Annotated in this window: 95 protein-coding genes and 1 tRNA gene (1 of these 96 running past the window's edge); 45 read left to right on the top strand and 51 right to left on the bottom strand. The window is 71.4% G+C overall.

The features are described from left to right. From RT054_RS06915 to RT054_RS06890, 6 genes are all read left to right on the top strand, one after another. Positions 1 to 721, top strand: the 3' portion of a protein-coding gene (locus RT054_RS06915) for a branched-chain amino acid ABC transporter permease (RefSeq protein WP_312718063.1). 227 nt of this gene lie to the left of the window's left edge; only the last 721 of its 948 coding nucleotides appear in the window; its start codon lies beyond the left edge, outside the window; its stop codon occupies positions 719 to 721. Continuing rightward, entirely contained in the window at positions 718 to 2,412 is a 1,695-nt protein-coding gene (locus RT054_RS06910; protein ID WP_312718065.1) for an ABC transporter permease subunit, read from the top strand. The genes RT054_RS06915 and RT054_RS06910 overlap by 4 nt, the downstream gene beginning before the upstream one ends. Then, on the top strand, positions 2,409 to 3,383 hold the full coding sequence (locus tag RT054_RS06905; protein ID WP_313022729.1) for an ABC transporter ATP-binding protein: 975 nt from the start codon (positions 2,409 to 2,411) through the stop codon (positions 3,381 to 3,383). Before RT054_RS06910 ends, RT054_RS06905 begins: the two co-directional genes overlap by 4 nt. After that, entirely contained in the window at positions 3,380 to 4,093 is a 714-nt protein-coding gene (locus RT054_RS06900) for an ABC transporter ATP-binding protein (RefSeq protein WP_312718100.1), read from the top strand. The genes RT054_RS06905 and RT054_RS06900 overlap by 4 nt, the downstream gene beginning before the upstream one ends. 139 nt (positions 4,094 to 4,232) lie before the next feature. Further along, entirely contained in the window at positions 4,233 to 5,189 is a 957-nt protein-coding gene (locus tag RT054_RS06895; protein WP_312718067.1) for a TIGR03885 family FMN-dependent LLM class oxidoreductase, read from the top strand. Positions 5,190 to 5,303: 114 nt separating this feature from the next. Then, positions 5,304 to 7,001: an alpha-amylase family protein gene (locus RT054_RS06890; protein WP_313022728.1), complete on the top strand. Its 1,698-nt coding sequence runs from the start codon at positions 5,304 to 5,306 to the stop codon at positions 6,999 to 7,001. Between the two features lie 68 nt (positions 7,002 to 7,069). On the opposite strand, the gene RT054_RS06885 is transcribed toward RT054_RS06890, so the two are convergent. Continuing rightward, positions 7,070 to 8,017: an ABC transporter permease gene (locus RT054_RS06885; protein WP_313022727.1), complete on the bottom strand. Its 948-nt coding sequence runs from the start codon at positions 8,015 to 8,017 to the stop codon at positions 7,070 to 7,072. Further along, positions 8,014 to 8,928 (bottom strand): ABC transporter ATP-binding protein, encoded by a 915-nt coding sequence (locus RT054_RS06880; protein WP_313022726.1) that lies wholly within the window; start codon positions 8,926 to 8,928, stop codon positions 8,014 to 8,016. Before RT054_RS06880 ends, RT054_RS06885 begins: the two co-directional genes overlap by 4 nt. 111 nt (positions 8,929 to 9,039) lie before the next feature. Between RT054_RS06880 and RT054_RS06875 the strand changes: the two genes are divergently transcribed. Both RT054_RS06875 and RT054_RS06870 read left to right on the top strand, forming a co-directional pair. After that, positions 9,040 to 10,251, top strand: a complete 1,212-nt coding sequence (locus RT054_RS06875) for a sensor histidine kinase (protein WP_313022725.1) — start codon at positions 9,040 to 9,042, stop codon at positions 10,249 to 10,251. Beyond that, complete coding sequence (locus RT054_RS06870; RefSeq protein WP_313022723.1) at positions 10,248 to 10,970, top strand: response regulator transcription factor; 723 nt, start codon at positions 10,248 to 10,250, stop codon at positions 10,968 to 10,970. The genes RT054_RS06875 and RT054_RS06870 overlap by 4 nt, the downstream gene beginning before the upstream one ends. 66 nt (positions 10,971 to 11,036) lie before the next feature. On the opposite strand, the gene RT054_RS06865 is transcribed toward RT054_RS06870, so the two are convergent. From RT054_RS06865 to RT054_RS06855, 3 genes are all read right to left on the bottom strand, one after another. Next, entirely contained in the window at positions 11,037 to 11,507 is a 471-nt protein-coding gene (locus RT054_RS06865; protein WP_313022722.1) for a Rieske (2Fe-2S) protein, read from the bottom strand. 160 nt (positions 11,508 to 11,667) lie between these two features. Then, a complete protein-coding gene (gene uvrA, locus RT054_RS06860; RefSeq protein ID WP_313022721.1) occupies positions 11,668 to 14,961 on the bottom strand; it encodes an excinuclease ABC subunit UvrA in 3,294 nt (1,097 codons plus the stop codon). Positions 14,962 to 15,042: 81 nt separating this feature from the next. After that, positions 15,043 to 16,302: an RtcB family protein gene (locus tag RT054_RS06855; RefSeq protein WP_396837235.1), complete on the bottom strand. Its 1,260-nt coding sequence runs from the start codon at positions 16,300 to 16,302 to the stop codon at positions 15,043 to 15,045. A gap of 207 nt (positions 16,303 to 16,509) precedes the next feature. Here RT054_RS06855 and RT054_RS06850 point away from each other — a divergent pair, with 207 nt between their 5' ends. The 3 genes from RT054_RS06850 to RT054_RS06840 all read left to right on the top strand — a co-directional run bounded on the left by RT054_RS06850 (position 16,510) and on the right by RT054_RS06840 (position 19,873). Beyond that, a complete protein-coding gene (locus RT054_RS06850; protein ID WP_312718083.1) occupies positions 16,510 to 17,202 on the top strand; it encodes an MBL fold metallo-hydrolase in 693 nt (230 codons plus the stop codon). A gap of 114 nt (positions 17,203 to 17,316) precedes the next feature. Then, positions 17,317 to 18,180 carry an EamA family transporter gene (locus RT054_RS06845; RefSeq protein ID WP_312718084.1) on the top strand — a complete coding sequence of 288 codons (864 nt, stop codon included), beginning with the start codon at positions 17,317 to 17,319 and terminating at the stop codon, positions 18,178 to 18,180. Between the two features lie 181 nt (positions 18,181 to 18,361). Then, complete coding sequence (locus RT054_RS06840) at positions 18,362 to 19,873, top strand: acetyl-CoA hydrolase/transferase family protein (RefSeq protein WP_312718085.1); 1,512 nt, start codon at positions 18,362 to 18,364, stop codon at positions 19,871 to 19,873. A gap of 70 nt (positions 19,874 to 19,943) precedes the next feature. On the opposite strand, the gene RT054_RS06835 is transcribed toward RT054_RS06840, so the two are convergent. The 5 genes from RT054_RS06835 to RT054_RS06815 form a co-directional block, all read right to left on the bottom strand. Next, entirely contained in the window at positions 19,944 to 20,930 is a 987-nt protein-coding gene (locus tag RT054_RS06835) for a TerC/Alx family metal homeostasis membrane protein (protein ID WP_312718086.1), read from the bottom strand. A 189-nt stretch (positions 20,931 to 21,119) separates the two neighbouring features. Next, positions 21,120 to 23,201 carry an excinuclease ABC subunit UvrB gene (gene uvrB / locus RT054_RS06830; RefSeq protein WP_312718087.1) on the bottom strand — a complete coding sequence of 694 codons (2,082 nt, stop codon included), beginning with the start codon at positions 23,199 to 23,201 and terminating at the stop codon, positions 21,120 to 21,122. Between the two features lie 41 nt (positions 23,202 to 23,242). Beyond that, positions 23,243 to 23,914 carry a hypothetical protein gene (locus RT054_RS06825; protein WP_313022718.1) on the bottom strand — a complete coding sequence of 224 codons (672 nt, stop codon included), beginning with the start codon at positions 23,912 to 23,914 and terminating at the stop codon, positions 23,243 to 23,245. A gap of 44 nt (positions 23,915 to 23,958) precedes the next feature. Next, positions 23,959 to 24,696, bottom strand: a complete 738-nt coding sequence (locus RT054_RS06820) for an ABC transporter ATP-binding protein (RefSeq protein ID WP_313022717.1) — start codon at positions 24,694 to 24,696, stop codon at positions 23,959 to 23,961. Beyond that, complete coding sequence (locus RT054_RS06815) at positions 24,693 to 25,046, bottom strand: GntR family transcriptional regulator (protein ID WP_313022715.1); 354 nt, start codon at positions 25,044 to 25,046, stop codon at positions 24,693 to 24,695. Before RT054_RS06815 ends, RT054_RS06820 begins: the two co-directional genes overlap by 4 nt. 167 nt (positions 25,047 to 25,213) lie before the next feature. On the opposite strand from RT054_RS06815, the gene RT054_RS06810 reads away from it, so the two are divergent. Beyond that, positions 25,214 to 26,701, top strand: a complete 1,488-nt coding sequence (locus RT054_RS06810) for an AlkA N-terminal domain-containing protein (RefSeq protein ID WP_313022714.1) — start codon at positions 25,214 to 25,216, stop codon at positions 26,699 to 26,701. After that, entirely contained in the window at positions 26,698 to 27,219 is a 522-nt protein-coding gene (locus RT054_RS06805; protein ID WP_313022713.1) for a methylated-DNA--[protein]-cysteine S-methyltransferase, read from the top strand. Before RT054_RS06810 ends, RT054_RS06805 begins: the two co-directional genes overlap by 4 nt. 58 nt (positions 27,220 to 27,277) lie before the next feature. On the opposite strand, the gene RT054_RS06800 is transcribed toward RT054_RS06805, so the two are convergent. From RT054_RS06800 to rpsA, 4 genes are all read right to left on the bottom strand, one after another. After that, complete coding sequence (locus RT054_RS06800) at positions 27,278 to 28,294, bottom strand: type II CAAX endopeptidase family protein (RefSeq protein ID WP_313022711.1); 1,017 nt, start codon at positions 28,292 to 28,294, stop codon at positions 27,278 to 27,280. A gap of 145 nt (positions 28,295 to 28,439) precedes the next feature. Beyond that, the gene (gene coaE / locus RT054_RS06795) at positions 28,440 to 29,627 is read right to left on the bottom strand and encodes a dephospho-CoA kinase (protein WP_313022710.1); all 1,188 of its coding nucleotides are present in this window, start codon (positions 29,625 to 29,627) and stop codon (positions 28,440 to 28,442) included. A 108-nt stretch (positions 29,628 to 29,735) separates the two neighbouring features. Further along, positions 29,736 to 30,911: a hypothetical protein gene (locus RT054_RS06790; protein ID WP_312722592.1), complete on the bottom strand. Its 1,176-nt coding sequence runs from the start codon at positions 30,909 to 30,911 to the stop codon at positions 29,736 to 29,738. A 165-nt stretch (positions 30,912 to 31,076) separates the two neighbouring features. Then, entirely contained in the window at positions 31,077 to 32,537 is a 1,461-nt protein-coding gene (gene rpsA / locus RT054_RS06785) for a 30S ribosomal protein S1 (RefSeq protein WP_312722591.1), read from the bottom strand. 288 nt (positions 32,538 to 32,825) lie between these two features. On the opposite strand from rpsA, the gene RT054_RS06780 reads away from it, so the two are divergent. The 3 genes from RT054_RS06780 (at position 32,826) to RT054_RS06770 (ending at position 36,714) form a co-directional block, all read left to right on the top strand. Further along, positions 32,826 to 33,758, top strand: coding sequence for a class I SAM-dependent methyltransferase (locus RT054_RS06780; RefSeq protein WP_313022709.1), 933 nt, complete (start codon positions 32,826 to 32,828; stop codon positions 33,756 to 33,758). A gap of 67 nt (positions 33,759 to 33,825) precedes the next feature. Then, positions 33,826 to 35,541, top strand: coding sequence for a formate--tetrahydrofolate ligase (locus RT054_RS06775; RefSeq protein ID WP_313022774.1), 1,716 nt, complete (start codon positions 33,826 to 33,828; stop codon positions 35,539 to 35,541). Between the two features lie 72 nt (positions 35,542 to 35,613). Beyond that, positions 35,614 to 36,714 (top strand): ionic transporter y4hA, encoded by a 1,101-nt coding sequence (locus RT054_RS06770; protein ID WP_313022708.1) that lies wholly within the window; start codon positions 35,614 to 35,616, stop codon positions 36,712 to 36,714. 87 nt (positions 36,715 to 36,801) lie between these two features. Here the strand turns inward: RT054_RS06770 and polA are convergent, their stop codons facing one another. Beyond that, complete coding sequence (polA, locus tag RT054_RS06765) at positions 36,802 to 39,552, bottom strand: DNA polymerase I (protein ID WP_312721186.1); 2,751 nt, start codon at positions 39,550 to 39,552, stop codon at positions 36,802 to 36,804. Positions 39,553 to 39,751: 199 nt separating this feature from the next. On the opposite strand from polA, the gene RT054_RS06760 reads away from it, so the two are divergent. Next, a complete protein-coding gene (locus RT054_RS06760) occupies positions 39,752 to 40,219 on the top strand; it encodes a hotdog fold thioesterase (RefSeq protein ID WP_313022706.1) in 468 nt (155 codons plus the stop codon). Positions 40,220 to 40,309: 90 nt separating this feature from the next. Here the strand turns inward: RT054_RS06760 and RT054_RS06755 are convergent, their stop codons facing one another. Beyond that, a complete protein-coding gene (locus tag RT054_RS06755; protein ID WP_312721182.1) occupies positions 40,310 to 40,897 on the bottom strand; it encodes a GNAT family N-acetyltransferase in 588 nt (195 codons plus the stop codon). Between the two features lie 202 nt (positions 40,898 to 41,099). Between RT054_RS06755 and RT054_RS06750 the strand changes: the two genes are divergently transcribed. After that, entirely contained in the window at positions 41,100 to 41,978 is an 879-nt protein-coding gene (locus RT054_RS06750) for a DUF554 domain-containing protein (protein ID WP_313022704.1), read from the top strand. A 103-nt stretch (positions 41,979 to 42,081) separates the two neighbouring features. On the opposite strand, the gene RT054_RS06745 is transcribed toward RT054_RS06750, so the two are convergent. From RT054_RS06745 to trpC, 11 genes are all read right to left on the bottom strand, one after another. After that, on the bottom strand, positions 42,082 to 42,687 hold the full coding sequence (locus RT054_RS06745) for a response regulator (RefSeq protein WP_312721178.1): 606 nt from the start codon (positions 42,685 to 42,687) through the stop codon (positions 42,082 to 42,084). A 220-nt stretch (positions 42,688 to 42,907) separates the two neighbouring features. Continuing rightward, positions 42,908 to 42,990 (bottom strand) — tRNA-Leu (locus RT054_RS06740). Positions 42,991 to 43,107: 117 nt separating this feature from the next. Further along, positions 43,108 to 44,526, bottom strand: coding sequence for a pyruvate kinase (gene pyk / locus RT054_RS06735; RefSeq protein WP_312721176.1), 1,419 nt, complete (start codon positions 44,524 to 44,526; stop codon positions 43,108 to 43,110). Positions 44,527 to 44,805: 279 nt separating this feature from the next. Next, positions 44,806 to 46,260 (bottom strand): glutamate synthase subunit beta, encoded by a 1,455-nt coding sequence (locus tag RT054_RS06730; RefSeq protein WP_312721174.1) that lies wholly within the window; start codon positions 46,258 to 46,260, stop codon positions 44,806 to 44,808. Then, positions 46,253 to 50,800 carry a glutamate synthase large subunit gene (gene gltB / locus RT054_RS06725; RefSeq protein ID WP_313022703.1) on the bottom strand — a complete coding sequence of 1,516 codons (4,548 nt, stop codon included), beginning with the start codon at positions 50,798 to 50,800 and terminating at the stop codon, positions 46,253 to 46,255. Before gltB ends, RT054_RS06730 begins: the two co-directional genes overlap by 8 nt. A 231-nt stretch (positions 50,801 to 51,031) precedes the next feature. Next, positions 51,032 to 51,895: a prolipoprotein diacylglyceryl transferase gene (gene lgt, locus RT054_RS06720; protein WP_312721170.1), complete on the bottom strand. Its 864-nt coding sequence runs from the start codon at positions 51,893 to 51,895 to the stop codon at positions 51,032 to 51,034. Continuing rightward, entirely contained in the window at positions 51,892 to 52,698 is an 807-nt protein-coding gene (locus RT054_RS06715; RefSeq protein WP_313022702.1) for a thioredoxin domain-containing protein, read from the bottom strand. The genes lgt and RT054_RS06715 overlap by 4 nt, the downstream gene beginning before the upstream one ends. Next, entirely contained in the window at positions 52,695 to 53,258 is a 564-nt protein-coding gene (locus RT054_RS06710) for a MauE/DoxX family redox-associated membrane protein (RefSeq protein ID WP_313022701.1), read from the bottom strand. The genes RT054_RS06715 and RT054_RS06710 overlap by 4 nt, the downstream gene beginning before the upstream one ends. Next, positions 53,255 to 54,085 (bottom strand): tryptophan synthase subunit alpha, encoded by an 831-nt coding sequence (gene trpA, locus RT054_RS06705; RefSeq protein WP_312721164.1) that lies wholly within the window; start codon positions 54,083 to 54,085, stop codon positions 53,255 to 53,257. The genes RT054_RS06710 and trpA overlap by 4 nt, the downstream gene beginning before the upstream one ends. Then, complete coding sequence (trpB, locus tag RT054_RS06700) at positions 54,079 to 55,341, bottom strand: tryptophan synthase subunit beta (protein WP_312721162.1); 1,263 nt, start codon at positions 55,339 to 55,341, stop codon at positions 54,079 to 54,081. Before trpB ends, trpA begins: the two co-directional genes overlap by 7 nt. A gap of 204 nt (positions 55,342 to 55,545) precedes the next feature. After that, positions 55,546 to 56,355: an indole-3-glycerol phosphate synthase TrpC gene (trpC, locus tag RT054_RS06695; RefSeq protein WP_313022700.1), complete on the bottom strand. Its 810-nt coding sequence runs from the start codon at positions 56,353 to 56,355 to the stop codon at positions 55,546 to 55,548. Positions 56,356 to 56,484: 129 nt separating this feature from the next. On the opposite strand from trpC, the gene RT054_RS06690 reads away from it, so the two are divergent. After that, positions 56,485 to 57,219, top strand: coding sequence for a DUF4190 domain-containing protein (locus RT054_RS06690; RefSeq protein ID WP_313022698.1), 735 nt, complete (start codon positions 56,485 to 56,487; stop codon positions 57,217 to 57,219). A gap of 290 nt (positions 57,220 to 57,509) precedes the next feature. Here RT054_RS06690 and RT054_RS06685 read toward each other — a convergent pair whose 3' ends face one another. From RT054_RS06685 to hisI, 4 genes are all read right to left on the bottom strand, one after another. After that, a complete protein-coding gene (locus RT054_RS06685) occupies positions 57,510 to 57,848 on the bottom strand; it encodes an HGxxPAAW family protein (RefSeq protein ID WP_313022697.1) in 339 nt (112 codons plus the stop codon). A gap of 223 nt (positions 57,849 to 58,071) precedes the next feature. Further along, positions 58,072 to 58,734 carry a Trp biosynthesis-associated membrane protein gene (locus RT054_RS06680; protein ID WP_313022695.1) on the bottom strand — a complete coding sequence of 221 codons (663 nt, stop codon included), beginning with the start codon at positions 58,732 to 58,734 and terminating at the stop codon, positions 58,072 to 58,074. Beyond that, positions 58,731 to 60,323: an anthranilate synthase component I gene (locus RT054_RS06675; RefSeq protein WP_313022694.1), complete on the bottom strand. Its 1,593-nt coding sequence runs from the start codon at positions 60,321 to 60,323 to the stop codon at positions 58,731 to 58,733. Before RT054_RS06675 ends, RT054_RS06680 begins: the two co-directional genes overlap by 4 nt. Beyond that, positions 60,320 to 60,682: a phosphoribosyl-AMP cyclohydrolase gene (gene hisI / locus RT054_RS06670; protein ID WP_313022773.1), complete on the bottom strand. Its 363-nt coding sequence runs from the start codon at positions 60,680 to 60,682 to the stop codon at positions 60,320 to 60,322. Before hisI ends, RT054_RS06675 begins: the two co-directional genes overlap by 4 nt. Before the next feature lie 181 nt (positions 60,683 to 60,863). On the opposite strand from hisI, the gene RT054_RS06665 reads away from it, so the two are divergent. Both RT054_RS06665 and RT054_RS06660 read left to right on the top strand, forming a co-directional pair. Then, on the top strand, positions 60,864 to 63,293 hold the full coding sequence (locus RT054_RS06665) for a M14 family zinc carboxypeptidase (RefSeq protein WP_313022692.1): 2,430 nt from the start codon (positions 60,864 to 60,866) through the stop codon (positions 63,291 to 63,293). Positions 63,294 to 63,419: 126 nt separating this feature from the next. Further along, positions 63,420 to 64,067, top strand: coding sequence for a TIGR03085 family metal-binding protein (locus RT054_RS06660; RefSeq protein ID WP_312721514.1), 648 nt, complete (start codon positions 63,420 to 63,422; stop codon positions 64,065 to 64,067). Positions 64,068 to 64,289: 222 nt separating this feature from the next. Here RT054_RS06660 and RT054_RS06655 read toward each other — a convergent pair whose 3' ends face one another. Next, positions 64,290 to 65,792 carry a cobyric acid synthase gene (locus RT054_RS06655; protein ID WP_312721513.1) on the bottom strand — a complete coding sequence of 501 codons (1,503 nt, stop codon included), beginning with the start codon at positions 65,790 to 65,792 and terminating at the stop codon, positions 64,290 to 64,292. After that, entirely contained in the window at positions 65,789 to 66,796 is a 1,008-nt protein-coding gene (locus RT054_RS06650) for a cobalamin biosynthesis protein (protein ID WP_313022691.1), read from the bottom strand. Before RT054_RS06650 ends, RT054_RS06655 begins: the two co-directional genes overlap by 4 nt. 227 nt (positions 66,797 to 67,023) lie before the next feature. On the opposite strand from RT054_RS06650, the gene RT054_RS06645 reads away from it, so the two are divergent. From RT054_RS06645 to RT054_RS06635, 3 genes are all read left to right on the top strand, one after another. Then, positions 67,024 to 67,371, top strand: coding sequence for a hypothetical protein (locus tag RT054_RS06645; RefSeq protein ID WP_313022690.1), 348 nt, complete (start codon positions 67,024 to 67,026; stop codon positions 67,369 to 67,371). 82 nt (positions 67,372 to 67,453) lie between these two features. Further along, positions 67,454 to 68,041 carry a bifunctional adenosylcobinamide kinase/adenosylcobinamide-phosphate guanylyltransferase gene (locus RT054_RS06640; protein ID WP_312721508.1) on the top strand — a complete coding sequence of 196 codons (588 nt, stop codon included), beginning with the start codon at positions 67,454 to 67,456 and terminating at the stop codon, positions 68,039 to 68,041. After that, positions 68,038 to 68,871, top strand: coding sequence for an adenosylcobinamide-GDP ribazoletransferase (locus RT054_RS06635; RefSeq protein ID WP_313022689.1), 834 nt, complete (start codon positions 68,038 to 68,040; stop codon positions 68,869 to 68,871). The genes RT054_RS06640 and RT054_RS06635 overlap by 4 nt, the downstream gene beginning before the upstream one ends. A 45-nt stretch (positions 68,872 to 68,916) precedes the next feature. Here the strand turns inward: RT054_RS06635 and RT054_RS06630 are convergent, their stop codons facing one another. The 4 genes from RT054_RS06630 to gcvT form a co-directional block, all read right to left on the bottom strand. Next, positions 68,917 to 69,714: an amino acid ABC transporter ATP-binding protein gene (locus RT054_RS06630; RefSeq protein WP_396837224.1), complete on the bottom strand. Its 798-nt coding sequence runs from the start codon at positions 69,712 to 69,714 to the stop codon at positions 68,917 to 68,919. Further along, positions 69,711 to 70,595, bottom strand: coding sequence for an amino acid ABC transporter permease (locus RT054_RS06625; RefSeq protein WP_396837234.1), 885 nt, complete (start codon positions 70,593 to 70,595; stop codon positions 69,711 to 69,713). The genes RT054_RS06630 and RT054_RS06625 overlap by 4 nt, the downstream gene beginning before the upstream one ends. A 32-nt stretch (positions 70,596 to 70,627) precedes the next feature. Continuing rightward, the gene (locus tag RT054_RS06620) at positions 70,628 to 71,518 is read right to left on the bottom strand and encodes an ABC transporter substrate-binding protein (RefSeq protein WP_313022687.1); all 891 of its coding nucleotides are present in this window, start codon (positions 71,516 to 71,518) and stop codon (positions 70,628 to 70,630) included. Between the two features lie 164 nt (positions 71,519 to 71,682). Continuing rightward, positions 71,683 to 72,792 carry a glycine cleavage system aminomethyltransferase GcvT gene (gene gcvT, locus RT054_RS06615; RefSeq protein ID WP_313022686.1) on the bottom strand — a complete coding sequence of 370 codons (1,110 nt, stop codon included), beginning with the start codon at positions 72,790 to 72,792 and terminating at the stop codon, positions 71,683 to 71,685. Between the two features lie 217 nt (positions 72,793 to 73,009). Here gcvT and RT054_RS06610 point away from each other — a divergent pair, with 217 nt between their 5' ends. From RT054_RS06610 to RT054_RS06575, 8 genes are all read left to right on the top strand, one after another. Beyond that, positions 73,010 to 74,575, top strand: a complete 1,566-nt coding sequence (locus RT054_RS06610) for a leucyl aminopeptidase (RefSeq protein ID WP_313022685.1) — start codon at positions 73,010 to 73,012, stop codon at positions 74,573 to 74,575. Between the two features lie 400 nt (positions 74,576 to 74,975). Further along, complete coding sequence (locus RT054_RS06605; RefSeq protein WP_313022683.1) at positions 74,976 to 77,078, top strand: acyltransferase family protein; 2,103 nt, start codon at positions 74,976 to 74,978, stop codon at positions 77,076 to 77,078. 248 nt (positions 77,079 to 77,326) lie between these two features. Next, a complete protein-coding gene (gene lpdA, locus RT054_RS06600; protein ID WP_313022681.1) occupies positions 77,327 to 78,718 on the top strand; it encodes a dihydrolipoyl dehydrogenase in 1,392 nt (463 codons plus the stop codon). A gap of 180 nt (positions 78,719 to 78,898) precedes the next feature. Continuing rightward, positions 78,899 to 80,824 carry a 2-oxoglutarate dehydrogenase, E2 component, dihydrolipoamide succinyltransferase gene (gene sucB / locus RT054_RS06595; protein ID WP_313022680.1) on the top strand — a complete coding sequence of 642 codons (1,926 nt, stop codon included), beginning with the start codon at positions 78,899 to 78,901 and terminating at the stop codon, positions 80,822 to 80,824. 404 nt (positions 80,825 to 81,228) lie between these two features. After that, a complete protein-coding gene (locus RT054_RS06590) occupies positions 81,229 to 82,128 on the top strand; it encodes a TIGR01777 family oxidoreductase (protein ID WP_313022678.1) in 900 nt (299 codons plus the stop codon). A gap of 5 nt (positions 82,129 to 82,133) precedes the next feature. Further along, positions 82,134 to 82,805: a lipoyl(octanoyl) transferase LipB gene (gene lipB, locus RT054_RS06585; protein WP_313022677.1), complete on the top strand. Its 672-nt coding sequence runs from the start codon at positions 82,134 to 82,136 to the stop codon at positions 82,803 to 82,805. Between the two features lie 96 nt (positions 82,806 to 82,901). Then, positions 82,902 to 83,930 carry a lipoyl synthase gene (gene lipA, locus RT054_RS06580; RefSeq protein ID WP_312720637.1) on the top strand — a complete coding sequence of 343 codons (1,029 nt, stop codon included), beginning with the start codon at positions 82,902 to 82,904 and terminating at the stop codon, positions 83,928 to 83,930. Positions 83,931 to 83,960: 30 nt separating this feature from the next. Further along, positions 83,961 to 84,716 carry a DUF4191 domain-containing protein gene (locus tag RT054_RS06575; protein ID WP_312720640.1) on the top strand — a complete coding sequence of 252 codons (756 nt, stop codon included), beginning with the start codon at positions 83,961 to 83,963 and terminating at the stop codon, positions 84,714 to 84,716. A gap of 90 nt (positions 84,717 to 84,806) precedes the next feature. On the opposite strand, the gene RT054_RS06570 is transcribed toward RT054_RS06575, so the two are convergent. Next, positions 84,807 to 85,271 carry an RDD family protein gene (locus tag RT054_RS06570; RefSeq protein WP_313022675.1) on the bottom strand — a complete coding sequence of 155 codons (465 nt, stop codon included), beginning with the start codon at positions 85,269 to 85,271 and terminating at the stop codon, positions 84,807 to 84,809. Positions 85,272 to 85,413: 142 nt separating this feature from the next. On the opposite strand from RT054_RS06570, the gene glnA reads away from it, so the two are divergent. The 4 genes from glnA to RT054_RS06550 all read left to right on the top strand — a co-directional run bounded on the left by glnA (position 85,414) and on the right by RT054_RS06550 (position 90,743). Further along, the gene (gene glnA / locus RT054_RS06565; RefSeq protein WP_312720644.1) at positions 85,414 to 86,838 is read left to right on the top strand and encodes a type I glutamate--ammonia ligase; all 1,425 of its coding nucleotides are present in this window, start codon (positions 85,414 to 85,416) and stop codon (positions 86,836 to 86,838) included. A 312-nt stretch (positions 86,839 to 87,150) separates the two neighbouring features. Continuing rightward, positions 87,151 to 88,128, top strand: coding sequence for a ketoacyl-ACP synthase III (locus RT054_RS06560; RefSeq protein WP_312720647.1), 978 nt, complete (start codon positions 87,151 to 87,153; stop codon positions 88,126 to 88,128). Between the two features lie 264 nt (positions 88,129 to 88,392). Continuing rightward, entirely contained in the window at positions 88,393 to 89,880 is a 1,488-nt protein-coding gene (locus RT054_RS06555; RefSeq protein WP_313022673.1) for an amino acid permease, read from the top strand. Further along, on the top strand, positions 89,877 to 90,743 hold the full coding sequence (locus RT054_RS06550; protein ID WP_313022672.1) for a universal stress protein: 867 nt from the start codon (positions 89,877 to 89,879) through the stop codon (positions 90,741 to 90,743). Before RT054_RS06555 ends, RT054_RS06550 begins: the two co-directional genes overlap by 4 nt. 264 nt (positions 90,744 to 91,007) lie before the next feature. Here RT054_RS06550 and RT054_RS06545 read toward each other — a convergent pair whose 3' ends face one another. From RT054_RS06545 to RT054_RS06515, 7 genes are all read right to left on the bottom strand, one after another. Further along, positions 91,008 to 91,463 (bottom strand): helix-turn-helix transcriptional regulator, encoded by a 456-nt coding sequence (locus RT054_RS06545; RefSeq protein ID WP_313022670.1) that lies wholly within the window; start codon positions 91,461 to 91,463, stop codon positions 91,008 to 91,010. Continuing rightward, positions 91,460 to 93,328 (bottom strand): GAF domain-containing sensor histidine kinase, encoded by a 1,869-nt coding sequence (locus RT054_RS06540; protein WP_313022668.1) that lies wholly within the window; start codon positions 93,326 to 93,328, stop codon positions 91,460 to 91,462. The genes RT054_RS06545 and RT054_RS06540 overlap by 4 nt, the downstream gene beginning before the upstream one ends. A 32-nt stretch (positions 93,329 to 93,360) precedes the next feature. Continuing rightward, complete coding sequence (locus tag RT054_RS06535) at positions 93,361 to 93,966, bottom strand: universal stress protein (protein ID WP_313022667.1); 606 nt, start codon at positions 93,964 to 93,966, stop codon at positions 93,361 to 93,363. Between the two features lie 189 nt (positions 93,967 to 94,155). Further along, the gene (locus tag RT054_RS06530) at positions 94,156 to 94,818 is read right to left on the bottom strand and encodes a response regulator transcription factor (protein ID WP_312720655.1); all 663 of its coding nucleotides are present in this window, start codon (positions 94,816 to 94,818) and stop codon (positions 94,156 to 94,158) included. Positions 94,819 to 94,917: 99 nt separating this feature from the next. Then, positions 94,918 to 97,989 (bottom strand): bifunctional [glutamine synthetase] adenylyltransferase/[glutamine synthetase]-adenylyl-L-tyrosine phosphorylase, encoded by a 3,072-nt coding sequence (locus tag RT054_RS06525; RefSeq protein ID WP_313022665.1) that lies wholly within the window; start codon positions 97,987 to 97,989, stop codon positions 94,918 to 94,920. After that, positions 97,989 to 99,326 carry a glutamine synthetase family protein gene (locus RT054_RS06520; RefSeq protein WP_313022664.1) on the bottom strand — a complete coding sequence of 446 codons (1,338 nt, stop codon included), beginning with the start codon at positions 99,324 to 99,326 and terminating at the stop codon, positions 97,989 to 97,991. The genes RT054_RS06525 and RT054_RS06520 overlap by 1 nt, the downstream gene beginning before the upstream one ends. A gap of 14 nt (positions 99,327 to 99,340) precedes the next feature. Then, on the bottom strand, positions 99,341 to 99,940 hold the full coding sequence (locus RT054_RS06515) for a hypothetical protein (RefSeq protein WP_313022663.1): 600 nt from the start codon (positions 99,938 to 99,940) through the stop codon (positions 99,341 to 99,343). Positions 99,941 to 100,317: 377 nt separating this feature from the next. Here RT054_RS06515 and RT054_RS06510 point away from each other — a divergent pair, with 377 nt between their 5' ends. Then, positions 100,318 to 100,725 (top strand): SRPBCC domain-containing protein, encoded by a 408-nt coding sequence (locus RT054_RS06510; RefSeq protein ID WP_312720660.1) that lies wholly within the window; start codon positions 100,318 to 100,320, stop codon positions 100,723 to 100,725. A 137-nt stretch (positions 100,726 to 100,862) separates the two neighbouring features. On the opposite strand, the gene RT054_RS06505 is transcribed toward RT054_RS06510, so the two are convergent. Then, on the bottom strand, positions 100,863 to 101,048 hold the full coding sequence (locus RT054_RS06505) for a methionine aminopeptidase (protein WP_312720662.1): 186 nt from the start codon (positions 101,046 to 101,048) through the stop codon (positions 100,863 to 100,865). A 137-nt stretch (positions 101,049 to 101,185) separates the two neighbouring features. Beyond that, the gene (locus RT054_RS06500; RefSeq protein ID WP_313022661.1) at positions 101,186 to 102,436 is read right to left on the bottom strand and encodes an amidohydrolase family protein; all 1,251 of its coding nucleotides are present in this window, start codon (positions 102,434 to 102,436) and stop codon (positions 101,186 to 101,188) included. Between the two features lie 126 nt (positions 102,437 to 102,562). Between RT054_RS06500 and RT054_RS06495 the strand changes: the two genes are divergently transcribed. Both RT054_RS06495 and RT054_RS06490 read left to right on the top strand, forming a co-directional pair. After that, positions 102,563 to 105,667 (top strand): Tn3 family transposase, encoded by a 3,105-nt coding sequence (locus tag RT054_RS06495; protein ID WP_313022660.1) that lies wholly within the window; start codon positions 102,563 to 102,565, stop codon positions 105,665 to 105,667. Beyond that, positions 105,667 to 106,071, top strand: coding sequence for a hypothetical protein (locus RT054_RS06490; RefSeq protein ID WP_006590985.1), 405 nt, complete (start codon positions 105,667 to 105,669; stop codon positions 106,069 to 106,071). Before RT054_RS06495 ends, RT054_RS06490 begins: the two co-directional genes overlap by 1 nt. 45 nt (positions 106,072 to 106,116) lie before the next feature. Here the strand turns inward: RT054_RS06490 and RT054_RS06485 are convergent, their stop codons facing one another. Continuing rightward, a complete protein-coding gene (locus tag RT054_RS06485) occupies positions 106,117 to 106,506 on the bottom strand; it encodes a heavy metal-responsive transcriptional regulator (protein WP_006590984.1) in 390 nt (129 codons plus the stop codon). Between the two features lie 105 nt (positions 106,507 to 106,611). On the opposite strand from RT054_RS06485, the gene merA reads away from it, so the two are divergent. Then, positions 106,612 to 108,036 (top strand): mercury(II) reductase, encoded by a 1,425-nt coding sequence (gene merA / locus RT054_RS06480; RefSeq protein ID WP_313022658.1) that lies wholly within the window; start codon positions 106,612 to 106,614, stop codon positions 108,034 to 108,036. Positions 108,037 to 108,103: 67 nt separating this feature from the next. Next, entirely contained in the window at positions 108,104 to 108,763 is a 660-nt protein-coding gene (merB, locus tag RT054_RS06475; RefSeq protein WP_313022657.1) for an organomercurial lyase MerB, read from the top strand. A 246-nt stretch (positions 108,764 to 109,009) separates the two neighbouring features. Here merB and RT054_RS06470 read toward each other — a convergent pair whose 3' ends face one another. Together RT054_RS06470 and RT054_RS06465 are read right to left on the bottom strand one after the other, a co-directional pair. Further along, on the bottom strand, positions 109,010 to 109,612 hold the full coding sequence (locus tag RT054_RS06470; RefSeq protein WP_016997609.1) for a cadmium resistance transporter: 603 nt from the start codon (positions 109,610 to 109,612) through the stop codon (positions 109,010 to 109,012). Beyond that, positions 109,609 to 109,968 carry a helix-turn-helix transcriptional regulator gene (locus RT054_RS06465; RefSeq protein ID WP_006590980.1) on the bottom strand — a complete coding sequence of 120 codons (360 nt, stop codon included), beginning with the start codon at positions 109,966 to 109,968 and terminating at the stop codon, positions 109,609 to 109,611. Before RT054_RS06465 ends, RT054_RS06470 begins: the two co-directional genes overlap by 4 nt. Positions 109,969 to 110,161: 193 nt before the next feature. On the opposite strand from RT054_RS06465, the gene RT054_RS06460 reads away from it, so the two are divergent. The 4 genes from RT054_RS06460 to RT054_RS06445 all read left to right on the top strand — a co-directional run bounded on the left by RT054_RS06460 (position 110,162) and on the right by RT054_RS06445 (position 113,782). Next, a complete protein-coding gene (locus RT054_RS06460) occupies positions 110,162 to 110,758 on the top strand; it encodes a recombinase family protein (RefSeq protein WP_006590953.1) in 597 nt (198 codons plus the stop codon). Between the two features lie 7 nt (positions 110,759 to 110,765). Beyond that, entirely contained in the window at positions 110,766 to 112,163 is a 1,398-nt protein-coding gene (locus RT054_RS06455) for a Mu transposase C-terminal domain-containing protein (protein ID WP_313022656.1), read from the top strand. 105 nt (positions 112,164 to 112,268) lie between these two features. Then, entirely contained in the window at positions 112,269 to 113,027 is a 759-nt protein-coding gene (locus RT054_RS06450; RefSeq protein ID WP_270409614.1) for an AAA family ATPase, read from the top strand. 185 nt (positions 113,028 to 113,212) lie between these two features. After that, complete coding sequence (locus tag RT054_RS06445; RefSeq protein WP_313022653.1) at positions 113,213 to 113,782, top strand: recombinase family protein; 570 nt, start codon at positions 113,213 to 113,215, stop codon at positions 113,780 to 113,782. 160 nt (positions 113,783 to 113,942) lie between these two features. On the opposite strand, the gene RT054_RS06440 is transcribed toward RT054_RS06445, so the two are convergent. Then, the gene (locus tag RT054_RS06440; RefSeq protein ID WP_006590949.1) at positions 113,943 to 115,184 is read right to left on the bottom strand and encodes an IS256 family transposase; all 1,242 of its coding nucleotides are present in this window, start codon (positions 115,182 to 115,184) and stop codon (positions 113,943 to 113,945) included. Positions 115,185 to 115,343: the final 159 nt, after the last annotated feature.

Genomic DNA, 115,343 nt, shown 5'->3' with positions numbered 1-115,343 from the left:
GATGATCGTCGGGGCGATGATCGTCGCGGTCCTCACCGCCGTCCTCATGGAACGCGTCGCCTATCGCCCGCTGCGCAACGCCCCACGGCTCGCACCCCTCATCACCGCGATCGGCATCTCGGTGTTCCTCCAGGAGTTCATCCGCCTGTTCTACGGCAAGGTGCCCGGCTTCTCCGACGCCAAGTCGCGCATCCCGTTCCCCTCGATCGAGGGCGTCACCGGCGCGCCGATCCCGTTCCTCGGGCTCTCGCTCCAGCGGCCGGCGCTGTTCACGATCGGGTGCCTCGTCGTCTGCGGATTGTTCCTCTGGTACTTCATCACCCACACGAAGTCCGGCCGCGCGATGCAGGCCGTCTCGCAGGATCCGGACACCGCCCGCCTCATGGGCATCGACGTCGACCGCATCATCGTCATCGCGTTCGCCATCGGTGCCGCCCTCGCCGCCGTCGCCGGTGTCGCCCAGGGCCTGCAGAACAACAACATCGACTTCCGGATGGGCTTCATGGCCGGCCTCAAGGCGTTCACCGCCGCCGTGCTCGGCGGGATCGGCAACGTGCCCGGCGCGATCGTCGGGGGTCTGACCCTCGGTGTCGTCGAGGCGTTCGCCGCGATGTACGTCGGGTCGTCCTGGAAGGACATCGTCGCGTTCTCGCTGCTCATCCTCGTGCTGGTGTTCCGGCCGCAGGGTCTGCTCGGAGCCCGGGTGGTGGATCGGGCATGAGCACCTTCCTCACTCCCCCGTTCTTCGGCGGGCGGTTCGCCCACCGGGCCATCCCGGTCATCGGGCTCGGGCTCGTGCTGCTCGTCGTCGCGCCGTTCCTCTCGTGGTGCTACGACCCCGACGTGCTCGGCGACCTCACCTACTACGGCAACCCGGCCCCCATGCAGTACGGGATGCTCGCGTTCGGTCTGTTCGGCCTCGCGGTCCTCGCCCTCGACGTCGTCCCCGCGCTACGGCGGTTCGAGCCGTACATCACCGGCGGCAAGGCGCTCCGCGCCCTCGGCGTCGGGACGATGGTGTTCATGGCGGCCGTCCTCGTCATCATCACGGTGACCGCGGGCGGGCTCGTCAACGCCGAACCCGGCGCCTGGATCGCGTTCGCGGGCGGCGCACTCGTCGCCCTCGGGTCGGCCCTCGCGCCGTCCCAGGCCGACAAGGAGCTCATCCACGTCCGGTTGCCCGGATGGCTCGAGGTGACGATCCTCGTCGCCCTCGTCGCCGGGACGATGTTCCTCGTCGCCTACGCGCTGGGGATCGCCGACGCCTCCCGGTTCGTCATGCTCGTCATCCACGTCGGGGTCGCGATGTCGGTCCTCGCGGCGGCGGGTCTGTTCACCTGGCTCGGCCTGCTCGCCACCAAGCACAACCGCGTGCTCATGCTCGCGGCCTTCGCCTCGGCGTTCGCCTTCCCCCTCACCCAGGGCGGCTCCGACGCGAACATGTCGATCGCGACGAACGTCCTCATCTTCGCCGCGACCGCGGTGGGCCTCAACATCGTCGTCGGTCTCGCCGGTCTGCTCGACCTCGGGTACATCGCGTTCCTCGGCGCCGGTGCCTACGTGGGCGCGGTCCTGTCGGGGTCGGCGTTCGCGACGATCGGGTGGACACCGCCGTTCCTCGTCACCGCGCTCATCGGTGCGATCTTCGCGTCGGTGCTCGGCCTCATCATCGGCTCGCCCACCCTGCGCGTCTCCGGCGACTACCTCGCGATCGTCACCCTGGCGTTCGGTGAGATCTTCCGCCTGACGATGTTCAACCTCGACGGTGTCACGGGCCCCAACCTCACCCGGGGTCCCAACGGCATCCCGGGCATCCCCGAGCTCAACCTCTTCGGGTTCGACTTCGGGCAGACGCACGAGCTCTTCGGCATCGAGATCACCCGGTTCTCGAACTACTACGTGCTGCTCCTCGTGCTCATGGCGTTCATCATCCTCGTGTTCCTGCGACTCAACGCGAGCCGGATCGGTCGCGGGTGGATCGCCATCCGTGAGGACGAGAAGGCCGCCGAAGCGATGGGTGTCAACGTCTTCGGTCTCAAGCTGCTCGCGTTCGCCGGCGGTGCGTTCCTCGCCGGACTCGCGGGCACGATCAAGGCCCACCACGACGTCTCGGTGACGCCCGACCAGTACCAGTTCCTCGAGTCGGCCTTCCTGCTCGCCGCGGTCGTCCTCGGCGGCATGGGCACCGTCGGTGGCGTCATCATCGGTGCCGTCGTGCTCAAGCTCCTCCCCGAGAAGCTGAGGTTCTTCTCCGAGTACCGCCTGCTCATCTTCGGTCTGCTGCTCGTGCTCATGATGCGGTTCCGCCCCGAGGGCCTCGTGCCCAGCGGCCGCCGCAAACTCGAGTTCCACGAGGAGGACGAGGAACTCGCCGAGAGAGTCCAGGAAGTCCACATCGAGGAGGCCCGATGAGCACCGCAGCCACCACGGCACACGACCCGGCCTCGCCCGACGGCACCGCCGAGGCCATCCTGTCGGCGCGAGGCGTCACGATGCGGTTCGGCGGGCTCACCGCCGTCGACGACGTGGACCTCGACGTGTTCCCCGGCGAGATCGTCGGTCTCATCGGCCCCAACGGTGCCGGCAAGACGACGTTCTTCAACTGCCTCACCGGTCTGTACAAGCCCACCGAGGGGTCGGTCACGTTCGACGGGTCGGTCCTGCCGCCCCGCCCGCGGCGGGTCGTCAAGGCCGGGATGAGCCGTACGTTCCAGAACATCCGTCTCTTCGCCAACATGACGGCGCTCGAGAACGTCATGGTGGGGCGGTACTGCCGCACGTCGGCCGGACCGCTCACCTCGATCGTCCACGGGCCCAAGTTCCGCCGGGAGGAGGCCGAGACCCGCGACCGCGCCCGGGAGCTCCTCGCCTACGTCGGGCTCGGTGGATACGAGGAGTACCTCGCCCGCAACCTCCCCTACGGCCACCAGCGTCGGCTCGAGATCGCCCGCGCCCTCGCCACCGACCCCAAGCTCGTCCTGCTCGACGAGCCCACGGCCGGGATGAACCCGCAGGAGACCCGGGACGCCACGGATCTCATCTTCAAGATCCGCGACTCGGGGCTCGCGGTCGTCGTCATCGAGCACGACATGCGGTTCATCTTCCAGCTCTGCGACCGGGTGCTCTGCCTCGTCCGCGGCAAGACCCTCGTCGAGGGAACCCCCGGCGAGGTCCAGTCCGATCCTCGGGTCATCGATGCCTACATCGGCACCGGCGACGACGAGGACGGGGACGGGGACACCTCGGCGGGCTCCGCGGCTCCCGCAGCCGTGCGGGAGGAGCCCTCGCGGGGGCACGTGCCTCCCCCGGCCTCGCCGTCCCACGGTGCGATCGGCAGCGAGACAGAGACCGAGACCGAGACCGAGAAGGACGGTGGGCGCTGATGGCGCTGTTGGAGGTCCGCGACCTGGCCGTCGCGTACGGCAAGATCGCCGCCGTCAAGGGCATCTCGTTCACGGTCGACGAGGGTCAGATCGTCTGCCTCATCGGCACCAACGGTGCGGGCAAGACGACGACGCTGCGCACCCTCTCGGGTCTGTTGCGGCCGGCGAGCGGGTCGATCACGTTCGACGGCAAGGAGCTGAGCAGCGTGCCGGCGCACAAGATCGTGTCGCTCGGCATCGCGCATTCCCCCGAGGGGCGGCGGCTCTTCCCCCGCATGTCGGTCGAGGAGAACCTCATGCTGGGCGCCTACTCCCGCAAGGACAAGGATCTGCAGACCGACCTCGACGAGGTCTACGAGCTGTTCCCGATCCTCGGCGACCGGCGGGCGCAGGCGGCCGGCACGTTCTCCGGTGGTGAGCAGCAGATGCTCGCGATGGGTCGGGCGATGATGAGCCGCCCGCGGTTGCTGCTCCTCGACGAACCGTCGATGGGGCTCTCGCCGCTCATGATGAAGAAGATCATGAGCACCGTCACCGCTCTGCGGGAACGCGGGACGACGATCCTGCTCGTCGAGCAGAACGCCCAGGCCGCGCTCAAGCTCGCCGACATGGGCTACGTGCTCGAGGTCGGCAAGATCGTGCTCTCGGGCACGGGCCGGGAACTGCTCACCAGCGACGAGGTCCGCAAGGCCTATCTGGGCGAGGACTGAGGACGACGACGCGGGGCCTATCCGAGCGGATCGGCCCCGCGCGCGTGTGGGTCCGGCGGGCGGCGGCGTGCCGTGCCGACCATGGATCGGGATGCCGCCCGAGATGTGGGTCACGTCCGGGTTGGTTTCAATGGGCGGTATGACCCTCGTCGGATTCCACGCCTCCCACGAACAGATCCCGCCTGGTCGCCTCCTCGCCGACGTGCAGCTCGCCGAACAGGCCGGGTTCGACGCCGCGATGTGCTCCGACCACTTCGCGCCGTGGAGCGAGCGGCAGGGCGAGTCGGGTTTCACGTGGTCGTGGCTGGGGGCCGCCCTCGCGACGACCGAGTTCACCCTGGGCACGGTCACCGCCCCCGGCATGCGCTACCACCCGGTGATCATCGCGCAGGCGTCGGCGACGCTGGCCGAGATGTTCCCCGGGCGGTTCTGGATGTGCCTCGGCACGGGGCAGTGGATGAACGAGCACGTCACCGGGGAGCGTTGGCCCAGCAAGGACGTCCGTGACGAGCGTCTGCTCGAGTGCGTCGACGTCATCCGCCGCCTGCACCGGGGCGAGACCGTGTCCCACCGCGGGCTCGTCACGGTCGAGAACGCGAAGCTGTGGACGTTGCCGGCCGAGCCGCCGACGCTGTTCCAGCCGACGCTCTCGGAGGCGTCCGCCGCCCGCGGGGCGCGATGGGCCGACGGCATCGCGACGATCAACCAGCCCCTCGAACGGCTCCGCGCCATCGTCGACGCCTATCGGGACGCCGGGGGTGACGGCGAGGTCGTGCTCCAGGTCCACTTCTCGTGGGCGCCCACGACGGAGGAGGCCTGGGCCATCGCGCGTGACCAGTGGAGCAGCAACGTGTGGGACACGACCACGGCGACCGATCTCACGACCGCGCACCTGCACGACATCGGCCGAGCCGCGACCGACGAGATGATCGGACGGGCCTGCCTCGTGGAGTCCGACCTCGGGCGACTCACTGCGCGCATCCGCGAGATGGTGGAGCTGTGCGACGCCGACCGGGTCTACCTCCACCACGTCGGCCAGGACCAGCGGCCATGGCTCGATGCGGCCGCCGAGCACGTCCTCGCCGACCTGCGCTGACCGCCCCGGCGACGCCCCGCCATCCGAGCACGACGACCGCACGAGCACGACGACCGCACGAGCACCGCGCCCGCACGAGCACCGCGACCGCACGAGCACCGACGAGGAGAGCACATGCGCATCACCGACACGAGTGACCTGTGGTGGAAGAACGCCGTCATCTACAGCCTGGACGTCGAGACGTATCAGGACGGCAACGGCGACGGGATCGGTGACTTCTCCGGCCTGGCCCGCCGGATCGACTACCTCGCGGAGCTGGGCGTGACGTGCCTGTGGCTCATGCCCTTCTACCCCTCGCCCGACAAGGACGACGGCTACGACATCACCGACTTCTACACCGTGGACCCGCGCCTCGGTACCCTCGGTGACTTCGTCGAGGTCACCCGCACGGCCCACGACCGGGGGATGAAGGTCATCGTCGATCTCGTGCTCAACCACACCTCCGACGAGCACCCGTGGTTCACCGAGTCGCGCAAGAGCACGGACAACCCCTACCGGGACTGGTACGTGTGGCGCGACACCGAGCCACCGGACACCTCCGACAAGGTCGTCTTCCCGGACGCCGAGGACTCGATCTGGGAGAAGGACGAGGCGACCGGCGAGTGGTACCTGCACCACTTCTACCGGTTCCAGCCCGACCTCAACATCGCCAACCCCGCCGTCCGGGAGGAGATCGGACGGATCATCGGCTTCTGGACGCAGCTCGGGGTCGACGGCTTCCGCGTCGACGCCGTTCCGTTCATCCTCGACACCACCGGATACACGCGGGGCGAGAAGAGGGACCTCGGCGACCCCATGGACTTCCTCCGGGAGACGTGCGCCCTCCTGCGGCGACGCACGGGCGACGGCATCCTCCTCGGGGAGGTCAACGTGCCCTACAAGGACCAGTACGGCTTCTTCGGCGGTGAGCACGGCGACGGGCTCAGTCTGCAGTTCGACTTCATCGGCATGCAGGCCGTCTACCTCGCGATGGCCCGCCACGACTCCCGTCCCATCGTCAAGGCGTTGCGGCAGCGAGCGAAGTACCCCCTCGCGCGGGAGACGCAGTGGGCCAACTTCCTGCGCAACCACGACGAGCTCACGCTCGACAAGCTCACCGATTCCGAGCGCCAGGAGGTCTTCGACGCCTTCGGGCCGGAGAAGGAGATGCAGGTCTTCGATCGCGGCCTCAAGCGTCGACTGCCGCCGATGCTCGGCGGTGACCCCCGGCGCATCCGCATGGCGTACTCACTGCTGTTCGCGCTCCCGGGAACGCCGTCGCTGTTCTACGGCGAGGAGATCGGCATGGGTGAGGACCTCGCCGAGGAGGGCCGCATGGCGGTCCGCACCCCGATGCAGTGGACGTCGGAGGAGTCCGCCGGCTTCTCCCGGCGGGGGCCCGACGCGCTCGTCGCGCCGCTCGCCGGCGGTGGCTACGGCCCCGACCACGTCAACGTCGCCCACCAGCGCAGCGACAGCGGGTCGCTGTACTCGTTCATCCGGTCCCTCATCTATCTGCACCGCCGACACCCGGAGCTCGGTTGGGCCCCGGTCGAGATCCTCGACGTCGGCGCCGGCGCCGGCAAGAACGGCGTCCTCGCCCTCGCGGCCCGCGGCGAGGAGGCGGCCGTGGTCACCGTGCACAACCTCGGCGCGGAGGGCTGCACCGTCACCCTGTCCCTCGACGACGTCGAACCCGGTTCCCGCCTCATCGACCTCTGGGACCAGCGGGCCCTCGACGACGACCCCACCACGCCGATCGAGGTGCAGCTGGACGGCTACGGATATCGCTGGCTGCGCGTCCAGAGCGAGGCCGACACCCGCCTCTATTGAGGGACGGACTCTCCGCAGGCATGGCCCACCCCCGACGGACACCCGCCGGGGGTGGCACGCGTGGGGGGTCACGCGCGTTCGCGTCGCCCGTCGCGGACGAACCCCCAGGCGGCGAGCGCCGTCCCGACGACCATCGCGGCGACGACGACGGCGACGTGCACCGCGAGTCCGTCGACGCTCTCCCCGGTGAGGGCCTGGACGTCGGCCGCCGGCGCGATCTGCGACCAGACGAGGCGTCCGAAGTGATACGTCGGCAGCCACGGTGCGAGCTGCTGCAGGACGTCGGGCAGGCTCGCCAACGGCGTGAAGAACCCCGAACAGAAGGACAGCGGCAGGAAGACGAGGTTCCCGATCGCGGCCGCCGCCTTCGGCGGGGCCAGGAACGCGAGGGCACATCCCAGGGGCGCGAAGACGACTGTACCGAGCAGAAGCACCCCGACCGTCCGCAGCACCGGGTCGAGGCTCAAGGGCACGTCGGCGATCGCGGCGGCGGCGAGCACGAGGCCGACCACGATCGCGGAGAGCACGAGCGCCATCGCGATCTTGCCCGCGAAGTACACCCACATCGGCATCGGGGTCGACCGCAGGCGACGCAACCACCCGCGTGCGCGTTCCTGGGCGATGTCGACGCCGAAGGTGAAGATGCACAGCGAGACGATGCCGTAGGCGGCGAACGAGGCGATGAGCATCGTCGCGACGTCCGTCCCCCCGGGCAGCTGTTGACCGCGGTTGGGCAGGGCGAACATCGCGAAGAGGATGACCGGCACCCCCACCGTCCCGATGACGTTGGCGGGCGATCGCAGACTCTGTCGCAGCTCGGCGAGGATCTGCGTGCGCACCATGCCGCCGCGGCCGCCGGACCGCGTGCTCGTCGGGCTGAGCGCGCGGCCGGTCTCGCGGGAGGCCCCGGCCGCGTCCGTGCGGGGATCGGTCGCCCCGGCGTCGGCGTCGGCGCCGGTCGTGGTCGTCGGTGCGTCCGTGGTCGGTGCGTCCGTGGTCGTGGCGTCGGGGTTCATGCTGCGCTCCGGTCGTCGTCGTCGGTGAGGGCGACGAAGGCCGACTCGAGGTCGGCTCGCGCCACGGTGAGTCCGGCGACGCGATGCCCGGCCGCGAAGAGGGCGGCGAGGTCGGCCTCCGGTTCGGTCGTCACGAGGGTCACGACGTCGCCGGAGGAGCGGACGTCGACGATTCCGGGCAGCGACCGCAACCACTCCGACGGCGCGTCGGTGCGGAGGCCCACCTCGGAGGCTGCGAAGGTCGCCGCGATCCGGTCGGGGGTGTCGTCGGCGACGACGCGTCCCTGGCGGATGACGACGACCCTGTCGGCCAGGGCCGCCACCTCGTCGAGATTGTGGGAGGAGAAGAGGATCGTCTTGCCGAGGCCCGCGAAGCTGCGCATCTGGTCCCAGAACGCCCGGCGGGCGTGCACGTCGAGGGCCGCGGTCGGTTCGTCGAGGAAGAGCAGGTCGGGGTCCCCCGCGATGGCCATGGCGAACGACAACCGCTGTCTCTGACCTCCGGAGAGCTTGGTGGCTCGAACCCCGGCCTTGTCGGTGAGGTCGGCCCGGTGAAGGATCTCGGCCGTCGGCAGGGACCACGGGTAGTAGCGGCGCACGAGGTGGACGATCTCGGCGACGGTGAGCAGCTCCGGGACGTCGGTGTCCTGGAGCATCGCACCGACGCGTTCCGGGATCCCGTTCCTTCCCGGCGGCCCGCCGAACAGCGTGACGGTGCCGGTGTCCGCGGTGCGCAGTCCCAGCATGATCTCGATGAGGGTGGTCTTGCCGGCACCGTTGGGGCCGAGGATCGCGACGGTCTCACCGCGTGACACCGAGAGGTCGACGCCCGCGAGCGCCTGAACCGGCCCGTAGCGCTTGGCGACGCCGTGGACGCCGACGAGCGTCGGACGTTTTGTGGTCGTGGTCATGCCTCCACGATCCGCGTGGGACGCGTCCCCGCGCGCGTGCCGGTCGTCACGACCTGCACCCATGACTTCCGGCACGTCCGGGCGCCGTGGCCCCGTCCCTATCCTGATCGGGTGGAACACCGAGGAGACGTGGCGCCGGTCGGAGCGGCCGCCTCCGACCCCTCCGGCGGCCACGCCGGTGACACCGGGATCATCGCGCTCGCCATCGTCGGCGGGGTGCTGGCCTGGGTGGCCGTGCTGCTGCCGACGGTGCTGGACCCGCAGCTGCGTGTCCAGTCCGGCTGGCCGTGGTTCACCCTCATGGTCGCCTACCTCGTGGTCTTCCTCGCCGACACCGTCGTCCCGCTGTCCGCGGTCGGCGAACGGGTGCAGGCCGCGGCGCTGCTGCTCATCGGGCTCACCGTCATGGCGCTGCCGCCGGTCCTCACGACCACCCCGATCCTCACGGTGACGACGACCGTGGTCGTCGCCGCGGTCCTCCCCCTCGCCTGGACCCTCGGTGTCGTCGCGCTGCAGATGCTCGTCGTCGTCTGGGTCGTCGGTGGGGTGACGTCGAACCCGGAGGCGGTGCTCATCTGGGTCGCCGCCTACACCGGGTTCCAGTTGTTCGCCGTCGTGCTCGTCCACCTCCAGGGCCGTGCCGACCGAGCGCGACGGGCGCTCGACACGGCGCACGCGGAGTTACGGGCGCGACACGACGAACTCGCCCGTGCCCAGGCCGATCTGGCCGAGGCCACGCGGGAGGCCGAGCGGCTGCGCATCGCCCGCGACCTGCACGACACGATGGGTCACCAGCTCACCGCGCTCGCCCTCAACCTCGAGGCGCTCTCCCACGTCACCGCCGACACCCCGGCCGGGCCGCCGACCGCGGAGTGTCGCGACCTCGCCCGCGGACTCCTCACCGAGGTGCGGGGTGTCGTCGGGGGGATGCGTGAGCCGGGGCCCGACCTCGCCGCGCGCCTGCGACGGCTCACGACGAGCTCGCCCCTCCCCGCGGGCCTCGTCGTCGAGGACGTCCCGTCCCTCACCTCACCCCAGGCCGACGCCGTCTACCACGGCGTGCAGGAGGCCCTCACCAACGCCGCACGGCATCCGTCGGCGACGCGTGCCGAGGTGACGGTCCGCGGCGAGGACGGCGAACTCGTCATGCGGATCGTCGACGACGGGCCGGGCTCGAGCACCCCACCGATCTGGGGGAACGGGCTGACCGGGATGAACGAGCGCTTCGCGGCACTGGGCGGGATCATCACCGTGGCCACCGCGCCCGGCGAGGGTTTCCGGGTCGTCGGACGCCTCCCCCTCGACGGGACGGGGACGACATGACCGAAGAGAGCGGCATGACCCGGACGAGCCGCATCGAGGCCGGGGGATCGACGACCCCGGTGCGGGTGGTCGTCGTCGACGATCAGACGCTCGTCCGTCAGGGCATCCGGAGCCTGCTGGCGATCGCGGGGCACGTCGAGGTCGTCGGCGAGGCCGCGAACGGCGAGGAGGCGCTCCGGCTCATCGCCGAGGTCGATCCCGACGTCGTCCTGCTCGACCTGCGGATGCCGCGGCTCGACGGCATCGGCACCCTCCAGGCCCTCGCCACCCGGCCGGCCCCCGCCACGCCCTCGCGTCCGGCGGTCGTCGTGCTGACGACGTTCGACGACGGCGAGGCCGTGCTCTCGGCGCTGCGTGCCGGGGCCCGCGGCTATCTCCTCAAGGACGTCACCCTCGACACGCTCGTCTCGGCCATCGACGTCGTCGCCGCAGGTGGGCGCCTCGTCCAACCCGCCGTCACGGCCGCCCTGCTCGACACCCTCACCCACCCCGCCGCCGAACCGGATCCGCCGCTCACGCCACAGCCCCTCACCGAGCGCGAGCTCGACGTCCTGCGCCTGCTCGCCGCGGGGTACTCCAACCGCGAGATCGCCCACGGTCTGCACCTCGCCGAAGGCACCGTGAAGAACCACGTGAGCAACGTCCTGCTCAAGCTCGGGGTGCGCGACCGCACCCGTGCCGTCCTCCGCGCTCTCGAGACCGGCCTCATCAGTCGCTGACCTCGGGGCGACGACCACGTGACGAGGGCGGAGCCGGCGGCTCCCGTCGGCGGTGAGGACGCCCGATCAGCCGGTGGCGCCGGGGAGGGAGACGTCGTACTTGCGCAGGCCCTGCTGCGAGGGGCCGGCGACGACGTCACCGGTCTTGGGGTCGAACATGCTGCCGTGGAGCAGACAGGCGGGGCGGCCCTGTTCGAACGTCGTCACCTTGCCGTTCGCATGGGGGCAGGTGGAGGAGAAGACGTGGTACTCCCCCTGCGCCGGCTGGGTGACCACGGCCCCGACGTCCTCGAGGACGAGCCCGCTGCCCACCGGGACGCTGCCGGACGCCACGGCCTGCTGTACGGCCTCCTGCACCTTGGCCGGAACCTCGGACGACGACCCCTCGTTCGAACCGCATCCCGCCATGAACGTGACCGTGGCGAGAGCGCCGCCGAGGCCGACCATGCGGAGGACGGTGCGCCGGGACGGGGCGGGTGCCGCGTCCTGATCCGAGGTCAACGTCGTGGGTGCCGAGGTGGGCTGGGGCCCGGTCATGGCCGTCCTCTCGTCGGGGTGGTGCCGCGTGGCGAGGTGGGGTGCGGCCCGTGAAGATCGCGTCGCGCCGTCACGGGTGCGACCACTGTAGGCACGCCCGCCACCGCGCCGGGCGTTCGCCCTCGGGGCAGGGTCGGAGGTCCTGGCCCGGCCGCGCGGGTCAGGTACGGCGGGCGATCGCAGCGGCCTTGCGGCTGCGGCGGGGCGGGGGCGCCACCTCCCCGGCGGTCGTGCCCGAGGGTCGGTCGATCTCCGTCGCCGGCGCGGCGTCGTCGGCGGTGGGCGCCGCCACCGTGCTCTTCGTCGCCGTGGTCTTCGTCGCCGTGGGCTTCGTCGCCGCGGTCTTCTTCGCGGTGGTCTTCGCCGCCGTGGTCGTCCTCGCACCGCTCTTGGTGGCGGTCTTCCTCGTGCCGTTCTTCGCCGCCTTCTTCTCCGCCGCCGCGGCCTTCTTCGCCGCCGCCGACAGGGCCACGGCGCCGCCACGCGGGACGGGCGCAGCGGGAGGGAGCACCTCCGGGACGTGGTCGACCTTGGCCAGTGCACGCGCGAGGTAACGACCGGTGTGGCTGGCCTCGACGGTCGCGACGTGCTCGGGGGTGCCCTCCGCGACGACGGTGCCACCGCGGTGACCGCCCTCGGGACCGAGGTCGACGATCCAGTCGGCGCTCTTGATGACGTCGAGGTTGTGCTCGATGACGAGGACGGTGTTGCCCTTGTCGACGAGCCCCTGGAGAACGCCGAGCAGCTTGCGGATGTCCTCGAAGTGCAGCCCCGTCGTCGGCTCGTCGAGCACGTAGACGGTGCGGCCGGAGCTGCGCTTCTGCAGCTCCGAGGCGAGCTTGACGCGCTGTGCCTCACCACCGGACAGCGTGGGGGCCGGTTGACCGAGGCGGACGTAGCCGAGACCCACGTCGGTGAGGGTGCGCAGGTGACGCGCGATCGAGGGCACGGCGCCGAAGAACTCGACGGCCTCCTCGATCGGCATGTCGAGCACCTCGGCGATCGTCTTGCCCTTGAAGTGCACCTCGAGGGTCTCCCGGTTGTACCGGGCGCCGTGGCACACCTCGCACGGCACGTAGACGTCGGGCAGGAAGTTCATCTCGATCTTGATCGTGCCGTCGCCGGAGCACGCGTCGCAGCGTCCGCCCTTGACGTTGAAGGAGAATCGACCCGGCTGGTAGCCGCGGATCTTGGCCTCGGTGGTCTCGGCGAACAGCTTGCGGATGTTGTCGAACACCCCCGTGTACGTCGCCGGGTTGGACCGCGGCGTGCGGCCGATGGGGCTCTGGTCGACGTGGACGACCTTGTCGAGCTGCTCGAGCCCGCGGACGCTCTTGTGCCGGCCCGGGACCTGGCGGGCGCCGTTGAGCTTGTTGGCCATCACCGTGTAGAGGATGTCGTTGACCAGGGTGGACTTGCCCGACCCCGAGACGCCGGTGACGGCGACGAACACCCCCAGCGGGAACGACACGTCGACGTCGTGGAGGTTGTTCTGCCTCGCTCCGACGACGGTGATCTGCCGGTCGGGGTCGACGCCGCGGCGCTGACGCGGCACCTCGATGAGCTTGCGGCCCGAGAGGTACTGGCCGGTGATGGACCGTGACGAGGTGAGCAGCTCGGCGACCGGTCCGGAGTGGACGACCTCGCCGCCGTGCTCCCCCGCTCCCGGCCCGATGTCGACGACCCAGTCCGCGGTCTCGATCGTGTCCTCGTCGTGCTCGACGACGATGAGCGTGTTGCCGAGGTCGCGCAGCCGCGTGAGCGTGCCGATGAGCCGGTGGTTGTCGCGCTGATGCAGGCCGATCGACGGCTCGTCGAGGACGTACAACACCCCGACGAGGCCCGACCCGATCTGTGTCGCGAGCCGGATGCGCTGGGCTTCGCCGCCCGAAAGGGTGCCGGCGGGCCGGTCGAGCGAGAGGTAGTCGAGGCCGACGTCGAGCAGGAACCCCAGGCGGGCCTGGATCTCCTTGAGCACCCGCGCAGCGATCGCGGCCTCCCGCTCGCTGAGCTCGACGGTCTGGAGGAACTCGGCGCACTCGGCGATGGCCAGGCCGCTCACCTCGGCGATCGTGCGGCCGCCGAGGAGCACGGCGAGGGACTCGGGCTTGAGCCGCGCGCCCTTGCACACCGGACACGGGATCTGCCGCATGTACCCCTCGTACCGCTCGCGCGACATGTCGGACTCGGTCTCGCCGTGACGACGCCGCACGAACGGGATCGCACCCTCGAAGCCCGTCGAGTACTGCCGCTCGCGGCCGAACCGGTTGCGGTAGCGCACGTGCACCTTGTGCTGGTGGCCGTGGAGGATCGCGTCCTTGGCCCGCTGCGGCAACGCCTTCCACGGCACGTCGAGGGAGAAGGACAGGTCACCGGCGAGGGCGGTGAGCACGCGGAGGAAGTAGTCGGCGACTCCCGAGGCCTGTGACCACGGGGCGATCGCCCCCTCCCGGATCGAGAGGTCCTCGTCGGGCACGACGAGTTCGGGGTCGACCTCGAGCTCGGTGCCGAGGCCGGTGCACGCCGGACACGCGCCGAACGGGCTGTTGAAGGAGAACGACCGGGGCTCGATCTCGTCGGCGTTGATGACGTGGTCGTTCGGGCACGCCATGCGCTCGGAGTACCGCCGTTCGCTGGGCAGGGCGTGCGGATCCTGCTCGAGGTCGGCGGGCGTGGGGTCGCGCTCGACGTCGACGAAGTCGATGACGACGACGCCGTCGGCCAGACCGAGCGCGGTCTCGACGCTGTCGGTGAGCCGTCGCGTGGCGGAGGTGTCGCCGCCCTTGGCCACGAGCCGGTCGACGACCACCTCGATCGTGTGCTTCCTCTGCTTGTCGAGCTTGGGCGGATGGGCGAGCGAGACGACCTCGCCGTCGACGCGGGCCCGGGCGTACCCCTTGGTCTGCAGCTCGGTGAACAGCTCGACGTACTCCCCCTTGCGGCCCTTGACCAGGGGCGCGAGCACCTGGAACCGGGTCCGCTCGGGCAGCGTGAGCAGCCGGTCGACGATCTGCTGGGGGCTCTGCCGGGTGATCGGCTCACCACACACCGGGCAGTGCGGGCGCCCCGCCCGCGCGAACAGCAGCCGAAGGTAGTCGTAGACCTCGGTGATCGTGCCGACGGTGGAGCGGGGGTTGCGGCTCGTCGACTTCTGGTCGATGGACACCGCCGGTGACAGGCCCTCGATGAAGTCGACGTCGGGCTTGTCCATCTGGCCGAGGAACTGGCGCGCGTACGCCGACAGCGACTCGACGTAACGGCGCTGCCCCTCGGCGAAGATCGTGTCGAAGGCGAGCGAGGACTTGCCCGACCCCGACAGCCCCGTGAACACGACGAGTGCGTCACGGGGGATCTCGATCGAGACGTCCTTGAGGTTGTGCTCCCGGGCGCCACGGACGACGAGATGGTCGTGGGAGGGCCGGGCGGGAGCGGTGTTCGTAGGCACGTCGGACATCGTAGGTGCCCCCTCCGACAACCCTTCGGCCCCGCCGTCCCCGCAGGTGGTGGCGGGGACGGCGGGGACGAGCGCGGGGACTCAGCCCTTGACGCAGAGAATCGTCTCGAGCCTGGTCACGACCTCGACGAGCGGGCTCGGGCCGGTCGTCTGCGCCTCGATGACCGCCCCGAGGTCCTTGTAGGCCCCGGGGATCTCGTCGAGGACGCCGGCGTCCTTGCGGCATTCGATCCCCGACGTCTGCTCGGCGAGGTCGGCGAGGGTGAAGGCCTTGCGCGCCTTGGTCCGCGACATCCGTCGCCCGGCCCCGTGGGAGGCCGAGCACAGACCCGCCTCGTTCCCCAGGCCGCGAACGACGTAGGAGCCCGTGCCCATCGACCCCGGGATGAGGCCGAGGTCGCCGCGGCCGGCCCGGATCGCGCCCTTGCGGGTGACGACGAGGTCGAGACCGTCGTAGGTCTCGTGCGCGACGTAGTTGTGGTGGCACGTCACGCGCTCGCCGAACTCCACGGTCGGGAAGGCCCGCCGCACGACCCCCTCGAGGAGCACGAGCATCGACTCGCGGTTGAGAAGGGCGTACTCCTGCGCCCAGTGGAGGTCGTGGAGGTAGGCCTCCATCTCGGGGGTGTCGGCGAGGAACACGGCGAGGTCACGGTCGGGCAGGCCGAGGTTGTGCTCGAGCCCCTTCGCCCGCTCGATGTGACGCTCGGCGAGCTCCTTGCCGATGTTGCGGGAGCCGGAGTGGAGCATGAGCCACACCCGCCCCTCGTCGTCGAGGGTCGTCTCGATGAAGTGGTTGCCGCCCCCGAGCGTGCCGCACTGGGCGATCGCGCGGAGCCGCCGGTCCGCGACCCGCGGGGCGCGGAGCCCGTCGAAGCCCCGCAGGTGGCTCGTCACCCGTGCGGCGAGGGCCGGGTCGTCGCGGAGGTCGGCCGCGTCGTCGTGGGCGTGGAACCCGACGGGGATCGCCGCCTCGATCGCCGCGCGCAGCGGCCCGAGGTCGTCGGGGAGGTCCTCGGCGCGCAGGGACGTCGGGACCGCGGCCATGCCGCAGCCGATGTCGACGCCGACGGCCGAGGGGGCGACGGCGCCCTCCATCGCGATGACGGACCCGACCGTCGCGCCCTTGCCGTAGTGGACGTCGGGCATGACCGCGAGACGCCGTGTCCACGGCAGCGCGGCGACGTTGCGGAGCTGCTGCTGCGCCGCCGGCTCGATCGTGTCGACGTCGGCCCACAGGGCGGTGTTCCCCGTCCCGGGCAGCGGACACGGGTAGCCCGCGGACGACGGCGTCGATGCGGTCGGCACGATCGTGGGGTCGGGGTCGACCCGGGAAGACATCCTGCTCATGGTGCTCGAGTCTGAGTCCACCGTGTCCGACCGGTCCACCGGATTTCCGGGACCCGTGGCCGTCGCGGGACGGATCGGGTCGCCCCCTGCGCCCAACTCGACGTCGACATGGGCGAGGATGTGACGCACGACTCGGTCCGTGGGCACGTGCGCGGGGCCGGGTCCGTGCCAGCAACTCGCCTGCGACGGAGGAATCTCATGAGCACCCAGACCGGCAATGGCACCCCCGTGGACACCTACACCGGAGACGTCACTCCCGGAGGGCCCAGCGACACCCGCAACATGGGGACGTGGAAGCTGCGCAAGCTCAGCGTCGGGGAGATGGACAACAACGTCTACCTCCTCACCTGCATGGAGACCGGCACGCAGCTCCTCGTCGACGCGGCGGCCGAGCCCAACCACCTCATCGATCTCGTCGAGGAGGGCTGGGGCCGCCTCAACGGCATCCTCACCACGCACCGTCACGCCGATCACACGGGCGCCCTCGCCGAACTCGCCCAGCGCACCGGGGTCCCCACGCTGGCCGGCGAGAACGACGCCGACGCCCTGCCCGTCGCGCCGGACCGCCGCCTGTCCAACGGCGACACGATCGAGGTCGGTGACCTGCATCTCGAGGTCATCGAGCTCCGCGGCCACACCCCCGGCGCCATCGCGCTCGCGTGGACCGACGCCGACGGGCACGCCCACATCATCACGGGTGACTCGCTGTTCCCCGGCGGGCCCGGCAAGACCGGCTCCCCGGAGGACTTCGCCCAGCTCATGTCCGACCTCACCGAGCGCATCTTCGACCGCTTCGACGACGACACCTGGATCTATCCGGGCCACGGCAAGGACACGACGCTCGGCGCCGAGCGTCCGCACCTCGACGAATGGCGCGAGCGCGGGTGGTGACCCGCTTCCCCTCACCCCGCAGGGTCACGCCGACGACGGCGTGACCCTGCGTCCGTCCGGGGTCGCGTGACGAACGTGGCCCGGCCATCCGCTCGACCCCTCAGGAGCCCATCCATGCGCCGACCGCAGGTCTCGCCGGTCGTCCTCGTCCTTCTCGCCGTCGGCTCCGTGCAGTTCGGCGGTGCCCTCGCCGCGACGCTGATCCCCGCCGTCGGGGCCCTGGGATCGGTGACGTTGCGCCTCGCGATCGCGGCCGCCGTGATGCTCGCCGTCCTGCGCCCCCGGGTGCGCGGGTACGACGCCGGGGACTGGGCGACGGTCGCCGGGTTCGCGGTCGCGCTCGCGTCGATGAACGCCGCGTTCTACGCCTCGTTGTCCCGTCTGCCGATCGGCGCCGCGGTGACCATCGAGTTCGTCGGCCCGCTGCTGCTGGCGGCGGTGTTGTCCCGACTGGCGAAGGACTTCGTCGCGGTCGCCGTCGCCGCCCTCGGCGTCGTCCTCGTCTCCGGGGTGATCGGGACGAGCACCGAGCGGCTCGACCCGGTCGGCGTCGTGCTCGCGTTGCTCGCCGGGGCGTCCTGGGCGGCGTACATCCTCCTGTCGGCCCGCACCGGCCGACGGTTCCCCAAGCTCGACGGGCTGGCCCTCGCGATGGTCATCGCGACGCTGATCGTCGCCCCCGTCGGCGTCGTGACGGCGGGGCCCCGGCTGTGGCACGTCGACATCCTCCTGCAGGGTGCGGCGATCGCGATGCTCTCCTCGGTCATCCCCTACTCGCTCGAACTGCTCGCGCTTCGCCGCATGCGCGCCGCGGTCTTCGGAGTCCTCCTCAGCCTCGAACCGGCCGTGGCGGCCGTCGCCGGGTTCCTCGTCCTCGGGCAGCGCCTCACCGGCACGCAGCTCGTCGGTCTCACCGCCGTCGTCCTCGCCTCGGCCGCCGTGACCCGGCGCACCGAGCCCGCGCCGCCGGAACCCTGATCCCCACCGGACGAGCCGCCGGTGACGGGCGGTCACGGGGCCGCCGCCGCACGGAATCGGAGCGGGACCTAGGGCCGGTCGCGCAACGCGCGTTCGCCGCGGCGGAGCGGTTCTCGTTACCGTGGAGTCCGTCCCCGGGCGGCCATGTCGGTCAGCCACGGTCCAGTCGGATGGAGGAACGATGACCAGTCGCGTGGGTAAGGCGTCCCTGCGAAGCAAGATCATGTCGGCAGAGGAGGCGGCCCAGTTCATCGAGGACGGCCACAACGTCGGCATGAGCGGGTTCACCGGCGCCGGATACCCCAAGGTCGTCCCGACGGCCCTCGCCAACCGCATCCGCCAGCAGCACGCCGCCGGGCACCAGTTCCGGATCGGACTGTGGACCGGTGCCTCCACGGCACCCGAACTCGACGGTGCGCTCGCGGAGACCGGCGGCGTCCGCACGCGGCTGCCGTACCAGTCGGACCCGGTGACCCGCACGATGATCAACGACGGGGTCATCGACTACAACGACATCCACCTGTCGCACCTCGGCCCGCTCGTCCGCGAGGGCTTCCTCGGCAAGCTCGACGTCGCGGTCATCGAGGTCGCGGCCATCACGGACGACGGCCGCCTCATCCCGAGCTCCTCCATCGGCAACAACAAGGTGTGGCTCGACGAGGCCGAGAAGGTCATCCTCGAGGTGAACTCGTGGCAGAGCCTCGAGCTCGAGGGGATGCACGACGTCTACGAGAAGTTCGCCCTCCCGCCGTACCGCATGCCCGTGCAGATGACGCGGCCGGGCGACCGCATCGGACAGCCGTACCTCTCGGTGGACAACGACAAGATCATCGGGATCGTCGAGACCAACCACCCGGACCGCAACACGCCCTTCAAGGCGCTCGACGAGACCTCCCAGGCCATCGCGGGTCACTTCATCGAGTTCCTCGAGCACGAGGTGCGTCTCGGCCGCCTCCCCAAGGAGTTGCTGCCCCTGCAGTCCGGCGTGGGCAACATCGCCAACGCGGTGCTCGCCGGTCTCCTCGACTCCGACTTCGAGGGCCTCACCTCCTACACCGAGGTGATCCAGGACGGCATGGTCGATCTCATCGACTCCGGCAAGCTCAGCGTCGCCTCGGCGACGGCGTTCTCGCTCTCCCCCGACTACGCGGAGCGCATGAACGACAACGCCCAGCGGTACCGCCGCAACATCATCCTGCGGCCCCAGGAGATCTCGAACCACCCCGAGCTCATCCGCCGCCTCGGCGTCATCGCCTGCAACGGGCTCATCGAGGCCGACATCTACGGCAACGTCAACTCGACCCACATCATGGGAAGCCGGATGCAGAACGGCATCGGCGGGTCCGGCGACTTCGCCCGGAACGCCTACATCTCCTGCTTCGTCACCCCGTCGACGGCCAAGGGGGGCGCGATCTCCGCGATCGTCCCGTTCGTCAGCCACGTCGACCACACCGAGCACGACACCAGCGTCATCGTCACGGAACAGGGCCTGGCCGACCTGCGTGGTCTCGCGCCGCGCAAGCGTGCCGACCTCATCATCGAGAAGTGCGCCCACCCGGCCTACCGGCCCGCGCTGCACGACTACGTCGAGCGCGCCAAGCAGGTCGCGAACGGACAGCACACGCCCCACGATCTCTCGCTCGCCCACGAGTGGCACCGCCGGTTCCTCGTCGAGGGCACGATGGCCCACTGAGCTCCTCCCCTCGAACGAGAGCGCTCCGTCCCCTGTCGGGGGCGGAGCGCTCTCGTTCACGAGGGCCTGTTCAGGCCGCGGCGTTCTCCCGGCCGGTCTTCAGCAGCGAGAGGACGGTCGTGACGCCGAGGATGAGGACGATCGCCCCGAGGGAGACGCCGGTGGAGATGACCGGGACGTGCAGCGGCTGACCGCCGTTGATGAACGACAACTGGTTCTCGTGGAGGGCGTGCAGGATGAGCTTGACGCCGATGAAGGCGAGGAGCACCGACAACCCGAGGCTGAGATACACGAGACGCTCGAGCAGGCCACCGATGAGGAAGTAGAGCTGCCGTAGTCCCATGAGGGCGAAGATGTTGGCGGTGAGGACGATGAACGGCTCCTTGGTGAGGCCGAAGATCGCGGGGATGGAGTCGAGCGCGAACATGAGGTCGGTGGTGCCGAGGGCGAGGATCGTGATGAGCATCGGGGTGGCGACCTTCTTGCCGTCGACGCGCCCGAAGAGCCTGGTGCCGAACTCCCACGAGGTCGTCGCGCTGAACCTCCGCTCGACGAACTTGAGCAGCCCGTTCTCCTCGAACTCGTCATCGTCGTCGTCCTCGAGGCCCTCCTTGCCCAGTTTGATCGCCGTGTAGATGAGGAACGCCCCGAACAGGTAGAACATGAACGAGAACTGGTTGATCAACGTGGCACCCAACGCGATGAAGATGCCGCGGAGGATGAGCGCGATGACGATGCCGACCATCAATGCGGTCTGCTGATACTTCTCGGGCACCCCGAACTTCGCCATGATGATGATGAAGACGAAGAGGTTGTCGATCGACAGCGAATACTCGGTGAGCCAGCCGGCGTAGAACTGGATGCCGTAGTCCCACCCGGAGATCAGGCCGATCCCGAGGCCGAACAGGATGGCCGACCCCACGAAGAACGCGAGGTGCCGGGCGGCCTCCGCCATGCTGGGTTTGTGGGGCCGACGGGCGATGACGACGATGTCGATGAGGAGAAACGTGGTCATCACCGTCAAGGTGACGATCCAGACCCACAGCTGGACGTCCATGAATGAAGAGGCCTTTCAAGGGAACCTGCGGAGGTCTCTCCCGCCCGTCAGGCGGACCGGCACCCCGAACCCCGCCAGCGGCGGCCGGTGCCGCGCTGCCGGAGTCGTGCTGACGAGGTCACCGCGTGGGGATACTCCCCTCCGTGCGCGAGAAGTCTGTCATACGGGTCGGTGCACCGGAGCGGCGCGTCACCGGGTGGCTTCGTTCATCTGCCGCAGCTCTTTCTTGAGGTCGGAGACCTCGTCACGCAGACGGGCGGCGAGCTCGAAGTGCAGGTCCTCCGCCGCCTGGTGCATCTGCGCCGTGAGGTCCTGGATGAGCGCCGCGAGTTCGCCCGCGGCGGCCGGGACCTCGCGCCGCGGGGCGTCCGTGCCCTTGCCCCGGCCCTTGCCGCGCGACTGGGTGCGGCCGCTGCCCATGAGGGCCTCGGTGTCGGCGTCCTCGCGACGGAGCTGGTCGGTGATGTCGGCGATCTTCTTGCGCAGCGGCGTGGGGTCGATGCCCTTCTCGGTGTTGTAGGCGATCTGCTTCTCCCGCCGCCGACGTGTCTCCTCGATGGCCGCCTCCATCGACGGGGTGATCGAGTCGGCGTACATGTGCACCTGTCCGGAGACGTTGCGCGCGGCGCGGCCGATGGTCTGGATGAGGCTGCGCGTGGAGCGGAGGAACCCCTCCTTGTCGGCGTCGAGGATCGAGACGAGGCTCACCTCGGGCAGGTCGAGGCCCTCGCGAAGCAGGTTGATGCCGACGAGCACGTCGTACTCGCCCAGCCGCAACTCGCGGAGGAGTTCGACGCGGCGGAGCGTGTCGACCTCGGAGTGGAGGTACCGCACCCGCACGCCCTTGTCGAGCAGGTAGTCGGTGAGGTCCTCGGCCATCTTCTTCGTCAGGGTCGTGACGAGCACCCGCTCGTCGCGGTCGGTGCGGAGGCGGATCTCGTCGAGGAGGTCGTCGATCTGCCCCTTGGTGGGCTTGAGGACGACCTCGGGGTCGACGAGGCCCGTGGGGCGGATGATCTGCTCGACGAACCCGTCGGACTTGGCCAGTTCGTAGTCGCCCGGGGTCGCCGAGAGGTACACCGTCTGCCCGATGCGCTCGAGGAACTCCTCCCACTTGAGAGGCCGGTTGTCCATCGCGCTCGGCAGCCGGAACCCGTGGTCGACGAGGGTGCGCTTGCGGCTCATGTCGCCCTCGTACATCGCCCCGATCTGCGGGACCGTGACGTGCGACTCGTCGATGACGAGGAGGAAGTCCTCGGGGAAGTAGTCGAGGAGGCAGTTGGGCGCACTCCCCCGGGGACGGCCGTCGATGTGCAGCGAGTAGTTCTCGATGCCCGAGCACGACCCGACCTGCCGCATCATCTCGATGTCGTAGGTCGTGCGCATCCGCAGCCGCTGCGCCTCGAGCAGCTTGTTCTGCTGTTCGAGTTCGGCGAGCCTCCCCTCGAGCTCGAGTTCGATGCCGCGGATCGCCCGTTCCATGCGTTCGGGACCCGCGACGTAGTGCGACGCGGGGAAGACGTACATCTCCTGCTCCTCGCGCACGACCTCACCGGTGAGGGGGTGAAGGGTGTAGAGCGCCTCGATCTCGTCGCCGAAGAACTCGATGCGGACCGCGAGCTCCTCGTACATCGGGATGATCTCGACGGTGTCGCCCCGCACCCGGAAGGTGCCACGCGTGAACGCGAGGTCGTTGCGCGTGTACTGCATGCCGACGAACCGACGCAGCAGCTCGTCGCGGCCGATCTCCTGCCCGACCTTGAGGCGCGCCATGCGGTCGACGTACTCCTGGGGCGTGCCGAGACCGTAGATGCAGGAGACCGAGGCGACGACGACGACGTCGCGCCGCGTGAGCAGGGAGTTCGTGGCCGAGTGCCGCAGCCGCTCGACCTCCTCGTTGATCGAGGAGTCCTTCTCGATGTACGTGTCGGTCTGGGGGACGTACGCCTCGGGCTGGTAGTAGTCGTAGTAGCTGACGAAGTACTCGACCGCGTTGTTGGGCAGCAACTCACGGAACTCGTTGGCGAGCTGCGCCGCGAGGGTCTTGTTGGGCGCGAGCACGAGGGTGGGCCGCTGGACCTGCTCGATGAGCCAGGCGGTGGTCGCCGACTTGCCGGTGCCCGTGGCCCCGAGCAACACGACGTCCTGCTCCCCCGCGTTGATGCGCGCGGTGAGCTCGGCGATGGCGGTGGGCTGGTCACCGCTCGGGGAGAACTCCGAGACGACGTCGAACGGGGCGACGCGTCGCTGCAGATCTGTGGTGGGCCGCATGTCTGACACGGTAGACCCGCCCACCGACAACCCTTCGTCGCTCAGGGCACGGGCAGCCGGCGCATCATCATGACGTAGGCGACCGCCATGGCGCCGAGCAGCACCGCGACGGAGACCGGAGCCATCTGGACCGTCAGCTCCAGGACGCCGAACACGAGCACGAGTACCACGACGATCGACCCGAGGACCACCCACCCCACCCACGGGCGCCAGCGGAGGAAGAGGGCTGTCACGGCGAACGCGATCGCCGTCGTTGTCGCCATGCCGACCACGAGGACGGCGAGTTGGGACGGCAGCGCCCCCAGGTTCGGGTCGCCCGGGGTGAGCAGCGCGACGACCAGGGAGGTCAGGACCCCGACGACGACCGTGTACGCGATCGCCATGAGGGTGAGAGCGAGCATCACGATCATGACGTCACGACGGGTCACACCGAGGGACACCAGCAGCCGCGGCATCGTCGCCTGCACGATGACGAGCATGACCACCGCCGTTCCGGCGACCGCGCTGACGATGGACCACGAGCCGCCGGCGCTCACCCGCACGCCGTCGCGGGACGCTTCGATTCCGAGGAGCATCTCCGGGCTCGAGGCGACGATCTCCCATCCCCGCGCGAGGGCGAGGCCGTACAGCCCGGCGAGGAGGAGGGCGGTGCCGCCCGTCACGGCGAGGACGACACCGAAGACCCGGCCCATCAGAAGGGTCAGGAGAAGCACGGAGCGTCGATGGCGCCCGGATGTGCCGGTGCCGGACTGGTCGATCATGATGAACCTCCCCTGCTCACGGTGACGAGCACGTCGGTCAGCGAGGCCAGTTCACCCTCACCGGAATAGGTACGCCGCACCTCGTCGGCGTCGCCGACGGCGACGAGCCGACCTTCGTGAAGGATGACGACGTCCTCCATGAGCGGCTCCACCTCGTCGAGGAGGTGGGACGACAGGACGATGGTGCGGGGGTGAGCGACGTAATCGGCCATGAGCTCGTCGGAGAACCGGCGCCTCGCGACGGCATCCATCCCGAGGTACACCTCGTCGAGGATCGTGACCTCCGCCCGCGAGGCGAGCGCCAGCGCCACGAGGAACGCCGATCGTTGACCGGTCGACATCTTCTGCGGGGTCCGCTTCATCGGAACGGCGAACCCGTCGATGAGGCGCCGGTAGAGCTCCTCGTCCCACTGTGGACGCAGGGCGCGGTACAGCCGCTCGGTGTGTCGCGGGCGCTCATCCTCGATGACGCCCCCGCGATCGCGCATGAGACACACCCTCGACAGGGCGTCGGCGTTCTCCCAGACGGGCTCTCCTCCGATCCGCACCGTGCCGTGGCCTGCCGGGATGAGGGCGGCGACGAGTCGACACAGCGTCGACTTGCCGGCCCCGTTGCGCCCGACGAGCCCGGTGATGACCCCGGCACGGAGGGTGAGACTCACGTTCTCCAGGGCCGTCCTGGAACCGAAACGGTGCGTGACGTCGTCGATCTCGATGGTCGGTGGGCGGGTCATCGGTCCTCCTCGATGTGCCGGATGATGTCGGCGAGCGGGATGCCGAGGCTGCGAGCCTCGGCGAGCGCAGGGTCGAGCACGTCGTCGTAGAACGCCGCTCGTCGGCGGGTGGCCAGGCGGTCGCGCGCCCCTTCGGAGACGAACATCCCGAGCCCGCGTCGTTTGTGGATCAGCTGCTCCTCGACGAGCAGGCTCATCGCCTTGGCTGCCGTCGCGGGGTTGATGCGGTAGGTCGTCGCGTACTGCGTGGTGGACATGACCTGGTCCCCCTCGGAGAGGTCACCGGCCAGGATCGCGTCGCGGATCTGCGCCGCGATCTGCTGGAAGATCGGTGATCGGTCGTCGAACACGCCGCACCGCCCCTCTGGTTCTGTTGTTCATTACTCCACTAATGAACCCTTGAACATCGGATCTGTCAACCCTGGGGTGTGACGATGGCTCCGCCCGGCCGCACGCCCGCGGGCGTCGTGTCGCATTCCTGCCAGACAGGCTCGACGACAGGGGGGATGCTGGGGGCATGATCACGCACCTGGACCGGGAGGCCTGCCTGCGGGCCGTGACCGGCCGGGACGCCCGTTTCGACGGGTGGTTCGTCACCGGGGTGCGCACGACGGGGATCTACTGCCGGCCGAGCTGCCCGGCGATGACCCCGCGAGCCCGGCACGTCGACTTCTACCCCACCGCAGCGGCCGCCCAGCGCGCCGGCTTCCGGGCCTGCAAGCGATGCCGACCCGACGCGAGTCCCGGCTCCCCGGAGTGGGACACCCGCGCCGACCTCGTCGCCCGCGCGATGCGACTCATCGCCGACGGGGTGGTCGACCGGGACGGCGTCCCCGGACTCGCGGCGCGCCTGGGCTACAGCGTGCGGCAGATCGAGCGGGCGATGCGTGCCGAACTCGGCGCCGGGCCGCTCGCGGTCGTCCGCGCCTCCCGCGCCCAGACCGCCCGGACGTTGGTGGAGTCGACGTCGATGCCCCTGTCGCAGGTCGCCTTCGCCGCCGGGTTCGCGAGCGTGCGGTCGTTCAACGCCACGATGCGCGAGGTCTACGCCACGACCCCCCGTGACCTCCGGCCCCGCGCGGGATCGACCGGCGAGGAATCGGCCGGCACCCTGTCGGTGAGGTTGCCCTTCCGCGCACCGTTGCACCCCGACGACCTCTTCGGCCACCTCGCCTCGACGGGAGTGCCCGGTGTCGAGGAGTGGCGCGACGGTGCGTATCGGCGGACCCTCGCCCTGCCCGGTGGTCCCGGGATCATCACCGTGAGTCCACCCTCGGGGGATCATCCGCACGTGCGTGCCACCCTCCGCCTCACCGACCTCCGCGACGCGGGGGCGGCGGTGGCCCGCTGTCGCCGTCTGCTCGATCTCGACGCCGACCCCGTCGCCGTCGACGGTGCCCTCGCGACCGACCCCGTCCTCGCGCCCCTCGTCGCCCGGGCCCCCGGGCGTCGGATACCCCGCACTCCCGACCCGGCCGAGTTCGCGCTGCGCGTCGTCCTCGGCCAGCAGGTCTCCACCGCCGCGGCCCGCACCCACGCGGCCCGCCTCGTCGCGCAGGTCGGCCGACCCGTCGAGGATCCCGTGGGAGGACTCACCCACCTGTTCCCCGCCCCGGACGCCGTCGCCGCCGCCGACCCCGACTCCTTCGCCCTGCCGCGGACCCGGCGAGACACGCTCCTCGCCCTCGCGGGCGCCCTCGCCGACGGGAGCCTCGACGTCGGCGTCGGCGCCGACCGAGATCGGGCCCGCGCCGTCCTCGGCGGGAACCGGGGCATCGGCCCCTGGACGGTGGATTCCGTCGCGATGCGCGCCCTCGGAGACCCCGACGTGTTCCTCTCCGGTGACCTCGGCATCCGCCAAGCCGCCGCGGCCCTCGGCCTGCCGACGACCCCACGCGCCCTCGCCGCCCGGACCGCGGCATGGCGCCCCTGGCGCTCCTACGCCGTCCTCCACCTGTGGGGGACCCTCGACCACCCGATCACCCGTCTGCCGGAGGACTCATGACCGACCCCCTGCCCCACGCCGCCGGCGATCGTCGCCACACCACCCTCGGCAGCCCCGTCGGCGACCTCACGCTCGTCTCCGACGGCGCCCACCTCGTCGGCCTCTACATGACCGACCAACGGCACCGACCCGAGGAGACCACGTTCGGCCCCCGTGCCGACGACGTGACGCCGTTCGCCGCGGCCCGGGGGCAACTGGCCGAGTACTTCGCAGGTGAACGCACGGCGTTCGACCTACCGCTCGCCCCCGCGGGCACGGAGTTCCAGCGCCGGGTGTGGGCCGCCCTCTTGACCATCCCCTACGGCCACACCTGGAGCTACGGCGAGCTCGCCACGCGGATCGGCAACCCCCGCGCCTCCCGGGCGGTGGGGCTCGCCAACGGGCGCAACCCGATCGGCATCGTCGTCCCGTGTCATCGCGTCGTCGGCAGCGGCGGGTCGCTCACCGGCTACGGCGGCGGACTCGAACGCAAGCGTCTCCTCCTCGACCTCGAACGCGCCGCCCTGGCCGGCGCCTGACACGGCGTCGCCCCGGTCCTCACCGGGGCGACGCACGAGCTGTGGGAACGAGTTCCGCTCACGCCATGACGGGGCGAGCGACGCGCACCGCGACGTCACCACGCCGCAGCCACCACACGAGAGCGGCGGCGCACAGGGCGACGAACACGATCTGAACGAGCATGAACGGTCCACCGACGCCGACGCTGCGGTCGAAGGCCTTGGCCATGTCCGTGGTGTAGGCGCCGATGACGCCGCTCACGACGTTGTTCACCACGTGCATCGCGATCGGCACCTCGATGCCGCCCGTGAGCTTGGCTGCGACGGCGAGCGTCGCGCCGAAGGCGAAGTAGTAGAGGTTGAGCCAGGGGTCGGCCGCGAAGTGGGCGGTCATGAACAGCAGCGACGAGATCAGCAGGCCGACGGCGAAGCCGGCGCGCTCCCCCGCGAACCACGACCCGATGCCGCGCAGCACGTACCCGCGGAAGAAGACTTCCTCTGCCGCCGCCTGGAAGGGCATGAGGAGCGCCCCGATGAGGGCGTAGGCGAGCCAGTCGGCGCCGCGGGGGCCGGTGTCGGGGGTCAGGCTCATGAAGACGATCATGTAGATGACGAAGACCGGCAGCAGCACGGCGATCATGCGCCACAGCCAGGTCCACCGCAGGCCGCCGAGGACGGAGAACGTGTACCCCCACGGCTGCCCGTGGATGAAGCGGACGATCACCCACGTGATCGGCAGCAGCAGGACGAGCGACAGGAGCGTGACCCCGTACATGAGGGGGCTCATCTCCAGCATCTCCATCGAGAAGTCCCCACCGTTGGACGCGGCGAGGTAGATCCCGACCCCGAAGATCAGGCCGACGTTCGCGATGAGGAACACGACGACGGCGCCGAGGATCGCGACGACCGGCTTCCACCATCTCGCCGTGGCGGTCCGGAGGGTCTCCGGATAGGTCTGCCCCTCCCGCGGCATCCCCGGCGCGGGGACGGGGCCGCCCGCCGGGACGCTCGAGGACGGCGTGCCCACCGTGGCGGACGCGGGGTGTCCGGTCGGGTAGTCGATGTGGTTCGGGTCTCGCCCGTTGATCTCGGTCATGACTCCACTGTGGCGTCTGGGTGGGCCTCGTGCCGGTGCCCCACGTCACGGGCTCGGGTGAGGATCTCAGGTGCCGGCATGACAGATGTCATGGGCCGTGAGGTCGGCGCTGCGGGATGTCGTGGCGCCGTGCGACCTCAGGCGCTCAGTCGTGCCACCCGGAGCGACGTGCCCAGGCCTGCATCCGCGGCCACGCCTCGTTGAACCAGGGCTCCTTGGCCTCGGCATAGGCGGCCGTCGACTCGTGCGCCTCGGCGAGTTGCCGCTTGACCTCGGTGTACTCCTCCCGCGCCATCGAATCCCCCCGGAGCCAGTCGCGGAACAACAGTGCGTACTGCCATCCCGCGCTGGAGAGCTCACGCACGTGGACGTGGGTGACCCGGCCCGGGTCCGACGAACCGTGGAACCGCTTGACCCACAGGGAGGGATCGGGCATCGCGTCGGTCGGGTGGTCCATCCGGTAGTCGTCGACGCGCGGGAACCCCGCGGCGGCGAGGGCCTCGACGAACGCCGGGTCGTCGGCCTCACGCAGGTCGCGGACGCCGACCTGGATGTCGATGACGTCCTTGCCGGCCATGCCCGGCACGCTCGTCGAGCCGACGTGTTCGATCTCCGGCGCCCGGTCCCCGAGGACGAAGGACAGGCGGTCGCTCAGCCGCGCCGCCGCCTGTTCCCAGCCCGGGTCGTACGGACTCACGACGGGGGTCGGACGCCGGTGGATGTCCCCCTCGCGCACGTTCTCGGCGAACGGCAGGAGGCGTTCGCGCCAGAGCCTGTCGACCTGCGCGCACAGGTCGGCCTCGTCCCCAGTGTTGTCGAGGACGACGTCGGCGGCCTCACGACGGGCCGCGTCCGAGGCCTGATGCGCCATGCGCATCTGGGCGTCCGCCGCCGTGAGGCCCCGTGCGACGAGCCGCGCGATGCGGGTCTCGGCAGGCGCCTCCACCACGACGACGAGGTGGTACCGGCGTCCCATCCGCTTCTCCACGAGCAGTGGCACGTCGTGGACGATGACCGCGTCCGCCGGCGCCGCCTCGACGATCTCCTGCGTGCGCGCGGCGATGAGGGGATGAGTGATCTCCTCGAGGTCACGCCGCGCCTGCTCGTCGTCGAAGACGCGCGCGGCGAGGGCGGCACGGTCGAGCGAGCCGTCGCCGGTGAGGACGTCCCCGCCGAAGCGTTCGGTCACCCGCCGAAGGCCTTCGCCGCCGGGACGGAGCACCTCGCGTGCGAGGGCGTCCGCATCCACGACGATCGCGCCCGTCTCGCGCAGGCGTTGCGCCACGGTCGACTTGCCGGATCCGATTCCGCCGGTGAGGCCCACGGTGAACATGACGACACTCTAGGCCCGCCCGCGCGCCGTCGCTGGCGACTCGGTCGACGCCGGTGCGTCCGGCGGCGCGGGGACGGCATGTCGCAGGCCGCAGCAGTCGATCCGTCCTCACCCGGTGCTCAGGCGGTCGACCGTGCGTCCCACGTCGAACGACGCCCGGGTGCGGGTGTCCGTGCACGTGACGACCGACTCGGTGGCCGTGCACGTGATGCCCGAGGTCGACAGGGTCGAGCCGGGGGTCAGCGCGGCCGATCGTCGACCGTCGAGGACGACCGTCGCGTCCCACCCCGACCGGTGCCAGGCCGTGAGCGGTGCCCCGAGCGCGGCCGTCTCCGGCCCCGCCTCGCCCGCGCACGTCCGCTTCGCCCGACCGCCACTGATGACGAACGTCCGGCCGTACGGGCGCCCGTCGCACGGCGCGGCGTTTGTGGGTGGGCCGGCCGGGTTGCTCGTCTGGTTGCTCGTCGGGGTGCTCGTCGCCTCTCGGGACGGACTCGCGGGGGCGGTGGGGGCCGTCGTGGGCGGCGGGGGTGTCCACGTGGATCGGGCGACGTCGCACCAGACCGCGTCACCGTTCATCACGCAGTGGACGTTGCCGTCCGTCGTGAGGAAGGACGCCTCGGAGACGGTCACCGTGCGGGGACCGGAGGATCGGCGTCGGTCGAGGAGGACGAGCGCCCCGTCGCGCCAGGCGAGCGTGGCCTCGTACTGCGTCACCGGGGCGTCGGCGGAGTCGAACGCGGTCCACTCCACACGCACCTCTCCCCCGGGGGTACGCAGAGCCCTCACGACGGCGTACTTCAGCCGCTGCACGGTGCCGATGTCGAACGAGGCGAGCGGGGTCGCCGTGTCGGTGTAGAGGACGAGGGAGTCGGGGACCGGGTTCCCGTCGACGGTGCAGCTCATTACGCCGACGAGGTCGAGGCCGCCGTCACCGGTCAGGTCGGCGCCCACGGGTGGAACCGGGTCCATGCCCGCCGAGTACCCGTCGACGACCTGCAGGGTCGTGCTGGTCGTTCCCACCGACCCGCGATAACTCGACAGATGGTGCACCGGCAGGCCGCACGCGGCGGGCGCCGAGCGGATCGCGCGCAGATCGACGTCGGGTGCCCGCTGCGGGGGCGCCGTCGTCGGTGCGACCGTGACGACCTCGGGGAGCGGGCCGGCCGCCGGGGGACCCGCGGGAGGTGTCCGCGGGGAGTCGTCGCTGCAGCCCGCGAGGGACAGGAGGCAGAGCGAGGCCGCGGCCACCACGGCCGCCCGGCGTTCGGCGACACCGCCCATCGGCACTCCTCGACTCGGCCCTCCCTCTCACAGACGACCGAACCCCCCTGCATCTGAGGACAATTCCCGTACCTGCCAGCCGTCGAAGACGCCACGGGCCCCTTCCTCGAGGTGAGGAAGGGGCCCGTGGTCACCGGACCGGGCGCGTGGCCCGACCGGGGTGGATCAGTTGCCCGTGAGCTTCTCGCGCAGCGCGGCGAGGGCCGCGTCGGAGGCGAGGGTGCCCTCGGTGCTCTCCTGGGACTCCGTGGTCCCACCGGAGGAGTAGGACGTGGCCGCCTCCGCGCCGCCACCGGAGGCCGCGGCCTCGGCGTCGGCCTTGAGGGCCTCCTCGACCTGGGTGCGGTGAGCCTCCCAGCGGGCGTGCGCCTCGGCGTACTGGCGCTCCCACTTCTCGCGGGCCTCCTCGTAACCCTCGAGCCACTCGTTCGAGTCGGCGTCGAAGCCCTCGGGGTACTTGTAGTTGCCCTGCTCGTCGTACTCGGCCGCCATGCCGTAGAGCGTGGGGTCGAACTCCATGTTCGCGACCGCGGCGTCGTTGGCCTGCTTGAGCGAGAGGGAGATGCGCCGACGCTCGAGGTCGATGTCGATGACCTTGACGAAGATCTCCTGACCGACCTGGACGACCTGCTCCGGCAGTTCGACGTGACGCTCGGCGAGCTCGGAGATGTGCACGAGACCCTCGATGCCGTCGTCGACGCGGACGAACGCACCGAACGGGACGAGCTTGGTGACCTTGCCCGGCACGACCTGGCCGATGGCGTGGGTGCGGGCGAAGTGCTGCCACGGGTCTTCCTGCGTCGCCTTGAGCGAGAGGGAGACGCGCTCGCGGTCCATGTCGACGTCGAGGACCTCGACCTTGACCTCCTGGCCCACCTCGACGACCTCGGACGGGTGGTCGATGTGCTTCCAGGACAGCTCGGAGACGTGGACGAGACCGTCGACACCGCCGAGGTCGACGAACGCACCGAAGTTGACGATCGAGGACACGACACCGCCGCGGACCTGGCCCTTGCCGAGCTCCTGGAGGAAGTTCGTGCGGACCTCGGACTGCGTCTGCTCGAGCCACGCGCGACGCGAGAGGACGACGTTGTTGCGGTTCTTGTCGAGCTCGATGATCTTGGCCTCGATCTCCTTGCCGACGTAGGGCTGGAGGTCGCGCACGCGACGCATCTCGACGAGAGAGGCCGGGAGGAAGCCGCGGAGGCCGATGTCGAGGATGAGGCCGCCCTTGACGACCTCGATGACGGTGCCGGTGACGACGCCGTCCTCCTCCTTGATCTTCTCGATCGTGCCCCAGGCGCGCTCGTACTGAGCGCGCTTCTTGCTCAGGATCAGCCGGCCTTCCTTGTCCTCCTTCTGGAGGACGAGGGCCTCGACCTCGTCGCCGACGCCGACGACCTCGTTGGGGTCGACGTCGTGCTTGATGGACAGCTCGCGCGAGGGGATGACGCCCTCGGTCTTGTAGCCGATGTCGAGGAGAACCTCGTCACGGTCGACCTTGACGATGACGCCTTCGACGATGTCGCCATCGTTGAAGTGCTTGATGGTCGAGTCGATCGCGGCGAGGAGGTCTTCCTCGGAACCGATGTCGTTGATCGCGATCTCGGGGTGGCTGACAGTCATGTAGTGGGGACTCCGATGTGGACAGTTGGTCGGGGGGCGGCGGCGACGCCGACGCCCTCTGTGGACGGTGTGAACAAGAGTGGTGCTCCTGGCCGACCTGGGGGGCGATCGCCTCCACCGCATGGGCGGGAGGAGACCACCGGAGGTGAATGACACGGCGTCACGACGAGCACGTCGTTCGGCGGGTGGTCGGCCACGCGCGCCCGTGGACACAGCGGGCGCACCGTCTCAGTCTATCCGGGGCCCCTCGACCGCGTAAAGCCGGTGCGACCTCGGCAGACTGTGCCCATGCCGCATCCCGACGCCCACCGAGCCCCGGATCGACCCACCGACGGCGACGACGGGCGCGGCGACGAGACGGCGAGCGTCGAGGAGGTGTGGACGGCGGCCGGGTACGACGAGGACGTCGACGCGCTCGAGACGGCGCGGGCGAACCGGTCGTGGTGGGACGCGGAGGCGCAGGACTACTACGCCGAGCACGGCGCCTTCCTCGGCGACGCCGAGCTGGTGTGGGGCCCGGAGGGCGTGCGCGAGTCCGATCTCCACCTGCTCGGCGACGTGCGGGGCCGCCGCGTGCTGGAGTTCGGCGCCGGGGCGGCTCAGGGCGCGAGGTACCTCGCGACGCGCGGGGCCACCGTCGTCGCCACCGACCTCTCGCTCGGCATGCTGCGGCAGGCGCGACGGATCGACGCGGCTCGCGCCCGGGACGCCGCTCGCGCGGAGGAGCCGGGGTCCCCGAACGGGCCGTTGCCGCTGCTTCAGTGCGACGCATGCGCCCTGCCGTTCGCGGACGGCTCGTTCGACGTCGTGTTCTCCGCCTACGGCGCGGTGCCCTTCGTCGCGGACTCGGCGGCCCTGCTGCGCGAGTGCGCGCGGGTCCTCGCCGGCGAGGGGCTGCTCGTGTTCTCCACGACCCACCCGATCCGGTGGGCGTTCCCGGACGTCCCCGACGCGGCCGGGCTCACCGCCACGATGTCGTACTTCGACCGCACCCCCTACACCGAACGCGTAGGCGCCGGCGAGGGCCCGCTCACCTACGCCGAGCACCACCGCACCCTCGGCGACCGGGTCCGGGAGATCACGGCGGCCGGGTTGCGGCTCGTCGACCTCGTCGAGCCCGAGTGGCCCGCCCACAACCGGCAGACGTGGGGCGGCTGGAGTCCGCTGCGCGGGCGCCTCCTGCCCGGCACGGCGATCTTCGTGTGCCGCCGATCGGGGTAGGCACGTCCCGCCTCTCCCCCGTCGCGCACCGAGCCTGCGTGCTCCCCCTCGGACGGCTCCGCGCATGATGGAGGGTGTGAGCACCGTCGAACACCCCTTCCCCTCGGACATCGAGATCGCCCAGAGCGCCGAGCTCGCACCCATCCCCGACGTCGCCGCCACCGTGGGCATCGCGCCGGAGCACCTCGTGCCCTACGGCCGCCACGTCGCCAAGGTGGAACTCGAGGCGATCGACGCCCTGGCGCATCTGCCGAACGCGAAGTACGTCGTCGTCACCGCGATCACGCCGACACCGTTGGGCGAGGGGAAGACGACGACCGCGGTGGGGCTCGCGCAGGGGCTCGCGAAGATCGGCCGCAAGCCCGTGCTCGCCCTCCGGCAGCCCTCCCTCGGCCCGGTGTTCGGCGTCAAGGGTGGGGCGGCCGGCGGCGGGTACAGCCAGATCGTGCCGATGGAGACCCTCAACCTCCACCTCACGGGTGACTTCCACGCCGTCACCGCGGCGCACAACCTCCTCGCGGCGATGGTCGCGAACCACCTCCACTTCGGCAACGAACTGGGTCTGCACGAGATCCAGTGGCGCCGTGTGCTCGACATGAACGACCGCTCGCTGCGCAACATCATCGAGGGCTGCGGCACCCTCAACGACGGCGTCACCCGGCAGACCGGGTTCGACATCACGGCAGCTTCCGAGGTCATGGTCATCCTGTCGCTCGCGACGTCGCTGGAGGACCTGCGGGATCGGCTCGGGCGGATCGTCGTCGGGTTCACCAAGGACAGGACGCCGGTGACGGCGGAGCAGATCGGGGCCGCCGGGGCGATGGCCGTGCTGCTCAAGGACGCCCTGCAGCCCAACCTCATGCAGACCCTCGAGCACACGCCGGCGTTCATCCACACCGGCCCGTTCGGCAACATCGCGACGGGCAACTCCTCGATCATCGCGGACCGCATCGGGATCAAGGCCGGCGACATCCTCCTCACCGAGGCGGGGTTCGCCGCCGACATGGGCGCCGAGCGGTTCTTCAACGTCAAGTGCCGTGCCGCCGGACTCACCCCGAACGCGGCCGTCATCGTCGTCACGGTGCGGGCGCTCAAGTCCCACTCCGGCCGGTTCCGGGTCAAGGCCGGTTCCCCGTTGCCGGAGGAGATGCTCGCCGAGAACCCCGCGGACGTCGAGGCGGGCGCGGTCAACCTGCGGAAGCACATCGAGATCATCCGCGGGTTCGGCGTCCAGCCGGTCGTCGCGATCAACGCCTTCCCCACCGACTTCCCCTCCGAGCACGACGTCATCCGCCGCGTCGCCGAGGAGATGGGCGCCCGGGTCGCCGTGTCGACGCACGTCCGCGACGGCGGCGACGGGGCCGTCGAACTCGCGCGCACGGTCGTCGAGGCGTGTGGCGACGAGGTCCACTTCACCCCGACGTACGAGTTCTCGGATCCGCTCGAGACGAAGATCGAGAAGATCGCGACGGGGGTCTACGGGGCGAGCGGCATCCAGCTCTCCCCCGCGGCCCAGAAGTCGCTCGCGATGTACACCGACCAGGGGTACGGCGACCTGCCGGTGCTCATCGCCAAGACGCCGATGTCGCTCTCCCACGACGCGACCCTCAAGGGCGTGCCGACCGGGTGGACCCTGCCGGTCCGCGAGGTCCGCCTCGCCGCAGGGGCGGGATACGTCTACGCGATCTGCGGGACGATGATGACGATGCCCGGCCTGTCGAAGTCCCCGGCCGCCATGCGCATCGACCTCGACGCCGCCGGCAACATCGTCGGACTGTTCTGACCCGCGCCCCCGATCCCCGCGCCCGCCGCAGAGGCGCCGCCGATGAGGGGACATTCAGCCGATCATGATGGGATGACCAGCATGGCTGTCGCTCATCCCCGTCTCCCGTCCTGGACCACCCTGGCACCCATCCTCGCGATCATCGCCCTGGCCCTGGTGTGGGGGCGGGACATCGGGCCGGTCGTCGTCGGGATCGTCGCGGTCCTCCTCGCCGCCGCGGTGCTCTCGGCCGTCCACCACGCCGAGGTCGTGGCCCACCGGGTCGGCGAACCCTACGGCTCCCTCGTGCTCGCCGTCTCCGTCACCGTCATCGAGGTGGCCCTCATCGTCACCCTCATGGCCAGTGGCGGCCCGGAGGTCGCCACCCTGGCCCGCGACACGGTCTTCGCCGCGCTCATGATCACGACGAACGGGATCCTCGGGCTCTCGCTCCTCCTCGCGTCGCGGCGTCACGGCACCGCCCACTTCAACCGCGACGGCACCGGCGCCGCACTTGCGACCGCGCTCACCCTCGCGGTGCTCTCCCTCGTCGTCCCGACGTTCACGAGCACGCCGGGCCCGGAGTTCACCGGTCCCCAACTCGTGTTCGCGGCCATCGCCTCGCTCGTCCTGTATCTGCTGTTCGTGTCGACCCAGGCCAAGACGCACCGCAACTTCTTCCTCCCCGTCGACGCCGAGGGCGGCCTCCTCGAACTCCACCATGCCTCACCGCCGAGCCATCGGGCCGCGTGGTGGAGTTTCGGTCTTCTCCTCGTCGCGCTCGTCGCCGTCGTCGGGTTGGCCAAGGTGGAATCACCCGTGCTCGAGGCGGCCGTCCGGTCGGTCGGGCTGCCCCACGCCTTCGTCGGCGTGCTCATCGCCCTGCTCGTCCTCGCCCCCGAGACCCTCGCCGCGGCCCGCGCCGCTCGCCGTGGCCGCACTCAGATCTCGCTCAACCTCGCCCTCGGCTCGGCGATGGCGAGCATCGGTCTCACGATCCCGACGATCGCCGTCGCGTCGATCTGGCTCGAGGGGCCGTTGCACCTCGGTCTCGGCTCACTGCACATGGCTCTGCTCGCCGTGACGGCCGTCGTCGCGATCCTCACGGTCGTGCCGGGCCGGGCGACGCGCCTGCAGGGCGGCGTGCACCTCGTGCTCTTCGCCTCCTACGTCTTTCTCGCCGCGAACCCCTGAGCTGGACTCACGCACCCCAGGGCCCGATTCCTCGTCCTCGTCCTCGTCTGCCCTCGCCCCGGTGGAGGGGGGGACGTCTGGCGCCCGTCAGTGCTCGGCGTCCTGCCAGGACCGGCCGGTGCCGATGTTGACCTCGAGTGGGACCGCGAGGTCGGCGGCCCCACCCATGTGCCGGCGGACGAGGTCGGTGACGGCGTCGAGCTCACCGGGGGCGACCTCCAGCACGAGTTCGTCGTGGACCTGCAGCAGGACCCGCGAGGACAGGTCGGCCTCGCGCAGCCCCGCGTCGACGGCGAGCATCGCGACCTTGACGATGTCCGCGGCCGAGCCCTGGATGGGGGCGTTGAGCGCCATGCGCTCGGCCATCTCGCGCCGCTGCCGGTTGCCCGAGTCGAGGTCGGGCAGATAGCGGCGACGACCGAACATCGTCTCGGTGTAGCCCACGGCCCGGGCATCGTCGACGACCTGCCGCAGGTAGTCGCGGACCCCGCCGAAGCGGAGGAAGTACTCGTCCATGAGGCCCTTGGCCTCGGCCGTCGAGATCGACAACTGCTTGGAGAGCCCGAACGCCGACAGGCCGTAGGCGAGCCCGTACGACATCGCCTTGACCTTGCTGCGCATGGCGGGCGTCACGCCCTCCGGCGGCACCCCGAACACGCGGCTGCCGACGAAACGGTGCAGGTCCTCGCCGCTCTGGTAGGCCTCGATGAGGCCATCGTCGCCGGACAGGTGCGCCATGATGCGCATCTCGATCTGGCTGTAGTCGGCCGACATGAGGGTCTCGTAGCCCTCGCCGACGACGAACACCGAACGGATGCGGCGACCTTCGTCGGTGCGGATCGGGATGTTCTGCAGGTTGGGGTCGGTCGAGGAGAGCCGTCCGGTGGCGGCGATCGTCTGCTGATAGGTCGTGTGGATACGGCCGTCGGGCGCGATCGACTTGATGAGGCCCTCGACCGTGACGCGAAGCCGCGTCGCGTCACGGTGGCGCAGCAGCGCCTCGAGGAACGGGTGCTCGGTCTTGACGAAGAGGTCGGCGAGGGCGTCGGCGTCGGTGGTCCAGCCCGTCTTCGTCTTCTTGGTCTTCGGCATGTCGAGCTCCTCGAAGAGCACGACCTGCAACTGCTTGGGCGAACCAAGGTTGACCTCGTGACCGATCGCGTCGAAGGCGTCGGCCTGGGCCTGGTCGACCTTGGTCGCGAAGTGCGACTCCAGCTCCTCCAGCGCCGGCAGGTCGGCGGCGATGCCCACGCGCTCCATACCGGCGAGGACGTGGACGAGGGGCAACTCAATGTCGCGGAGCAGCTCGGTGCCCCCGGACTCCTCGACCTTGCCCGAGAGCACGTGCCACAGGTCGAGCACGGCGCGGGCCCGGCTCATCGCCCGGCGTGCCTCGGTGTCGTTCTCCCCCACGGCGAAATCGAGCGTGCCCTGCCCGGCCTGCTCCTTCTCCGGGGCGAGCAACTCCCGGTGCAGGTACCGCACCGACAGGTCGGCGAGGTCGTAACTGCGCTGGTCGGGACGCACGAGATAGGCCGACAGCGCCGTGTCGCCCGCGAGGCCCGCCACCGGCCAGCCGCGCTCGCCCAGCATGCGCATCTGCGGCTTCGCGTCGTGGAAGACCTTGGGGCGCGCGGGGTCGCCGAGCCACGCCCCCACCGCCGTTTCGGCGGCCGGGTCGAGGTCGGGGAGGGCGACGAACGCGACCGCGCCGCCGGCGTCCGCCGCGCCGTCGTCGGTGACGACACCCCCCTGAGGCAGGGGGCCGCCGCCCGCGGCGAGGGCGAGGCCCTCCGCGTCCCCCTCCCCCTTGGCCCAGGTGCCGAGGACGGCGACGCCGACCGGCACGCCGGTCGGGGCGTGTCGCTCGAGCCACCCCGGCACCTCGGCGGGCTCCAGCACGACCCCGTGCACCTCGAGCGCCTCACCGGCCGTCTCCTCCGGCGCCGACTCGAACGTGGCGAACAGCCGGTCGCGCAGCACCCGGAACTCGAGGCTGTCGAACACGCGGTGCACCTCGTCACGGTCCCAGGAGGCCCGCTCGAGATCGTCGAGGGTGACCGGCAGGGCGACGTCACGGACGAGCGCGTTGAGTCGCCGGTTGCGCAGCACACCGTCGAGGTGCGCGCGCAGGTTCTCCCCCGCCTTGCCCTTGATCGCGGTGACGTTGGCGACGATGCCCGTGAGGTCGCCGTACAGCCCGAGCCACTTGGCCGCCGTCTTGGGACCCACACCGGGGACCCCGGGCAGGTTGTCCGAGGACTCCCCCACCATCGCGGCCAGGTCCGGGTACCGCTCGGGCCGCACGCCGTAGCGCGCCTCGACGGCGTCGGGCGTCATGCGGGCGAGCTCGGAGACGCCCTTGACCGGGTAGAGCACCGTCGTGGAGTCGGTGACGAGCTGGAACGCGTCGCGGTCGCCGGTGACGATGAGCACCTCGTCGAACGAGGCGCCCTCGGCCCCCGGCTCGTTCGCCCGGGTGGCGAGGGTGGCGATGATGTCGTCGGCCTCGTAACCGTCCACCTCGACGTGGCGGATGCGCAACGCGTCGAGCACCTCCTTGAGCAGCGAGACCTGCCCGCGGAACTCGTCCGGCGTGGCACTGCGGGTGGCCTTGTACTCGGCGTACTGCTCCGTGCGGAAGGTCTGGCGCGAGACGTCGAACGCCACGGCGAGATGTGTGGGGTCCTCGTCGCGCAGGACGTTGATGAGCATCGCCGTGAACCCGTAGACCGCGTTCGTCGTCTGCCCCGTCGTCGTGGAGAAGTTCTCGGCCGGTAGGGCGAAGAACGCACGGTAGGCGAGGGAGTGCCCGTCGAGAAGGAGGAGTCGGCTCACGGGTGCGAGCCTAGACGGCCGCACCGACAACCGTCCGATCCGGTCGCGCCGCGCCTCCGGGTGTCCACCCGCCGCCACGACACTCGCCGACACCCCGAACCGGCCCCACCTCCGCGCCCGACGAACCACGCCCGATGACACGATGGCACCCGACGCACCCCCGGTGGCCGCAGCGCCACCCACATCGGTAGGAGACCGCATGACCGACGACATCCCCGACATCGCCAAGGACGCGGCGAAGGACAACACCCTCGGCCGCCTCGGGCAGCACGTCCAGGGCGACGGCCATACCGGAACCCTCATGGAGCGCATGGGGATCCGCATCCAGGAGGTCTCTGCGGAGGGAGCCCGCGGCACGATGCCGGTCGAGGGCAACGTCCAGCCCTACGGCATCCTCCACGGCGGCGCGAACGCCGTCCTCGCCGAGACCCTCGGCTCCTACGCGGCCTCCGTGCACGCCGGGGAGGGACGCGCGGCCGTGGGCATCGAGCTCAACTGCACCCACCACCGCGCCGCGCGCTCCGGCATCGTCACCGGCGTCGCCCGCGCGATCCAGCTCGGGGGGAGCCTGGCCTGCTACGAGATCGTCGTCACCGACGAGCACGACAAGCGCCTGTGCACCGCACGACTCACCTGCCTCGTCCGGGAACGACCCCCGGCGCTCTGACCCCGTCGACGCGAGAGCCCGCCCGCGCACGTCACGGGCGGGCTCTCGCGTCAGTGGGGTCCGCGGTCGGTGGACTCGGGGACGGTGTGCTCAGGAGACGACGAACGCCTCGACGACCGGCTCGCGGCGCTGCTGGGCGCGACGCCGACGTTGGACGAGCAACTGGTCGACGTGCCCGGGACGGACCTCCGGGCCCCGGAGGCGGCGCAGGAGCGTCGAGGTCTGCGCGACGCGGCGCGTGACGACGGCGGCGAACCCGAGGCGCGCGAGGGTGCGGTTGGCGTCCTTGGCCTGGGTGGGCAGGGCACACCCGACGTGGTCGACGCCACGCTTCTGTGCCAGCCCGGCGACCGCGGTGAGGAGGCAGCGTCCGACGCCCTGCCCGCGTGCCTCGGGGAGCACGTACAGGTCCTCGATTCCCAGCGAGGGGACGTCCAGCTGCGCGGTGAGGGGCAGCGACGACGCCCACACGTACCCGACGACGCGACCGTCGAGCACGGCGGCGAGCATGGTCACGTAATCCCTGGTCACCGCCTCGGCGAACCGGCCCTCGTCGACCGCGCGGCGCGCGGATTCACGGGAGTGACCACCCTCCCCCCGACGCTCGACCCACATCTCGGCGAGGACCTCGAGGTCGTCTCGGCACATCGGCACGACGGAGGGCTGACAACGAGCCACGGTGGTCACCTCGAGGGAGCTCAGGGGGGTGTCCCGACGCCGGGACGTCCCGCGCTGGGCGGGACTCGCGACGCAGGGGTTCGGGACGGACGCTCAGAGCATAGTGGTCGGTCGTCCGACCGGGAAGTCCCGAGGCCCCCCTCCTGCGGACGCCGCCTCGGGACGCGCCGCCCGTCGCCCGCAACCCCCTACTGTGTGCGCCATGGACACCCCGTTCCCCGGCCTCGGCACCCTCATCAACACCGTCACCGTCCTCGTGGGTGCCCTCCTCGGCATGGCCGTGGGTCATCGGTTCGCCGACCGCACCCGCACGATCGTCACCGACTGCCTCGGGCTCGTCACGCTGCTCATGGCCGCCCTGTCGGCGATGGCGGTCACCTCGCCCGCGTTCGCCGCCGACGTGGGGCCCTCCGCCCCCGTCCTCATCGTCCTCGGCAGCCTCGTCGTCGGCGGCATCCTCGGCTCCACCCTGCGCGTCGAGGACCGCCTCGAGGGCCTCGCCGGCACCGTGCGGGACGCCGTGATGCGGCGACTCTCCCGCGGCACGGCCACGACGGCGACAGCGGCGGCAACGGCCACGGCGACGACGAAGGCGACGGTGAGGGCGGAGGCGACGGTGAGGGCGGAGGCGACGGCGACGGTCGAGGACCCGACGGCGGCAGCCGATGCTCGCGAACGGTTCATCGAGGGCTGGCTCACCGCCACCCTGCTGTTCTGCGTGGGGCCGCTGACGATCCTCGGGTCCATCAACGACGGCCTCGGCCGGGGCATCGACCAGCTCGCCGTGAAGTCCGCGCTCGACTTCTTCGCCGCGATGGCCTTCGCGTCGACGTTCGGGATCGGAGTGGCGTTCTCGGCCGTGTCCGTCCTCGTCATCCAGGGCGCGCTCACGCTCGTGGGCCTGTTGCTGGGTTCGGTGATGCCGGAGTCGCAGATCATGGCGCTCACCGCGACGGGCGGCCTCCTCCTCGTCGGCATCGCCTTTCGCCTGCTCGACATCAAGCACGTCCGTGTCGGCGATCTCCTTCCCGCCCTCGTCGTCGCCCCCCTGCTCACGGCCGGCGTGGCCGCGCTTCACTGAGACGCGCCCGCCGCACCGCACACCGCGTCGCCCGCACGCGGGCCATACGCGCGCGGGCCGCCACCGGCGTCGGTGGCGGCCCGCGCGTGCGGTGCGGTCGCGGCTACTTCTGCGGCATCCCGGCGATGACGGCGTCGGCGACGTCCTTCATGCCGAGGCGCCGATCCATCGCGGTCTTCTGGATCCAGCGGAACGCGTCCTGCTCGGAGAGCTTGAGCTGCTTCATGAGGATGCCCTTGGCGCGGTCGACGACCTTGCGGGTCTCGAGCCGGTCGGCGAGGTCGGCGACCTCGGCGGTGAGCGCCTGCCACTCCTCCCAGCGGGACCGGGCGATGGCGATCGCGGGGCGGAGGTCGTCGATGGAGAACGGCTTGACGACGTAGGCCATGACACCGGCGTCGCGGGCACGCTCGACGAGGTCCTTGTCGCTGAAGGCCGTGAGCATGACGACCGGGGCGATCCGCTCCTCGCCGACGGTCTTGGCCGCGGTGAGCCCGTCCATCTCCGGCATCTTGATGTCCATGATCGCGAGATCGGGGCGGTGCTCACGGATGGCCTCCACGGCGGCCGCTCCATCGCCTGCCTGGGCGACGACCTCGTAGCCGGCGTCCTCGAGCATCTCGGCGAGGTCGAGGCGGATGAGGGCCTCGTCCTCGGCGATGACGATCCGCAGATTGGCGGGGGCGGCGGGATTCTCCGTTGAAGTCACGCCCACCACGATAAGGGTCGGCGTCACCTGGGAAGACACTCGGACGCCTGTGGTGTGCGCAATGCCTCACCCCTACGGCCGTCGGGACCGGGCGAGGGTGTCGGGACGCGTGGCGCCGCTCACAGGTGGGCGGATTCCCCGGACACACGACAGGGCGAACCGAGCGGTCCGCCCTGTCGTGTGGTCGTGCGTCGCCTCGACGTCCCAGACGTCGCGCGTGTGCCGAGGGCGGGACTTGAACCCGCACGGGCTTTCGCCCAGAGCATTTTGAGTGCTCCGTGTCTGCCATTCCACCACCCCGGCGGGTGTGCGGCGCCCAGTCTACCCGGGCACCGGGGCCGTCTCCGTGAGCCCGGGGCCCGGTGGCCACGGTGTCGCCGTCGCCGCGCGCGACGACGCCGGCGACGGGCTCGTCCCGCCTCAGTCGGCGAGGCCCCCGACGCGGTGGACCTGCAACGCGTTCGTCGAGCCGGGGACGCCGTGGGGGCGGCCGGCGACGACGACGATCGTGTCGCCGTGGGTGCAGCGGGCCTGTTCGAGCAGGATGCGGTCGACCGCCGCGACCATCGCCGAGGTGTCCTCGAGCTCGGGGATGTTGAACGCCGTGATGCCCCACGTGAGCGCCAGGCGGCGACGGGTGTGCGGCTTCTGCGTGAAGGCGAGCATCGGCAGCGTGGGGCGCACGCGCGACATGCGCCGCGCGGAGTCACCGGAGCTCGTGAACGTGACGAGGTACTTGGCGTTGACGTACTGGCCGATCTCGGCGGCGGCCTTGGTGACGGCGCCACCGGTGGTGTGCGGCGTCGTGCCGAGCGGGGGGATGCGGGAGAGGCCGTGGTCCTCGGTGTTCTCGATGATGCGCGCCATCGTCTGCACCGCGAGGATCGGCCAGGCGCCGACGCTCGTCTCCCCGGAGAGCATGATCGCGTCCGCGCCGTCGAGGACGGCGTTGGCGCAGTCGGAGGCCTCGGCGCGGGTGGGGCGGGAGTTCTCGATCATCGACTCGAGCACCTGGGTGGCGACGATGACCGGCTTGGCGTCGCGGCGGGCGAGCTCGACGGCGCGCTTCTGGACGAGCGGGACCTCCTCGAGCGGCATCTCGACCCCGAGGTCACCGCGGGCGACCATGATGCCGTCGAACGCCCGGACGATCTCCTCGAGGTTCGCGACGGCCTGCGGCTTCTCGACCTTGGCGAGGACCGGACGGGAGAGCCCGACCTCGGCCATGATCTCGTGCACGCGGGTGATGTCGGAGGCGTCCCGGACGAAGGACAGCGCGATCCAGTCGGCGCCGACGCGCAACGCCCACCGCAGGTCGTCCTCGTCCTTCTCCGACAGGGCCGGGACGCTGACGGCGACGCCGGGCAGGTTGATGCCCTTGTTGTTGCTCACCGTGCCGCCCTCGAGCGTCACGCACGTGACGTCGGTGTCGGTGACGGCCGTGGCCTGGAGCTTGATCTTGCCGTCGTCGATGAGGAGCAGGTCACCGACGCGCACGTCCCCCGGCAGACCCTTGTAGGTCGTGCCGACGCGCTCGGCGTTGCCGTCGACCTCGTCGGTCGTGATCGTGAAGATGTCGCCGACCGCGAGGTGGATGGGCCCGGCGGAGAACCGACCGGTGCGGATCTTGGGACCCTGGAGGTCGACGAGCACGGCCACCGCGCGGCCCGACTCGGCCGCGGCCTCGTGGACCCAGCGGATGGACTGCTCGTGCTCCTCGTAGGAGCCGTGGGAGCGGTTGATCCGGGCGACGTCGATACCGGCATCGACGAGGCGACGGATGTCCTCCTTGCTGTTGACGGCGGGGCCCAGGGTGCTGACGATCTTCGCGCGGCGCATGACCCCATTCTAGGAGGGGCACTCCGACTCCCCTGCCACCGGAGGTCGGACGGCAGCGGAGTCGTTCGGTGAACATTGCCCGAACGAGCATTCGCGACCGTGGTCGTGCCCGGGGATCGGTGACGTCCGGGGCCGTGGCCGAGGTGGGCTCACCGCCGCCCTCCAGCCGGATGACGTCATCGATGAGGTCATCGATCCGGGGGTCAGGACCCTGGATTCGATGACGTCACCGATGACGTCATCGGCGGGGTGGGGCGGGCATGGCGGGGTGGACGGGGCTCAGACCATCAGCGCGCGGTCGCTCGGGGCGATGGGGCGCGGGAGGGTCGAGGTGCCCGACAACCACGCGTCGACGCCTCGCGCCGCGCTGCGCCCCTCGGCGATGGCCCACACGATGAGCGACTGCCCACGTCCGGCGTCACCGGCGACGAAGACGCCCGGCATGCGGGTCATGAAGTTCTCGTCGCGCACGAGCGAGGTGCGGTCGTCGACCTCGAGGCCGAGCTGTTCGACCAGCCCCCCGCCCTCGGGGCCGACGAAGCCCATCGCGAGGAGGACGAGCTGGGCCGGGATGACCCGCTCGCTGCCCTCGACCTCGACGGGGCGGCCGTTCTCGAACGCGACCTCGTTGAGGCGCAGGCCGGTGACGTGGCCGTCCTCGCCGACGAACTCCTTCGTGCCGACCGAGTAGACGCGGTCGCCGCCCTCCTCGTGGGCGCTCGCGACGCGGTAGAGCATCGGGTAGGTCGGCCACGGGTGCGCCTCGGACCGCTGCTCCCCCGGCATCGGCATGATCTCGAGGCTCGTCACCGACCGGGCGCCCTGACGGTGGGCCGTGCCGATGCAGTCGGCGCCGGTGTCGCCGCCGCCGATGACGACGACGTCCTTGCCGGTCGCGAGGATCTGGCCCTCGACCTCCTGCCCGACGGCGACGCGGTTGCCCTGTGGCAGGTACGTCATCGCCTGGTGGATGCCCTCGAGGTCGCGCCCGGGGACGGGAAGGTCGCGCGGCACCGTGGCGCCGGTCGCGATGACGACCGCGTCGTAGCGACGACGGAGGTCCTCGGCCGTGATGTCGACGCCGATCTCGACGCCGGTGCGGAACCGGGTGCCCTCGGCGCGCATCTGCGCGAGACGGCGGTCGAGGACCGACTTCTCCATCTTGAACTCGGGGATGCCGTATCGGAGCAGCCCGCCGGCCTTGTCGGCCCGCTCGAACACCGCGACCGTGTGACCGGCGCGGGTGAGCTGCTGGGCGGCGGCGAGCCCGGCGGGTCCCGACCCGATCACGGCGACCGTGCGGCCCGACAGGCGCTCGGGGATGATCGGTTCGACGCGGCCGAGGTCGAACGCCTTCTCGACGATGCTCACCTCGACCTGCTTGATGGTCACCGCCGGCTGGTTGATGCCGAGGACGCACGCCGTCTCGCAGGGCGCGGGACACAGCCGCCCGGTGAACTCGGGGAAGTTGTTCGTCGCGTGGAGCCGCTCGATGGCCTCGGGCCAGCGACCGTTCCACGTGAACGTGTTCCACTCGGGGATGAGGTTGCCGAGCGGACACGCGCTGTGACAGAACGGGATCCCGCAGTCCATGCACCGGCTCGCCTGGTCGCGGAGCTCGCCCTCGGACTGCTCCTCGTAGACCTCCCGCCAGTCCTTGATGCGGACGGGGACGGGACGCCGGGCGGGCAGCGCACGGTCGCGGTGCTTGAGAAAGCCCTGGGGGTCAGCCACGGGTCACCTCCATGATGCGCTCCCACACGTCGGGGGAGTCGGGGGACAGTCCTTGTGACGCCGCCTGCTCGCGGACGTCGAGGACGCGCTGGTATGCGCGCGGAAGAACGAGGGAGAAGCGGGCCCGGGCGGCCTCCCAGTCGGCGAGGAGCCCGGCGGCGACGGCCGACCCCGTCTCCTCGACGTGCCGGGTGAGCAGTCCGCGCAGCACCTCGTCGTCGGAGTCCCGCAGACGCAGGACGTCGACGAGTTCGCCGTTGACGCGGTGGTCCTCGAGGTCGAGGACGTAGGCGAGGCCGCCGGACATGCCGGCGCCGAAGTTGCGGCCCACGGCGCCGAGGACGACCACGCAGCCTCCGGTCATGTATTCGCAGCCGTGGTCGCCGACGCCCTCGACGACGGCGGTGGCACCCGAGTTCCGCACGCAGAAGCGCTCGCCGGCCTGGCCGCGCAGGAAGATCTCACCGCTGGTCGCGCCGTACCCGACGACGTTGCCGGCGATGACGTTCGCCTCGGCCGCGATGGGCGACCCGGGCGCCGGGCGGACGATGATCCGCCCGCCGGAGAGCCCCTTGCCGACGTAGTCGTTGGCCTCGCCGAGCAGCCGCAGCGTGACGCCCCGGGGGACGAACGCGCCGAGGCTCTGCCCTGCCTCCCCCGACAGCTCGACGGTGATGTGGTCCTCGGGCAGCCCGTCGGGGTTCGCGACCGTGACCTCGTGCCCGAGCATCGTGCCGACCGTGCGGTCGACGTTGCGGATCGTCGCCGTGATCTCGACGGGGCCGCCCCCGTCGATCGCGGCGCGGGCCTGTGCGATGAGGTCGACGTCGAGGGACTCCCCGAGCGCGTGGTCCTGCCCCTGGGTGCAGTAGCGGGTCGACCCGTCGTCGGGCACGGCCTCGACGAGCAGCGGCGCGAGGTCGAGACCCGAGGCCTTCCAGTGGGCCACGGCGTCGGCGGTGTCGATGACCCCCGCCTGGCCGACGGCCTCCTGGATCGAGCGGAAGCCCAACGCGGCGAGGTACTCGCGGACCTCCTCGGCGATGTACTCGAAGAACGTCTCGACGAACTCCGGCTTGCCCGAGAAGCGTTCCCGCAACTCCGGGTTCTGGGTGGCGATACCGACCGGGCACGTGTCCTGGTGGCAGACGCGCATCATGATGCAGCCGCTGACGACGAGCGGGGCCGTGGCGAAACCGAACTCCTCGGCGCCGAGCAGCGCCGCCACGACGACGTCGCGGCCCGTCTTGAGCTGCCCGTCGGCCTGGACGACGATGCGGTCGCGCAGATGGTTGAGGACGAGCGTCTGTTGGGTCTCGGCGAGACCGAGCTCCCACGGCGCCCCCGCGTGCTTGAGGGAGGTGAGCGGCGAGGCGCCGGTGCCGCCGTCGTGACCCGAGATGAGCACGACGTCCGCGTGGGCCTTGCTCACGCCCGCCGCGACCGTGCCCACGCCGACCTCGGAGACGAGCTTGACGTGGATGCGCGCGTTGGGGTTGGCGCACTTGAGGTCGTGGATGAGCTGCGCGAGGTCCTCGATCGAATAGATGTCGTGGTGCGGCGGCGGGCTGATGAGCCCGACGCCGGGGGTGCTGTGACGGGTCTTCGCCACCCACGGGTACACCTTGGTGCCGGGGAGCTGACCGCCCTCGCCGGGCTTCGCGCCCTGCGCCATCTTGATCTGGATGTCGTCGGCGTGGGTGAGGTAGAGGCTCGTCACGCCGAAACGGCCCGAGGCGACCTGCTTGATCGCGCTGCGGCGCACGGGGTCGAGCAGCCGCTCACGGTCCTCCCCGCCCTCGCCGGTGTTCGACTTGCCACCGAGACGGTTCATCGCGATCGCCAGGGTCTCGTGGGCCTCCTGGCTGATGGAGCCGTAGCTCATCGCGCCGGTGGAGAACCGCTTGACGATCTCGGAGACCGGCTCGACCTCCTCGATCGGCACCGGCGGGCGCACGCCCTCGCGGAACGTGAAGAGCCCGCGCAGCGTCATGAGGCGGCGGCTCTGGTCGTCGACCCGCTCGGTGTACTGCTTGAACGTGTCGTACCGACGCGCCCGCGTCGAGTGCTGGAGACGGAACACCGTCTCCGGGTCGAACAGGTGGGGCTCTCCCTCACGGCGCCACTGGTACTCCCCGCCGATGGGGAGCACCCGGTGGGAGGGGGCGATGCCGTCCTTGGGGTAGGCGACGGCGTGACGGGCGGCGACCTCCTCGGCGATGACGTCGAGACCGACGCCACCGAGCTGGCTCGTCGTGCCCGTGAAGTAGGCGTCGACGACCTCCTGGGAGAGCCCGATGCACTCGAAGACCTGCGCGCCGCGGTAGGACGCGACCGTGCTGATGCCCATCTTCGACATCACCTTGAGCACGCCCTTGCCGAGCGCCTTGATGAGGTTGTGCACCGCGTCCTCGGCGGTGACGCCGGGCAGTCCGCCGCGGCGCACGAGGTCCTCGACGGACTCCATCGCGAGGTAGGGGTTGACGACGGCCGCGCCGTACCCGATGAGGAGGGCGACGTGGTGGACCTCGCGCACGTCACCGGACTCGATGATGAGACCGACGTCGGTGCGGGTCTTCTCGCGCACGAGGTGGTGGTGCACGGCCGCGGTGAGCAGCAGCGAGGGGATCGGCGCCTGGTCGGGACCGGAGTCGCGGTCGGAGAGGACGATGAACTTCGCGCCGCGGCTGATCGCGAGGGAGACCTCCTGGAAGATCATCTCGAGGCGGCGGCGCATCGCCGGCGCTCCCCCGGCGACGTCGTACAGACCCTTGACGACGACCGTGCGTCGCTCGCCCTGCACCTCGCCGAAGACGTCCTCGTCGATGTGGACGATCTTGGCGAGGTCGTCGTTGTCGATGACGGGGAACGGCACGGAGATCTGGCGGGCGTGCTCGGGGCCGGGCTCGAGCAGGTTGCCCTCGGGGCCGAGGACCGAGCCGATCGAGGTGACGAGTTCCTCGCGGATGGCGTCGAGCGGCGGGTTGGTGACCTGCGCGAACAGCTGCGTGAAGTAGTCGAAGATGAGCCGCGGCCGCTCCGAGAGCACGGCGATCGGCGTGTCCGTTCCCATGGAACCGAGCGCCTCGGCGCCGGTGCGGGCCATGGGTCCGAGGATGATCCGCAGCTCCTCCTGGGTGTACCCGAAGGTCTGCTGTCGGCGCGCGACGGAACTCGGCGAGTGCAGGATGTGCTCCCGTTCGGGGAGGTCCTCGAGACGCACGAGGCCGTCGGCGAGCCACTGCTCGTAGGGGTGCTCCGCCGCGAGGGCGGCCTTGACCTCGTCGTCGCCGACGATGCGTCCCTGCTCGGTGTCGACGAGGAACATCCGCCCGGGCTTGAGGCGACCGCGCCGCTTGACGCGCTCGGGCTCGATGGGAAGCACGCCGGCCTCGGAGCCGAGGACGACGAGCCCGTCCTCGGTGACCCAGTAGCGCCCGGGACGCAGGCCGTTGCGGTCGAGGACCGCGCCGACGAGACGCCCGTCGGAGAACGCGACGTTGGCCGGGCCGTCCCACGGCTCCATGAACATCGAGTGGTACTCGTAGAAGGCGCGGCGGGCCGGGTCCATCTCGGCGTGGTTCTCCCACGCCTCGGGGATCATCATGAGCACCGCGTGCGGCAGCGACCGGCCGCCGAGGTGGATGAGCTCGAGGGCCTCGTCGAAGCTCGCGGAGTCCGACGCGCCGGGGGTGCAGATCGGGAACAGGCGCGAGAGGTCGTCGCCGAGCAGGTCCGTCTCGAGCCGCGACTCGCGGGCGCTCATCCAGTTGCGGTTGCCCTTGACGGTGTTGATCTCACCGTTGTGCGCGATGAGGCGGAACGGGTGCGCGAGGGTCCACGTGGGGAAGGTGTTGGTGGAGAACCGGGAGTGGACGAGCGCGATCTCGCTCTCGAGGCGGGGGTCGGACAGGTCGGGGTAGAACGTCGTGAGCTGACCCGGGGTGAGCATGCCCTTGTAGACGTGGGTGCGGCACGACAGCGAGGGGAAGTACACCTCGAGGTCGCGTTCGGCGCGCTTGCGCAGACAGAACGCGCGCCGCTCCAGCGGCAGCCCCTTGAGTCCGGCGGTGTCGGCCACGAGGAAGACCTGCGCGAACGTCGGCATGACCTCCAGGGCGGCCCTGCCGATGCCGGTGGGGTCGGTGGGGAGGTCACGCCACCCGAGGACGGTCAGCCCCTCCTCGGCCGCGAGGCGGGCGAGGCCATCGCGGACCTCGGCGGCCTCGTCGGCGTCCTGCGGCAGATAGGCCGTGCCCACGACGTACTGCCCCACCTGAGGGAGCTCGAACTCGACGACCTCGCGGAAGAACGCGTCGGGGATCTGCGTGAGGATGCCGGCGCCGTCGCCCACGTCCGGGTCGGCGCCGGTGGCGCCGCGGTGGTCGAGGTTGAGCAGGGCCTGGAGGCCGTACTCGACGATGTCGTGTCCGGGCGTACCGCGCAGCGTCGCGACCATCGCGACACCACAGGCGTCACGCTCGCGCGCCGGGTCGTACAGACCCTGAGCGGCCGGGAGTGCGGAGAACGCAGGAGGCATGTCTCACCGTCCTTGGTGGGCGTGTCTCGGCCGTGGCCGAGGAGGGGGTGGGGATCGACCCACCCCCGATGCGGGGACGCGGCCGACGAGGGCGCGTCCTCGGCCCGGTGTCGGGATGGGGTGGGGCGCACCCGGCCTGGACGACGATGGCCAGTGAGGAGAGGGTAGCGCCGCGTCTCGTCAGGGATTGAGATCCGTCTCGTGAAGTGAGACACACCCCTGCGATCTCACCTAATGGACAGCAGGCGAGACCCTCGTCCGGTCACCCGTCACCGACTCCCGCGGTCGACGCCACCACCACCACAACGCCGCGCCGAGCGCGAAGACGGCGAGGGAGGTCCACACGTTGAGTCGGAGGCCGAGGACCATCTGCGCCTCGTCGATCCGGAGGGTCTCGATGACGCCCCGACCGAGGGTGTAGAGCATGAGGTAGGCGCCGAAGAGCTGCCCCGGCGCGGGCCGCAGGCGCCGCTCGAGCAGCAGGAGCATCCCGGCGACGAGCAGGCACCACAGGGACTCGTAGAGGAAGGTCGGGTGGTAGGTGCCGAGGACGACGGCGTTACCGGCCGCATCGCGCACGGCCTGCCCGCGCGCGGCGTCCCACTGATGGACCTCGAGGCCCCACGGGGCCGTCGTCGGCGCGCCGTAGAGCTCGTTGTTGAACCAGTTGCCCCAGCGGCCGATCGCCTGGGCGACGGGCAGTGCGGGGGCGATCGCGGTCCCGAGGTCCCGGAACGACGTGCCGGTCTGCCGGCAGCCGATCCACCCACCGAGAGCCCCCAGCGCGACGGCCCCCCAGATGCCGAGCCCGCCGTGCCAGATCTTCAGGGCGTCGACCGGGTGGCCGCCGGGACCGAAGTACGGACCGGGCGTCGTGAGGACGTGGTAGAGCCGACCCCCGACGATGCCGAGGGGCACGACCCAGATCGCGATGTCCCACACCGCGTCGGGTCGCGCCCCTCGCGCGTCGAGCCGTCGTCCCGTCCAGAGCACGGCGACGACGATCCCCGCCAGGATGCAGAGCGCGTAGGCCCGTAGCGGGAACGGGCCCAGATACCAGACGGCCTGCTCCGGGCTGGGGATCGCGGTGATCACTTCTTCGTCGCGTCCTCGACGGCCTTGACCAGCATCTGCGGCGCGTCCTTCCGCGGGAGCCTCGTGGCCGGGTCGACGTACGGGTTCAGGTCCACCTCGTTGCCGTCGATGCGGTAGGTCGGCGTCCCCCGCACCCCGTCGTTCTTCGTCGAGTGCTCCTCGACGCGGCCCAGGTAGCCCCGGTACTTCTTGTCGGCGACGCACTTGTCGAACGTCGTCTTCGCCTCACCGGTGATGCCGGCCTTGGTCGCGACGTCGGAGAACGTCATGTCGGGCCACGGGTCGCCCTCCTTCTCGGGACGGGCCTGGAAGATCCCGTCGTGCACCTTGGCGAACGCCTCGGGCGAGACGTCGGAGGCGCAGGCGGCGGCGTTGGCCGCGGTGAGGGAGTGCTCCCCGGGGAGGTTGTCGTCGAGGAAGGTCTTGAGGTGGATGACGACCTTCGCCTTGCCGTCCGCCGCGAGCTTGTCGGTGGTCGCCCCGAGGCTGTCGTGGAAGTGCCCGCAGAAGGGGCACTGGAAGTCCTCGTAGACGTCGAGGGTGGGCACGCCCTCCCCCGGATCGGTGGCGTTGAGCATGATGCCGCCGGTGTCGGAGACGGCGCCCTTGGGGCGGTCGCTCGCGGACGCGCCACCGTCGTCCTTCCTCGTGCCGAGGACGATCGCGGCGATGATCGCGGCCAGGGCGAGCAGACCGATGACCACGGCGAGGATCGGCTTGGCCTTGCTCTGCCGGGGTGCGGCGGCCTGGATCTTGGCCTGCCGTTCGCTCCGGTCGGTGGGATCGTTCGCGGGGCTGCTCATGCCGGGGTCCTTTCGGGTGGGACTCGTTCGGGGGTCAGTCGTGAATCGAGGCTGAAGCGGGTGCGGGGTCGCACGACGAGCCAGAGGCCGCACAGGGCGAGGCCGACGTCGCGGGCGATGTCCCAGCCGTACGTGGTCTCGTCGGGGTCGACGATCCCGCCGTTGCCGAAGCATCCGCAGTCGATGGAGATGCCGCGCGCCCACACCGAGGCGATCGCGGCGATGAAGACGAGCTGGAGCAGCATCCCGATCGCCGCCGAGGTGCGGGTGAACAGACCGAGCACGAGGAGCGCGCCGACGAAGATCTCGACGACCGGCAGGGCGATGCCGACGACGCCGGCGACGTCGTACGGGAGGATCTCGTAGGCCTGCGCGGCACGGGCGGCGGCGCGGGGGTGGCCGACCTTGAGTGCGCCGGCGACGAGGAGCACGCCGCCGAGGACGAGGCGGGCGAGCAGGCCGATCCAGGGTGCCGCGGTGCCTGGCCCCGTGGCGCCTGCGGGTCCCTCGGCGTCCGGTGTGTCGGGCCGCGGGGGCTGGGGCCTGTGCGTGGTGGTCATGAGCGCCCCCGGCGCACGCCCGCGGCGAGTTCCTCGGTGAGGGCGCGCAGGCGGGTGAGCGGCGCCTCGGCGTCCTCGCCCTCCGTCGACTCCAGGCAGGAGACGAGCGCCGAGCCGACGATGACGCCGTCGGCGAAGGAGGCGACCTCCGCGGCCTGGTCCCCGGTGGAGACGCCGAGCCCGACGGCGAGCGGCGCGTCGGTGTGGGCCCGTGCGCGCTCGACGAGCGTGACGGCGCCCTTGCCGACCGCGGTGCGGGCGCCGGTGACCCCCATCGTCGAGGCGACGTAGACGAACCCGGGGCACGCGGCGCACGTCATCGCGATGCGTTCCTCCGTGCTGCTGGGGGCGATGAGGAACACCGGGTCGATGCCGTGGGCGGCGGCGACCTCGCGCCACTGCTCGGCCTCGTCGGGGGTGAGATCGGGGGTGATGAGACCCGCGCCTCCCGCGGCCGCGAGGTCGCTCGCGAACCGCTCCATGCCGTAGCGCAACACGGGGTTCCAGTAGGTCATGGGGACGGCCACGCCGCCGGCCTCCGTCACCGTCTCGGCCGCGGTGAAGACGTCGGTGAGACGGACCCCGCCGGTGAGGGCGACGTGCGCGGCGTTCTGGATGACGGGCCCGTCCATGAGCGGGTCGCTGTAGGGCACCCCCACCTCGACGATGTCGGCGCCCGCCTCGACGAGCGTGCGCATCGCCGCGAGGGAGCCCTCGACGCTCGGGTAACCGACGGGCAGGTAGGTGATGAGTGCCGCGCGACCCTCCGCACGGGCTCGGGCGAAGACCTCGGCGAGACGCCCCTTCTGCTGCGTCGTGCTCACCATCCGCTCCCCTCGGCCTGGTCGACGGGTTCGGCGGCCCTGACGGCCTCCGCCTCGACGAGCTCCTCCCCGGTGACGAGCCCGAACCACCGAGCGGCGGTGTCGACGTCCTTGTCACCACGGCCGGACAGGTTGACGAGCACGACGCCCTCGGGGCCGAGTTCACGGCCGAGGACGAGCGCTCCGGCGAGGGCGTGGGCACTCTCGATCGCCGGGATGATCCCCTCGGTGCGGCACAGCAGGGCGAAGGCGTCCATCGCCTCGTCGTCGGTCGCGCTCACGTACTCCGCCCGACCGATGTCGTGCAGGTGCGCGTGCTGCGGGCCGACGCTCGGGTAGTCGAGCCCGGCGGAGACGGAGTGCGACTCGATGGTCTGGCCGTCCTCGTCCTGGAGGACGTAGGTGGCGGCACCGTGGAGGACACCGGGGATGCCGCCCTCGAACCGGGCGGCGTGGCGGCCGGACGCGACGCCCTGACCGCCGGCCTCGACACCGACGAGGCGCACCCCCTCGTCCTCGAGGAATCCGCTGAAGATGCCCATCGCGTTGGAGCCACCGCCGACACAGGCGACGACGGCGTCGGGCAGCCGACCGACGCGCTCGAGCATCTGCGCGCGGGCCTCCTCACCGATGATCGCGTGGAAGTCGCGGACCATCTCGGGGAACGGGTGCGGGCCGGTGACCGTGCCGATGCAGTAGTGGGTGTCCTCGACGTTGGTCACCCAGTCGCGCATCGCCTCGTTGATCGCGTCCTTGAGGGTGCGGCTGCCGTGCGTGACGGGGACGACCTCGGCACCGAGCAGGCGCATCCGGGCGACGTTGAGCGCCTGACGCTCCGTGTCGCGCTCCCCCATGTAGACGACGCAGTCGAGACCGAGCAGGGCCGCCGCCGTGGCCGTCGCGACGCCGTGCTGACCGGCGCCCGTCTCGGCGATGATCCGCCGCTTGCCCATCTTCTCGGTGAGCAGGGCCTGGCCGAGCACGTTGTTGATCTTGTGGGACCCCGTGTGGTTGAGGTCCTCCCGCTTGAGCAGGACCCGCGCACCCCCGGCGTGCTCGGCGAACCGGGTCGCCTCGGTGAGCGCGCTCGGGCGGCCGGTGTAGTCGCGGTGCAGGGCCGCGAGCCTGGCCTGGAAGTCGGGGTCGGTCGCCGCCTTGCGGCGCGCCTCGTCGAGCTCGTCGAGAGCGGCGACGAGGGCCTCGGGCACGTAACGGCCGCCGAAGTCCCCGAACCGCCCGGGTGTGCGTGGTGCTGTCATCGGCGCTCCGGGGGTGTCATCGGTGAATCCTTGGGTCAGGGGCGGTGAGTCGTGAGGCAGTCTGCCAGGTCGTCCTCACCAACGACCCGAGGGACCCGGCGGTTCCGGGGTGTCGCGCGGCGTCCGGCGGTGGGGCGTCTCGCCGTGAGGTCGCGCGGTACGGACGACGGGGACGCGTGGGCGCGCGGTCGGCGTCGTGAGGCGTCAGTTGCCACCACGGAGCGCGGGGTGGGCACCGGCGGCGACGAGATCGGCGACGGCGGCCCTGGGGTCGCCACCGGTGACGAGGGACTCCCCCACGAGGACGGCGTCGGCGCCCGCGCGGGCGAACTCGATGACGTCGTGCGGGCCACGCACCCCGGACTCCGCGACGCGGACGACCGCCTCGGGGATGCGCGGGGCGAGTCGGGCGAACGTGCCTCGGTCGACGTCCAGCGTGCGCAGGTTGCGGTTGTTGACCCCGACGACGGAGGCGCCGGCGTCGATGGCACGCTCGGTCTCCTCCTCGTCATGGACCTCGACCAGGGCCGTCATCCCGAGGGATTCGACGCGCTCCCGCAGCCCGATGAGCTGGGGCTGGTCGAGCGCGGCGACGATGAGCAGGACGACGTCGGCGCCGTGGGCGCGTGCCTCCCACACCTGATAGCTGCTGACGACGAAGTCCTTGCGCAGCACGGGGACGTCGACCGCCGCCCGAACCGCGACGAGGTCGTCGAGGCTGCCACCGAAGCGTCGTTCCTCGGTGAGGACGCTGATGACCGAGGCGCCGCCGGCCTCGTAGTCGCGCGCGAGGGCGGCCGGGTCGGCGATCATCGCGAGGGCACCCTTGCTGGGGCTGGAACGCTTGACCTCACTGATCACCGAGATCCCCGGTGCCCGCAGGGCGGCCGCCGCGTCGAGCGCGGTCAGGACCTTCGAGGCGCGCTCCTTGAGCGCGTCGAGGGGGACGCGCCCACGGCGAGCCTCCATGTCCTCCCGGACGCCGTCGATGATCTCGTCGAGAACCGTAGCCACACCGCCAGGCTAGACGCACCCCCGCGCCGGGACCCAAACGGTGTGACTCGCCCCGCCCGACGAGGGGACGGCGCCGGGGTCCGCCCGTACGCTGGACGCAACCGCAGTTCGAACGACGTCAGGAGCGACATGTCCGATCAGCACGGTTCAGGGAACTCGGACTCCTCGGGGGCCTCCGCCTGGAACGACTCGAGCGAACCGCCCCGCGGAGGCGACACCTGGACGCCGGGGCCGTCTTCTCAGGAGCCTCGTGCCGAGGGATTCGGCGGCTCCACCTCTCCGGACTCCTCGAGCGGCTCGTCGTGGGGTGAGGGGACGCCGGGACAGGCGCCGTCGTACTCCCAGTCCTACGGCGGCCAGCCCTACGCCCAGCAGACCTCCGGACAGCCGGGCCCGGGTCAGGGCTCCTATCCCCCCGGGGCCTACCAGGGCGGGTACCAGGGTGGGGGCTACCAGGGCGGGCAGTACGGCGCGATGGACCCGTACGGGTCGGGTCCGGGGATGACGCCGAGCAAGGGCGCCGCGATCGCCGCGTTGATCTTCGGCGTCGTCGCCTTCCTCCTCGGCGTCGTGCCGTTCCTCGCCGCCGTGCTCGGGCTCGTCGCGATCGTCCTCGGCGTCGTCGCGCTCGGCAAGGTCCGCAAGGGGACGGGCGGAGGGCGAGGGCTCGCGATCACCGGCATCGTGCTCGGCACCATCGCGCTCGTCTTCAACATCCTGCTGACGGTGTTTCTCGGCGGCATGGTCCGGGAGTTCGCCGACTGCGCCGGCCTGCCCACCCAGGCGCAGCAGGAGCAGTGCATCACGAGCAAGCTCGAGCAACGGGGCATCGACACCGGCAACGTGCAGACCGACCGCACCTGAGCCGTTCACGCACCGCCGACGAGACGGCCGGGACCCACTCGGGTCCCGGCCGTCTCGTCGTGCGGCGGCGTCCCTCTCACCGTGCCTCCCGCCGCGACCGCTCACGGTCGTGCGGCGCCCCGTGTCCCGTGGCGAGACGCCTCGACCCCGGGCGCGTGGACCGGCCACCGGGGATGTCCCACGGCGCATCCCCTGGCCGGTCCGGTGGCCGGGAGGCCGCAGACACGAGACGGGGCGGACCCGCCGTGGGTCCGCCCCGTCTCGTGGGCGCCGATGGGCGCGTGGGCGTGTCAGTGGGAGGTGGCTCCCGCCGAGGTGGCGCCGCCGTCACCCGCCGCGCGGTCGGCGTGGCCGTCGGCCGGGCCACGCTTGCGGCCGGGGTCGTTCTCGTCGCCCGCGGACGTCGCGGTCTCCTCGGCCGGCTTGTCGGCACGCGGGGAGTGCTCGCCGTACCCGGCGCGCTGCAGACCCACCCAGGCGGCGACGCCGATGACGATGCCGGCCACGCCGGCACCCCACATCCACGGGTTGGCGACGATGATGCCCAGGCAGATGAGCGCGCTGGCCAGGAGGATGATGCCCACCCCCGTCCAGGCGGCGGGGCTGCTTCCGTGCGACTCGGTGGCCATGCGTGTGTGCTCCTCGGGGTCGTCTGTCGTTACCAACTGCGGCGGTGCAGAACGGCCGCCGGACGCGCGGCCCGGCGACATCTCGCCGTGCGCACCGCCCGTGGGTGGGTGGATGCGCCGATCTCTCTCGCCCACATTGTGACAGGCCGGGGCGGGCGGTTGGGCGCAGGTGCGCTCTTCGTTGATCGCATGTCGCGCCCGTCACCCTGCGGACGGACCCGTCTCAGGTGGGGTCGTCACCCTCGCTCAGGGCGTCCCAGTCACTGCGTGCCGGGCCCCGCGACGCGGCGGCGCCGCCCGTGCCCCAGGCCGCCTCACCGGTGCGCCTGGCCGGGCGCAGCGGCCAGGCCTCGCCGCGGATCAGCGCGAGAAGGCCCCCGAGGACGACGACGAGCGCCGCGAGCACGGCGAACCACGGCGCGAGGGTCGTCGTGGCCGACACGGGCACGACGCCCGGTGCCCGGAGTGCCGCAGCCGGATCGACGAGCACCGCGGCGCACCCGAGGAGGATCCCCACCCCGCAGGCCGACACGACGAGCGCGACGACCCGCCGCATCCATCCGTCCACGAGGGTGAGCGCGAACGCCCCCGCCGCCGCCGCGAGGGCCACCGGCATCACCGTCGAACTGCTCCGGGAGCCCGACGCGGTGAGGGTCGTCGTGCCCGCGGCGTCCGCGACCCGCGCGTTCACCCACGGGGGCAGGCTCGCGGCCAGGACGACCGCCGCCCCGAGCATCGTCAGCGCGACGACCCGCCCCCGGGTCCAGCCCGGCGTCCCGCGCCCGCTCCGCCGACCGGGCGCGACGGACCCGGCGTCGCCCGCAGCGGTACCGTCGAGCCGATCCTCGGGCTCGAGGGGCTCGCAATGCGGACCGGCGCCGCTCATGGCGTGCCCAACGTCGCGGCGGCGGCGACGGCCCGGAGGACCGCGGCGGCCTTGTGCCGGGTCTCGGCGAGTTCCGCCTCGGGTCGGGAGTCGGCGACGATACCGGCGCCCGCCTGGACGTACGCGCGTCCGTCGCTCACGACGGCGGTGCGGATCGCGATCGCCATGTCGAGGTCGCCGTGCACGTCGAGGTAGCCGACGACGCCGCCGTACACCCCCCGGCGCGTGGTCTCGAGCTCGTCGATGAGGGCGAGCGCCCGCGGTTTGGGCGCGCCCGACAGCGTGCCGGCCGGGAAGGTCGCCGCGAGCGCGTCGTAGGCGGTGCGGCCCTCCTCGAGGTCGCCGACGACGGTCGACTCCAGATGCATGATGTGGCTGTAGCGGCGCACGTCCATGAACTCGACGACCTCGACGCTGCCCACCTCGCACACCCGCTGGAGGTCGTTGCGCGACAGGTCGACGAGCATGACGTGCTCGGCGCACTCCTTCTCGTCGGCCCGCAACTCCGCCTCGAGGGCGCGGTCCTGCTCCGGGGAGCCGCCCCGAGGGCGCGATCCGGCGATGGGGTGGGTGATGACGTGCCGACCGGTGACCTTGACGAGGGCCTCGGGACTGCTGCCGACGACGTCGAAGGGCGTGCCGTCGGCGCGCTGCAGGCGCAGCAGGTACATGTACGGGCTCGGGTTGGACACCCGCAGCACGCGGTAGACGTCGAAGGCGTCGGCCGGGCACGGCAGGTCGAACCGTTGCGACAGGACGACCTGGAACACCTCGCCCGCGCGGATCGCCTCCTTGCCGGCCTCGACGATCCCCAGGTACTCCTCCTCGGTCATCGACGACGACGGGTCCGGTGTGGGCCGGTCCATCGTCGCGACCGTGCTGGGCGCGGGCGCGCGCAGATCCTCGGTCATGCGGTCGAGCCGGGCGACGGCGTCGGCGTAGGCGAGTTCGGCGCGTTCGGGTCGGCCGTCGGTGTTGATCGCGTTGGCGACGAGCAGCACCGAGGCATCGCTGTGGTCGAGGACCGCGAGATCGGTCGTGAGCATCATCGCGAGCTCGGGGAGCCGCAGGTCGTCGGGGTTCTCGTCGGGCACCCGCTCCCACCGCCGCACCGCGTCGTACCCGATCATCCCGACGAGGCCGCCGGTGAGCGGCGGCAGGCCGGGCAGGGGGTCGGTCGCGAGCAGGTCGAGGGTGTCGCGGAGGGCCAGGAGCGGATCGCCGCCGATGGGGACGCCCACGGGCGGGGTGCCGAGCCACGTCGCCTCCCCACCACGCTCGGTGAGGGTCGCCGCGCTCGCCGCCCCGACAATCGAGTACCGCGACCATACGCCGCCGTGCTCCGCGGACTCGAGGAGGAACGAACCGGCACGGTCCTTCGCCAGCTTGCGGTAGACCCCGACGGGGGTCTCGGCGTCGGCGAGCAGACGACGCACTACCGGGACGATGCGACGCGACGCCGCGAGGTCGAGGAAGGTGGGCAGATCGGGCCACGTCGCCCCCAGCGCCGCCTCGTCGGGCCGCGACGTGCGGGGACGGACGTCGGTCTCGGTGGTCTCGGGGGTCTCGGTGGTCGGCTCGACGGTCATGCGGCACCTCCGGCGGGGACGGCGTCGAGGTCGGTGAAGAAGCAGGTGCGCTCGCCGGTGTGGCAGGCCGCGCCCTCCTGGTCGACCCGGACGAGCAGGGCGTCGCCGTCGCAGTCGATCGCGACCGAGTGGACGTGCTGCCGGTGCCCCGAGGTGTCGCCCTTGCGCCAGTACTCCCCGCGGCTGCGGGACCAGAACGTCACCCGACCACTGGTGAGGGTGCGGTGCAGGGCCTCGTCGTCCATCCACCCGAGCATGAGCACCTCGCCGGTGTCGTACTGCTGGATCACGGCCGCGACCAGGCCGGCATCGTCACGCTTGAGGCGGGACGCGAGGGCCGGGGGCAGGGGGCTCTTCATCACGCCCGTCATTCTGCCCGTCGTCACCCCCGATCCCGAACCCGCGTCGTCCGACCTCACGAGACCGACCCCGGCGATTCGGCGAACACGACGAGTCTTCTTCTCGAGCATCCGAATTCATGGGGGATGTGCCATTCCCCCATGACACCGATCAGGTGCCCGATCTCGATCAGGAGTCCCCATGATCCGTAGGCCCCTTCTCGTCCCCGCGGTCCTCGGCGGGGCCGCCGTCGCCGCCTCGCTCCTCACCGCCCCGGCCGCCGCCTCCGCCGCGCCCACCCCCGCCCCCTCACCCACGGGGCCCGCCGCCGTGTCGGGGGCGCCCTCCCCCTCGCCCGCCGCGACCACGTCCTCCTGCGAGGACACCCCCGTCTTCCGCGGTACGGTGCCGACCCCCTCGGCTTCCCTGGGCTTCGAGCTCGGCAGCCGCAAGGCCACGGTCGATCAGGTGTTCCGCTACATGAACCAGGTCGATCGCGCGAGCACCGAGGTCACGGTCGCGACGTTCGGCCGGACGTCGCTCGGGACCCCGCTGAGGTACGCCCTCGTGGGCAGGCCCGCGGTGCTCCAGGCGGCCCGGTCGGGCAGACTCCACGCCGACATCGAGGCCCTCCGCGACCCCGCCACCCCCGCCCGGACCGCAGCGGCGATCTCCCGCCGGATGCCGGTCGTCCTCCGGCTCACCGGCAACGTCCACGGCAACGAGCCCGCCGCGGCCGACGCCCAGATGCGGGCCCTGCACGAACTCGCCGACCGCACCGACTGCGGCGTCCGCGACATCCTCGACAACGCGCTCGTGGTCGTCGTGCCCACCCAGAACCCCGACGGCCGGGCGGCGAACACCCGCGTCAACGCCGCGGCGTTCGACCTGAACCGCGACTGGTTCGCCCGCACCCAACCCGAGACCCGGGCCAAGCTCGCGTTGATGAGGCGGTTCCCTCCGCAGGTCTTCATCGACCAGCACGGCATGGGTGGCAAGGGCTACTTCTTCCCGCCCAACTCCGACCCGATCCACCACGAGGTCGCCTCGCAGCCGCTGGGCTGGATCGACGGCATCGCCGGGAAGGCCTCCGCCGACGCCTTCCGGGCGAAGGGGTATGCCTTCGAGACCTGGGAGGCGGGCTTCGACCTGTTCTACCCCGGCTACGGGGACACGTTCCCGATCATGCGCTTCGGCGCCGCCGGCATGACCCACGAGGTGGGGCAGGCCGCGCCGTTCGCCGACCAGGTCGACAAGCACGTCACCGCCGGATTGGCCGCGTTGCGGGCCTCCGCGCGAGCCCGGCAACGCATCAACACCGAGTACCACCAGCAGTTCGTCGACGCGGCCGCGCAGGGCGCCGCGTGTGCGCTGCAGCCCAATCACGTCGAGAACCCCGGCAACGAACTGACGTTCCACGTGCCGGACACCAGGGTGTGCGGCTACTTCATCCGCGCCGACGACCCGGGTCGCCGGCGCGAGGTGGCGACGCTCGTCTCCCGGCTCCAGCAGGACGACGTCGAGGTACGCCGCCTCCTCGCGCCCGTGCACGTGCCCGACTACACCGCCTACGGCAGGCCCGCCACGCCCACGGTGATCCCCACCGGCAGCTACTGGATCCCGATGGCCCAGGGGCAGAAGCACTGGATCCAGACGATGCTCGGCGCGGACACCTACGTGCCGTTCCCGTACTTCTACGACCTCTCGGGGTGGAGCATGCCCCTGCTGCAGGATGTCGCCGGCGGATCCACCGGCACGCTCCCGCGCATGCGGACCGCGCCGGTCGGCCCCGCGAAGGTGCCGAACGCGCCACTGCCCGCCGGCCTTCCGAGCGTCGGGATCCTCACGCAGTCCTCCAGCCCGTACAACCCCGACCAGAGCACCGGTTGGCTGCGGTGGCGCCTCTCCTCCGACTGGCACATCCCCGCCACGACGTTCACCGCCGACCAGATCTCCGCGAGCACCCTCGCCCGGCTCGACGTCCTCCTCGTCCCCGACATCGACGGCAAGGCGCTGAACGCGGCGCTCGGCACCGACCGAAACTCCGCGATCGCGCAGTGGGTCGCGGGCGGCGGTCGCCTCGTCACCTGGAAGGGCGGCACCCAGTACGCGGCCCTCGCCGGGCTCAGCTCCGCCCTGTTGAAGAACGCCGAGAACGAGGTGCCGGGAGCGCTCGTGCGGGCCACCGCCCCGCGCAACGGTCCGCTCACCCGCGGCTCCGGCGGGGACGTGTGGAGCATGTACTCCGCCGACCCCGTGATGACGCCGGTCCGCGGCGAGGTCGTCCTGTCCTACCCGGCGAAGGACTCCCCACAGTGGGCGGTCTCGGGGTACGCCAAGGGCATCGAGGAGATCGCCGGGAGCGCGGCGCTCGTCGACGAGCAGGTCGGCCGGGGGCGCGTGACGGTGTTCTCGTTCGAACCCAACTTCCGGGCGTTCACCGACGGCACGGCCGGGCTCGTCCGGAATGCGATCGTCGACTCGCGCGGCACGCTCGAACGCGGCATCGAGGAGCCGGGCGGACGCGGAGCCACCACCGCCGAGCGCCGTCGCGCCGCCCAGGCCGCGCAGAAGCTCGATCGCCAGGGCTTCCAGTCGCTCACCGACCCGCGGAGCTCCGCGCGCCCCTGAGGCGTCGGCCCCTCCCGAGACGGACACCCCCGCCCGCCCCGCGGAGTCACGGGTGGCCGTCTCGGCCTCGCGAGGGACGGGGTGTCAGAGGTCGCGGCACCAGGACGCGACTGTGATGATGACCTCATGACCGGACTCGCCCAACTGGAACGTGAGGCGCTCGCCTCCACCCTCGCCGACGTCGGCCCGGACGCCCCGACGCTGTGCTCCCCCTGGCACACGAGGGATCTCGCGGCCCACCTCGTCGTGCGGGAGCGCCGCCCCGACGCCCTGCCCGGGGTCCTCATGCCCGCCCTCGCCGAGCACACCCAGCGGGTACAGGACTCCTACGCCGCGCAGGAGTGGCCTGCGCTCGTCGACATGGTCCGCGAGGGGCCGCCCGGCTGGAACCCCACTCGCGTCCCCGCCGTCGACGACGCCATCAACCTCGCCGAGTTCTTCGTCCACCACGAGGACGTGCTTCGTGCGGCGCCGGACTGGACCCCCGACAAGGCCCGCACGATCGACGACGACGTCCAGGCCGCGCTGTGGACCCGCCTCAAGCAGGCGGGCCAGCTCATCTTCCGCCGCTCCCCCGTGGGCGTCGTGCTCCTGTCCGCCGACCACGGGCGCCACTCGGTCAAGGGCCCCACGAAGAAGGGCACCGTCGTCCTCGAAGGCCGTCCGAGCGAACTCGTGCTCTTCGCGTTCGGCCGCGGCGAGGTCGCCGACCTGCAGTACCAGGGCACCGAGGAGGCCGTCGCCGACATCCGCAACGCGGAGTTCGGCGTCTGAGCGGGGTCGGTCCCCGGGACTCTCCCCCTCGGGAGCGTGCACCGCACGAGTCCTGCCGCCGCCCGTCCTCGCGGCGGAGTCCCTGCGGCCGGACCGTCTCCGGCGCGCATCGACCGCGGCCCGCACCGACCATCGGTGCGGGCCGCGGGCCGTCGGCGTGCGGGCGGAGGACGCAGCGGGGATCGGGCGACGGCGGGCACGGGAGAACGGCCGCCGGGGAGGTCAGAGGCCCATGAGCCGCAGGAGGGCCCCGGTGTCGAGGTGCTCCTCGACCGCGTCCCCGAGACGCTCGATCATCGCCTCGCGACGCGCGGCGAAACCCGGCGCGGTGGTCGCGACCGCGAACGTGCTGCCGCTGAGGGCGGCGACCTCGCTGAGGAACGCCCGCCGGAAGCCGTCGTTCTCGAACGCGCCGTGCCACGTCGTCCCGAACGTCGCACCGCACCGCCAGCCGTCCAGGAACGGCGAGCCCGCCTCGACGGCCGCCCCCTCGGCGCCGACGTCGCCCTCGCGCGCGAGGGTCGCGACCCCGTGGTGGATCTCGTAGGCGCGGACCTCGTGCCCGCGCCACTCCCCCGTCGGGGTGCCGAGGACCTTCTCGCCGCCGAAATCGACTCGTGTCGGCAGGAGTCCGAGGCCGGTGCCGTCGCGCTCGTCACCGGACGCCTCGACGCCGTCCGGGTCGTGGAGCCGTTGGGCGAGCATCTGGTAGCCCCCGCAGATCCCGAGCACCGGGGCTCCCCGGCGTGCCCGGGCGACCACGGCCTCGGCGAGTCCGCGCTCACGCAGCCATCGCAGGTCCCCGAGGGTGGCGCGACTGCCCGGCAGGACCACGAGGTCGGCGCCGGCGACGACGTCGGGATCCGCCGTCACCGTGACGTCGACGCCGGGCTCGGCGGCGAGCGCGTCGACGTCCGTCGCGTTGGAGAGGCGGGGGAAGCCGACGACGGCGACCCGCAGTGAGCCGCCGGCCGCGGGATGGGTGTCGACCGCACGGGACCAGCCACCGAGGGCGAGGGCGTCCTCGCCGTCCAGCCACGCCCCTTCGAGCCACGGCACGACCCCGAACACGGGCAGCCCGGTGCGGTCGGTGATGACGTCGAGGCCCGGGCGGAGCAGGTCGACGTCACCTCGGAACTTGTTGACGATCCATCCGGCGAGGTGGGCCCGGTCCCCCTCGTCGACGAGCGCCCACGTCCCGTACATCGCGGCGAGCACGCCACCCCGGTCGATGTCACCGACGACGACGACCGGCAGACCCTTCGCCCTGGCGAGACCGAAGTTCACGTAGTCGCCGCCCCGGAGGTTGACCTCGGCGGCGCTGCCCGCACCCTCCGCGACGACGACGTCGTAGCGGGAGGCCAGGTCGTCGTAGGCGGCGAAGGCGGCGGCGGCGAGTTCTCGGCGACCCGTCGCCCATTCGCCGGTGCCGAGCTCTCCGTGCGGGCGGCCGAGGAGGACGACATGGCTCCGGCGGTCCGACCCGGGCTTGAGCAGGACGGGGTTCATCGCCGCCTCCGGGACGGCGTGGGCGGCGACGGCCTGCACCCACTGCGCCCGCCCGATCTCGGCACCGTCGGGGCAGACCATCGAGTTGTTCGACATGTTCTGGCTCTTGAAGGGGGCGACACGGACGCCTCGGCGCACGAGCCAGCGGCAGAGGCCGGCGGTGAGCAGGCTCTTGCCCGCGTCCGACGTCGTGCCCGCGAGAAGCAGGCCGGTCATGAGGACTCCGCTCGCTCGTTCGTGGATCGGGCGGCGTCGAGGGCCGCGGCGAGGGCGACGGACGCGACGAGCGAACCGGCCGAGACCACCCGTGAGAGACGTACGGCCCGAGGCAGGTCCGCGACCCCCGGCGGGGGGCCGTCCCCGAGCGTTCCCCGGTTCTCGCTCTCGCCCGCGTAGGTGTTCGCGCCACCGAGACGCACGCCCAGCGCCCCGGCGGCGGTGGCCTCGACCGGGCCCGCGTTCGGGCTCGGGTGGGCCGCGGCGTCGCGACGCCACGCGCGCACCGCCTGCGCCGGCGTCCCCCCCACCGCCGGGGCGAGCAGACACGTGAGGACTGCGGCCAGCCGGGCGGGGGCGAGGTTGAGGAGGTCGTCGAGACGCGCGGCGGCCCAGCCGAACTCGCGGAGTTCCGGGGTGCGGTAGCCGACCATCGCGTCGAGGGTGTTCGCCGCGCGGTATCCGAGAAGGCCGGGCACGCCCGCCAGCGCCCCCCAGAACAGCGGGGCCGTGACGGCGTCGGAGGTGTTCTCGGCGAGGGACTCCACGGCGGCCCGCGCGAGTTCGGGGGCCGTGAGATCGGTGGCGTCGCGGCTGCACAGGTGGGACAGCCGGGCCCGGGCGGCCGTGAGATCCCCTCCCCCGTCGCCCGCCTCGGCCTCGGTGAGCAGCCGACCCATCGTGTCGCCCTCCGCGGCGAGGCTCGTGCCGCCGAGCACCGCCCACGTCGCGAGCGCCACGGCGGCGGTCTCCGCGAGGGCGCGACGGCGGGCGAATCGGTCGGTGAGGACCCCGAGGCCCACGCATCCGCCGACGAGCGTCCCGGCGTAGACCGCTCCCACGGGACGCGCCCAGCGCGAGGAGGGGGCGGGCTGCCAGTGGTCCCGCGCGGACTGCGCCACGCGGCCGAACAGCGCGACAGGGTGCCCTCGCCGGGGATCCCCCCACGCGAGGTCGGCGGCGTGGCCGAGGGCGAGACCGAGCGCGCGTGGTGCGGGATTCACGGGGGTCAGTGTGTCAGGCGCGGCGCGCCCGGTTGCGCAGGCCCGTTCGCAGTGACACGGTGCAGACACCGACGAAGCCGAGCGGATCCCAGCCGTCGCCGGGAACACTCCCGCAGCGCGTGCCGCGACGCGGTGGGCCGCAGCTCCCGCCCGGGTTCGCCGTCCAGGTTCGTCGAGGCACGCGCACGGCCCTCCCGCCCCCGCGTGCGAAAGGGGTGTCACCCTCCATGACCCACCGTCCGTCCTCCCGCAGACGACTGGCCCCCGCCCTCGCCGTGTGCGCCCTCTCCGCCGCCGTTTTCACCTCACCGGCGCAGGCCGCCACCCTCGGCGGGACGGCCGCACCACTCCACGGCCAGGTCGTCGCCGTCGCGCCGGCCGACGCCACGAGCCCCTCCGCGTCGCCGACACCCGGGGAGCTCAAGAGCACGTCCGACCCCGCCGACGTCGAGCGGAGCGTCAGCCAGGACACGAGCGCCGCGAGCTCGATGTGGTGGCTCATCACGGGCGTCGGCGCGATCGCGCTGGCCGCGATGATCTTCATGATGCGTCGCCGCCGCGGCCCGCGGCAGTGAGGCGCGGGGTCGCGCTCGCACAGCCCCCCGACGCTCCGGGTCGGACCCGTCCCCGGCGTGCGGCCGGGGCGGGTGGGCCGCGGTGATCACCCTCGTCCTCGGCGGGGTCCGTAGCGGCAAGAGCGTGCTCGCCGAGGGCCTGTTCGCCGGTCGACCCGCGCGTTACGTGGCGCCGGGCCCGGTCCCCCGACGCACCGATCCGGACGATGCCGCCGACAGGGAGTGGGCCGAGCGTGTCGACGCCCACCAGGCCCGGCGAGGTCCGTCGTGGACCACGCTCGAGACCGGTGACGTCGCCGGCGTGCTCCGCACCGCAGGCCACCCGATCCTCGTCGACTGCCTCGGCACCTGGCTCACTCGCCTCGTCGACGACGCGCAGGCGTGGGAGGACCGGCTGCTGGCGCGCGCCGTCCTCGCCGACGCGCGCGACGCACTCCTGGCCTCGCTCGACGAGTCTTCTTGTGACGTCGTCCTCGTCAGCAACGAGGTGGGGCTGGGGGTCGTGCCCGCCACCGCCTCCGGGCGCCTGTTCCGCGACGAGTTGGGCCGGCTCAACGCCGCGGTCGCCGCCGTGGCCGACGAGGTCCTCCTCGTCGTCGCGGGACGGGTCATCGACCTCTCGGGATCCCCGGGCATCGCGCCCTTCCTCGCAACGAGGTCCGGCCGATGACGGCCGAGAACCGCCGTGGCGCCTCGACGTTCGTCGACGGGTGGCGCATGTCGGTCGGGACGCTCACGGCCGTCCCCATCACACCGCCCTCCCGGATCGACCGACGCATCGCCGGTCACGCGATGCTCCTCGCGCCCCTCGCCGCCCTCCCCGTCGCCGCCGTGTGGGCGAGCTTCGCCCTCGTCGCCGGGCTGATCGGCCTCCTGCCCTCCGTGTTCGCCGCCGTGGCGATCGCCGGCACCACACTGGCGACCCGGGCCATGCACCTCGACGGACTCGCCGACACCGCCGACGGCCTCTCGGCGAGCTATGACCGCGACCGTGCGCTCGCCGTGATGAAGACCGGCGACGTCGGCCCGAGCGGCGCGGCCGCCATCGCTCTCGTGCTGTTCCTCCAGATCGCCGCGAGTGCGTCGCTCTTCGTCCTCGCCCCGGCGGGCCCGGCGGCCGCCGTCGTCCTCGGGGTCGTGGCCCTCTGTGCCTCCCGGCAGGTCCTCGCCCTCGTGTGCACACCCGGCACGCCCGCGGCGAGACCCGGCGGCCTCGGAGCCACCGTCGCGGGCAGCGTCCCCCTCTGGGCCGCCGCGACGGCGCTCGGTGCCCTCGCCATCGTCGGATCGACCGCGCTCGCGGCCGTCGGCGGCGCCTGGTGGGCCGCCCCCCTCGTCGTCCTCACCGCGACGCTGTCCGGCACGGCGACCACGCGACGCTGCGTCCGCCGCTTCGGCGGCATCACCGGGGACGTGCTCGGCGCCGTCGTCGAGATCTCCTTCGCCGCGGGGCTCTGCGTCGCCGCCCTGGCCCTGTCCGTGCCGATGCCGGCGGTCTGAGTCGCGGGGTCCACGGCGGGTGGACCAGCCCGACCCCGGAGGTCCTCAGGCGTGCAGGCGGGAGAGGAAGCGCCGGGTGGCCTCGGAGCGGGGGGCGTCGATGACCTGTGACGGAGGTCCGATCTCGGCGATGACGCCGTCGTGCAGATGGGCGACGACGTCGGCCACCTGCCGGGCGAACCCCATCTCGTGCGTGTTGAGGATCATCGTCATCCCCTCCTCGGCGAGCGACCGCAGGAGATCGAGCACCTCACCGACGAGTTCCGGGTCGAGCGCGGAGGTCACCTCGTCGAGCAGCAGCAGCCTCGGCCGGTTGACGAGGGCCCGCGCGATCGCGACCCGTTGTTGCTGCCCGCCGGAGAGGTCGTCGGGCCGCGCGTGCGCCTTCTCGGCGAGCCCGACGCGGGTGAGCATCCCGAGGGCAGCCTCCCGCGCCTCGGCCCGCCGACGACCGTGGACGCGCACGGGGGCGAGCGTGACGTTCTCGAGGACGCTGAGATGCGGGAACAGGTTGTAGCTCTGGAACACGATGCCGATGCTCGACCGGATGTCGTCCGCATCCACCCGGGGATCGGTGATCTCACGCCCCTCGAGCCGGATGATCCCGTCGTCGACGACCTCGAGGAGGTTGAGGCACCGCAGCAGCGTCGACTTTCCCGAGCCCGAGCTGCCGATGAGGACGACGCACTGCCCGGCCTCGACGTCGAGGTCGATCTCGCGGAGCACGACGTGCCGCTCACCGCGCCGCGGCCCGGGGAACGACTTGCGAACCCCCCGCAGCGAGAGCAGCGGTTCGCCTGTCGTCGGGGGGCGCGGCGGGCCCGCCGGGGGCGCCGCGCTCACAGGTGACCACCCGCACCCTGGTAGCCCTGGCGACGGGCGACCCAGTCGGTGAACCGCGCCATCGGCACGGTGAGGGCGATGAACAACAGCCCGGCGACGACGTAGGGGGTGTAGTTGAAGTCGGTGGCCGTCTCGATCTGCGCCGCCCGGACGGCATCGACGACACCGAGGATCGAGATGAGCCCGGAGTCCTTCTGCAGGGAGACGAGGTCGTTGAGCAGCGGGGGTTGCACCCTGCGGATCGCCTGCGGGATGACGACGTGGCGCAGGGTCTGCCCGTAGGTGAGGCCGAGGGACCGGGCCGCGGCGCGCTGGGACGGATGGACCGACTCGATCCCCGCCCGGAACACCTCGGCGACGTACGCCGAGTAACTGAGGACGAGCGCGACGCACCCCCAGAACAGGACGCTCGTCGGAAGGCCCTGGAGCCGGAGGGCCGGGGCGCCGTACCCGAGGAGCAGGAGCACGAGGATGAGGGGCAGCCCGCGGAAGAGGTCGACGTAGATCGTCCCGGCGAGCCGCAGGGGGTAGGTGACGGCGCCTCGCAGGGTGCGCATCACGGCGATCGCGAGACCGAGCACGAAGATCACGACCCCGCACACCGCCATGATCCGCACGTTGAGCCACAATCCGGCGAGCACGGCCGGGAACGAGGCGATCGCCTTGTCGAGGTCGAAGTAGGTCCACCGCACCCGCGGCCACCCGGGTGAGGACGTGAGGACGACGAGCAGGACGACCGCGACGGTGATCGTGCTCGCGGCCGAGATCGCCGCCGACCTCACCGCACGGGAACGGCGGTACCTCGCGCGCCGGCGTTCGTGCTCGGAGGGCGACCAGGCCGACCCTGCCGCTGTCCGCCCCGTGCCGGGGCCGAGGCCCACCGCGAGACCGGGGGCCGGGGTCGGATCCGACGTCACTGCAGTTCCGGCGCGCCCTGGTCCTTGAGCCACGTCTGCTCGAGGTCGGCGAGCGTGCCCTCCTCCCGCAGCGCATCCACCGCCTGCGAGATGCACGCGGTGAGCGAGGACCCCTTGTCGAGCACGGCACCGAACTGCTCGGGCCGCCCACCGGACTGCGGCAGCTGCCCGACGATCACACCGTCCTCGAGCTGCGCGCCGGTCATGAAGAACGCGGTGGGCAGGTCGACGACGAGCCCGTCGATCTGGTGGTTCTTGAGGGCCTGCACGGCGAGGTCGTTCGTGTCGTAGGCGTTCGGCGCCGTCGTCGGCTCGATCTGGGAGGTGATCGCGGTGTAGGACGTCGTGCCGACCTGCGCGCCCAGCCGGGCGTCGGCGAGGTCGCGCACGGTCGTCCTGCCCTCGATCGGGGACCCCTTGTAGGTGACGACCGCCTGCCGCACCGTGTAGTAGCCGGTGGAGAAGTCGACGGCCTTGCGCCGCTCGTCACTGATGGAGATCTGGTTGAGGTCGAGATCGAAGTCCTTGGGGCCGGGGGAGATGGCCGTGTTGAAGGGCACGTCGACCCAGGTGACCTCGCTCTTCTCGAAGCCCAGCTGGTCGGCGATCGCGTAGGCGACGGCCGACTCGTACCCCTTGCCGGTGCTCGGGTCGTCACCGACGAACCACGGCTCGTAGGCCGGCTTGTCGGTGCCGATCGTGAGCCTGCCCGGGTGGGTGACGTCCAACCGGCTCTTGTGGCACTCGGCGGGCGGCGAGGACACGCTCGTCCCCGGACCGGCGGGACTTCCCGGCTGCGCTCCCCCACCGTCGGTCGGGGCGCCGCAGGCCGCGAGGGCGAGGAGGGGCAGGAGGGTCACGGCGATGAGGGGACGGCGCTGGGGCATCGAGGTTCCTTCGTCACGTGGTCACGATGCACCGGCGGGATGAACCGCGCGGCGCGATCGTCACCCTACCCAAGCGACACCCGCGACCGGCGTCCTCGTGGGGCCCCGACGTGCGACGACACACCCGGGTGCGACGTCACCGCACGGCGACGGTCCGAGGAGCGTCAGTCGTGCACCCCGGCCTCGACGAACGGGGGCTTGGCGATGACGGCGGCCACGTCGCGACCGCGGACGTCGATCGTCACCGTGTCGCCCTCGGCGACGCCACGGTCGAGGAGCGCCAAGGCGATGCCCTTGCGCAGGGTCGGCGACATCGTGCCCGAGGTGACGACCCCGATCTCGACACCGGCCGCGTCCTTGACGAGGCACCCCGCGCGGGGGATGCCACGGCCCTCGACCAGCAGACCCCAGGAGAGGCGGCAGGACTTCTCCGCGCGCTGCGCCTCGAGGACCTCCTTGCCCCAGAACGCGTCCTTCTTCCAGCCGACGGCCCATCCGGCGCGGGCCATGTTGGGGGTGATGTCCATCGACAGCTCGTGCCCGTGGAGGGCGTATCCCATCTCGGTGCGCAGCGTGTCCCGCGCACCCAGCCCGCACGGCAACCCGTCGAAGGGCTTCATCGCCTCGACGAGGGCGTCCCACAGCGCCTCGGCGTCCTCCCACCGCGGCACGAGTTCGTACCCCTTCTCGCCCGTGTAGCCGGTGCGGCACACGGTGAGCGGCTTGCCGTTCCACTCCGTCGAGTCGAAGCTCATGTATTCGTGGCCCGTGGGAAGGCCGAGGGTCTCGAGCACCTCGTCCGACCGCGGACCCTGGACGGCGATGACCGCGTAGTCGTGGTGCTGGTTCTCCAGCTCGAGGCCCTCGGGGAGCTTCTCCCGCATGCGCCGCACGACCTCTGTCGTGTTCGCGGCGTTGGGGATGAGGAAGACCTCCTCGTCGCTCTTGTAGTACTGGATGAGGTCGTCGACGACGCCCCCGGTGGCCTCGTCGCAGCACATCGTGTACTGCGCCTTGGGCGGGCTGACCTTGCGCAGGTCGTTGGTGAAGCAGGCGTTGCAGAAGTCGACCGCGCCCGGCCCCCGCACCACGGCCTTGCCGAGGTGGGACACGTCGAAGATGCCGACGCGCTCGCGCACCGCCTCGTGTTCCTTGAGCACGCCACCGCCGGGGTACTCGATCGGCATGAGCCACCCGCCGAAGTCGGCCATCTTGGCACCCAGCGCGGTGTGGCGGGAGTGCAGCGGTGAGGTGAGGAGGTCGGTCTTCGTCATACGGCCACCGTAGACGGCGAGCCCCTCGCTATTCTCGGTGTTGGCACGAACCCGTCCCCTCCCCTCCCGCCCACCTCGAAGGGTGGAGGCCGAGGGGGACGCGCACCCCGGCCGAGGTCCATCACGCCACGAGCGACCCGCGGACCCCCCGCGCCCCGGCCGTGTCGACACGCTGCGCCCGGCATCCGCCGGTCGAACCCGATCCCAGGAGGACCACGTGAAGCTCGCCTTCGCCACCACCGCACCCGAGTCGACCCGGGCCGACGCGCTCGTCGTGTTCGCCGCCCCCGCCGCGACGAAGGGCGGTGCCCCGCGCCTGCTCGTCGCCGACGCCCTGCCGGGCGCCGCGGTCTCGCACATCGAGGAGGCGCTCACCGCCCTGCAGGCGAACGGCAAGGCCGACGAGGTCCGCACGCTCACCTCGGTGCCCAAGATCGACGCCCCCCTCGTCGTCGTCACCGGCGTCGGCAGGGTGCCCTCGGGCGAGCAGCCGACCCGGGAGTCCGTCCGCCGCGCGGCCGGCGCCGCGGCCCGCACCCTCGGTGGCCGGGAGTCCGCCGCCGTCGTCCTCCCCGTGGGCGCGCCGGAGTACGCCGCCGCGATCGCCTCGGGCCTCGTCCTCGGGGCCTACCGCTTCGATGAGCACCGCGGTGAGAAGGCACGCGCCGCGGCCACGGCCCCCCTCGCGTCCGCCACCGTCGTCACCGGCAGGAAGACCCGCGCCGCCGACGGCGGCAAGCTCTCCACCGACGACCTCGCGCGCGCCGTCGCCGAGGCGGAGGTCGTCGCGCGTCACCAGTGCTGGGCCCGGGACCTCGTCAACACCGCCCCCAACGAGCTGTACCCGCAGTCGTTCGCCGAGCTCGTCCAGAAGATGGCCGGCAAGGGCGTCAAGGTCGAGGTCATGGACGAGAAGGCCCTCCGCGCCGGCGGATTCGGCGGGCTGATCTCGGTCGGGCAGGGCTCGGCCCGTCCTCCGCGTCTCGTCACGATGACGTACGCGCCCCGCCGCGCCGCCGCCTCCCTCGCCTACGTGGGCAAGGGCATCACGTTCGACTCGGGCGGCCTGTCGCTCAAGCCCCCGGCGTCGATGATGACGATGAAGTCCGACATGGGCGGCGCCGCCGCGGTCGCCGCCGCGGTCCTCGCGGTCGCCGAGCTCGGCCTGCCCGTCGCCGTCACCGGATACCTGTGCCTCGCCGAGAACATGCCGAGCGGCACCGCCACCCGCCCCGGCGACGTCATCACCCAGCGCGGCGGGCTCACCGTCGAGGTGCTCAACACCGACGCGGAGGGCCGCCTCGTCCTCGGTGACGGCATCGCGTTCGCCGCCGAGGCGAAGCCCGACGCCATCATCGACATCGCCACCCTCACCGGCGCGCAGATCGTCGCGCTCGGCAAGCGCACCGCCGCCGTCCTCGCCAACGACGACGCCCTGCAGGGCGCGCTCACCCAGGCCGCCGCCGACGGCGGGGAGTCGGTGTGGCCGCTGCCGATCGCCGAGGAGATCCGCGGCCACATCGACAGCACCGTGGCCGACCTCAAGAACATCGGCGAGACCGGCACCGCGGGCACCCTCGCCGCCGCCGCGTTCCTGCGCGAGTTCGCCTCCCCGACCGGCGACGACGAGTCCGGTCGGACGCAGCCGTGGGGCCACATCGACATCGCCGGGCCCTCGTTCAACGAGGGCGGTCCGTGGGGATACACGGGCAAGGGCGCCACGGGTTTCGGCGTCGGCACCCTCGTGGAGTTCGCCCGCGGCTACACGGCCGACCGCACCTGACCGACCCGGGCCCCGCCGTCCCCGTCCTTCGGCCCGTGTCCCGACGGGCCGTCCGGACGGGACGACGGTCCGCCCGGCCCGCATGACCGCTCTCCGCCCACGGCCCCGACATCGCGAGATGCCGGGGCCGTGTCGCGTCGCGACCCCGAGCCCGCCGTCGTCCGAATCCCCCGAGCGCACAGCGAACCCCACACGAGCACAGGCACATCGCTCAGATCGACCCCGCCTCGGACGATGAGTCCCCCGATGGGCCTTCCCTCGGGCACACCACGCACCCGCGCCTCGACGTCCTCGTGACCGTCCTGGGTCTCGGGGCGTCCCGCCGACGGCCCGACGCAGGACACGGACCGGGCAGGAGCGAACTGATGGCTCGAGTGGGAGCACTCGTCGAGGGCGCGGCGTGAGCGCACGGTCCACCGCGCGCGTGGACTCCCTCGACGGCCTCCGGACGATCGCCGTCGTCCTCGTCGTCGCGTTCCACCTCGCCGTCCCGGGACTCGAGGGCGGCTACCTCGGCGTCGACGTCTTCTTCGTCCTCTCGGGCTTCCTCATCACCACGCTGCTGCTGCGTGAGCTGTCGGCCACCGGACGGATCGACCTCGGTCGCTTCTGGGCCCGCCGGGCGCTGCGCCTCATGCCCGCAGCTCTCGTCGTCGTCCTCGCGGTCGTGGTCTGGGGCCTGACGCTCGCGCCGCCGTTCCGGCGCCCCGCGATCGGCGCCGACGCGTTGTGGTCGCTGCTCTACGTGGGCAACTGGCGGTTCATCGCCTCCGCCGGGTACTTCGACGACGACGGCACCCGATCCCCGCTGCTGCACGTGTGGTCGCTCGCCGTCGAAGAGCAGTTCTACCTCGTCTGGCCGATCCTGCTCGGCCTGGTCGGCGCGCTGGCCTGGCGACGCGCCACCCGCCGGAGCCCTGCTCGCGCCCACGCCCCTCGCGCCGTGGTGCGCGACTCCGCCTCCCGCATCGAGACCGAACGTCGTCGTCGTCGGGCAGTCGTCCTCGCCGGGGGGATCACCGCACTCGTCCTCGCCGCCGCGTCGGCCACGTGGCTGTGGTGGCTGTACGAGCCGGGGTCCCCCGAACGCGCCTACATGGGCACCGACACGAGGATCTTCCAGCCCCTCATCGGCGCCGTCGCCGCCGCACTCATGACGCAGGCCCGCATCCAGCGCGTCGTCGTGCGCCACCACGTCGGCCTGATGGCGGCGGGGCTCCTCGGCATCGGGCTCGGCGTCGCGACGCTCGGCGGCCCCTCCCCCGCGTACTTCGCCGGGGGCGCGGTCGCGTTCGCGTGCGCCTGCGCCGTGCTCGTCGCCGCGGCGACGGCGGGTGGCAACGGCCACGTCGTCGCGCGGACCCTCGGCCTGCCGCCGCTCGCGTACCTGGGACGGATCTCCTACGGGATCTACCTGTGGCACTGGCCGCTCGTGGTGTGGCTGCTGCCGGGCGACGGTCCCTTCGACCCGCTGCGGTCCGCCCTCGTCGTCACCGGCACGATCACCCTCGCCTCGGTGAGCTATCACGTGCTCGAACTGCCCCTGCGCACCGGCGCCCTCACCCGCGTCGCCCCGCTGCGCCTGCTGCCGGTCGCCGCCGGATCCCTCGCGAGCGTCCTCGTCGTCTCGACGTTCCTCGGAGGCACGGCCCCGAGTCGGCTCAACCCTCTCTCGGCCTCCCTGCCCGCCGCCGCGGCCGAGAGCCCGACGGTGCTCGTCGTCGGCGACAGCGTCGCTCGTCGTCTCACCCCGGCCTTCGCCGACGCGGGAACCGCCCGCGGGGCCACCGTCGTCGGCGCCGCCCGCGGCGGCTGCCCGGCGCTCACGGTCCCCGCGCTCGGTGAGCACGACGTGCCGCTCGCCGACGGGGCCTGCACCGAGGCGGTGCGGCAGGCGCAGGACACCGCGGTCGCGGCCTACCACCCGAGCATCGTGTTGTGGTGGTCGCGGTACGAACTCGCCGACCGCCTCGGTGACGACGGCCGGGTCCTGCGGGCGGGGACGCCCGAGTTCTGGGCAGCCCAGCGCGCCTCGTTCCTCGCCGACTCCGCTCGCCTCACCGCCGGGGGCGCCGCCCTCGTCGTCGTCCTCACCGACCGCCCCGGGGTCGGCCTCGCCTCCCGCTGCGCCCCGGGCGCCTGTCACCCGTTCCTGCATCGCCTCTGGTACGAGGACGAACTCCGGCGTCAGTGGAACGATCTCGTCGTGCAGGCCGCCGCGAGGGACACCCGCATCCACGTCGTCTCCGCCGACGACCTCTACTGCCGCGACGACGCCGTGCCCTGCGACGACCGCCTGCCGGTCGTCGGAGCGGGCGGTGCGGCGGCCGGGGGCCCCGGTGGGTCCGCTGCGACGACGTCCGTCCCCCGTACCCGCACCGAGGTCCCGGTGCCGGAGGTGACGACCCTCGCCCGGCCCGACGGCTCGCACTTCTCCCCGCAGGCCGCGCCGGCGGTCGCCGGCGCCGTGCTCGACCGCACCCTCGCCGCCGCCCGGCGCTGAGGCGCGTCGGCCGGCGCGCCCCGCCGAGGGACCGACGCCGCGGTGACGGGAGGTGCCGGCCCTGGAGGACGGGCCGAGGCGGGCCCTGTGGCCCGTGTCACCCTCCGGGTCCCGGAAACGCCGCCGTTGGAGAACTCCCGTGCGAGGATTGGGCCCGTCGGCGCCGACCCCACCTCGGCGGCGCCGTCGGTCCGCCGCCACCGCGTCGGTACCGTCCCGCAGACCGCGCCCGATGAGGAGCCGCCCGCATGACCGACACGACCTCCGCCCCCGAGACCTTCGACATCGTCATCCTCGGTGGCGGCAGCGGCGGGTACGCCTGTGCGCTGAGGGCCGTGCAGCTCGGCAAGACCGTCGCCCTCGTCGAGAAGGACCTCCTCGGCGGCACGTGCCTCCATCGCGGATGCATCCCCACCAAGGCGTTCCTCCATGCGGCCGAGATCGCCGACAACGCCCGCGAGAGTGAGAGGTTCGGTGTGCGGGCGAGCTTCGACTCGATCGACATGCCCGGGGTCCTCGCGTACAAGGACGGCGTGGTGGGCCGCCTGCACAAGGGCCTCCAGGGGCTCGTCAAGTCAGGCGGCATCACCTACGTCCAGGGCGAGGGGCGGGTCGTCGCGCGCGACACCGTCGAGGTCGAGGGGCGACGCCTCCAGGGGTCTCACCTCGTGCTCGCGACCGGGTCGACGTCGAAGTCCCTCCCGGGGCTGGAGATCGGTGGCCGCATCGTCACCAGCGAGCAGGCCTTGGCGCTGGAGACCGTGCCCGCCCGGGTCGTCGTCCTCGGCGGCGGCGTCATCGGCTGCGAGTTCGCCTCGGTGTACCGGTCGTTCGGCTCCGAGGTGACGATCATCGAGGCCCTCCCCCGGCTCGTCGCGCTCGAGGACGAGGCGATCTCCACGGCGCTCGCGCGGGCGTTCAAGAAGCGCAAGATCGTCGCGAAGACCGGTGTGCGGTTCCAGAGCGCGACGCAGTCCGACGACGCCGTCACCGTCACCCTCGAGTCCGGCGAGAGCATCGAGGCCGACCTCCTGCTCGTCGCCGTCGGGCGTGGTCCCGTCACGGCCGGCCTGGGCTTCGAGGAGATCGGGGTCGAGATGGACCGCGGGTTCGTCCTCACCGACGAACGCTGCCGCACCGACGTCGAGGGCGTCCACGCGGTCGGCGACATCGTGCCCGGCCTCCAACTCGCCCACCGTGGGTTCGCCCAGGGCATCCTCGTCGCCGAGGACATCGCCGGGCTGCCCGTCCAACCCCTCGTGGAGTCCGGCATCCCTCGCGTCACCTATTCCGACCCCGAGATCGCCTCGGTGGGCCTCACCGAGGCCACCGCCAAGGAGCAGTTCGGGGCGGACGCGGTGGAATCGATCGAGTTCAACCTCGGCGGCAACGGCAAGTCCCAGATGCTCGCCACCGCGGGCTTCGTCAAGGTGATCCGCCGCAAGGACGGCCCCGTGATCGGCATCCACATGATCGGCGCCCGCATGGGCGAGCAGGTCGGCGAGGCCCAGCTCATCGTCGGGTGGGAGGCGCTGCCCGAGGAGGTCGCGCAGTTCCTCCACGCCCACCCCACGCAGAACGAATCCCTCGGCGAGGCCCACATGGCCCTCGCCGGTCGCCCCCTGCACGCCCACTCCTGATCGGCTCCGGCGATCCCGGATCCCATCCCGCCCCCGGGGCGCCTCGCCCCACCGGAGCGAAGGGAGCCACTCCCGGCCCCGACCTCACCAGACCACGACGCCCACCCCGGCCGCCCGCGCCGGAGCCGCGGCCCTCTTCTAGACTCGCGACATCACCGCACACCCGAGGAGACACGAGAAATGTCAGAACGCGTGACCATGCCGGCTCTGGGCGAGTCGGTCACCGAAGGCACCGTCACCCGCTGGCTCAAGAGCGTGGGCGACTCCGTGGAGGTCGACGAGCCGCTGCTCGAGGTCTCCACCGACAAGGTCGACACCGAGATCCCCTCGCCGGTGGCGGGCACGCTCACGAAGATCCTCGCCGAGGAGGACGAGACCGTCGAGGTCGGCGCCGACCTCGCGATCATCGGTGACCCCTCCGAGGCCGACGGCGGTGACGAGGGCGGCGATGGCGCCGAGTCCGACGACTCCGGGGGCGACACCGAGGAGAAGAAGGACGAGTCCGGCGCGCAGCGGGAGTCCGAGGAGACCGCCGAGGAGACCCCGGCGACGCCGTCCGCGGAATCCGACGAGCCGGAGAAGGCCGACACGTCGCAGGACTCGGGTGAGGCGCCGAAGGCGTCGTCCGGCGGCAGTGGTGGCGGTGGCGAGAAGGTCACGATGCCCGCGCTCGGCGAGTCGGTCACCGAGGGCACGGTCACCCAGTGGCTCAAGGCCGAGGGAGACGAGGTCGAGCTCGACGAGCCCCTCCTCGAGGTGTCCACCGACAAGGTCGACACCGAGATCCCCTCGCCGGTGGCGGGCACGCTCACGAAGATCCTCGTTCAGGAGGACGAGACCGTCGAGGTCGGCGCCGACCTCGCGATCATCGGTGGCGACGGTGGCGACGACTCCGGCGCGGCCGAACAGGACTCCGCCGACGAGGAGCCGGAGCCCGAGCCCGAGCCGGAGGAGAAGCCGACGGACACCTCCGAGAAGGACGCCCCGGAGGAGAAGCCGGAGAAGGCTGAGAAGCCGGAGAAGGCCGACTCTCCGACCGAGGCGAAGGCGTCCTCCGGTGGCAGCGGCGACGAGCAGGTGGCCGAGGAGACGTCGGCTCCGGCCAAGGGCGCCTCCGACGACGCCGAGTCGCCCGCCAAGGCGGAGGAGACCGACGCCTCGGCGTACGTCACCCCGCTGGTGCGCAAGCTCGCCGCGGACAACGACGTCGACCTCAACACCCTGAAGGGCACCGGCGTCGGCGGGCGTATCCGCAAGCAGGACGTCCTCGACGCCGCGCGGGCCGCCAAGGAGGCGGCCGAGAAGGAGAAGGAGGCCCCGGCTCCCGCCGAGTCGACCCCGGCTCCGCAGTCGGCGCCGTCGGGTTCGGCTGCGCCCTCCACGGTCCCGCAGCCGTCGGACAAGCGCGGCACGAGCCAGAAGATGTCGCGTCTGCGCAAGATCATCGCCCAGCGCATGGTCGAGTCGCTGCAGACGTCGGCGCAGCTCACGGCGGTCGTCGAGGTCGACATGTCCCGCGTCGCCGCGTTGCGTGCCCGCGCCAAGGCCGACTTCGAGAAGCGGGAGGGCGTCAAGCTCTCCTACCTCCCGTTCATCGCGCTCGCCACGGTGGAGACCCTCAAGGCGTTCCCGGTGCTCAACAGCAGCGTCGAGGGCGAGGAGATCGTCTTCCACGGTGCCGAGCACCTCGGGATCGCGGTCGACACCGAGCGCGGGCTGCTCGTGCCCGTCGTGCGTGACGCCGGTGACCTCAACATCGCGGGGATCGCCCGCAAGGTCGCCGACCTCGCCGAGCGCACCCGCACGAACAAGGTCACCCCCGACGAGCTCGGTGGCGGCACGTTCACGATCACGAACATCGGCAGCAACGGGTCGCTGCTCGACACGCCGATCATCAACCAGCCGCAGGTCGGCATCCTGGGCACCGGCGCGATCGTCAAGCGTCCGGTCGTCGTCCAGGACGAGTACGGCAACGACTCGATCGCCATCCGGCACATGCAGTACCTCGTCCTCACCTACGACCACCGCGCGGTCGACGGTGCGGACGCGGGCCGGTTCCTGTCGACGTTGAAGAAGCGCCTCGAAGAAGGCGCCTTCGAGGTCTGACGAAGTAGCGGGTTCCGGTGGGGTCGCACGAGCGCAGCGAGCCGACCCCGCCGGAGCACGCGTGAGGAAGACCGCAATAAACACGGTGGTCTGACGACGTAGCGGGTTCCGGTGGGGTCGCACGAGCGTAGCGAGCCGACCCCGCCTGGAGCCGCGTGAGGAAGACCGCGAGAAACACAGTGGTCTGACGATGTAGCGGGTTCCGGTGGGGTCGCACGAGTGCAGCGAGCCGCGCCCGCCGGGAGCCGCGTGAGGTGTGGTGAACGAGGCGGGGCGGTGGGTGCATCCACCGCCCCGCTCCGTTCCCGGCGTGTCGATCGTGTGGCGGTCGTGCCGGTCGGGATCGGGCGGAATGGGAGCCCCCGTAGGGGGTGTTCCGGTAGGACCACGACGAAGGAGTGGAGATGCGGGTAGCGATCACTGGGGCCTCGGGCCTCATCGGGTCCGCGCTGTCGCAGTCGCTGGTGACCCGGGGTGACGAGGTCGTCCATCTCGTGCGCCGCGATCCGAGGTCCGGCGCCGAGCGGCGGTGGACACCGGGTGAGCCGTTGGAGCCGGAGGTGCTCGCCGACGTCGACGCCGTGGTCCACCTCGCCGGGGCCGGAGTGGCCGACAAGCGGTGGACGCCGGAGTACCGCAAGGTCATCCGCCGCTCCCGCGTCGACGGCACCCGCACCCTCGCCGAGGGTGTGCTCGCACAGGCCCGCCCGATCCGGGTGGTGAGCGGGTCCGCGGTCGGGATCTACGGCAGCGACCGGGGCGAGGACGTGCTCACCGAGGACAGCGAGGGCGGTCGGGGTTTCCTCGCCGACGTCGTGCGGGCCTGGGAGGGGGAGATGCGTCCGGCCCTCGAGGGGGGTTCCCCCGTCGCCTTCGCGCGGACGGGCATCGTGCTCTCGCCCGACGGCGGCGCGATGGAGAAGGTGCTCCCGCTCGCGAAGTTCGGCCTCGGTGGACCCCTCGGCGACGGTCAGCAGTGGTGGCCGTTGGTCACCGTCGCCGACGAGGTCCGGGCCCTGCTGTGGCTCGTGGACCACCCGGAGATCACGGGCCCGGTGAACATCGCCTTGCCCGTATCGGTCCGCCAGGGCGAGTTCATGGCCCTGCTCGGTGACGTCCTCCACCGGCCCGCGGTGGTCCCGGCACCCGCGTTCGCCGTCCGTGCGATGCTCGGGCAGTTCGCCGAGGACATCCTCGGGAGTCAACGGGTCCAGCCCGCGGTCCTGCTCGAGTCGGGTTTCACGTTCGAGCACCCGGACGGCGCCTCCGCCGCCCGTTGGCTGGTCGGCCGCGACAAGGAGTGAACGACGTGCGCTACGAAGAGATGGGTTTCGCCCCCGACCTCGTCGACTACGTCGAGGCGTGGGAGCACCAGAGACAGGTCCACGCGGCGGTCGTCGCGGGTGAGCTCCCCGACACCGTCATCCTGCTCGAACACGCGGCGACCTACACCGCCGGCAAGCGCACCGAGCCCCACGAGCGCCCGTTCGACGGCACGCCCGTGGTCGAGGTCGACCGCGGTGGCAAGATCACCTGGCACGGCCCGGGTCAACTCGTCGGGTACCCGATCGTGCACCTCCCGGGTCCGGTCGACGTCGTCGCCCACGTGCGACGCCTCGAAGACGCGATGATCGGCGTCTGCGCCGACCTCGGCGTCGAGGCCGGCCGGGTCGAGGGCCGTAGCGGTGTGTGGATCGCCGCCGACGAGCGCCGACCCGAGCGGAAGATCGGCGCGATCGGCATCCGCGTCAGCCACGAGGTGACGATGCACGGCTTCGCGCTCAACTGCGACTGCGACCTGTCCTGGGGCGGCGTCATCGTCCCGTGCGGGATCGCCGACGCCGGGATCACCAACCTGTCGCTGGAGCTCGGGCGCGACGTCACCGTCGCCGAGGTCCTGCCGCTCGCCAAGGCCCACCTCGACCGGGTTCTCGATCCGGTCTCCCGGCACGAGGCCCGAGCCTCGGTCGCCCCCGCATGACGTTCTTCGGCGGTCCGGACGCGTGTCCATGACGTGCCGGACCCCCACAGCTCCCCCGAGTACCCTGGGAGCCCCCCACCACGGAGAGGACTACTCGTGACCGTCGCACCAGAGGGTCGTCGACTGCTCCGCGTCGAGGCGCGAAACGCCGAGACGCCGATCGAGCGCAAGCCGTCGTGGATCCGGACCACCGCGAAGATGGGCCCGGAGTACGCGGCGATGACCAAACGGGTGTCGGGCCAGGGCCTGCACACCGTGTGCCAGGAGGCCGGGTGTCCCAACATCTTCGAGTGTTGGGAGGACCGCGAGGCCACGTTCCTCATCGGCGGTGACACCTGTACCCGCCGCTGCGACTTCTGCGACATCGCCACCGGGCGCCCCGGGCCGCTGGACCTCGACGAGCCGCGCAAGGTCGCCGAGTCCATCGCCCAGATGAACCTGCGGTACGCGACGATCACCGGTGTCGCCCGCGACGACCTCGCCGACGGCGCGGCCGGGCTGTACGCCGACACGATCCGGGCCGTCCACGCCCTCAACCCGAACACGGGCGTCGAGATCCTCCCGCCCGACTTCGGCGCCAAGCCCGAGCTCGTCGGCCAGGTCTTCGACGCCCGGCCCGAGGTGTTCGCCCACAACCTCGAGACGGTGCCGCGCATCTTCCGCGCGATCCGCCCGGCGTTCACGTACGAGAAGTCCCTCAAGGTCATCTCGATGGCCAAGGAGGAGGGCCTCGTGACGAAGTCCAACCTCATCCTCGGCATGGGTGAGGAGGAGGAGGAGATCGCGCAGGCGATCCGCGACCTGCACGACGCGGGCTGCGACATCCTCACGATCACGCAGTACCTGCGGCCCTCCTCGCTGCACCACCCCATCGACCGGTGGGTCAAGCCCGAGGAGTTCATCGCCTGGTCGGAGTTCGCCGAGGGCGTCGGGATGCTCGGCGTCATGGCCGGGCCCCTGGTCCGCTCCTCCTACCGCGCGGGTCGGCTGTGGGCGCAGGCCATGCGCCGCGCCGGACGTGCCCTGCCCGACCACCTCGCCCACCTCGCCCAGAACGCCGACGAACCTGCTCGCCAGGAGGCCGCGACGCTCTTGGAGCGTCGCGTCACCGCCGGCTCGCGCTGACCACCGAGAACCAAGGAGCACGACCACACGATGGCCCGTTTCGGCAGACGCGGCGGCGCGACCGCCGTCAAGGCACCCAAGAAGCCGCGGTTCGAGAAGCTTCGGCAGATCTACGGACTCGCCAAGCACGACGACCCACAGATCATGGCCAAGCTCGTCGGGATCGCCCTCGCGGTGACGGCCGTCGGCCTGCTCATCGGCCTCGCGATCGACCGTCCGGTGTACCTGGCGTTCGTGTTCCTGCCGCTCGGCGTGCTCGCGGCGTTCATCTTCCTCACCCGTCGTGCCGAGCGGGCCGCCTACGGCGCGCTCGAAGGCCGCCCTGGTGCCGGCGGCGCCGTCCTCCAGGGTCTGCGCCGCGGGTGGAGCTACAGCGAGGAGCCGGTCGCCGTCGAGGGGGGCCGGGGCGCCAACTTCCACGACGCCGCCATGGTGTTCCGCGCCGTGGGTCTGCCGGGGGTCGTCCTCATCGGTGAGGGACCGACGGGCCGGGCCTCGAAGCTGCTGCTCAACGAGAAGCGCAAGGTCAACCGCCTCACGCCCAACGTGCCCGTCACGCTGTTCCGCATCGGCTCCGGGGACGCGAACCCCAAGACGGGTGAGATCGTCGTCGCGCCCCGCGACGTCGTCAAGCGCATGCGCAAGCTGCCCAAGTCGCTCACCAAGACCGAGGTCACCGAGGTCGACCGTCGCTTGCGTGCCCTGGGCGCCCAGCGTCCGCCGATCCCCAAGGGCATCGACCCCAACCGGGTCCGCTCGATGGGCCGCGGTGGTCAGTTCCGCTGATCGTCCACGGCGACACCGAACGCCGAACGCCGCACTCCCGCCTCGGGGGGTGCGGCGTTCGGCGTGTGGGGGTCCGCCCGGCGTGGGGGGTCAGCGGGCCCGGACGAGGACGGTGCCGGCCAGTCGGTCGTGGAGCCCACGCCGGTCACGGTCGTAGATGAGACCGGGGACGAGCACGGCGACGGCGAGGGTACGGATGAGCGCGGCCACCGGCCCGGCCCAGCCGCCGTCGGTGCGGACGACGCGGAGGCCGAGGAGTCGGTGGCCGATGGTGTAGCCGCCGCTGCCGACCATGAGCAGATGCATGACGAGGAACACGAGGCTGGGCAGGAACGCGGCGAGGCCGCCCTGCCCCTGCCGGTACCCGAGGAGCGTCATGGCGAGGAGTTGGCAGACGACGCCGTCGATGAGGAGCGCGGGGATGCGCCTGCTGAACGAAGACATCGAGCCCGGTCCGTGCTCGGGCAGGCCGAGGTCGGCCCCGGGGTAGCTCTGGGGAGCGGTGTCGCGGGGAGGTCCGGAGAGCCAGGAGCCGATGTCGCGACGGTCGATCATGCCGGTCACCCTACCGGGCGGCCCGCGACACGAAACATCGCCGAAACATGGCGGTGACGATCGGTTAACGGCCACTGGTTAACCTGCGCGGGACAGAACGTGGGCGGGACTCCCGTCCTCGTCGAGCAGCGAAGGGATCGCCGTGTTCACCACTCCAGAAGAAGTGCTCAAGTACATCGAGGATGAGGGCGTCGAGTTCGTCGACATCCGCTTCTGCGACCTCCCCGGTGTGATGCAGCACTTCAACGTGCCCGCGAAGAGCGTCGACCTCGACTTCTTCACCGAGGGTCAGGCCTTCGACGGGTCCTCGATCCGCGGCTTCCAGGCCATCCACGAGTCGGACATGAAGCTCGTGCCGGATGTGAAGACGGCATACCTCGACCCGTTCCGTGAGCGCAAGACGCTCATCATGAACTTCTCGATCGTGGATCCGTTCACGGACGAGCCGTACTCGCGTGACCCTCGTAACATCGCGCAGCGGGCCGAGGCCTACCTGCTGTCGACCGGCATCGCCGACACGGCGTACTTCGGCGCGGAGGCGGAGTTCTACGTGTTCGACGACATCCGCTTCGAGAACTCGGCGCAGTCGACGTTCTACAAGCTGGACTCGGTCGAGGCGGCGTGGAACACGGGGCGCGAGGAGGAGGGCGGCAACCGCGGGTACAAGACCGCGTTCAAGGGCGGGTACTTCCCCGTGCCGCCGGTGGACCACTTCGCCGACATCCGTGACGAGATGTGCCTGAAGCTCGCGGACGTGGGCCTGGAGGTCGAGCGCAGCCACCACGAGGTGGGGACGGCCGGCCAGCAGGAGATCAACTACCGCTTCAACACGATGCTCCAGGCGGGCGACGACGTGATGAAGTTCAAGTACGTCATCAAGAACGTCGCGTGGAACGCGGGCAAGAGCGCGACGTTCATGCCGAAGCCGCTCTTCGGTGACAACGGGTCGGGCATGCACACGCACCAGTCCCTCTGGAAGGACGGCGAGCCGCTGTTCTACGACGAGCAGGGCTACGGCGGTCTGTCGGACATCGCGCGGTGGTACATCGGTGGTCTGCTCAAGCACGCCCCGGCGCTGCTCGCGTTCACGAACCCGTCGGCGAACTCCTACCACCGCCTCGTGCCCGGCTTCGAGGCACCGGTCAACCTCGTGTACTCGGCGCGTAACCGCTCGGCCTGTATCCGCATCCCGGTGGCGGGGGCGTCGCCGAAGGCGAAGCGCATCGAGTTCCGCATCCCGGACCCCTCGGCCAACCCGTACCTGTCCTTCGCGGCACAGCTGATGGCCGGGCTGGACGGGATCCGTAACCGCATCGAGCCGCCGGAGCCGATCGACAAGGACCTGTACGAGCTGCCCCCGGAGGAGCACGCCGACATCGAGCAGGTGCCGTGCACGCTGGAGCAGGTCCTGGACGCCCTCGAGGCGGACCACGAGTTCCTGCTCGAGGGCGAGGTCTTCAGCGAGGACCTCATCCGCGCGTGGATCGATTGGAAGCGGGACAACGAGGTGGCGCCGTTGCGGTTGCGGCCGCATCCGTACGAGTTCCAGATGTACTACGACATCTGATCCCGGAGCGGGGCCCGGTAGGACCGGAGCGCAGCGAGGATCCTGCCGGGCGTCGCGCAGGGTCGATGTCGAATAGGAACCGCGTCATCGCCCGGTCGCAGGAATCAGCACAGATCTGACCGGTGACCAGCAGCAGGGCGCGAGCACCGCGTACGCCGAACGGGGCGGGTAGGGGTCACAGACCCGGCACCCGCCCCGTTCGGCATCCCAGGGCGACGTCCGACGACGGCGCTCCTGTGTCCAGCCTCACCACGAACCACTACCTCTGGGTAGGGCGGTGTGGGGAGACTGGTGGCGGCGAAGGGAGCTGAGATGGACATCGCGGTGTGGGGTACGGGGTCGTACGTGCCGGAGCGGGTCGTCGACAACGACGAGGTGGGTGCGCGGGCCGGCGTGGACGATGCGTGGATCACGGCGAAGACCGGGATCAAGGAGCGCCGCTGGGTGGCGGACGATCAGGCGACGTCGGATCTGGCGATCGCGGCGGCACGCGCAGCGGTGGCGTCGGCGGGTGTGGCGGTGGAGGACCTGACGGCGGTCATCGTGGCGACGTCGTCGCCGGATCACCCCCAGCCGCCGACGGCGGTGTACGTGCAGAACGCGTTGGGGGCGGTGAATGCGGCGGCGTTCGACATGAACGCGGTGTGCAGCGGCTTCGTGTTCGCGACGGCGGTGGCGTCGCGGATGATCGCGGGTGGTGGGGGCCACGCGGTGGTGATCGGGGCGGACGTGTACTCGCGGGTCCTCAATCCGGAGGATCGGCGGACCGTCGTGCTGTTCGGTGACGGGGCCGGTGCGGTGGTGCTGGGACCGGCGAAGTCGAAGGGTCACGGGGTGGTGGCGACGCAGCTGCACACGTTCGGTGACATGAACGACCGGATCATCGTGCCGGCGGGTGGGAGTCGGATCCCGATGGAGGACCGTCACTACGAGACGGGTCTGGCCTACTTCACGATGCAGGGTCGTGCGGTGAAGGAGTTCGTGCTGGAGCAGCTCCCGCCGATGGTCGAGGAGTTCCTCGCGTCGGCGGGGGTGTCGCCGGAGGAGGTCGACCACTTCGTTCCGCACCAGGCGAACGGGTTGATGTTGGCGGAGTTGCTGCCGGCCTTGAAGCTGTCGCGGGCGACGATGCACGACACGGTTCAGCGGTACGGCAACACGGGCGCGGCCTCGGTGGGGATCACACTCGACGACGCGGCCCGCGCCGGCCGCCTGCAGCCCGGTGACCTGATCCTGCTGGCCGGGTTCGGAGGCGGCATGGCGGCGGGTCTGGCGTTGCTGCGATGGTGACCCCGGGCTAGGGCGCCGCCCCGTCCACGTCTGCCCCGACGTGCCGGTCACCTCGACGAGATCTCCGGGTACCGGCAGGCCCCGTCACGGGGATCGTCGTGGGTCGCCCGAGAGGGCCGGGTGACGGTGCTCCCCGCACGGGATGAGGACCCGATTCACGAGACCCGGGACATGTTCCGCGTTTCGAGGGCCTGGACGTCGCCGACCTGGCAGGCTGCACCCGTACTGCGCAGCTGCGCGACGTCCAGGGAAGTGAGCAAGCGAATGACGCTTCGAGAACAGATCATGCGCCGCAAGCCGTTGGCCCCGGTCAACACCGGGGACACCGGCGACCTCAAGCGCTCCATCGGCACCTTCCAGCTCACGATGTTCGGTGTCGGGGCCACCGTCGGCACCGGCATCTTCTTCGTCCTGCAGGAGGCGGTCCCGGATGCGGGGCCGGCGGTGCTCGTCTCGTTCCTCGTCGCCGGTCTCGCCGCAGGTCTCTCGGTGCTCTGTTACGCCGAGCTCGCTGCGGCCATCCCCGTCAGCGGGTCGACGTACTCCTACGCCTACCACGCCCTCGGCGAGGGCATGGCGATGGTCATCGCGGCCTGTGTGCTTCTCGAGTACGGCGTGTCGACCTCGGCGGTGGCCGTCGGCTGGAGCGGGTACTTCAACGAGCTCACCCAGGGCTTGTTCGGGTGGCGCCTCCCGGACGCGTTGTCGTACGCCCCCATCCCGTTCGAGGACGGCACGGTCGGCCTCATCAACCTGCCCGCGGTCGTCCTCGTGTTCCTGTGCATGACGCTGCTGCTGCGCGGAGCGACGGAGTCGGCGTTCGTCAACACGGTCATGGTGCTCATCAAGCTGTCGGTGCTCGTCATGTTCGCCGTCATCGCCTTCACGGCGTTCCAGGCCGACCGGTTCGACAACTTCTGGGGCGCCGGGGCGCACGGCATCAGCGCGGCGGCCGCGACGATCTTCTTCTCGTTCATCGGCCTCGACGCGGTCGCGACCGCCGGTGAGGAGGTCAAGGATCCACAGAAGGCGCTGCCACGGGCGCTCATGGCCGCCCTCGGCGTCGTCATCGCCGTCTACCTGCTCGTCGCCGCCGCGGGCGTCGGTTCGCAGCCGCTCGAGGAGTTCAGCAACCCCGAGCAGCAGAGCGCCGGGCTCGCCGTCATCCTGCGCACCATCACGGGCTCGGAGATCCCCGCGATCGTCCTCGCGGCGGGTGCCGTGATCTCGGTCTTCTCCGTCACCCTCGTCACCCTCTACGGGCAGACCCGCATCCTGTTCGCCATGGGACGCGACGGCATGGTCTCCCCCAAGTTCGCGCACGTGAACACCCGCACGATGACGCCGAACTACAACACGATCATCGTCTCGATCGTCATCGCGATCATCGCCGGCATCGTCCCGGCGGGGTACCTGTGGGACACGGTCTCGATCGGCACCCTCGTCGCGTTCTCCGTCGTGGCCGTCGGCGTCATCGTGCTCCGCCGCACCAACACGGAGCTGTACCGCCCGTTCCGCGTGCCGGGCTATCCCGTCACGCCGATCCTCACCGTGGCCGCCTGCGGCTACGTCCTCTACGGTCTGTCCTGGCACACGTGGGCGACGTTCTTCGTGTGGTTGGCGATCGTCCTCACCTTCTACTTCGTGTACGGCCGCAAGCACGCCGCCCTGGCCCGACGCGGTGGCGCCGCCGAACATCCCCACGCCGCCGACGAACCCGTCTCACCGATCCCCGAGGAGGACCACCGATGACCTCGACCTACGTCGTGGGCTGGAGCCCGTTCCACCGGGACTCGGGCGCCGTCGAACTCGCCTGTCGTCTGGCCCGCTCCACGGGCGCGCGGCTGCACGTCCTGTCGGTCATGCCCTCGGGATGGGGTGGCATCGGTCGCCGCGATCCCGAGGCCGCCGAGCGCGAGGGCGAACGCGCCGTCGAGGAGGCCCGCCGTCATCTCGACGCCGCGGGCATCGACGGCGACGTCGTCGCGTCGACCGCGAGGTCGGTCCCCCAGGCGCTGCTCGACGCGGTGGAGGAGACACAGGCGGTCGCGATCTTCCTCGGATCGGGCAGCGAGGCGCCGATCGGCCGGATCGACGTGTCGTCGAAGGCCGGAAGGTTGCTCCACTCGAGCCCGGTGCCGGTGGCCCTCGCGCCGCGGGGGTATCGCGTGCGGCGCGGGGAGAACGCCGGGCTCGAGCGGGTCACGTGCGCGTTCCGCGACGAGGCGTCGTCGCACACCGCACTCGAACGGGCCGAGATCCTCGCCGATGCGGCGTGCGTCCCCCTGCGCGTCGTCACGTTCGGCGTCGAGCCGCGCCGCATGATCCCGACCGAGGTGAGCGGCGACGCGCAGATGGTCCTCGACGAGTGGCGGGTGCAGGCCGGCCGGGCGCTCGACGAGGCGATCGCGGGTCTCGACCGCGTCGTGCACAGCGGTGAGATCTTCATCGGACGGACCTGGGACGAGGCCCTCCACGAGACGGACTGGCAGGAGGGCGACCTCCTCATGGTCGGCTCCTCCTCGACGAGCCCGATCGCGCAGGTGTTCCTCGGCTCCAGTGCCACGAAGATCGTGCGGCACTCCCCCGTTCCCGTGGCCGTCGTGCCGCGCTAGGACGCCGGAGGCCCGACATCCCGTCGGGACGACCGACACGCCCTCGCCCCTCGCTCGAGTGGGCGAGGGCGTGTCGTCTCCCTCGAGTTCGGCGACGGTCAGGAGGCCGTGCGCCCGGGTTCAGGATCGCAAGAACCACCCCGCCCGGTCTCAGGGTCGGGGCGACCCATCGACACGAGGCGCGAGTCGCGGTGTGTCGGGCGGTGATCGGTTGTCGACAAAGACGAGGACGTCTCACTCTTCGGACGTCGCGCCGGGAAGCGGTCACTCGTCCCCGCGTGCCCCGGCCGCCGGCTCGCTCGTCGGTTCCTCGAGCACGGCCGCCAGCCTCGCCGCGAGGTCGGTGGGCAACCCGCTCACGCCGCGGGCGGCAAGCCTCAGCGAGGCTCGGGCGGCCTGCGACTCGGCCCGTGCCCCGGCCACGGCTCGCTCGGCCTCCTCGGCCCGGTCCAGGTGGCCGCGCAGCGCGAGATGGTCCGGCCGGGACACCTCCCCCAGGCCCGCGAGCACGGTGACCTCGACATGGAGCAGGGTCGCAAGGTCACAGGCCTCGGTGAGGCGCAGCGGGCGCAGGCCCTTCTCGGTCTTGACGACGGTCTGCTGATGCCAGGCGTGTCCGCGCGCGGCCATCGCCTCGGCGAGGCGCGCCTGGGTGAGTCCCACCTGTTCACGCAGTTCCTGCAGGGCCGCGCCGATCCGCGCATCCGACGTCGCGGTCATCGGGACGACCCGCCCGGGGACGCCGCCGTCTCCTCCGCCCGGGCCACCGACGCGTCGGTGGTGGGCTCGTCGGCGGCCTCCGCGCGCCGGCCGGTGGGGTCGTCTCCGTGCCCCTCACGCGCCGCGTCGAGCCCGGCGTCGAGCGGGACCGACCACCGGATCATCGTCCCGGAGGGTTCGGTCGACGTGGCCGAGAACGAGCCGCCGTGGCACGCGGCCCGACCGGCGAGGTTGGCCAAGCCGCTGCGGTCGGCGTCTCGGCGCAGGCCGACGCCGTTGTCGACGACCGTGACGACGAGGTCGTCGCCGGTGTTGACGACCCGCACACGGGCGTCGGTGGCGCGGGCGTGCCGCGCCACGTTCGACAGGGCCTCGCGGACGACCGCGACGACGTCGGGCACGAGGTCGGGCCCGATGTCCGACAGGCGACCCTCGAACGACACGTCGGGAACGAACCCGAAGGCGACCGTGGCCTTCTCGACGACCGACTCGAGCTCGGGGCCCAGCCCGCCCTGGGGGAACCCGTGGTGGAGCTCGAAGATCGCCGACCGGATGTCCTTGACGGCGAGGTCGAGTTCGTCGACGACGAACTCGACGCGTTCGGCGACCCTGCCCTCGGTGTGGCGACTCACGGCCTGCAGGGTGAGCCCCGCGGCGAAGAGGCGCTGGATGACGTGGTCATGCATGTCGCGGGCGATGCGATCACGGTCCTCGAGCAGGACGGCGTGGGAGCGGTGTCGCTGGGCCCGGGCCGCCTCGATCGCGAGGCCCATGCGGTCGGCGAACCCGGTGAGGAGGTCCATCGTCTCCCCCACGTCCGCGGGCGCGGCCGCTCCCCACGACAGGAGGACGAGCCCGACCTCGACCTGCCCGACCGCCATCGGGACGACGGCCGTCGTCGCCGGCCCGTCGAGTCCCGCGGGCCCGCGCACCTGGTGGGAGAGGTCGCCCTCGTCCGTGTCCCCCGGCTCGACCCGCAGCATGACCGGGGTGCGGCTCGCCATGAGCAGACGCCACCGGTGGTCGGTGAGCACCTTGCCACGCAACCCCAGGCCCTTGCCGACGGCGTCGACGGCCTGCACGACGAGCCCGCCGTCGGGGTCGGGCACGAGGAGCGCGGCGAGTTCGGCCTCCCCGAGATCGCGCGCGTACTTGACCGTCCGGGCCAGGGCGGAACGTTCGTTCCGCCCCTCCAGGAGGGTCTGGGTGAGTTCGCCGACCGCCTTCGACCACTGCTCGGCGCGCCGGGCACGACGGTAGAGCTGGGCGTTCTCCACGGCGATCCCGGCCGCGGCGGCGAGGGCGACGAGCACCGACTCGTCGTCCTCCGTGAACTGCCGGCCGCCGGACTTCTCCGTGAGGTACAGGTTGCCGAAGACGACGCCCCGCACGCGGATCGGGACCCCGATGAACGACGTCATCGGCGGATGTCCCGGCGGGAACCCGACCGCCTCGGGATGGGCGCCGAGGTCGGCGATGCGGTGCGGGACGGGATCGGAGAGCAGGAGACCGAGGACGCCGGCACCACGTGGCGGGTGGCCGAGCCGGGCGACCTCCTCGGTGGTCATCCCCTGCTGGACGAACTCGACGAGGTGGCCACCGGCCGGGTCGACCACACCGACGGCGCCGTACCGCGCGTCGAGCAGGGCGCAGGCCGACTCGACGACGTGGGAGAGGACGACCTGCAGGTCGAGCTCGCTACTCATCGCGACGACCGCGTCGAGGAGCGAGGCGAGCCGCGTCTGGAACCGGGTGGCGCCGTGGGCGCGGGTGCGGATCTCCGCGAGAAGGTCCTCGAGGTCCAGCATCGACGGCGTCGGGAGACCGGGGAGGGCCGGGCCGGTGGAGGGATCCGCGTCGCTCATCCCGTCAGGTTACCGGCGGCGCGTCCCGAGGCTCACACGCCTGCGTGGTGCGGCCGGTCGGCGTCGGCGGCCCGGCGCCCGGCGCGGTCGACGATCCGACGCCCACCGCGGTCGACGTCGTCCAGGGGCGCTGCCACGGGCGGGGAGGCAGCCGGAGCGGCGCCCGGGGCGGCGGCCTCGGTGGCCTCGGTGGCCCCGGAGGTGGGCACGGGCGGGACGACTCCCGAGGGGGCGACGTGGACCTCGCACTCGGCGTGGTCGAGGCAGAACCGGGCGAGCCCCGACGGCTCACCGGGGACGTCGGCGCCGACGACGAGCAGTTCCGCGTTGCGGCTCCGGTCGACGAGGAGCGGCCCGGCCTCCCCGACGGCCAACTCGAACGACACGGGGACCCGCTTGGCCTCACGCAAGGCCTTGAGCGCGGCGGCGAACGTGCGGGCACCGTCGGCAGCCCGCTCCGCCTCGCTCGCATGCGGAGCGAGCACCTGGACGAACCGCACTCGGGCTCCGCGGGCGAGCGCCTCACGCACGGCGGCACGGGCCACCGGCGCCGCCGAGGCCCCGCGGACGAGACCGGCGACGACGTCGAGAACGGGTGGGTGTGCCCGATTCGTACGGTCGAGGCGGCCACGATTCATGTCGCCAGACTCTCCGGTAGGCCGTCGCACGGCCCAGGGCCCAAGGTCCCCGCGTGGTGAGGCGGCCCCGGATGTCGCTGTGCGCGGCCGTCACTCGGGAGGTGGGCGGTCAGCGACCTCGGGTGACCCTGCCGTCCCGAGGTGCGGCCCCCGCGGCGGAGACGGGTCGGCCGTCCTCGAGCGCGCCGGTCAGCGGTCGCCCCGGGTGCGGTCGTCGAGTTCGTCGGCGTGCGTGGCGGCGAAGACGGCGGCCTGCGTGCGTCGCTCCATGCCGAGCTTCGCGAGGACGGCCGTGATGTAGTTCTTCACGGTCTTCTCGGCGAGGAACAGTTCCGCGCCGATCTGCCGGTTCGTCATGCCCTTGGCGACGTGGAGCAGGATGCGGCGCTCCTGCGGGGTGAGGCTGCGCAACCGCGGGTCGCCGGGCTCGGGCGCGGCGATGCGCTCCTGGACGTCGGCGACGTCGCTGTCGGCGATGAGCTTCTCGCCCGCGGCGACGCGGCGGACGGCGTCGACGAAGTCCGCGCCGCGGATGTCCTTGAGCAGGTATCCCGAGGCGCCGGCGAGCACCGCCGCGGTGAGCGCCTGTTCGTCGTCGAACGACGTGAGGATGAGCCCGGCGATGTTCTCGTCGAGCGAGCGCACCGTGCGGCAGACCTCGATGCCGGACCCGTCGGGCAGTCGGGCGTCGAGCACGGCGACGTGCGGGCGCAGCGCCGGGATGCGACGGGCGGCCTCCTCGGCCGAGCCCGACTCCCCCACGACCTGCATGTCGTCCTCCAGCTCGAGCAGTTCGCGCAGCCCTCGGCGCACGATCTCGTGGTCGTCGAGCAGGTACACCCTGATCGGCATCGTCACCTCGTCTTCGTCGCCGGACGCCTCGTGGGCGCCGGGTCTTCCCGTTGCGGCTCTACGGTGCCATATCCCGCGCTCGGCTCCACCCACCGCCGTCTATTCGCGGCCGTAGAACAGCCGCTCGGTGACGCTGCGCGCGCGCCGGGCCGCGCGGAGGTAACGCTCCGTCAGCTGGACCCCACTGCCGGGTGGGCCTCCGAGGATGCGGTGGACGGCCTCGGCGTCGCGGGCGTTGGCGGGCACGCTGTCGGTGCCCCGGGACCGCCACAGCACGGTCGCGTTGCGGATCGAGGACGCGAGTCGCCAGGCCTCGGCCAGGGCTGCGGCATCTCCCTCCTCGACGAGTGCGGCTTCCGTGGCCGCCGCGAGGGCGGGCAGCGTGGAGGTGGTCCGCAGGCCCGGCACGGCGTGGGCGTGACGCAGCTGGACGAGCTGGATGGTCCACTCCACGTCGGAGAGACCCCCACGGCCGAGCTTGAGGTGGGTCTTGGGGTCGGCGCCGCGTGGGAGCCGCTCGGCCTCCATGCGCGCCTTGAGACGGCGGATGTCGCGCAGCGCGCTGCCGGCGAGCGCGTCGGCGGAGTAGCGCACCCGGTCGGCCATCGCGACGAACTCCTCACCGAGGGAGACGTCCCCGGCGACCGGCCGGGCCCGCAGCAACGCCTGGTGTTCCCATGCGTCGGACCACCGGGCGTAGTACGTCGCGTAGTTGTCGACGGTGCGGCTGAGGGGGCCGTTCTTGCCCTCGGGGCGCAGGTCGACGTCGATCTCGAGGGCGGGATCGGGGCCGCTGGCGCGGGTCGCGCGGCGCATCTCCTGGACGACCGCGTTGACCGCGGCGGTGACCTCACCGGGGTCGGCGCCCTCGTGGGGACGGTGGACGACGACGAGGTCGGCATCGGAGCCGTACCCCATCTCGCGGCCCCCGAGGCGGCCCATGCCGACGAGCGCGAGGTCCGCCGGCACCGGCGCGCCCCGCTCCGCCGCGACCTTCTCGACGGCGACCTCGAGGGCCACCTCGAGCAGCGCCTCGGCGAGATCGGTGAGACCGACGCCCACCTGGTCGAGGGTGAGTTCGCCGACGAGGTCGGCGAGGGCGATCCGGAACAGTTCCTCGCGCCGCACGACGCGGGCCGCGTTCATCGCCGACTCGGCGTCGTCCTTGCGGGAGACCGCGCTGCGCATCGTGCGGACGATCGCCTCGCGCTCCCGGGGGTGCAGGCCGGTGGCCTCGCCGAGCATCCGCACGGACTCCGGCGCGTGTTCGAGGAGTTCGGCGGTGTAGCGACTCCGGGCGAGGACGTGGGCGAGGCGGTCGGCCGCCCGCCCCTCGTCACGGAGCATCTTGAGGTACCAGGGCGTGCGCCCGAGGGACTCGCTGACCTGGCGGAAGGCGAGCAGCCCCATGTCCGGGTCGGCCTCGTCCGCGAACCAGCCGAGCATCACCGGCAGCAGGGTGCGTTGGATCGCCGCCGTCCGGGAGGGCCCGGCCGTGAGCGCCTCGAGGTGACGCAGCGCGCCCTTGGGGTCGCGGTAGCCGAGGGCCGCGAGGCGGTCGCGTGCCGCATCGGGCGAGAGGCTCGCCTCGTCGCTCGAGAGCTTCGCGACGGCCGCGAGCAGCGGGCGATAGAAGAGGGACTCGTGGATCCGGCGGACCTCGCGGGTCTCCTCGTCGCGCCGCGCGACGGCGGAGGCGGCGGGGTCGGTGCGCATGCCGAGCGAGCGCCCCACGCGTCGCAGATCGGCCTCGGAGGTCGGCATGAGGTGGGTGCGCCGCATCTTGTACACCTGGATGCGGTGTTCGAGGCTGCGCAGCCAGCGGTACGCCTCGGCGAGCCGGGCGGCGTCCTCACGGGCCACGTACCCGCCGGCGACGAGCGCCTCGAGCGCGTCGATCGTGCGCGGCACCCGCAACGAGGCGTCGCTGCGACCGTGGACGAGTTGGAGCAGCTGCGCGCTGAACTCGATGTCACGCAACCCACCGACGCCGAGCTTGATCTCGCGATCCGCCTCGCCGCGGGGAACGTGCGCCTCGACGCGCAGACGCATCGCCTGGACGTCCTCGACGAAGTGGTCGCGGGAGGCGACGTCCCAGACCATCGGCGAGACGACGTCGAGATAGGCCTGCCCGACCTCCGCGTCCCCGGCGGCGACGCGGGCCTTGAGCAGCGCCTGGAACTCCCACGTCTTCGCCCAGCGCGTGTAGTACGCGGCGTGACTCGCGACCGTCCGCACGAGCGGGCCCTGCTTGCCCTCGGGGCGGAGCGCGGCGTCGACCTCCCACAGCGAGCCCTCGCCCGTGTGCGCCGAGCACACCTTCATCATCGCCGTCGCGAGGCGGGTGGCCGAGGCCATCGCCTCCGCCTCGGTGCACTCCGCGGCATCCGGCGACGTCGCACCGTCTCCGGACCCGTGACCGCCCGTGGCGGGTTCGGCGACGAAGATGACGTCGACGTCGGAGATGTAGTTGAGCTCCCGGCTGCCGCACTTGCCCATCGCGATGACGGCGAGGCGGCAGCGCGCCGCGTCCTCGGGGTGGTCCTCCGCTGCCACGGCGAGGGCGGCCTCGAGCGCCGCGCCCGCGAGGTCGGCGAGGGCCTCGGCGGTCGACGCGAACACGGCGAGGGGGTCGACCGCGACGAGGTCCAGCGCCGCGATGCCGAGGAGTTGGGCCCGGTAGCCGATCCGCAGCGCGTCGGCGCCCGAGCACGCTCCGCGTGCGGCGGGCGAGACCGCGGCCACGAGGTCGGCCACCCGCGCGCCGGCGTCGAGCCTGCGGGGATGGGCGGCCTCCCGCCAGTGGACCGGATGCCGGGCGAGGTGGTCCCCGAGGGCCGCCGAGGCGCCGAGGACAGCGAGGAGCCGGTCGCGCTCGTCGCTGTGACGCGCGAGCACGGCGCGCAGCGCGGGGAGTTCGGTCCGGGGGTCCAGACCCGGGTTCGATCCGGTCGTGGGCCGGGCCGCGGCCTCGAGCAGCCGCACGACGGCGGTGAGGGCGAGATCGGGGTCGGCGGTGTGGGCGATGGCCCGGAGCAGGCCGGTGCCGTCGTCCTCGGTGTCGACGAGGTCGGCCAACACCGGGGAGGAGGCGAACGTGCGGGCCCGACGCGTGTCGTCGAAACCCAGCCGGGCGAACAGACCGGTCGAGGACTCGGGACGTGCCGACATCAGAGGATCGGCAGGAGGCGTTCGAGTTCGAACGGGGTGACCTGGGCTCGGTAGTCGGCCCACTCGCGCCGCTTGTTGCGGAGGAACACGTCGAAGACGTGCTCCCCGAGGGCCTCGGCGACGAGGTCGGACTTCGCCATCGCCTGGACGGCCTCGTCGAGCGAGGACGGCAGCGGCACGATGCCGAGGGAGTGCCGTTCGCCGTCGGTGAGGCTCCACACGTCGTCCTCGGCCTCCTCCGGCAACTCGTACCCGTTCTCGATGCCGGCGAGCCCGGCGCTCAGCATCACGGCGAACGCGAGGTAGGGGTTGCAGGCCGGATCGATCGTGCGGACCTCGATGCGGCAGCTGTTCTCCTTGCCCGGCTTGTACAGCGGGACGCGCACCATGGCGCTCGAGTTGTTGTGACCCCAGCAGATGTGCGCGGGTGCCTCGCCGCCGCCCCACAGCCGCTTGTAGCTGTTGACCCACTGGTTGGTGACGGCCGTGATCTCGGACCCGTGGCGCAGGAGACCGGCGATGAACTGCCGTCCCATGCGGCTGAGCTGGTAAGGCGCGCCGGCCTCGTAGAAGGCGTTGTGGTCACCCTCGAACAGCGACAGGTGGGTGTGCATGCCCGAGCCCGGGTGCCCCGAGAGCGGTTTGGGCATGAACGAGGCATAGCACCCCGCCTTGGCCGCCACCTCCTTGACGACGGTGCGGAACGTCATGATGTTGTCCGCCGTCGACAGGGCGTCGGCGTAGCGCAGGTCGATCTCGTTCTGTCCGGGCGCGCCCTCGTGGTGGCTGAACTCCACCGAGATGCCCATGGATTCGAGGATGCCGATGGCCTCGCGGCGGAAGTCCTGCCCGCGTCCGTCGGCGACGTGGTCGAAGTACCCCGCCTGGTCGATGGGGCGAGGTGGCGCGCCGGGCACGATCGGCGGCTCGAAGAGGAAGAACTCGATCTCGGGGTGGGTGTAGAACGTGAACCCCATGTCGGCGGCCCTGTCGAGCGCGCGACGCAGCACCTGGCGGGGGTCGCCGGGGCTCGGAGAGCCGTCGGGGTTGGCGATGTCGGCGAACATCCGTGCGGTCGCGGGCGGGTCGCCGCGCCACGGCAGGGCCTGGAACGTCGCGGGGTCGGGCTTGACGAGCATGTCCGCTTCGGTGATGCGGGAGAACCCCTCGATGGCCGAGCCGTCGAAACCGAGGCCTTCCTCGAACGCGCTCTCGAGTTCCGCCGGCGCCACCGCGACCGACTTGAGGGTGCCGACCACGTCGGTGAACCACAACCGGATGAACCGGATGTCGCGTTCCTCGATGGTCCTCAGCACGTATTCCTGTTGCCGATCCATGGCCCAATCCTGCCTCATCGACCCTCCTGCGTCTCAGGCGACGCACCATCGTGCGCCCCCTCGTCGGCCTTGAGCGACGCGGTCTCCCGCACGGTCCGCCGTGTCTCCCGCCCTCGCCGCCCCGTGCCCGACGTCGACCCGTCCGGATCGGGCGGGGCTCCGGGCCCGAGCGCGACGCCCAGGAGGAACGTCCAGGCCGGCAGGCCCGTCACGAGGACGACGAACACCCACACGAGGAGGGCCACCCCGAGCGTCGAGGAGGTCTCGACCCCCGGCTCGGCCGGCTCGAGCATCGCCGTCACGACCGCGACGACGCCCATCGCGAGGATCGTCACGAGGGAGACGAGCGCCGCGTACCACCACCGGGCCGCGCGTCCCCGCCAGACCTCGCCCCGTCGGGTGGCGTGGTGGATCGCCGTCGTCCCGGCGACGACGAGGACGACGAACACCGGCAGGGCGAGCAGATCGGTCGTGCCCGGGGCGAGGTCGTCGAGGCCCCCGAGGGCGAGGGTCATGACGCCGGCGCCGGCGAGCAGGGACACGGCGAGGACGCCGGCGGTCCGCCACGCCACCCCACTCCAGGTTCTCGACCTCACGGCGTCGATCGCGCCCATGGCCACCTCCTTCGGAGCCACATCGTAAGGACCCCGATCCGTTCGGGCCGGAACGTCCGACCAGCGGGCAGGGTCGGTCGATCAACCCGAATCCCGATGCCGCCGAGCGACCCTCGAAGGACGCCCGCGCGGCGCGCGCGGTGGGACCGCTCCCGGGTCGGGCCTCGACGGGCGGGCCCCGGGGCCGTCACGCGCCGTCCCGCCACGAGGACGGGGCCCGAGAGGGCGCCGGGGGCCGCGAGGTCGTCTCGCGTGTCGAGAACGAGGGGATTCCGGGCCCAAAGTCATGGACGCCGAGCCGCTCCGGATGGTCTCGTGGTGGGACGAGCATCCCCCGTCGAGGGACGGCCTCGACGGGATGTCAACGAGGAGGTTCCATGTCTCTTCAGCACGACACGGAGGCGACGTCGCCCGCTGGCGATGACGCGATCGAGGTCGTCCAGAACGTCCCCCGCCCCGTGGGCGAGGTCTGGGCGCGGCTCACGACCCGGGAGGGCATCGAAGCCTTCCTCGGCGAGGGCGCGACCCTGGGCGCGAAGGGCGACCCGTGGCACGCCGCCGACGGCACCCGCGGCGTGACCCGTAGTTACCACCCCGAAGAACAGATCCGCGTCTCCTGGCACGCGGACGAGGATGCACCGGCCACCCTGGTCGACCTGCAGATGAAGCCCGACGGCGACGGCACCCTCCTCACCCTTCGCCACGAGCATCTCGACGACTCGGCCGACCGTTCCGACCTCCAGCGGCGGTGGGACGCCGCTCTCCACCGGCTCACCGAGGTCTGAGTCACCCGAGACCGGCCGACGACGCCGCCCACGACACACACGACAGCGGGTCCGCACCCCCGGGGTGCGGACCCGCTGTCGTGTGTCCGGGCCGCGGACGCGCCGGCTCGTCTCCGGCCGAGTCACCCGCCTGCCGCTCAGCCCTCTTCCTCCTCGCGGCGACGGCGGTCCTCCTCGTCCCAGGCCTCGGTGCGCGCCGCGGCGCTCTCGAGGGCGTTCTGGGCGGCCTCGCGCGTCGGGTACGGGCCCATGAGGTTGTCCTTGCGGGAGGTGTGTTCCTCCTCCTCGACCTGGCCGGTCGCGATGTTGTACCAGAACGGCATGGTGATCCCGCCTCTCGTCGTGAACGTCTCCGCCGGCACCCTGAGCCGGCCCGCGCTGCCAGTGTGTCTCGTGAACCGTCGTCCGCGCGAGGGATGACGCGCCCCTGTGCGGCAGGCCCCGCCCGGGTGAGGTCGCCTCACCCGTGAACGAGCCGCCCGGCCACGACGGTGGCCGCCACGCGGGTCTCGCGCAGCGCGGCGGAGGCCTCGCGGGAGGTGATGGGGATGGCGAGGGGGTCACGGTCGAGGAGGAGGACGTCGCCGCGTGCGCCGGGGGCGAGGGTGCCCTGCCCGTCGGTCGAGTCGGCGAGGGCCTCCGCGGCGGTGAGCGCCTGCTCGGGGTGCAGGGGGTCGCGGGCGTCGGCCGAGCGGTGGACGGCGGCGGCGATCTCCAGCCACGGGTCGAGCGGGGAGACCGGCGCGTCCGAGCCGAACCGCAGCGCGACGCCCGCCTCGCGCATCGTCCGCAGCGCGAAGGTCCGGTCGAGCCGGTCGGGCCAGCACTGCACGCTGACGTCGCGGTCGTCGAGCAGGTGGGCCGGCTGGACCGAGGCCCGGATCCCGAGCGCGGCCATCCGCGGCACGTCCCCCCACCGGATGAGCTGGACGTGCTCGACCGAGCCGCGGGCCCCGGTCGCCTCGAACGCGTCGACGGCCTCCCCGACCGCTCGATCCCCGATCGCGTGCACGGCGACCTCCAGGCCCGCGCCGTGGGCGCGGGACAGCAGCGCGAGGAGTTCCGCGGGCGGCACGTTCTGGACCCCGCACGGGTCGGCGAAGTCGGCGCCGTCGGCGAAGGGCTCGCAGCAGTAGGCGGTCCGGGTGTTGAGCGAACCGTCGCTGATGATCTTGAGCGGCCCCATCTCGAGCAGCCCACCGCCGCCCGGCAGGCGTGCCCCGCTGCGCAGCCCGGCCCCGAGCACGGCCTCGAGACCCTCGGCGTACGTCGCGGTGCGGACCCGGACCGTGTCGACCGGCGAACCGTGAGCACCGCCGAACCGGCGCGGCCAGGCCCGGAAGGAGTCGCTGAACTCCATGTCGACGACGCCGGTGATCCCGGTGGCGTTGATTCGGGCGACGACGTCGGAGTACCGCGCCTCCATCGCCGCGGTGACTCCCGGGAGCTCCATGAGCTGCGGAAACACCCCGAACCACTCGGCCTCCTCGATGACGCCCGGCCGGTGGGCCACGCCGAGGAGGTCCACCGCGCGCGTGTTCGCCCAGCCGTGGTGACCGTCGCCGCTGATGAGGACGACCGGGTGCGCCCCGCTGACCTCGTCGAGCTCGGCGACCGACGGCTCGCGCGACCACGTCGCCGAGCGGTGCCCCCACCCCTGGAGCGTCTCCCCGGGAGCGAGGTGTCGCAGTCCGGCCGCACCATCGAGCACGCCTCCTCGGGTGAGCGGGCCGCCGACGTGTCGAGCCGCATCGACATCGGGGTCGAGGAGGATCGGAACAGGATTGAACGCTAGGCGGGTGCCGGGTGGGCTGGCCTACGGCTAGGTTCTTCGCCCATGCCGGTGGAGTTCTTGAGCGATGAGCAGGTGGCGGCGTTCGGCCGGTTCAACGGTGTTCCGTCGGGGCCAGAGCTGGAGCGGTTCTTCTTCCTCGACGACGCGGATCTGGATCTGATCGCGAAGCGACGGAACTCCCACAACCAGCTGGGCTTCGCGCTGCAGCTGGGTACGGTGCGGTATCTCGGCACGTTCTTACCGGACCCGCTCGAGGTGCCGTGGACGGTGGTGGACTACCTCGGGGCTCAGCTGGGGATCGAGGACCCGTCGGTGGTGAAGCGCTACACGGAACGATTGCCGACCCAGCATGAGCATCGGCGGGAGATCCGCGACTTGTACGGCTTCCGGGACTTCTCCGACCCCAGTGTGGCGGCCGGGCTACGGGAGTTCGTGGCAGGCCGTGCATGGACCCATACCGAGGGCCAGTTGGCGCTGTTCAATCAGTCGGTGGCGTGGCTGCGTCGGCATCGGGTGCTGCTGCCGGGAGCGAGCGTGTTGGCGCGACTGGTCGCGAGTGTCCGAGAGGATGCCACGGACCGGATGCACCGGACCCTTGCCGCGGCCGCGGCCGGTGCAGATCCGGCGATGCCCGGGAGGTTGCTGGGCTTGCTCCGGGTCGCCGATGGGCAGCGGTTCTCGGAGTTGGAGCGGCTGCGTCGGTCACCGACGCGGACGTCGGGGAGGGCGATGACCGCGGCGATGGACCGGGTCTCGGATGTGTTGAGCGTGGGTGCGCGGGCTGCGGTGACGCCGACGGTGCCGCCGAGCCGTCTGGTCACGTTGGCGCGGTACGGGCTGACCGCGAAGGCGCCGGCTATCAGGTTGCTGGCCGAGCCACGGCGGACCGCGACGCTGTTGGCCACGGCTCAGGCGTTGGAGACCGCGGCGGTCGACGATGCGCTGGACTTGTTCGACGTGTTGATGGCGTCCCGGTTGATCAGCGCGGCGAGGCGATCGTCGGCCTCGGAGCGTCTGGCGTGGATGCCGCGTCTTGAGAGGGCCTCGGTGACGCTGGCCCGTACGGCGCGGGCGTTGCTGGACGCACTGGACGAGGCTGACGCCGGCGGACAGCTTGATGTCGCGGCGGCGTGGGCCGTGGTCGAGCGGGTCGCCCCCCGTGAGCAGGTCACCGCTGCCGCGGCCCTGGTCGACGAGCTGGTACCGGACGACTATTCGGGTGAGGCCGCGATGCGGGAGGCCCTGGCCGCCAAGTACGGCGTGGTTCGTCCGTTCCTGGAGTCGCTGGCCGAGGCGCTGCCGCTGCAGGCCACTCCTGCGGGCCAGGACCTGTTGCGGGAGGTGCGCCGGTTGCCGGACCTTGCGCGGCGCCGGACGTCGGTGCGGCCGTTGACCCATGCCGACGTTGCCGAGGCTGTGGTGATGCCGGCGTGGCGCCGGGCGGTGTTCACCAATCCTGACCTGCCCGCGGGTGCGGTCGATCGTGACGCCTACGTGTTGTGCGTGCTGGAGCAGCTGCACCGGGCACTTCGCCGCCGCGACGTGTTCGCGGCCCCGTCGCTGCGCTGGGCCGACCCCCGAGCGCGGTTGCTCGACGGCACCGCCTGGCAGGCTGTCAGCGGCGAGGTCCTGACCGGCCTCGGCCTGACCGACCCAGTCGACGAGCACCTGGCCGATCTGGCCGCCGCGCTGGACATCGCGTGGCAGACCCTGGCTCAGCGGCTCGAGGCGGCCGGCCCCGATGCCAGCGTCCGGATCGTGCCGGCCGGAGCCGAGGGCAGGGTGCGGCTCTCGGTCGAGCGGCTGGAGGCGATCGGGGAACCATCCTCACTGAGCGAGCTGCGTGCGACGGTCGCAGCGATGCTGCCGCAGGTCGACCTGCCCGAGTTGTTGTTGGAGGTGCAGGCGTGGACGGGGTTCCTCGACGAGTACGTCCACGTCGGTGAACTCGGCACCCGGATGGAGGATCTGCCGGTGAGCGTGGCGGCGCTGCTGGTCGCCGAGGCCTGCAACGTGGGACTGACCCCGGTCACCAAGCCGGCGGTGCCGGCGCTGACCCGCGACCGGCTCTCCCACGTCGACCAGAACTACCTGCGCGCCGAGACCCACTCTGCGGCCAACGCCCGGCTCATCGAGGCCCAGGCCGGTGTCGGTGTGGCCCAGCTGTGGGGCGGTGGCTTGATCTCCTCGGTCGACGGGCTGCGGTTCGTGGTGCCGGTGCAGACGATCAACGCCGCCCCCAGCCCTCGCTACTTCGGGCTGCGCCGCGGCGTGACCTGGCTGAACGCGGTCAACGACCAGGTCGCCGGCATCGGCGCCGTCGTCGTACCGGGCACGATGCGCGACTCGCTACACATTCTGGACGCACTGCTGAACCTCGACGCCGGGCCGAAACCGGACATGGTGGCCACCGACACCGCGTCGTACTCCGACATCGTGTTCGGGCTGTTCCGGATGCTCGGCTACCGGTTCTCCCCGCGAATCGCTGACCTTTCCGACCAGCGGTTCTGGCGGGCCCACCTGCCCGGCGCACCGGCCGGCGACTACGGCCTGGTGAACGGACTCGCCCGGAACAAGGTCAACCTGGACAAGATCCGAGCGCACTGGCCAGACATGCTTCGGGTGGCCGGGTCCCTGATCACCCACCGGGTCCGGGCCTACGACCTGCTGCGGATGCTGGGCCGCGACGGGCACCCGTCCGCCCTTGGGCAGGCGTTCGCCGAGTACGGACGGATCGCCAAGACGCTGCACCTGCTGGCGCTGATCGACCCGGTCGACGAGGGTTACCGGCGTAGCGTGCACCGCCAGCTCACCGTGCAGGAATCCCGGCACCGGCTGGCCCGGAAGATCTTCCACGGCCAACGCGGTGAGCTGCGCCAGTCCTACCGCGAAGGCCAAGAAGACCAGCTCGGCGCTCTCGGCCTGGTCGTCAACGCCGTGGTGCTGTGGAACACCCGCTACATCGACGCTGCTGTGGCGAGTCTGCGCGCTGCCGGGCATGAGCTGTCCGACGAAGACGTCGCCCGGCTGTCGCCGTTGGGCCACGTCCACATCAACATGCTCGGCCGGTACAGCTTCGCTGCCGGGGTCGGGGCCGGGTTGCGGCCCTTGCGTGATCCCGCTGCCGGCGACGAGGACAGCGCCTGATGCGCCGCCGCGATATCGCGGTCGGCGAGGCGTATGCGGTGCGGCCACGCACAAGGGATCGGCTGCCCGCCCGGGTCGTGGTCACCGCACTCGAGACCCGCGCCGTGCGATGGGTCCACAGCGACACTGGTCGTGCAGGCCGCTGTCTCCTCCGCGACCTGCTCGGCCCGTGGGAACCTCACGAGGCCGCAGACCGGCCTGCCAGCGACCTCGTCGACCGGCTCCGGGCACTTCCGCCTGAGCAGCGCTGGTTCGAAGCCGTCCACGTCGGCTACGGCGGCTACGGCGGCTACGGCGGCTATGCCAACTTCGGGGTTGTCGTGCACCTGTCCCTCACGCAGGCCGCGAAGATCACGGCGCCAGGACATGTTTCCCGACCCGCCGCCGGCGTGATTAGGAGTTGACGCACGTCAAGGGCCCACTGGAGCGGTCAGTCGATCTGGTCACTGTTACAGGTAGCGGCAGACCTGGTCGGCGCTGCACGACTCGGGTTCGGGCTGGGCCGCTTGGTCGCGCAGCTCGGCGATGGTGTCGCGCAGCGCGGTCAGCTGGGCGAGCTGTTGCTCGATGTCCGTCAGGCGTGCGTCAAGCAGGTCGCGCACGTGGCCGCAGGGGGCCTGGCCGTGGTCGCGGATGTCGAGGATCTGTCGGATCTGGGCCAGCGTGAGCCCGGCCGCCTGGCCCCGGTGGATGAAGTCGATCCGGGCAACTGCCTCAGGCGTGTAGTTACGGTAGCCGGCCGCGGTGCGCTCGGTCGGCAGCAACAGCCCCTGGTCTTCGTAGAACCGAAGGGTCTTCGTCGTCGTGCCGGCCGTCTCGGCGAGCTCACCGATCCGCATCTCGTTCTCCAATGTGTTGCAGGTCGCAGTTGACCTTCCCCTGTACTGGAAGGTCCAGTATTGCCGCATCGGATGAGTTTCCCAACCAACCGGGGAGGTATCGCGATGGGTTCGGAGTACGACCTGGCCGTGATCGGGTCAGGTGGCGGAGCGTTCGCTGCGGCGATCCGCGCGACCGGGCTGGGGAAGTCGGTGGTGATGGTCGAGCGTGGCACGTTCGGCGGCACGTGCGTGAACACTGGGTGCGTGCCGTCGGAGGCGCTGATCGCTGCCGCTGAGGCACGCCACGTCGCCGGGGACGCGAGCACCCGGTTCCCGGGCATCGCCACCAACGCGGGACCGGTGGACATGCCGGGCCTGGTCCGCGGCAAGCAGGACCTGGTCGAGGCCCTGCGGGGAGAGAAATACGTCGACGTGGCCGACTCCTACGGCTGGCAGGTCCGCCAGGGCGACGCCTCGTTCGCGGGCACCCCGGACGCGCCGCTGCTCCACGTCACCGCACCTGACGGCAGTGTCGAGGTCATCGAGGCCGCCCACTATCTGGTCGCCACCGGCGCGAAGCCGTGGGCCCCGCCGATGAAGGGTCTGGAGGAGGTCTGCTACCTGACCTCGACGTCGGCGATGGAGCTGACCGAGGTGCCGGAGTCGCTGCTGGTGCTCGGCGGCGGGTACGTGGCGCTGGAGCAGGCCCAACTGTTCGCCCGGCTGGGATCGAAGGTGACCCTGCTGGTGCGGTCGCGGCTGGCGTCGAAGGAGGAGCCGGAGGTTTCCAAGACGCTACAGGAAGTCTTCGCCACCGAGGGCATCCGGGTGGTCCGCCGCGCGGTCGCAACCAAGGTCGCCCGTGACGCACCCACGGGGCAGGTTGTCGCCATCGCCGAGGTGTCCGGCGGTGTGCAGGAGTTCCGCGCAGACCAGGTCCTGGTTGCGCTGGGACGGCGTCCGGTCACCGACGGCCTCAACCTCGACTCGGTGGAGGTGAAGACCGGCGAGGCCGGGGAGATCGTGGTCACCGACCAGCTGCAGTCCTCCAACCCGCGGATCTGGGCCGCCGGCGATGTCACCGGGCACCCCGAGTTCGTCTACGTCGCGGCCGCCCACGGCACGCTGGTCGCCGAGAACGCCTTCGCCGCCGCCGACCGGTCGGTGGACTACACCCGACTGCCGAGGGTGACGTTCACCAGCCCCGCGATCGGCGCAGTCGGGATGACCGAGGCCCAGGTACTCGCGGCCGGGATCCGCTGCGACTGCCGGGTCCTGCCGCTGGACTACGTGCCCCGGGCGCTGGTCAACCGCGACACCCGCGGGTTCATCAAAATGGTCGCCAACGCCGAGTCCGGCGAGATCCTCGGCCTGACCGCGGTCGCCAAGGACGCCGGCGAGCTCGCCGCCGCCGGCGTCCACGTCCTGGGCAAGACCATCACCGAGGTCGCCGACGCCTGGGCGCCCTACCTGACCATGACCGAGGGTATCCGGATCGTCGCCAAGGCCTTCAGCACCGACGTCTCGAAACTGTCCTGCTGCGCCTGACCCGCACGCCAGACAGCGCACGCCAGACAGCGCACGCCACCCATCTACCAGAAGTGGAGGAATCGCAATGTCGAACCTCAGCACCGACCTGACTGACCGGCTCACCCGCTCCGAGGAGACCGGCCTCGACCCCGGCCTGCTGATCCCCCTGTTGCGGCTGCTCGTCGACGGCGACCTCGTCACCCTCGACCAGCTCGCCGCCGCATCGGGCCGCCCCCTCGACGACGTACGCCGTGGTCTGGCCGCCGTGCCGGACACCGAGTACGACGACCAGGGCCGGATCGTCGGCCAGGGCCTCACCCTGCGTCCCACCGCGCACCGGTTCACCGTGGCCGGCGAGGAGCTCTACACCTGGTGTGCCCTCGACACCCTGATCTTCCCCGCACTGCTCGAACGCGCCGCGACCGTCGTGTCGACCTCCCCGGCGAGCGGTGACACGATCCGGGTCACCGTCGACCCCACCTCCGGTGTCACCAGCCTCGAGCCGGCCACCGCCGCGGTGTCCCTGGTCAACCCCGACCAGATCAGCTCTATCCGCTCCTCGTTCTGCAACCAGGTGCACTACTTCACCTCCCCCGAGGATGCCGCCGGCTGGCTCGCCGAGCACCCCGAAGCCGAGGTGGTCACGGTGGCTGAGGCGTTCCAGCTCGGCGCCGCCCTCACCGCCGGCCTGCTTGGCCGCCTCCGGGCCGACCACGCCGGGGCCGAGGCCCGCCACTGCTGCTGACACACGGCCGACCACGAGAGCGAGACCACCGATGACATCCAGCCGCGACAACCAACCAGGGGGCGGCGGCCTGCTCATGGCCGCCGGAGCCGGACTTGTGGCTTCGTTCGCTTGGTGGCGGGGTTTTTGCAGCGCTCCGTGGCGGTCTTGTTGCCGTGATCACGCAGGACTGGCTGCAGGTAGGTGTCGCGGTCTGAACCGAGAGGGGTGCGCCCGGTCGGGGCCGTTTGGATCGCTGCCGCTACGTCAGAGTCCGAAGGCTCCGCCGCTGACGAGGATCACGATTCCGAGGCCGATGAGAACGATGGGGAAGAGGATGTGCTCCCAGCGTTCGAGCACTTCGGCGATCGGGGGGCGGGTGGCGACGAACTTTGCCAGGGCCACCAGGACCGCGACGAGCGCGAGGAAGACGATGCAGTAGGCGACTACTGCGAGAGGTTCCACGCTGAGGAAGACAGGGGTGTAGACGCCGATGTTGTCGCCGCCGTTGGCAAGGGTGACGCCTGCGACGGTCCACACGCCGACCTTCTTGCCGGCAACCTTGGCCTCGTCGTCATCGTCGTCATCGTCTCCGCGCCAGGCCTGCCATGCGGCCCAGAGGCCGAGGCCCAGAGGGATGAGACCGAAGTACGGGATGGCTGCCGAGGGCAGGAATGCTCCGGCACCGATGGTCACCAGGACCGCGGCACCGAGGATGCCGGCGAATCCGAGGTACTGGCCGGCCAGAATGCGGGCGGTAGTGCCGCGCTGGCCTGCCCCTCGCGCGAAGAAGAGGGAGAGCACGATGATGTCGTCGATGTTGGTCGCTGCGAACAGGCCCATCGCCTGCAAGACCGAGGTGAGGATCATGCGCCCTCCCCAGCTGCGTCGCATCCGGGAAGCGAGCAGGCGGGATCGATGCACGGGGCGTCTTCGTCCACTGCCAGGGTGGCATCGACCAGTGCCGTCAGCGCCTGCGCCAGGTGCGAATCGGCGATCTCATATCGTGTCCGACGACCCTCGGGCTCGGAGACGACGATCCCGCAATCGCGCAGGCATGCCAGGTGGTTGGACACGTTCGGGCGTGTCAGGTCCAGATCTCGGGCCAGTTCCGCCGGGTAAGCGGGATGGTCGAGCAGGGTCAAGATGATCCGGGATCGAGTGGGGTCGGCCAGTGCACGACCCAGGCGGTTCATCACGTCGAGACGCGAAGCAATAGTCAGCATGGACTGAACTATACAGCGCGCACTGAACACTCGGTCACAGGCGTCAGCCCAGATCGCATGCCCGTAAGGGGAACCCTCACCGGACACCACCGCTACTGATCGAGAGGAACGGCGGCACGCCTGGCGGGCTGTCCCGTAAGACCCGTCCGGTGAACTGTCCGGTGAAGGGAGGCTATATGACACACTGGGGAGCATGTCCCCCTTGAAGGTCGGCTATGCCCGAGTCTCCACCGACGAGCAGGACCTGACCGCGCAGCGTGACGGACTCGCGGCGTTCGGCGTCGATCCCAAGCGCATCTACGTCGATCACGGGCTCACGGGCCGCAACGCCGACCGTGAGGGCCTGCGGCAGGCGCTGGCTGCCTGTCGGGACGGCGATACGTTCGTGGTCACCAAGCTCGATCGGCTGGCGCGTTCAGTCCGTGATGCCCACCAGATCGCCGACGACCTCGCGGCGCGGGAAGTGAAGCTGAGCATCGCCGGATCGGTGTACGACCCGACCGACCCGATGGGGAAACTGTTGTTCAACGTGCTGGCGATGGTCGCCGAGTTCGAAGCCGACCTCATCCGTGCCCGCACCCGCGAGGGGATGAAGGTCGCCAAGGCCAAGGGCCGGCTGCGCGGGAAGTCACCGAAACTCACCCCCCGGCAAGAAGCTCACCTCGTCCAGCTACATGCTGCCGACGAGCACACCGTGGGCGAGCTGGCCGAGCTGTTCAGCGTGGGCCGCTCCACGGTCTACCGCGCCCTTCAGCGCGCCGAGCGCGGGCGCGAGAACGTCGTGCAGTAGGTGCGTCGTGGACGCTCGAGCGCGGTGGCGAATCCTCAGGCTCCACGTCGAGGACCAGGTGCCCCTCGCGCGCTTAGCTCGCGAGACCGATGTAGGGCTGTGGACCCTGGAGCGCTGGCACGCCCGCTACCGCGCCGACGGCTACGCCGGACTGGAGACAGCCTCACGGGCGGACGCCGGCTCCCGCCGCCTTCCGCCCGACCTCGTCGACCTGATCGAGGGCCTGGCACTGAGCAAGCCGCGGCCGGCCATCGCCACGATCCATCGCAAAGTCACGGGCATCTGCGCCGCCCGGAGGTGGCCGGTCCCCTCCTACTCGGTGGTATGGGACATCGTGCGGACCCTGGATCCCGGCATGGTCACCCTCGCCCTGGAGGGCGCAGCGTCCTACCGCGACAAGCACGAGCTGGTGCTACGCCGGCAAGCAGAGCTGCCCAACGCGATGTGGCAATCCGATCACACCATGCTCGACATCCTGGTGGTGGGCACCGACGGCAAGCCCGCACGGCCATGGCTAACAACGATCCTCGACGACTGCTCCCGGGCGGTCTGCGGCTACACAGTCTTCCTGGGCGCACCGTCGGCGATGAACACCGCCCTGGCGCTGCGCCAAGCGATCTGGCACAAGACCGACCCGGCCTGGCCGATGTGCGGCCTGCCCGACGTGCTCTACGTCGACCACGGCAGCGACTTCACCAGTGACCAGCTCGCCCACACCGCCGTCGACCTCCACATCCGACTGATCCACTCCACCGTCGCCCGACCCCAGGGACGGGGCAAGATCGAGCGGTTCTTCGGCACCATCAACACCGAGCTACTCGCCACCCTGCCCGGACACATCACCGAAGGGCACCCCTGGCCGACACCGAAACTGTCCCTGGCCGCCCTCGAAAGCGCCCTGGAGGCGTTCGTGGCCACCTACAACGACCGCACGCACAGCGAGCTCGGAACCTCCCCGCGCAGCGCGTGGATCGCCGATGGCTGGCTGCCCCGAATGCCCGAGAGCCTGGAAGACCTCGACAGACTGCTGTTAACCGTCGCCAAGACCCGCGTCGTGCGCCGCGATGGCATCCGCTTCCAGGGCCTGCGCTACGTCTCGCCAACTCTGGCCGGCTACGTCGGACGCTCGGTCGTGATCCGCTACGACCCCCGCGACATCACCGAGATCCGCGTCTTCGATCACGACGAATTCGTCTGCAAGGCCGTCAACCAAGAGCACCACGACCAGAAGGTCAGCCTCAAGGAGATCCAGGCCGCGCGCAACGCCCGCCGCCGGGCGCTGCGAGCCGGCATCAACGAACGCATCGCCCTCGTGGCCGCACCTACCGAGACGCCACGGATCACCGAAGCACCGGCTCCGGCGCCGAGGTCGGCGTTGAAGATCTACAAGGAGGACCTCAGGTGAGCCAGCGCTTCATCGTCACCAAGGAGCACCGCCGCTTCACCGAGTTCGCCCCAGCGCTTCATCGTCACCAAGGAGCACCGCCGCTTCACCGAGTTCGCCGACGCCGTGCGCCGCGGGCACACCATCGGTTTGTGCTTCGGATCAGCCGGCGTAGGAAAGACACTCTCCGCACGCCGCTACGCACACTACGAGAAGGCTCATGACCTGCTGACCTACTGGGGGCCGCGCTCCGACAACGACGCCAAGATCTACGCCGCCTTGAACCGGAGCCGCACCGTGCTCTACACCCCCAGCGTGCTGACCACCCCGCGGACCCTGAAGGACGAGCTGACCCAAGCCATCACCCGCACCAACATGTGCATCGAGCAGCACCTCGTACCTCCCGGCACGGCCACTCCCGAGGCCTGGGGATGGCGACACGGCAGGAACTACGTGGAGCTGATCATCGTCGACGAGGCCGAACGACTGCGTCCCGCCGCGCTGGAACTGCTGCGCGATCGCTACGACCGCGACGGCATCGCCCTGATCCTGATCGGCATGCCCGGCCTGGAGAAGCAGTTCAGCCACTACCCCCAGTTCTACAGCCGAGTCGGCTTCGCCCACCAGTACCGGCCCCTGGGACAAGACGAACTGCTGTTCGTCCTCGAGCGACACTGGCGATCCCTCGGCAAGACCCTCGACCCCGACGACTTCACCGACGCCCAAGCCATCGCAGCCATCGCACGGATCACCCGCGGCAACTTCCGGCTCCTCGAACGCCTCTTCCCCCAGATCCAGCGGGTCCTGAAGATCAACGAACTCGACACCATCACCAACGACGTCATCGAAGCCGCACAGAGCACCCTGGTCATCGGTGTCACCTGACCCCGCCACGAAGCGACCGAAGAACCCCGCCATTCAGCAGACGAAGTCACAGTACACCCCAACGCCACAGAGCAGCCGGCCACCAAGCAGCGTCAAGATAGAGTCCGTTCGCCGGTTCCTTGACGCTAGTCGGGTGGGTTCATAGAGTCCAACCTGACACATAGGGTCGGGAAGGGCGGGCGGCGATGCGAGTTGGGTACCTCAGGGCCAGCAGCACCGATCAGAACACCGTTCGCCAGCTCGACGGCATCGAGGTCGAGCGCATCTTCGAGGACAAGGGCTCGGGCAAGGACGCCGACCGTCCGAAGCTGGCCGAGATGCTGGCCTTCGTCCGCGACGGCGACACCGTGGTCGTGCACTCGATGGACCGGCTCGCGCGCAACCTCGACGACCTTCGCCGGATCGTGCGAGCCCTGACCGCCCGGGGCGTGCGCGTCGAGTTCGTCAAGGAGAGCCTCACCTTCACCGGTGAGGACTCGCCGATGGCCACGCTGTTGCTGTCAGTGATGGGCGCGTTCGCCGAGTTCGAACGCGCGCTGATCCTGGAGCGCCAGCGCGAGGGCATCGCCGCAGCCAAGCAGCGCGGCGTCTACACCGGCCGAAAGCCCGCCCTGAACGCCGAACAGGCCGCGGACCTGCGTGAACGCGCCGCCGCGGGTGAGCAGAAGTCGGCGCTGGCCAAGGAGTTCGGCATCAGCCGCGAGACCGTCTACACCTACTTGAGGCCCCCAGCAACGGGGCCGAGCACCCGCTGAGCGGACAGCCCGAATTCGGCCGCATCGTCCACAGTAGCCCGCTTGCCGGTGGTGGCACACGTTCCGGCTCGGGACAGCGTCAGGAGTACCGAGCCGTGACGCAGGGCGGTCAAGTCCGCTTGGGTGGTGTACGAGGTTGATCCCTCGGTTGGGGTGTTGGTCAGGCTGTGAGGGCCTGGATTTCGGGTTCGTTCACCTCCTCCATGACGGTGTCCAGGGCCTGGGCTCGGGTGAGGATATCCAGGCCGAGGTAGCGGCGGCCTTCGGCCCATTCGTCGTGCTGTTCGGCAAGGACGGCGCCGACGAGGCGGATGATGCTGGCGCGGTCGGGGAAGATGCCGACCACGTCGGTGCGGCGGCGGATCTCGCGGTTGAGACGCTCGTTGGGGTTGTTCGACCAGATCTGGCGCCAGATCTCCTTAGGGAAGGCGGTGAAGGCCAGGATGTCTGCGCGGGCGTCCTGGAGGTGATCGGCCACGGTGGGCAGCTTGGTGGCCAGGGCCTCGATGACGCGGTCGAACTGGGCGTGTACCGCCTGGGCGTCGGGTTGGTCGTAGATCGAGTGCAGCAGCGCCTTGACCCACCCCCAGGAGGACTTCGGGGTGGCCGCCATGAGGTTGGCGGCGTAGTGGGTGCGACAGCGCTGCCAGGCCGCCCCGGGCAACGTGGCCCCGATCGCGGTGACCAGGCCGGCGTGGGCATCGGAGGTGACGAGCTTGACCCCGCTCAACCCGCGGGCGCTCAGGTCGCGGAAGAACGCGAGCCAGCCGGCGCCGTCCTCACTTGAGGTGACCTGCACACCGAGGATCTCGCGGTGTCCGTCGGCGTTGACGCCGGTGGCGACCAGCACGTGCACCGGAACGACTCGGCCGCCTTCGCGGACCTTGAGCACCAGGGCGTCAGCGGCCACGAAGGTGAACGGCCCGGCCGCGGCCAGGCGCCGGGTGCGGAACTGCTGCACGTGCTCGTCGAGGTCCTTGGCCATCACCGAGACCTGGGACTTCGACAATCCGGTGATCCCCAGGGCTTGCACCAGTTTGTCCATCCTGCGGGTGGAGACCCCGAGCAGGTAGCAGGTCGCTACCACGCTGGTCAGCGCCCGCTCGGTTCGCTTTCGGCGTTCCAGCAGCCAGTCCGGGTACAGCGAACCGGTGCGCAGCTTGGGTACGGCCACGTCCAGGGTGCCCATGCGGGTGTCCAGGTCCCGGTGGCGGTAGCCGTTGAGGGAGTTGACCCGCTCGGGACTGCGTTCGCCGTAGCCGGCGCCGCACACCGCGTCGGCCTGAGCGCCCAACAGGGCGTTGACGAACGTGTTCAGCAAATCCCGCATCAGGTCGGGACTGGCCTGGTCCAGCTGCTCGCGCAGGAAGTGCTCGGGGTCGATACTGGGTACAGCGGTCATCGGTGTGTCCTTCTTCGAGTCGGTTGTGAGAGATCACTCGAAGGATCCACCCGGTGACCGCGCCCACGTCGTAGGCGCGCTCACTCAGGTCCGTCGTACACCACTCTGAATCGCCCCGGGTTTCGTGGAGGCTCGGTTAGTTGGATCCGACCTCGGTGA

The organism is Mobilicoccus sp. (genome assembly GCF_032060985.1).
Classification (GTDB): Bacteria; Actinomycetota; Actinomycetes; order Actinomycetales; family Dermatophilaceae; genus Mobilicoccus.
This window is presented reverse-complemented; position numbering and strand designations above follow the sequence as displayed.

Coding starts and splice junctions, on each gene's coding strand:
- RT054_RS06910 (WP_312718065.1), top strand. CDS start 718: ATGAGCACCTTCCTCACTCCCCCGTTCTTCGGCGGGCGGTTCGCCCAC.
- RT054_RS06905 (WP_313022729.1), top strand. CDS start 2,409: ATGAGCACCGCAGCCACCACGGCACACGACCCGGCCTCGCCCGACGGC.
- RT054_RS06895 (WP_312718067.1), top strand. CDS start 4,233: ATGACCCTCGTCGGATTCCACGCCTCCCACGAACAGATCCCGCCTGGT.
- RT054_RS06890 (WP_313022728.1), top strand. CDS start 5,304: ATGCGCATCACCGACACGAGTGACCTGTGGTGGAAGAACGCCGTCATC.
- RT054_RS06885 (WP_313022727.1), bottom strand. CDS start 8,017: ATGAACCCCGACGCCACGACCACGGACGCACCGACCACGGACGCACCG.
- RT054_RS06880 (WP_313022726.1), bottom strand. CDS start 8,928: ATGACCACGACCACAAAACGTCCGACGCTCGTCGGCGTCCACGGCGTC.
- RT054_RS06870 (WP_313022723.1), top strand. CDS start 10,248: ATGACCGAAGAGAGCGGCATGACCCGGACGAGCCGCATCGAGGCCGGG.
- RT054_RS06865 (WP_313022722.1), bottom strand. CDS start 11,507: ATGACCGGGCCCCAGCCCACCTCGGCACCCACGACGTTGACCTCGGAT.
- uvrA (WP_313022721.1), bottom strand. CDS start 14,961: ATGTCCGACGTGCCTACGAACACCGCTCCCGCCCGGCCCTCCCACGAC.
- RT054_RS06855 (WP_396837235.1), bottom strand. CDS start 16,302: ATGTCTTCCCGGGTCGACCCCGACCCCACGATCGTGCCGACCGCATCG.
- RT054_RS06850 (WP_312718083.1), top strand. CDS start 16,510: ATGAGCACCCAGACCGGCAATGGCACCCCCGTGGACACCTACACCGGA.
- RT054_RS06845 (WP_312718084.1), top strand. CDS start 17,317: ATGCGCCGACCGCAGGTCTCGCCGGTCGTCCTCGTCCTTCTCGCCGTC.
- RT054_RS06840 (WP_312718085.1), top strand. CDS start 18,362: ATGACCAGTCGCGTGGGTAAGGCGTCCCTGCGAAGCAAGATCATGTCG.
- RT054_RS06835 (WP_312718086.1), bottom strand. CDS start 20,930: ATGGACGTCCAGCTGTGGGTCTGGATCGTCACCTTGACGGTGATGACC.
- uvrB (WP_312718087.1), bottom strand. CDS start 23,201: ATGCGGCCCACCACAGATCTGCAGCGACGCGTCGCCCCGTTCGACGTC.
- RT054_RS06820 (WP_313022717.1), bottom strand. CDS start 24,696: ATGACCCGCCCACCGACCATCGAGATCGACGACGTCACGCACCGTTTC.
- RT054_RS06810 (WP_313022714.1), top strand. CDS start 25,214: ATGATCACGCACCTGGACCGGGAGGCCTGCCTGCGGGCCGTGACCGGC.
- RT054_RS06805 (WP_313022713.1), top strand. CDS start 26,698: ATGACCGACCCCCTGCCCCACGCCGCCGGCGATCGTCGCCACACCACC.
- RT054_RS06800 (WP_313022711.1), bottom strand. CDS start 28,294: ATGACCGAGATCAACGGGCGAGACCCGAACCACATCGACTACCCGACC.
- coaE (WP_313022710.1), bottom strand. CDS start 29,627: ATGTTCACCGTGGGCCTCACCGGCGGAATCGGATCCGGCAAGTCGACC.
- RT054_RS06790 (WP_312722592.1), bottom strand. CDS start 30,911: ATGGGCGGTGTCGCCGAACGCCGGGCGGCCGTGGTGGCCGCGGCCTCG.
- rpsA (WP_312722591.1), bottom strand. CDS start 32,537: ATGACTGTCAGCCACCCCGAGATCGCGATCAACGACATCGGTTCCGAG.
- RT054_RS06780 (WP_313022709.1), top strand. CDS start 32,826: ATGCCGCATCCCGACGCCCACCGAGCCCCGGATCGACCCACCGACGGC.
- RT054_RS06775 (WP_313022774.1), top strand. CDS start 33,826: ATGGAGGGTGTGAGCACCGTCGAACACCCCTTCCCCTCGGACATCGAG.
- RT054_RS06770 (WP_313022708.1), top strand. CDS start 35,614: ATGACCAGCATGGCTGTCGCTCATCCCCGTCTCCCGTCCTGGACCACC.
- RT054_RS06760 (WP_313022706.1), top strand. CDS start 39,752: ATGACCGACGACATCCCCGACATCGCCAAGGACGCGGCGAAGGACAAC.
- RT054_RS06750 (WP_313022704.1), top strand. CDS start 41,100: ATGGACACCCCGTTCCCCGGCCTCGGCACCCTCATCAACACCGTCACC.
- pyk (WP_312721176.1), bottom strand. CDS start 44,526: ATGCGCCGCGCGAAGATCGTCAGCACCCTGGGCCCCGCCGTCAACAGC.
- gltB (WP_313022703.1), bottom strand. CDS start 50,800: ATGCCTCCTGCGTTCTCCGCACTCCCGGCCGCTCAGGGTCTGTACGAC.
- RT054_RS06715 (WP_313022702.1), bottom strand. CDS start 52,698: ATGAGCAGCCCCGCGAACGATCCCACCGACCGGAGCGAACGGCAGGCC.
- RT054_RS06710 (WP_313022701.1), bottom strand. CDS start 53,258: ATGACCACCACGCACAGGCCCCAGCCCCCGCGGCCCGACACACCGGAC.
- trpA (WP_312721164.1), bottom strand. CDS start 54,085: ATGGTGAGCACGACGCAGCAGAAGGGGCGTCTCGCCGAGGTCTTCGCC.
- trpB (WP_312721162.1), bottom strand. CDS start 55,341: ATGACAGCACCACGCACACCCGGGCGGTTCGGGGACTTCGGCGGCCGT.
- RT054_RS06690 (WP_313022698.1), top strand. CDS start 56,485: ATGTCCGATCAGCACGGTTCAGGGAACTCGGACTCCTCGGGGGCCTCC.
- RT054_RS06685 (WP_313022697.1), bottom strand. CDS start 57,848: ATGGCCACCGAGTCGCACGGAAGCAGCCCCGCCGCCTGGACGGGGGTG.
- RT054_RS06680 (WP_313022695.1), bottom strand. CDS start 58,734: ATGAGCGGCGCCGGTCCGCATTGCGAGCCCCTCGAGCCCGAGGATCGG.
- RT054_RS06675 (WP_313022694.1), bottom strand. CDS start 60,323: ATGACCGTCGAGCCGACCACCGAGACCCCCGAGACCACCGAGACCGAC.
- hisI (WP_313022773.1), bottom strand. CDS start 60,682: ATGAAGAGCCCCCTGCCCCCGGCCCTCGCGTCCCGCCTCAAGCGTGAC.
- RT054_RS06665 (WP_313022692.1), top strand. CDS start 60,864: ATGATCCGTAGGCCCCTTCTCGTCCCCGCGGTCCTCGGCGGGGCCGCC.
- RT054_RS06660 (WP_312721514.1), top strand. CDS start 63,420: ATGACCGGACTCGCCCAACTGGAACGTGAGGCGCTCGCCTCCACCCTC.
- RT054_RS06655 (WP_312721513.1), bottom strand. CDS start 65,792: ATGACCGGCCTGCTTCTCGCGGGCACGACGTCGGACGCGGGCAAGAGC.
- RT054_RS06645 (WP_313022690.1), top strand. CDS start 67,024: ATGACCCACCGTCCGTCCTCCCGCAGACGACTGGCCCCCGCCCTCGCC.
- RT054_RS06635 (WP_313022689.1), top strand. CDS start 68,038: ATGACGGCCGAGAACCGCCGTGGCGCCTCGACGTTCGTCGACGGGTGG.
- RT054_RS06620 (WP_313022687.1), bottom strand. CDS start 71,518: ATGCCCCAGCGCCGTCCCCTCATCGCCGTGACCCTCCTGCCCCTCCTC.
- gcvT (WP_313022686.1), bottom strand. CDS start 72,792: ATGACGAAGACCGACCTCCTCACCTCACCGCTGCACTCCCGCCACACC.
- lpdA (WP_313022681.1), top strand. CDS start 77,327: ATGACCGACACGACCTCCGCCCCCGAGACCTTCGACATCGTCATCCTC.
- sucB (WP_313022680.1), top strand. CDS start 78,899: ATGTCAGAACGCGTGACCATGCCGGCTCTGGGCGAGTCGGTCACCGAA.
- RT054_RS06590 (WP_313022678.1), top strand. CDS start 81,229: ATGCGGGTAGCGATCACTGGGGCCTCGGGCCTCATCGGGTCCGCGCTG.
- RT054_RS06575 (WP_312720640.1), top strand. CDS start 83,961: ATGGCCCGTTTCGGCAGACGCGGCGGCGCGACCGCCGTCAAGGCACCC.
- RT054_RS06570 (WP_313022675.1), bottom strand. CDS start 85,271: ATGATCGACCGTCGCGACATCGGCTCCTGGCTCTCCGGACCTCCCCGC.
- RT054_RS06560 (WP_312720647.1), top strand. CDS start 87,151: ATGGACATCGCGGTGTGGGGTACGGGGTCGTACGTGCCGGAGCGGGTC.
- RT054_RS06555 (WP_313022673.1), top strand. CDS start 88,393: ATGACGCTTCGAGAACAGATCATGCGCCGCAAGCCGTTGGCCCCGGTC.
- RT054_RS06550 (WP_313022672.1), top strand. CDS start 89,877: ATGACCTCGACCTACGTCGTGGGCTGGAGCCCGTTCCACCGGGACTCG.
- RT054_RS06545 (WP_313022670.1), bottom strand. CDS start 91,463: ATGACCGCGACGTCGGATGCGCGGATCGGCGCGGCCCTGCAGGAACTG.
- RT054_RS06540 (WP_313022668.1), bottom strand. CDS start 93,328: ATGAGCGACGCGGATCCCTCCACCGGCCCGGCCCTCCCCGGTCTCCCG.
- RT054_RS06535 (WP_313022667.1), bottom strand. CDS start 93,966: ATGAATCGTGGCCGCCTCGACCGTACGAATCGGGCACACCCACCCGTT.
- RT054_RS06530 (WP_312720655.1), bottom strand. CDS start 94,818: ATGCCGATCAGGGTGTACCTGCTCGACGACCACGAGATCGTGCGCCGA.
- RT054_RS06525 (WP_313022665.1), bottom strand. CDS start 97,989: ATGTCGGCACGTCCCGAGTCCTCGACCGGTCTGTTCGCCCGGCTGGGT.
- RT054_RS06520 (WP_313022664.1), bottom strand. CDS start 99,326: ATGGATCGGCAACAGGAATACGTGCTGAGGACCATCGAGGAACGCGAC.
- RT054_RS06515 (WP_313022663.1), bottom strand. CDS start 99,940: ATGGGCGCGATCGACGCCGTGAGGTCGAGAACCTGGAGTGGGGTGGCG.
- RT054_RS06510 (WP_312720660.1), top strand. CDS start 100,318: ATGTCTCTTCAGCACGACACGGAGGCGACGTCGCCCGCTGGCGATGAC.
- RT054_RS06505 (WP_312720662.1), bottom strand. CDS start 101,048: ATGCCGTTCTGGTACAACATCGCGACCGGCCAGGTCGAGGAGGAGGAA.
- RT054_RS06495 (WP_313022660.1), top strand. CDS start 102,563: ATGCCGGTGGAGTTCTTGAGCGATGAGCAGGTGGCGGCGTTCGGCCGG.
- RT054_RS06490 (WP_006590985.1), top strand. CDS start 105,667: ATGCGCCGCCGCGATATCGCGGTCGGCGAGGCGTATGCGGTGCGGCCA.
- RT054_RS06485 (WP_006590984.1), bottom strand. CDS start 106,506: ATGCGGATCGGTGAGCTCGCCGAGACGGCCGGCACGACGACGAAGACC.
- merA (WP_313022658.1), top strand. CDS start 106,612: ATGGGTTCGGAGTACGACCTGGCCGTGATCGGGTCAGGTGGCGGAGCG.
- merB (WP_313022657.1), top strand. CDS start 108,104: ATGTCGAACCTCAGCACCGACCTGACTGACCGGCTCACCCGCTCCGAG.
- RT054_RS06470 (WP_016997609.1), bottom strand. CDS start 109,612: ATGATCCTCACCTCGGTCTTGCAGGCGATGGGCCTGTTCGCAGCGACC.
- RT054_RS06465 (WP_006590980.1), bottom strand. CDS start 109,968: ATGCTGACTATTGCTTCGCGTCTCGACGTGATGAACCGCCTGGGTCGT.
- RT054_RS06460 (WP_006590953.1), top strand. CDS start 110,162: ATGTCCCCCTTGAAGGTCGGCTATGCCCGAGTCTCCACCGACGAGCAG.
- RT054_RS06445 (WP_313022653.1), top strand. CDS start 113,213: ATGCGAGTTGGGTACCTCAGGGCCAGCAGCACCGATCAGAACACCGTT.
- RT054_RS06440 (WP_006590949.1), bottom strand. CDS start 115,184: ATGACCGCTGTACCCAGTATCGACCCCGAGCACTTCCTGCGCGAGCAG.